Source organism: Ruegeria sp. AB10, assembly GCF_056542745.1.
This window is the reverse complement of sequence record NZ_JBQGAI010000008.1, coordinates 54007-139019: the sequence shown is the minus strand read 5'-3', so window position 1 is coordinate 139019 and position 85013 is coordinate 54007. Positions and strand designations below refer to the sequence as shown.

The following is an 85013-nucleotide window of genomic DNA, read 5'->3' as shown; positions in this document are numbered from 1 at the left end:
CGCGCCACAGGCGCGCTGCCGGGCCCAACTCGGTTGACTGCATCTTTGATGCGGGCAAGCGAGGCGGGAGCCTTCCGCCTTTTTTGCAGACTACGGTTTGAGCTCTGCGAACAGCGTTGTCAGGCGGGCCGTTTCATCCTCAAGCCCATAGGGCGCGTTGATGATGAACATACCCGACCCCACCATGCGATGCCCTTCCCTCACGGGGTCGAACCTGACTTCGTGAAACAGGGTCTTCGGCAGGTTCTGAGAATTCAGAGCAGAGATCATCGCAGCATGGCGATCATCCGTCAGGATCGGATACCACAGCGCAATTACACCTACGTTCCATTTACGATGCAATTTGCCGATTACTCCGGGCAGCCGATCATATTCCGACTTCACCTCATAGCTCGGGTCGATCAGCATCACACCGCGCCGGGGCGTGGGGGGCAGCAGAGACTGCGCCAGCTCATATCCATCCTGGCGGTACACCTTGGCCCCGTAGGGCGACATTGCCATGGCCAGAGCGGAATGTTCCTGCGGGTGCAACTCGGCAAAATGCAGGCTGTCCTGATCTCTCAGCAAATTGGCGGCAATCAGTGGTGAGCCGGGATAGGCTTCGGTTCCGTGCCTGTGCTGAACTGCACGGATCGCCCGTTCCAGCGGATGATCTGCGTCAAACCAATTGGCCTGCTGGACACGCCGGATACCGGCCTCGGCCTCTCCCGTGCGCACCGCCTCTGCCGCGTCGAGCTTGTACAAACCCCGGCCCGAGTGGGTTTCCAGATAGGTCAGCGGTTTGTCTTTACGAGTCAGATACTCCAGCACAATTGCCAATAAAGCGTGCTTTTGCACATCAGCCAGATTCCCGGCGTGGTAAATGTGTTGATAAGAGAGCATGTTGCCTTCTAAAGTCCCTCTCAATAAGGCGGAAAGGTGCTGATTGTCGCGGAATCAGCCCTTTTACCGGGCGTGCTGGCACCCTATAAGGCATCCGTCCCGGAACCGTCGAGTCGCGGGCAGTGGAAATTCTGACAAACGGGATCAGGGGAAATATGGGCATCTTTGGCAATCTGGGCGGCCTGTTCACAGCGGACATGGCTATCGACCTTGGGACAGCAAACACGCTGGTATATGTCAAAGGGCGCGGTGTGATCCTGTCTGAGCCCTCGGTGGTGGCCTATCACGTCAAGGATGGTGTGAAAAAAGTGCTGGCGGTGGGCGAGGACGCCAAGCTGATGCTGGGCCGGACCCCCGGTTCGATCGAGGCGATCCGACCGATGCGCGAAGGTGTGATCGCGGATTTCGACACCGCCGAAGAAATGATCAAGCATTTCATCCGCAAGGTGCATAAACGCTCGACCTTCTCGAAGCCGAAAATCATCGTCTGCGTCCCCCACGGCGCGACACCGGTTGAAAAACGCGCGATCCGCCAATCGGTTCTGTCCGCTGGCGCCCGCCGCGCGGGCTTGATTGCCGAACCCATCGCTGCGGCCATTGGCGCAGGGATGCCAATCACCGATCCGACCGGGAACATGGTCGTCGATATTGGCGGCGGTACAACTGAGGTTGCGGTTCTGTCGCTGGGCGACATCGTCTATGCCCGCTCGGTCCGCGTGGGTGGAGACCGCATGGATGAGGCTATCATCTCGTACCTGCGCCGTCAGCAGAACCTTCTCGTCGGTGAATCCACCGCCGAACGTATCAAGACCACCATCGGCACCGCCCGTATGCCCGACGATGGCCGCGGCCAGTCGATGCATATCCGCGGTCGCGACCTGTTGAACGGTGTACCCAAGGAAATCGAGATCAGCCAGGCTCAGGTGGCCGAGGCATTGTCTGAACCCGTCCAGCAGATTTGCGAGGCGGTGATGACCGCGCTGGAGACCACGCCGCCCGATCTGGCCGCCGATATTGTCGACCGGGGCGTGATGCTGACCGGCGGCGGTGCGTTGCTGGGCGATCTGGATCTGGCCCTGCGCGAACAGACCGGTCTGGCCGTGTCGATTGCCGATGAAAGCCTGAATTGTGTGGCTTTGGGCACCGGCAAGGCGCTGGAATACGAAAAACAACTGCGCCACGCGATTGACTACGAAAGCTAAGGCGCGCACCCTTTGCAGATAGGGTAAACTCGGCACGAGCAGCACGGGAAGGTAACCTGTGGCAAAAGACCGATCACAGCGCGACGAATACACCACCCCCTTGCGCCGCCTGCTGCTGGGGATCGTAGTGCTGTGCCTGCTGGCCATCTTTCTGGTCTGGCGTATCGACAGCCCGCGTGTGGAACGGTTCCGCGCTCAGGTCGTCGACCGGGTTGTGCCGTCGATGGATTGGGCCATGGTTCCAGTCACCGCCGTAGTCAATCTGGCCCGTGATTTCCAAAGTTATCAGCGCCTGAGCGAACAGAACCAGGAATTGCGCAGCGAGCTGCGCCTGATGCGCGCCTGGAAAGAGGCCGCTTTGCAGCTGGAACAGGAAAACGCCCGGCTGCTGGATCTGAACAATGTGCGCCTTGATCCACGTCTGACCTATATTACCGGGGTTGTGATGGCCGACAGCGGCTCGCCCTTCCGGCAGTCCGTGCTGCTGAATGTGGGCGAACGCGACGGCATCACCGATGGCTGGGCCACCATGGACGGGATTGGCGTGGTCGGGCGCATCTCGGGCGTGGGGCCGGATACGGCGCGGGTGATCCTGATGACCGATGCCTCCAGCGCGATCCCGGCGACTATTCAGCCCTCGGGCCAAACCGCCCTGATCACCGGCGACAACACCCCGGCCCCAGCGGTCGAGTTTCTTGAGAACCGCGAACTGGTCCGCCCCGGCGACCGTGTCGTAACCTCGGGCGATGGCGGCGTTTTCCCGGCCGGTCTGCTGATCGGCCAGATCACCGCCGACCCCGGAGGCCGCCTGCGCGTTCGCCTGTCAGCGGATTTCGAACGGCTCGAATTCCTGCGTGTGCTGCGGTACCAGTCCGCCCCCACCATTCGGGACCCGGGCCGCATCGTTGGCCCCACCCAGCCCGAAGCCGCGCTGCCTCCAGCGGAGGTTGGTGATGGATAGCCAAACCTCGCAGCTCTGGTCCAAGCGGGGCCTGTACCTGTTTCTGGCCGCACTGATCCTGTTCCTGCACCTTCTGCCGCTGGATACAAAACCGGATCGCTGGCCCTTTCCGGACTTGCTGATCGCGCTGACCTTTGCCTGGGTGCTGCGGCGACCTGAATTCGTGCCGACGCTGCTGGTCGCCATCGTCATGCTGATGGCCGACCTGTTGCTGCAACGCCCGCCCGGCCTGCTGGCGGCATTGGTGGTTCTGGGCGCCGCTTACCTGCGTTCGGCTGCGTTTGGATTGCGGGATTCGGGCTTTGTCGGCGAGTGGTCCACAGTCGCCGTGGTGATCACAACTGTTTTTATGCTGAACCGCGTCATTCTTGCTATTCTGTCGGTGCAACAGGCAGCATTGGGGCCCGTGGTGATCCAGGTGGTTCTGACAATTGCAATATACCCTGTGATCGTTCTGCTCAGCCAGAACGGGTTCGGAGTACGGCGTAAATCCTCGACCGAAACCGGCGCATTGGGAGCGCGCGTATGAAACAGCGCAAACCCAAAGCCCGTGGTCTTGCCTATAAGCGCCTGCCCCGCAGAGCGTTGATTCTGGGTGGGCTGCAGGCCGCCTTCATCGGCGGGCTGGCCGCGCGGATGCGCTTCATGCAGGTCGAGCAGGCCGATGAATACCGGCTGCTGGCCGAGGAAAACCGGATCAACATCCGTCTGATCCCGCCGACCCGTGGCCGGATCTATGACCGGAACGGAGAGATCATCGGTCAGAACTCGCCCTCGTACCGGATCGTCATGGTGCGAGAGGATGCGGGCGATGTGGACGAGGTGATCGCCAAACTGTCCAAATTGATCCCCCTGACCGAGGATGAGATCGCGCGCGCCAAGACCGAAATGCGCCGCTCGGCCCCGTTCCTGCCGGTCACTCTGGCCGATCAGGTCACGTGGGAAGATATCTCGAAAGTCGCCGTCAACGCCCCGGCCCTGCCCGGCGTGATCCCCGAAGTGGGACAGACCCGGCAATACCCGCGATACGAGGACTTCGCCCATGTGGTCGGCTATGTCGGCCCGGTCAGCGATTACGACCTCAGCCAGATTGAAGACCCCGAACCCGTTCTGCGCATCCCCCGGTTCCAGATCGGCAAGGTCGGGCTGGAAGCCAAGCAGGAAATCAGCCTGCGTGGCAAGGCCGGGGCCAAGCGGGTCGAGGTCAACGCCACCGGCCGTGTGATGCGCGAACTGGACCGGCAGGAAGGCACTGCCGGGGCCGACCTGCAACTTTCGGTCGATGCCGACCTGCAACAATACGCGCAAGCCCGGCTGGCCGGTGAAAGCGCCGCCGCCGTCGTGATCGACTGCGAGACCGGTGATATCCGCGCCATCAGCTCGGCCCCCAGTTTCGACCCCAACCTGTTCGTACGCGGTATCTCGGTCGCTGATTACCGGGCGCTGACGAATGACAACTACCGCCCGCTGGCGAACAAGACCGTACAGGGTACATATCCGCCGGGCTCAACATTCAAGATGATCACCGCCATGGCCGCGCTTGAGGCCGGAGTGGTCGGTCCCTCGAACACCGTCTATTGCCCCGGCCACCTGAAAGTCGGCAGCCGCCGCTTCCACTGCTGGAAGCGCGGCGGGCATGGCATGGTCGATCTGGAAACCTCGCTGAAGCGCAGCTGCGACGTGTATTACTATGACGTGGCTCTGCGGGTGGGGATCGACAAGATCTCGGACATGGCGCGCATCTTCGGGCTTGGGGTCAAGCACGACATTCCAATGTCCGCCGTGGCCGCCGGGCTGGCACCGAACCAGGAGTGGAAACAGCGGGTGCACGGGCAGGACTGGCTGGTCGGCGATACCGCAAATGCTTCGATCGGTCAGGGCTTCATGCTGGCCTCGCCGCTGCAACTGGCGGTGATGACGGCGCGTATCGCCACGGGGCGGGCCGTGAAACCGCGTCTGGTACGCTCGGTGAATGGAATCGAACAACCCTCGGGCGCGGGTGAGCCTCTGCCGGTGAACCGCGCCAATCTGGACCAGGTGCGCCATGCGATGTTCACGGTCTCGAACAACCGGCGCGGCACCGCCTATCGCAGCCGCATCATCGCCGATGAGTTCCGCATGGCCGGAAAGACCGGCACCAGCCAGGTGCGCAACATCACCAAGGCCGAACGCGCCGCCGGCGTGATCCGTAACGAGGACCTGCCGTGGGAACGCCGCGACCACGCGCTGTTCGTCAGCTTTGCGCCCTATGACAACCCGAAATACGCCGTGGCTGTGGTGGTCGAACATGGTGGGGGTGGTTCGAAAGCCGCCGCCCCGGTGGCCCGCGATATCATGCTGCAGGCGCTCTATAACGGCACCCCCCCGCTCGAGGCCTACCCGGTCGCCGATCGGGACCGCATCAAGGAACAGCAAAAACGGCTGGAAGGCGATCGCCGCCCCAAAGCGCGTCCGACCGAAAAGGACCGCGCATGAGCTATCTTGAGTATGCCGTCAAATCCACGCCATCGGGGTTCCGCAAGTTCCTGTATATGAACTGGCCGCTGACGCTGCTGTTGATCAGCGTGGCCAGCGCCGGGTTCCTGATGCTGTATTCGGTGGCCGGTGGATCGTGGTCTCCGTGGGCCGAGCCGCAGATGGAGCGTTTCGGGCTCGGGCTTGCGGTGATGTTCATCATTGCGCTGGTGCCGATCTGGTTCTGGCGAAACATGTCGGTGCTGGCCTATGTCCTGTCAATCGCCCTGCTGGTGTTTGTGGAGTTTTTCGGAACGGTCGGCATGGGTGCACAACGTTGGATCGACCTTGGTTTCATGCGGCTCCAACCCTCCGAAGTCATGAAGGTCGCGCTCGTCATGGTCCTGGCGTCCTACTACGACTGGTTGCCATCTCATAAAACGTCGCGCCCGCTTTGGGTGCTGATCCCCGTTGTCCTGATCCTGATCCCCACGTTCTTTGTCTTGAAACAGCCCGACCTTGGCACCTCGATCCTGCTGTTGGCGGCAGGTGGTGGCCTGATGTTTCTGGCCGGTGTCCACTGGGCTTATTTCGCCGCCGTCATCGCCGCCGTGGTCGGCTTGATTGCGGCTGTTTTTAAAAGCCGTGGAACTGACTGGCAGTTGCTCAAGGACTACCAGTTTAAGCGGATTGATACGTTTCTGGACCCCTCAACCGAGCCGTTGGGGGCTGGGTATCACATCACCCAGTCCAAGATCGCGTTGGGGTCCGGCGGCTGGAACGGGCGCGGGTTCATGCAGGGTACGCAATCGCGGCTGAACTTCCTGCCCGAAAAACACACCGACTTCATCTTCACCACACTGGCCGAGGAATTCGGTTTTGTCGGCGGCATCACCCTGTTGACCCTTTATGGCCTGATCCTGGTGTTCTGCCTGGTCACTGCGCTGTCGACCAAGGACAGGTTTTCTTCGCTGGTGACGCTGGGCATCGCGCTGAACTTCTTTCTGTTCTTTGCCGTCAATATGTCGATGGTGATGGGCTTGGCCCCGGTTGTCGGCGTGCCGCTGCCGATGGTCAGCTACGGCGGCTCGGCCATGCTGGTTCTGATGGCGGCCTTCGGCATCGTCCAAAGCGCCCATATCCACCGCCCCCGCTGATCCGAAAGGCCCAACATGCCCGTGAACGTCCTGTTTTCCGCGCGCCCGGCCCTGTGGCCCGTGTATGAACCGTTGCTGACCAAGGGCCTGACCGAGGCCGGGTTGGATTTTCGCCTGAGTACCGAGTTCGCCCCGGATCAGGTCGACTATGTCGTCTATGCCCCGAACGGCGGGCCGCTGGATTTCACCGCGTTCACAAGGTTGAAGGCCGTACTTAGCCTGTGGGCCGGGGTCGAGAAGATCGCGGTTAACGAAACTCTGACCGTCCCGCTGGCGCGGATGGTGGATCACGGGCTGACGCAGGGAATGACCGAGTGGGTGGTCGGCCATGTGCTGCGCTATCACCTTGGGATGGATCAGCACATCACGGTGCAGGATGGCGTCTGGACCCCTGACGCACCGCCTTTGGCCACCGAGCGTCAGGTTTGCGTTCTGGGTCTTGGCGCCTTGGGCGAGGCCGCCGCCCGTGCCCTGGTTGCGTTGAACTTCAACGTCACCGGCTGGAGCCGTTCCGCCAAGGACATCCCCGGCGTTACATGCCTGCATGGCGACGATGGGCTGCGCGACGCCCTGTCCCAAGCAGAGATCGTGGTTCTGCTGTTGCCGGACACGCCCGCCACTGTGAACATCCTGAACGCCGAAACCTTGGCCCTGCTGCCCAAAGGCGCGCGGATCATCAATCCGGGCCGGGGGCCGCTTATTGATGACGATGCGTTGCTGGCTGCGTTGGACTCGGGTCAAATCGGCCACGCGACGCTGGATGTGTTCCGGGTCGAGCCTTTGCCCGAACAGCATCCCTACTGGGCGCATCCGCACGTGACGGTGACACCGCATATCGCATCGGAAACCCGCCCTGCCACAGCAGCCCAGGTGATCTGCGAAAACATCCGTCGAGGCGAGAAAGGCGAACCCTTCCTGCACCTCGTCGACCGCGATCTGGGGTATTAGGCGGCGATCAGTCCCCGGCCCTTCAGCAAGGCCTCAACCCCCGGCAAACGACCGCGGAAAGCCAGATACAGGTCCTCGGCCTCGCGTGAGCCGCCGGTGGACAAAATGTTCTCCTCCAGCGCCTTGGCGCGTTCGGGATCAAAGGCCCCGCCCGCCTCTTCAAAGGCAGCGAAGGCATCTGCATCCATCACCTCGGACCACATATAGCTGTAATAGCCCGAGCTATAGCCGTCGCCCGCAAACACATGCGCGAAATGCGGGGTGGCGTGGCGCATCCCGATGGCCTGCGGCATCCCGATCCCGGCCAGCACCTCGGCCTGTCTCTCCATCGGATCGGCTGGGGCTGCGCCATCGTGGAACGCCAGATCGACAAGCGCCGAGGCGACGTATTCCACCGTCTGGAATCCCTGATCGAAATTGGCGGCCTTGAGCACTTTCTCCAGCATGTCCTGCGGCATCGCTTCGCCGGTATCGGCATGGGTGGCGAATTCGGCCAGAACTTCGGGCACCTCCAACCAGTGTTCGTAAAGCTGGCTGGGCAGTTCGACGAAATCCCGCGCGACCGACGTGCCCGAGATTCTTTCATAGGTCACATTTGACAGCATCTGGTGCAGCGCGTGGCCGAATTCGTGGAACAGCGTGCGCGCGTCCTCATAGGACAGCAACGCCGGGTCTCCCTTCGCAAAGTTGCAGACATTGATCACGACCGGAGCCTGCACCTTGGGGAATTTGGCCTGCGACCGCATCGCACTGCACCACGCGCCGGACCGTTTCGACCCGCGCGCAAAGTAATCACCGATGAACACCGCGATATGTTGGCCGTTGCGCGTCACCTCCCATGCCCGGCAATCGGGGTGATAGAGCGGTACATCCAGCGGCGCGAATTCCAGCCCGAACAGGCGATTGGCACAGGCAAAGGACGCCTCGATCATGCGGTCCAGTTGCAGGTATGGCTTGAGTGCCGCCTCATCGAGATCGTGCTCGGCCTTGCGGCGCTTCTCGGCGTAGTAGCGCCAGTCCCACGCTTCCAACGGACCGTTTACACCGTCTTCCTGCATCATCTGCGTCAGGATTTCGGCGTCCGCATCAGCGCGGGTCTTGGCCGGCTCCCACACCTGCATCAGCAGGTCTCGGACCTTGTCCGGCGTGCGGGCCATTTCGGTTTCCAGCTTGTAGGCCGCGAAACTGTCATGGCCCAGCAGCTTTGCCCGTTCCTCACGCAATTGCAGGATTTCCGCGGCAATCTCGCGGTTGTCGGTCTCTCCGCCATTGGCACCGCGCGCGGTCCAGGCGCGATAGGCCGTTTCCCGTAGATCCCGGCGGGTCGAGAATTGCAGGAACGGCACGATCAGAGACCGGGACAGTGTCACAACCGGACCCTTCGCCCCCTTTTCCTGCCCGGCCGCACGAGCGGTATCCACGACAAAATCCGGCAGACCCTCCAGATCATCCTCGGACAGGTCCATGGACCAGTCGCGCTCATCCGCCAGCAGGTTCTGGGTGAAGGACGTCCCCAACGAGGCCAGCCGCGCCTTGATCTCTTGCATCCGCGTGTCATCGTCGCCGGTCAGGGCGGCACCGGCGCGCACGAACCCCCGATGGGTCAGCATCAGAACCCGCGCCTGCTCGTCGGTCAGGTCCAAAGCATCCTTGCGCGTCCACAGATCGGCAAGGCGCTGAAACAAAGCCTTGTTCGAGGAAATACCTGAGAAATGCGCCGCCAGCTTGGGCGAGAACTCGCGCTGCAACGCTTCGCGCGCCGGGTTGCTGTCGGCCCCGGCGACGGTAAAGAACACCGACAGAACCTTGTCCATCTCCTCGCCCGCGGCCTCAAGCGCCTCGACCGTGTTGGCAAAGGTGGGTGCGTCCGGGTTGCCCGCAATCGCATCGATCTGCGCGTTATGGGCCTGCATCGCCTGATCCAGCGCGGGGGCGAAATCATCATCCGCAATATCCGCGAAGGGTGCGATTTCAAACGGCGTGGTCCAGTCGGACAGGATCGGATTGGTCATAGAAGTCTCCTTTGACCACAAAGTTAGGAACGGCAGGCCGGATGATCCAGAGCGGGTTACGCCCCAGCGCCACAAACCGGACAATCGGGACGGCGTGACAGGGTGATCTTGCGGCTTTCGCCATAAAGCGCGTCATAGATCAGCATTTCGCCCCGCAGGGCCTGCCCGGCCCCGGTGATCACCTTGATCGCCTCAACCGCCATCATCGAACCGACCACGCCGGGCAACGGACCGATCACCCCCGCCTCGGAACAGGAAGGGGCCAAACCGGGGGCTGGGGCCTCGGGGAAAATACATTGATAGCAGGGTGCATCGCTGGCGGGGTCAAAGACGCTGAGCTGTCCTTCCCATTGCGATAGGGCGCCCGAGATCAGCGGTTTGCCCAACGCAACCGCCGTGCGATTGGCCAGATAGCGGGTGTCGAAATTGTCGGTGCCGTCGAGGATCAGATCGAAATCGGCAAACAGATCATGGGCGATCTCTTCGGTCAGGCGGCGGTGATAGGGCAGCACGGTGACATTGGGATTCTGCGCCTCCATCGCCTGCTGCGCCGAGAACACCTTGGGCATTCCGATATCGGCATCGCGGTGGATCACCTGCCGTTGCAGGTTGGCGTTCTCGACCTCATCATCGTCGATCACACCGATTGTGCCGACACCAGCCGCCGCCAGATATTGCAGGGCTGGCGCACCCAGCCCACCTGCGCCGATGACCAGCACGCGGGCCTTTTTCATTTTCTTCTGACCCGGCCCGCCCAATTCGCGCAATACGATGTGGCGGGCATAGCGTTCCAGTTCGGTTTCAGAGAATTGGTCGGATGGCATCACGGGCTCCTTGGCGGCGGCAGGGGCTGCGCGGTTTCGCAGCGCTTTCAGCACCCTCCCGTAAACCAGAACCAGAATGGCCACGCCACCCAAGATCAACCACAGCGCCGCAGAGCCGCCAGTCGCCTCACGCAACGGATGGCCATCCGGCAGAACCAGCTGAGCCGTAATGACGCCCAGCAGCAGAACTCCGACCGAGGCCATGCGGGCTGTCCGTGACACTCCGGCCAGATAGCCGATGCCCCACAGACCCGCAGCCAGGATCAGGACCAGCAGCATCAGCCGCGCCCGGTTGAGCCGAACCCGCCCGCGCCGCGGACCGTGTCGCTGAGCACCTCCACCGGCTCGAACGCGGCCTGTACCACGGGGGCGACGACCAGTTGCGCGATACGCTCACCATGGGTGACTTCGAACGCCTCTTGCCCGGCATTCAGGACGATCACGCCCAGCGGGCCGCGATAGTCACTGTCGATCGTGCCGGGGGTATTGGGCAGGGTGATACCGTGTTTCAGCGCCAACCCCGAGCGGGGACGTACCTGCACCTCGAACCCTTTCGGGATCTCGATACGCAGCCCGGTGGGCACCAGTGCGCGTTGACCCGGCTTTAGCGTGATTGAGGCCCCGTCCGGCAGGTTCGCCCGCACATCCGCCCCGGCCGCCCCGGAGGTTTCGTAGGACGGCAGAGGCACCGACGGATCGGACCCTTCCTCTCGGATCACACGAATTGCAACCATCACTGTTCCCTTTTTAGCTGCTCAGCGCGTCGGCGATTCTGGTCGCCAGGCGCTTGGCCACTTCATCCTTGCCCATGCGCGGCCATTCCTCGGCGCCGTCGTCCGAAATCAGGATCACCGCATTCTCGGACCCACCCATGATCCCCGTTGCCGGGCTGACGTCATTGGCCACGATCCAGTCACAGCCCTTGCGCCCCCGTTTGGCGGTGGCGTGTTCGACCACATTGTCCGTTTCAGCCGCAAAGCCTACGACCAACGCCGGACGTCCGGTCTCCATTTGCGAGACACGTTTCAGAATGTCCGGGTTTTCGGCGAACTCAAGCACCGGCAGACCATCGCGGCTTTTCTTCAGCTTCTTGTCCGAAGCGCTGGCCACGCGCCAATCGGCAACCGCAGCGGCGAAAACACCCGCATCGACGGGCAGCGCGGCATCCACCGCGTCGGACATCTGTTGGGCGGTTTCAACCGGCACGACCTGCACCCCGTCGGGCGGTGCCACATCTGCCGGGCCCGTGACAAACACCACCTCGGCCCCCAGCGCGGCCAGCGCCCGCGCCACCGCCGCGCCCTGCGCCCCGGATGAGCGGTTGGCGATATAACGGACCGGGTCGATCGGTTCATGCGTCGGCCCCGACGTCACAACCACGCGTTTGCCGCTCAGCGGACCACTCCCCAGTTCCGCCTCAATCGCCGCGACGATCTCCAGCGGTTCCGACATGCGTCCGGGGCCGTATTCGCCGCAGGCCATGTCACCCTCGTTCGGGCCGACAAAACGAACACCATCCGCCTGCAACTGTGCAAGATTGCGCTGTGTGGCGGGATGATCCCACATCCGCACATTCATCGCGGGGGCACACAGAACCGGCGTATCGGTCGCCATCAGCAGGGTCGAGGCCAGGTCATTGGCCAGCCCCCCGGCCATCTTGCCCATCAGATCGGCAGTCGCCGGAGCCACAACAATCAGATCAGCCGAGCGGGACAGCTGAATATGCCCCATCTCGGCCTCATCCGTCAGGTCGAACAGGTCGCGATAGACTTTCTCTCCGGCCAAGGCAGACACCGAAAGGGGCGTCACGAATTCCTCCGCCGCGCGGGTCAGTACGGGTGTCACAGATGCACCGCGTTCCCGCAAACGCCGGATCAGGTCCAGCGACTTATACGCCGCGATCCCACCGCCAATGATCAGCAGAATGCGTTTCGATGCCAGCATATTAAGCCCTTCCCGTCCCGGTCGGCCCCGACATTAGGCAAGCAGGCCGGACAGTTCCAGCGGTTAATTCTGTGTTTCAAAGGCCAGGCAAGGGTCTTCTCGCTCAACGATAGGACTATCGATCACCGCGTCGAATTCCCCGTTTACCAAGCCGTCCTCGGACTGGCCCAGTACAAACACCTTCAACCCCGGCCGCATACGAGTCAGAAAGGTCGGGATGCCCCGGTCCTTGCGCGCGTGGCCATTGCCGGTGATCACTGCAACCGGCCCACCGGTTTCATCGGTGGCCCGCAGGATCGCGCGGGTCAGCACCGCGTCGCGCAGGCGCTGTATGGCGACCAGTTGCGGCAAAGCGCTTTCCGGGATCGCATTGCAATGAGCGGCCAGTTGATCTGCCTCGCGCGCGGCCTGTTCGTCAGCCGGTAGCGGAACGGTCAGACCATACCGCGCCGCATCCGCACCCAGGGCCGTGGCCGCACCCCGTTCCATCGCGGCACGAGCGGCCGCGCGCGGCACCATGGCGCCATAGACCGGCGCATCCGAGGCCTGAAACACCGGATAATACATGCTGAGCGGCGGCCAACCGGATTCGATCCATTCCAGAATGCGTGCAAGTTCCTCGGGGTCGGACATCGCCTTGTCCGCAAGTCGCTGCGCGCCTTCTTCAGTCACCATTTCCCAGACAACGGCCGAGGGCTTTACGGCCCTCAACGCGTCGGCCTGAATGACATGGTGCTGAGGGTTGTCATGAACCTCGCCCAGAATGACCACGTCCGCCGACATCATCGCGGCCAGGAGATCATCGGGTATCAGTTCGTCGGCATGGCCTGGGCGGACCATAACCACAAGTGCACAAAGCAGAATCGCAAGCTGTCTCATGCGATGAAGTGTTGCACCTCGCGCGATTGCGCTTCAAGGTTCTTGCGCATTTTCACGAAAGCCGCCGCCTCAAGCTGACGTACGCGTTCTTTGGACAGGCCAAGTTCCTGCCCAAGGCTTTCCAGCGTTCGGGCCGGTTCGCGCAGCTTGCGTTCGCGCACAATGAACCTTTCGCGATCATTCAGCGCCTGCATGGCCATCACCAGCCACTCGCGGAGCTGTTTGGTGTCATGGTTGTTCTCGACCATCTCGGCGGCCTGCGCACGCTCATCTTCCAGCGCGTCAATCCACTCGCGCCCGTCTTCATCGGCGGACTGCACCGCGTTCAGCGAGAAATCAGAGCCAGACAACCGGCCTTCCATCATCTCGACATCGCGCAGAGGCACGCCGATCTCGGCGGCGATCATCTGGTGCAACTGGTGGCGGTCCAAGTCCATCCCCTCGGTCGCGGCTTCGCGTTCAAGGCGCGCCTGCACCCTGCGCATGTTAAAAAACAGGGATTTCTGGGACGAGGTCGATCCGGTCCGCACCATCGACCAGTTGCGCATCACGTAATCCTGAATGCTGGCCTTGATCCACCAGACCGCATAGGTCGAAAACCGCACGCCGCGGTCGGGGTCGAACTTGTCGGCGGCCTTCATCAGGCCAAGACCCGCCTCCTGGATCAGATCATTCATCGGCGCGCCATAGCGTTTGAACTTGGCCGCCATCGAAATCGCCAGCCGCATATAGGCCGTGATCAACCGGTGCAGAGCCTTTTCATCACGCTCATCGCGCCAGGCATAGGCCAGTTTCAGTTCGGTCTCCGCGTCCAGCAGTTCGGCTTTCATCGCTTGCCGGGACATCGAAAAATCGTTCGCATTGTCCAGTGCCATGGAAATCTCCCCTTTTCACAGGCGCGGGCCGGACTTGCCTTGCCGACCTAGGGTCGATACGCAGAACAAAACCGGGTGGATCACATGGAAGGTAATAATAGTGTATCCGGATTTAACCTTTGTGTTGGGCGGCGCGGCATCTGGCAAGTCGGCATTTGCCGAACAACTTGTTGTTTTGTCAGGAAAACAGCGGGTTTACCTTGCCACATCACAAGTGTTTGATGACGAGATGCAAGACAAGGTCCAACGCCACATCGCCCAGCGCGGCGAGGGTTGGGCGACTGTCGAGGCCCCCTTTGATCTGGGGCCCGCGCTGGCTGACCTGACCCCGGATGATATCTGCCTGATCGACTGCGCAACCATGTGGCTGACCAATCACCTGCTGGCCGAAAACGATCTGGAACAGGCGCAGTCCGCGATGTTGCAGGCGCTTAAATCCTGTCCTGCGCCGATTGTCGTCGTCTCGAACGAGGTCGGCCACGGCATCGTCCCCGACAACGCCCTGTCCCGCCGGTTCCGCGAGGCGCAGGGGCGGCTGAATATCGCCTTGGCGGCGCAGGCCGATCTGGCGGTGCAGGTCACCGCAGGTCTGCCGATGGTTCTGAAAGGGCAGTTGCCGTGACTCGCCTGCACCTTGTGCGCCACGGACCGACCCATGCAAAAACCATGGTCGGCTGGTCCGACATTCCCGCCGACCTCAGCGATCGGGCGGCTATCACGCGGCTGCACGATCACCTTCCGGCCGAGGCTCTGGTGATCTCATCCGACCTGTCTCGTGCCGCAGATACTGCCTCGGCCATTCAGGGCGCGCGTCAGCGCCTGCCACATCACCGCGATCTGCGCGAGATTCACTTCGGCACGTGGGAGCTGCGCGGGTTCAAAGACATTGAGGCCGAAGACCCCGACCTTGCCTTTGCTTATTGGGACAACCCCGGCGACGTGCGCCCGCCCGAAGGTGAAAGCTGGAACGAGGTGCGCAGCCGCGTTGATACCATTATTGATCGCCTGATCGCCGACCATACCGGGCGCGATCTAATCGTCGTCGCCCATTTCGGTGTGATCCTGACGCAGGTCCAGCGTGCCCTCGACCTCGACGCGCAAAAGACGTTCAGCCACCGGATCGACAACCTCTCGGTCACCGACATCACCCATCACGGCGACCGCTGGTCGGTGGGGCGGATCAATCACCTGCCGTGATCATACCCCGCACAAATCACTGATTTACGGATCGGTTCCACAACGCCATCGTTACGGCATGACCTATGATTTGTTTATCGGAGACCGCCTGTTTTCCAGCTGGTCCATGCGCGGCTGGCTGATGCTGGAAAAGTTCGGCCTGCCCTATCGTAACCACATGATCGGCCTCTATTCCGGCACCATGGCCGAGGATATGGAAGCCCTTGCCCCGGCCCGCCTCGTGCCCGCCCTACGCCTGCCGGACGGAACGGTCGTAGGTGAAAGCCTGGCCATGGCCGAAACCCTGGCCGAACGCCACCCCGAGGCCGGGTTGTGGCCCGCAGATCCCGCTGCCCGCGCCACTGCCCGGTGGCTCTGCGCCGAGATGGTCGCCGGATTCACCGCCTTGCGCGGGGAATGCCCGATGCAGCTGAAACACTGCTGGCAGGGATTTGCCCCTTCAACCGAGACGTTGGCCGATCTGAACCGGATCGAAACGCTCTGGGCCCATGCGCGCGCTGTATCCGGTGCAGAAACCGGTCCGCTGTTCGGCGATTATTCACTGGCGGACGTGTTCTACACGCCGGTCGCCGCGCGGATCATCGGGTATGGATTGCCGGTTTCCGGCGCCAACCGCGCCTATTGTCTGGACCTGCTGGCAGGCACGCCCGTCCGGCAATGGCGCGCAATGGGGCTGACCGAGACGTATGATCCCTTTCCCTATGCGCTGGACCTGCCATCGCAGCCGTGGCCAATCGGCGGGCCTTCTGACGCACGCCCTGTCGAAGACGGCCCCTCTGTTAACGCCACTTGCCCCTATTCCGGCAAACCGGTCTCTCATTTTCTGGAGCTGAACGGGCGGCGTTGGGGCTTTTGCAACCGGTTCTGCCGTGACAAAACCGTCGCAGACCCGGCGGCCTGGCCAGAATTCATCGCAATGGCGGAGACCGTTAACGATTCTTAAACCGGGATCATGGCAGCAACGACCTGTTAACCAAAAAGGTCGTTCATGGTCGCCCGTTCTCATACCGTCGCTTTCCAGGGGGTCGATGCCCGCCCGGTCGAGGTGCAATGCGCCGTCTCGCCGGGCCTGCCCGCCTTTTCCATCGTCGGCCTGCCCGACAAGGCTGTGTCCGAGGCCCGCGACCGCGTGCGCAGCGCGCTAAGCGCGATGGCCATCGCGCTGCCGTCGAAACGGATCACCATCAACCTGTCGCCCGCTGATCTGCCGAAAGAGGGCAGCCATTTCGACCTGCCCATAGCAGTGGCGTTGCTGTCAGCGCTCGAGATCATTCCCCCCGATGCCGCCGAAGGGGCGGTTTCATTGGGCGAGCTGTCGTTGGACGGATCCCTGGTGCCCGTCGTCGGTGCCCTGCCGGCCGCCATGACCGCAGCCGCCGAGGATCGCACGCTGCTCTGCCCCCGCGCCTCCAGCGCCGAGGCCGCGTGGGTCGATGCCACGCAGGTGATCGGCGCGGGTTCACTGGGGGACGTGGTGCGCCATTTCTCGGGCCAGTCGCCATTGCCCACTGCGCAGCCCGGCGAGGTGAGTTTGGCGCCCAGCGCCCGCGATCTGCGTGATGTGAAAGGGCAGGAACGGGCCAAACGCGCGTTGGAGATCGCGGCGGCAGGGCGGCACCACCTGATCATGATCGGCACGCCGGGGTCGGGCAAATCCATGCTGGCCGCGCGCATGCCCGGAATTCTGCCGCCGCTGACCCCGATCGAGGCGCTGGAAACCTCAATGATCCAATCCCTGTGCGGATTGCTGGACGAAGGCGGCATCAGCCGCAGCCGCCCGTTTCGCGAACCGCACCACACGGCCTCGATGGCGGCGATAGTCGGGGGCGGCAAGGGCGCCAAGCCGGGTGAGATTTCGCTGGCCCATAACGGCGTTCTGTTCATGGACGAGTTTCCGGAATTCCCGCGCACCGTGCTGGAAACCCTGCGCCAGCCGATCGAAACCGGCGAGGTCATGGTCGCCCGCGCCAACGCCCATGTGAAATACCCCTGCCGGTTCATGCTGGCGGCCGCAGCCAATCCGTGCAAATGCGGATACCTGACTGACCCGGCCCGCGCCTGTTCGCGCGCGCCTGTTTGCGGAGAAGACTATCTGGGGCGGATTTCCGGCCCTCTGATGGATCGCTTCGATCTGCGGATCGAGGTCCCCCCGGTGGGGTTCACTGACCTCGACCTGCCGCCCTCGGGTGACAGCTCGGCCACGGTTGCGGCACGCGTCGAAGCCGCCAGAGCCATACAGGCGGACCGTTTTGCGGGTACGTCGACCCGGCAAAACGCCGATGTCGAAGGCACGATGCTGGAAGAGATCGCGGCTCCGGACGCCGAGGGCAAGGCGTTGCTGTTGAAAGCCGCCGAACGGTTCGGCCTGTCGGCCCGCGCCTTTCACCGCATTCTGCGGGTGGCGCGGACAATTGCCGATCTGGAGGGCACGCCGGATGTCCGACGCCCCCATGTGGCCGAGGCGCTGAGCTTTCGCATCAGCGCCAAGGTCGCGTCCTAAAGCTTGGCCTCGATCGCCTGCCAGATCTTTTCGGCGATATTCACGCCGTCGAACCGCTCAAGCTCTTGAATACCGGTGGGCGAGGTCACGTTGATCTCGGTCAGATAGTCGCCGATCACGTCGATGCCGACAAAAATCTGGCCTTTTTCCTTCAGCAGAGGCCCAATCGCAGCACAGATCTCAAGATCGCGTTCGGACAGGCCGATCTTTTCGGGGCGGCCGCCCACATGCATGTTCGAGCGAGTCTCACCCTTTGCCGGCACCCGGTTGATCGCGCCAACCGGCTCTCCGTCCACGAGGATCACGCGTTTGTCGCCGTTGCTGACATCTGGCAGGAATTTCTGAACAATCAGCGGTTCGCGCGAGAAACCGGTGAACAGCTCATGCAGAGAGGTCAGGTTGCGGTCATTCGCATCCAGCCGGAACACACCCGCACCGCCATTGCCGTACAGCGGCTTGAGGATCACGTCGCCGTGTTTTTCCTTGAACGCCTTGATGGTTTGCAAATCACGCGCAACCGTCGTCGGAGGCGTCAGGTCGGGGAAATCCAGAACCAGCAGTTTCTCGGGGTAATTTCGCACCCAGAACGGATCGTTGACCACCAGCGCCTGCCCTTTCAGACGGTCCAGCAGGTGGGTCGACGTAATGTAATGCATGTCGAACGGCGGGTCCTGACGCAGCCAGATCACGTCGAACTCGGCCAGATCAACCTCGCGTTCAGGTCCCAACTCGGCCGGATTGCCCGCTATGCGCTGGACTGTCATGTCATGCCCGCGCGCGGTGATCCGACCCTCTTGATACGCCAGTTGGTCGGGCCCGTAGAAAAACAGCGTATGCCCGCGCGCCTGTGCCTCTTCGGCCAGACGGAAGGAGCTGTCTGCATTGATATCCACGGCCCCGATCGGGTCCATCTGAAAGGCGATTTTCATGGCGTGTCCCTCAGTTTCACGCCCGATACATGGCCCAGCAGGGCCATGGGTTCAATGGGGGTCAGGCCTGACCAAAGGCGTTTTCGATGATTTGAACAGCCCCCGAGGCGTCCACCAGGGCCGCATCAAACCGGGTATTCGTCAGTTGCCCGTCAGGTTCGGTTTCCAGAAACTGAGCGGCAGAGGTGTAAATTCGGTCCATCTGGCGGCGGCTGATCCGGGCTGCGGCCGTCTCGAAACTGGTGCTTTTCTTGACCTCAATGAAAACGACGCCGTCTGCGTTGCGGGCGATCAGATCGATCTCACCCCCGGCTCCGCGCCAGCGGCGATGCGCGATTGAGAAGCCACGCCGTTCGTATTCGGATGCCACCTGCTGCTCCGCCGCCTGCCCGGCGTGATAGGAAACCGAACTTCGGACGGATCGCGCGGTCATGTCACCCCTTTCCCAGTTTCAGGGCCTTCTGATAGATCGGACGACGCGGCAGTTTATACATTTCCGACACCAAATCCGCCGCGTCCCGGACCGAATGGGTTTCCAGAGCCCGTTTCAGAGCCTCTTCTACGTCGGATTCGTTAACAGTTTCCGAATGTCCGCGGTCCACCAACAGGACGATCTCACCTTTGACAGTCTGCGCTTTCAGCTCTGCCGCCAATTCTCCCAGAGACCCGCGCCGGACTTCTTCGAACTTCTTGGTCAACTCACGGCACATCGCAGCTGAACGGTTTTCGCCTAACACCTCGGCCAAGTCCGACAGGCAGGCCGCGACGCGTTTCGGCGACTCGTAAAATACCAGCGTTCCGGGCACGTCGCGCAGCGCCTCGATCCGCGATCGGCGGGCACCAGAGGCATTTGGAAGGAACCCGGCAAAAAAGAACGCATCCGTCGGCAAGCCCGCCAAGGTCAGCGCCATCAGGGCCGCCGACGGTCCGGGCGCGCAGGTCACCAGATGCCCGGCCTCAGCGGCCTGCCGCCCCAGATCATAGCCGGGATCGGCGATCAGCGGCATTCCGGCCTCGGACGCATAGGCGACGGATTTCCCTTCGCCAAGCGCGTCCAGAATCTTGCCGCGCGCACCTGCGCCGCTGTGGTCGTGATAGGCCAGAATGCGCCGCCCCTCGAGCGGGACGCCGTGAATCTCCATCAACCGACGCAGGCTGCGGGTATCTTCGGCAGCAACCACATCCGCCGAAGCCAGCACATCCAGCGCCCTGAGCGTGATGTCGCGTGCCGTACCAATCGGAGTGGCAACAAAATACAGGCCGGCGCCCAATCTGACTTTTTGGAAATTCAAAGCTGGACCCTCACAGCGTGACGTTTATTATCGCGGCTCAATAGAATGGTGGCACTCCAAGCCGCCGGGACAGGGAGTTTTCATTCAGATGTTTACCGTTTGCAAGCCCGTTCGCAAGCTGGCGCGCACCGCCGCCGTACTGGCAACCGCCGCCTTTCTGGCCGCCTGTGATGTCAGCACCATTGGCGGTGGGCCGTCGATCAACACATCCGAACCTGTCCCTGTCGCCCTGCTGGTGCCCGCCGGATCGGGGCAGTCAGGCGATGCCGCACTGGCGCGCAGCCTTGAAAACGCAGCCCGTCTGGCAATGTCGGACCTGCAGAACGTCAAGATTGATCTGCGGGTCTATGACACCCGCGGCAGTTCCAACACGGCCGCCGAGGTTGCGCAGCGCGCGGTTGCCGACGGGGCCAAGATCATTCTGGGGCCGGTCTATGCACAAGCGGCGAATTCCGCTGGCTTGGCCGTGCTGAGCAGCAATGTGAATGTTCTGTCCTTCTCGAACAACACAAGCATCGCCGGTGGGAACGTCTTTGTCTTAGGATACACGTTTGAAAACACGGCCAACCGTCTTGTCAACTTTGCCGGTCGCCAAGGCAAAACAGGAGTGGTTATCGTTCACAGCAACGATACCGCCGGACAATTAGGACAAGCTGCAATCTCCAGCGCATTGGCGAACAGCAATGTGGCTAATTCTGGATCAGTGGGCTACGACAGGTCGCAACAAGGGGTCATAAATTCGGTTCCCACGATTAAAGCCACAGTGGACTCATCTGGCGCGGACTCAATCTTCCTGACCTCGACTTACGCTGGCGCGTTGTCGTATTACAGCCAACTTTTGCCGGAAGCGGGTATCTCTCCGGCCTCAACTCAATACATTGGGTTAACTCGTTGGAACATTCCTGCTCAGACTCTCGAGTTACCCGGGTTGCAAGGTGGCTGGTTCGCACTTCCAGACCAAACCAAGGCGCAGACTTTTCGCCAGCGGTACAACAACGCTTACGGCGAAGCGCCGCACCCAAATAGCGGCCTTGCCTACGACGGTATTGCCGCTATCGCCACATTGGTGGCACAGGGCAAATCCAATGCGCTGACCGCCTCGGCGCTGACACAGAACGCCGGTTTCAAAGGCGTCGGTGGCATCTTCCGCCTGCGTCCGAACGGCACCAACGAACGCGGTCTGGCTGTGGCCACGATCCAGAATAAACAGGTAGTAGTGATTGACCCTGCCCCACAAAGCTTCACCGGCGCCGGATTCTGATCAATCGGTGCTGACGCTTATCCCGAAGGGTGAGTTGATCTGCCCGGCCGATGACATATTCGACAGCGCCGCCGTGATGGCACAGTTGTCGGAAGCGTTTGACAAGACCTCGGACAATGGTGCGCGGCGGAACGAAACCGTGCGGATTCTGCGTGACGTCCAGAAAGCCGGGCGGCAGGCCATTGCCGATGCCTTTGCCAAACGCCCCTTTGACGCACGGCCGCTGACCCATTCCTATACCTACCTGACCGACGGGCTGGTCTGCACGGCGATGCACGTCTCCAGCGAAGTACTGCACCCTCTGGCCACGCCGACGCAGGGGGAAAAGATCGCGGTGATGGCCGTGGGTGGCTATGGGCGGGGTGAGATGGCCCCGGCTTCTGACGTCGATCTGCTTTTCCTGACGCCGTACAAGATCACCGCCTGGGCCGAGAGCGTGATCGAATCCATGCTGTATATCCTGTGGGACTTGCGGCTGAAGGTCGGTCATTCCTCGCGCACCATCAAGGATTGTCTGCGGCTGGGCACCGAGGATTTCACCATCCGCACCGCCATGCTGGAACAGCGATATCTGGCCGGGGAAAAGGACCTTGGAACAGAGCTGGACACCCGTCTGAAATCCGACCTGTTCAAGGGCACCGAACGGCAATTCATCGAAGCCAAGCTACAGGAACGCGACGAGCGCCACCTGAAGCAGGGCCAGCGCTATATGGTCGAGCCCAATGTCAAAGAGGGCAAGGGCGGGCTGCGCGACCTGCAATCTCTCTATTGGATCGCGAAATACATCTATGGCGTTCAGGATGTGGCCGAACTGGTGCCGCTGGGGCTGTTCACACCGGATGAGTTCGAGACCTTCGTGAAGGCCGAAGATTTCCTCTGGGCGGTGCGGTCGCACCTGCATCTGGTCACCGGGCGCGCCACGGAACAGCTGACCTTTGACATGCAGGTCGAGGTCGCAGCCCGCATGGGCTACGAGGATCGGGCCGGCCGCCGAGGCGTCGAAGTCTTCATGCAGCGCTATTTCCGCGAGGCGACACGGGTGGGTGAGCTGACGCGGATCTTCCTGACCAAGCTGGAAGCGACCCATATGAAGGGCGCGGCGCTGCTCGAGCGGATTTTTCGCCGCCGCCCCCGTGTCAAATCGGGCTATGCCGTCGTGCATGGCCGTCTGGATGTGGCTGACCCCGAAACGTTTCTGGCCGACAAGCTGAACCTGCTGCGCCTGTTTGACGAGGGGCTGCGGACGGGCATGCTGATCCACCCGGACGCGATGCGTTTGGTCAGCGCCAATCTGAATCTGATCGACGAAGATATGCGCGAAAACAAGGAGGCGCAGCGCATCTTCCTTGATCTGATGCTGAAACACGGCAACCCTGAACGCGCCCTGCGCCGGATGAACGAACTGGGTGTCCTGTCGGCCTTCCTGCCCGAGTTCGAACACATCGTGGCGATGATGCAGTTCAACATGTATCACAGCTATACGGTCGATGAGCACACCATCCAGTGTATCGTCAACCTGAATCAGATCGAACGCGGAGAGCTGGTGGAATCGCTGCCTCTGGCCTCGTCGATCCTGAAAGAGGGCGTCAATCGCAAGGTTCTGTATGTGGCCCTGCTGATCCATGACATCGCCAAGGGGCGGCCTGAAGATCACTCGATCCTGGGTGCGCAGATGGCGCGCAAAATCGCCCCGCGGCTGGGATTGAGCAAAAAGGACTCCGAAACCGTGGAATGGCTGGTGCGCTATCACCTGCTGATGTCGGACATGGCGCAGAAACGCGACATCTCGGACCCGCGCACGGTGCGCGATTTCGCCAAGGCGGTGAAGACGGTCAAGCGGCTGGACCTGCTGACGGTAATGACGGTCTGCGATATTCGCGGCGTCGGCCCAAATACATGGAACAACTGGAAGGCCACTCTGCTGCGGGCCCTGCACGCGGAAACCAAACGCGCGCTTGAAACCGGGATGGAGGACCTCAACCGCGCCAATCGCGGAACCGAGGCGAAAAAAGCGCTGCGGGCAGAACTTGCCGATTGGTCCAAAGCCGACCTCAAATCCGAGACCGGGCGGCATTATCCGCCCTATTGGCAGGGTCTGAACCTGTCGACCCATGTGGAATTTGCCGAGATGCTGCGGGCGCTGGAACACAGCGGCGACCCGGGTGAGATGGAAATCCGGCTGCATCCCGACGAAGACCGCGACGCCACCCGCGCCTGTTTCGCGATGGGCGACCATCCGGGGATTTTTGCGCGGATCGCAGGGGCTCTGGCGCTGGTCGGGGCCAACGTGGTGGATGCGCGCAGTTACACCACCAAGGACGGCTATGTGACCGACGCGTTCTGGATTCAGGATGCCGAGGGTCATCCGTTCGAAGCCAGCCGCCTGCCACGCCTGACCCAGATGATCCACAAGACGCTGAAAGGCGAGGTCGTCGCCCGCGACGCGCTGAAATCGCGTGACAAGATCAAGAAGCGCGAGCGTGCCTTCAACGTGCCCACCCATATCACCTTCGACAATGACGGGTCCGAGATTTACACGATCGTCGAGGTCGACACCCGCGACCGTCCCGGCCTGCTGTATGATCTGACGCGCACGCTGGCCGCGGCCAATGTCTATATCGCCAACGCGGTGATCGCGACCTATGGCGAGCAGGTGGTGGACACGTTCTACGTCAAGGACATGTTCGGGCTGAAATACCATTCGGAAAGCAAGCAGCGCACGCTTGAAGGCAAGCTGCGCAAAGCCATCACCGAAGGCGCCGAGCGCGCGGCCTCATGAAGCAGATCCGGCTGTTTTCAGGCCTGTTCACGGTCGGGTTCTGGACCTTGGCCAGCCGCATACTGGGCTTCCTGCGGGAAATCCTGCTGACCGCCTATATCGGACCGGGGCCGGTGATGGATGCCTTTGTCGCCGCCTTCCGCCTGCCCAACATGTTCCGCCGCTTCTTTGCCGAAGGCGCATTCAACGCGGCCTTTGTGCCGATGTTTTCGAAACGGCTGGAGGGGGACGAGAACGCCGAAGCCTTTGCGCAGGACGCGTTCAACCTGCTGGCCGTGGCCGTTCTGGCGCTGGTCGGGCTGGCAATGGTGTTCATGCCCGCTTTGGTCTGGATCACTGCCGAGGGGTTCCACGGGGATGAACGGTTCGATCTGGCGGTGGATTATGGCTACGTCGTCTTTCCTTACATCCTGTTCATGTCGCTGGCGGCGTTGTTTTCGGGCGTTCTGAACGCCACCGGGCGCTTTGCAGCTGCCGCCGCTGCGCCCGTGTTGCTGAACATTTTTGCGTGTACGGCCCTGATCACCGGGGCGGCGATGGGCGGCGAAGTGATCCGATGGCTGATCACCGTCATCCCGTTGGCGGGCATCGCGCAACTGGCGCTGGTCTGGATCGCCACCGAACGGGCGGGTATTCGCATCCGCCCCGGCCTGCCGAAACTCAGCCCCGAAATGCGCCGCATGGTCCGCATCGCTGTTCCGGCGGCACTCGCCATGGGGGTCACGCAAGTCAATCTGGTGGTGGGGCAACTGGTTGCTTCGAAGACCGAAAAGGCGGTGAGCTGGCTGTTCGCGGCAGATCGGCTATATCAACTGCCCCTGGGCGTGGTGGGCATCGCAGTTGGCATCGTGCTGCTGCCCGACCTGTCGCGGCGGCTGCGCGCCGGGGACAAGGACGGTGCCCGCAACGCCTTTTCCCGCGCCGGAGAGTTCACGCTGTTGCTAACCATCCCTTCGACCGTGGCCTTTGTGGTTCTGCCCAACCCGATCGTCTCGGTCCTGTTCGAGCGTGGCCAGTTCAGCGCAGAAGACACCACCGCCACGGCGCTGGCGGTGGCTGTCTATGGCATAGGCCTACCCGCCTTCATGCTGCAAAAACTGCTGCAGCCGCTGTTCTTCGCGCGCGAGGATACGCGACGCCCGTTCCACTATGCCGTGGTCGCTATGATCGTGAATGCGGGGCTGGCCTTTGGCCTTTATCCGCTGGTGGGGTGGATCGCGCCTGCCATTGCGGCCTCGGCCGCCGGTTGGGCGATGGTCGCCCTGTTGGCCATAGGTGCGCGCCGGATGGGCGAAGAGGCGCGGTTTGATGACCGGTTCAAACGCCGGGCGTGGCGCATCGTGGCGGCGTCATTGGGGATGGGCGTTGTGCTGTATGCCGCCATTCACCTGTTCGGCTGGACCTTCGACCTGCCCGGCTGGCGCTATCTGGCGCTGATCCTCCTGATCAAGGTTGCGGCGGCCAGCTATTTCTTCCTCGGCCACCTGTTCGGCGCGTTCGAAGTGTCCGAGTTCAGAAAGGCCCTGCGCCGGTCGTGATCAGTCGCGGCGGATACGTCGCACGATCCGCGCCCAGCCGCCCGGCGCCAGAAAGAAGGACAGACCAAACCCGGTGGCAAACCCGCCCAGATCGGCCACCCAATCCGAGGTGCCGCCGAACAGCAGGCCAAAGACCAGCTGGATGCCCATCAGAGCCGCGATCAGGCCAAAGGCACGGTGTTGATTTTCACCAACCAGCGACAGTTTGCGCCACAGCAGCCATGTAAACGCACCGATCAGGCCGTAGACCGGTGGGAACCCTCCGACCAGCGGATAGCTCGGGTCCAGCAGCAGCGCATAGGCCAGCGCACCGCCCACGCCGGACAGCACAAAGACCACCAGCATCTGAAACCCGCCAAAGACCTCGGCCACCATCTTGCCCATGGCCAGCAGGAAAACACAGACAAAGATGGCCTGCGTAAAGCTGCCGGACACGAACGGGTAGGTCACAAACCGGATCACATGTTCAAACGGCCAGCGCCCGTTTTCCACCATCCAGTCGAAGATATCAGGCGAGAAGGAATAGCTTTGCAGCGCGTCCAGCCGCCAGCCCACCGCCGACGGCCCGCCGACCAGACCACGCGTACCCAGGGTGAAGGCCAGTTCCACCCCCATGATGAACACCACCAGCGCCACCACAACCGGCGGCAGGGGGTTCACTGCGGGTGTATAATTCTCACTGCTCATTGGGCTGGCCTTTCGCGGCTGTTGACGTCCCTTGGCCTCATGGGTAAGCGACGGGGGCTGATTTTTCCAGACGGGAGTTCCCTTCGATGACCGAAACCAAGTTCACGCCGCGCGTGTTTTCCGGCATCCAGCCTTCGGGAAACCTGCACCTTGGCAACTATCTGGGTGCGCTCAAGCGGTTCGTCGACATGCAGGGACCTGAGTTCGAGACCATCTATTGCATGGTTGATCTGCACGCGATCACCGTCTGGCAGGACCCGGCCCGCCTGCGTGAAAAAACCCGCGAGGTCTGCGCAGGCTTTATCGCCGCCGGTCTGGACCCCGAGCAATCGATCCTGTTCAACCAAAGCCAGGTGCCCGAGCACACGCAACTGGCGTGGATCTTCAATTGTATCGCCCGGATGGGCTGGATGCAGCGGATGACGCAATTCAAGGACAAGGCGGGCAAGAACGCGCAGAACGCCTCGCTGGGTCTGTTTGCCTATCCGGCGCTGATGGCGGCGGACATTCTGACCTATCACGCCACGCATGTGCCGGTGGGGGAAGACCAGAAACAGCATCTGGAACTGACCCGCGACATCGCGATCAAGTTCAACCATGACTATGGCGTCGATTTCTTTCCGGTGACTGAGCCGGTGATCGGCGGCCCCGCACCGCGGGTGATGAACCTGCGGGACGGCTCGCGCAAGATGTCGTCTTCGGACCCGTCAGACATGACGCGGATCAACATGACCGACGATGCGGACACAATTGCGAAGAAAATCCGCAAGGCCAAGACCGACCCGGACGCCCTGCCCTCGGAAATCGATGGCCTGTCGGAGCGTCCCGAGGCGCGCAATCTGGTCAACATCTACGCCGCGCTCAGCGACCAGACGGCCGAGCAGGTTCTGGCCGAAATGGGTGGCAAACAGTTCGGTGAGTTCAAACCGATGCTGGCGGAGCTGGCGGTTGCGAAACTGGCGCCGATCTCGTCCGAAATGGCCCGCCTGATGGGGGAAGAGGCCGAAATCGACCAGATTCTGGCCAAGGGCGCGGAAAAAGCGCGGGCGATTGCGGCCCCGATCCTGCAGCAGACCTACGAAATCGTGGGCATGGTTGGTGCAAAACAGGGCTGATTGCTCTGGACCTTGCCTCAACGCCTTCCTAGGTTTGCGCAAAAGCTGGGGAGGGCGTCATGGCAGTCGGCAAGAACATCCGCACCTATTTCGAAGGTCAGTGGCATGATGGGAACGCCCCAATCATGCGCGCGGCCGACCATGGGTCATGGCTGGGATCGTCAGTCTTTGATGGCGCACGCTTTTTCGACGGCATGGCGCCCGACCTTGAGGCGCATTGCGCCCGCACGAACCGATCCGCCGAGGCGCTGATGCTGACGCCCTCGGTGACCACCGAACAGATGGTCGAGATCGTCCACGAAGGACTGAAAGCCTTCGGCCCCGAGTCTGCCGTTTACATCCGCCCGATGTATTGGGGCATCGACGGCGACGCCACGGCCATCGTCCCGCAGGAAAACAGCACTGGCTTTGCCATCTGTCTGGAAGAGATTCCGATGGCCCCTGAAACCGCCTCGGTCACGCTGGGATATACGCGGTTCCGCCGCCCGGTTCTGGAATCCTCGGTCGTGAATGCCAAGGCCGGGTGCCTGTACCCCAACAACGCACGAATGCTGCAAGAGGCGCGCTCCAACGGGTTTTCGAACGCGCTGGTCGCGGACGCTCTGGGTCATGTGGCCGAAACCGCAACCGCCAACATCTTCATGGTCCGTGACGGAGAGGTCTTCACCCCTGTCCCTAACGGCACCTTTCTGGCCGGGATCACCCGCGCCCGCCATATCAAGAACCTGCGCGCCGATGGCGTTACCGTGCACGAAGCCATCCTCAGCTTTGACGATTTCCACAAGGCGGATGAGGTCTTCATGACCGGCAACATGAGCAAGATCACCCCGGTCACCGCAATCGAAGACACCCAATATCAGGTCGGACCCATCGCCCGCCGTGCGCGCGAGATGTATTGGGACTGGGCGGCAAGCACAGGCTAGGCTCTGGTTGCCAGCGTGCATCTGGTCGGGCATGATCGCCTGAAATAACCGAGGACACTTCATGCGCAAATTTCTGGTCGTTCTGGATGACAGCCGCGAATGCCTGAACGCGATGCGCTTTGCCGCCATGCGTGCAGCCCATACGGGCGGTGGCGTAACGATCCTGTCGGTCATCCCGCCGGATGAGTTCAACCACTGGATCGGGGTGGCCGAAACCATGCGCGAAGAATCGCGTGAACGTATCCACGCCCATTACGAGGTGTTCGCCAAGTGGATGCGCGACAAGCAGGGCGTTGACCCGGAACTGGCCATCCGCGAAGGCGACCCGGTTCCGCAAATCATCGAACACGTCCAGTCTGACCCCGAGATCGGAGTTCTGGTGCTGGGCGCGGGAGTCGAAAAGAAAGGCCCCGGCCCGCTGGTGACGCAGTTGACCAAGAATTCGGGCAGCCTGCCGATCCCAATCACCATCGTCCCCGGCGACCTGAGCAAGGAAAAGCTGGAAGAGATCACCTGAGGCCAGCCCATGCCGCGCAGCATCCAGTTCTGGTTCGAATTCGCCTCGACCTATTCCTATCTCAGCGCGGTGCGGATCGAGGATTTGGCGGCGCAGCACGGGGTCTCGGTCGAATGGCATCCCTTTTTGCTGGGTCCAATTTTCGCCGCGCAAGGCTGGGACAATTCGCCGTTCAACATCTACCCTGCCAAAGGACGCTATATGTGGCGCGATATGGAGCGGTTGTCGGCCCGGCGCGGCGTGCGGTTCACCCGGCCTGATCCGTTTCCGCAAAATGGCCTGAAAGCCGCGCGGCTTGTTCTGTCGATCGACGCCCAACCGCAAAGAGCTGCGTTTGTCCGCGCTGTTTACGCCGCGGAGTTTGTCGATGGCCTGAACATCTCGGACGACGATGTGCTGGTTGATTGCCTGTCGCAGGCCAACCTGCCTGCCGACACACTGGCCCGCTGTCAGGACCCCGACATCAAGGCCGCCCTGATCGAACAGACGAAAACGGCCCAGACCAAGGGGATTTTCGGGGCTCCGAGCTTTCTGGTGGGGGATGAGCTGTTTTGGGGCGACGACCGGCTGGATGAAGCCATGCAACTGGCGGTCGAAATTTAGAACGGTTCCAAATCTTGACTTCCCCGGCGCGGACCCGCATATCAGTCACAACTGAAACGGAGCCGTGACATGTTCATCCAGACCGAATCCACGCCGAACCCCGCAACGCTGAAATTCCTGCCCGGCCAGATCGTTCTGGAGGCTGGAACCGCAGACTTCCCCACGGCGGAAGCCGGCGAGAGATCGCCCCTCGCCAAGCGCATCTTTACGGTCAGCGGTGTGACCGGCGTTTTCCTGGGCAATGACTTTGTGACCGTAACCAAATCTGACGACGTTCAGTGGGACCACATCAAGCCCGCCATTCTGGGCGCGGTGATGGAGCATTTCCAGTCCGGTCAGCCGGTACTTGGCTCGGACGCCCAGGCCGCTTCGGGCCATGCCGAACACACCGGTGAGGACGCAGAAATCGTCAACCAGATCAAGGACCTGCTGGACAGCCGCGTACGCCCGGCGGTGGCCCAGGATGGGGGTGACATCACCTTCCACGGGTTTGACCGCGGCGTCGTCTACCTGCACATGCAGGGTGCTTGCGCGGGTTGCCCGTCCTCGACCCTGACGCTGAAAATGGGGATCGAGAACCTGCTGCGCCATTACATCCCAGAGGTGACCGAGGTACGCCCCGTTGCCGTCTGACCCGCTGATTCTGGCGTTTGATACATCGGCCGCGCATTGCGCGGCCGCTTTGTTGCGGGGTGACAGCATCCTTGTCTCCCGCACCGAACCCATGTCACGCGGTCAGGCCGAACGGCTGATGCCGCTGCTGGAAGAAGTTCTGGCCGAAGCAGACTGCATCTGGAGTGACCTGACGGCCATCGGCGTTGGAATCGGGCCGGGGAACTTCACCGGCATCCGTATTTCGGCCTCGGCCGCGCGGGGTCTGGCGCTGGGGCTTGGAATACCGGCCGTGGGCGTTTCGGGCTTCGACGCGTTGGCCGAAATCGGCGATGGGCTGCCCGCTATCCGCGCCCCGCGCGAACAGGTCTATGTCACGTTGCCGGGGCAGAACCCGGCATTGATGGCGCAGGAACAGGCAGAATCACTCGGGACCCTGAACCTGAACGATGATGCGGACGCACAGGTGCGGGCCATCGCCCGGCTGGCGGCGCAAAACTGGCAGAGCGTCACCACGCCCCCGGCCCCGCTTTATGTGCGGCCCGCCGACGCGGCGCCGTCGAAAGACACGCCCCCTGCCTTGCTGGACGGATGACCCCGCAGGATCTGGCCCATATCCACGCGGCGGCTTTCACGCAGTCGCGCCCCTGGACGGATCAGGAGTTTACCGATCTTCTGGACAACCGATTCACCCATGCGATTGGGAACACTGAGTCTTTTGCCCTGTTCCAAGTCATCGCGGATGAGGCCGAGCTGCTGACGATCGCAACCCATCCCAGCCACCAACGGCAGGGTCTGGCACTGAAATCCATGCACGAATGGCACGCGACAGCCCGAAATCTGGGCGCGACCCGGGCCTTTCTGGACGTTGCGGCAGACAACCACCCCGCCATCGCGCTCTATGAACGGTGCGGATACAGGCCCTGCGGCCTGCGCAAAGGCTACTATCTGCGCGAAAACGCTGGAAAAATCGACGCCATTGTCATGGAATGCGATCTGACCTGAGGGGCCGCAACTGATTTTTTCGACCAACCGGTCAAAAATCAGTTGACCCGGCCTGTTGCAAACGCCCTTAATTCCCGCCATCACAACAGTTATGCTCGCTCACAGTGGGTAACCGGGGCTATCTTGGCCCCGACCGACAATAACAAACGGGAGTATGAAATGACCCTGATGAAATCCTTGATGGGCGCTGCCGCCGCCGTCGCGCTGACTGCTGGTGCGGCCCTTGCCGAACCGGCCCTGATCTTTGACCTGGGCGGCAAGTTCGACAAGTCGTTCAACGAGGCCGCACATAACGGCGCGTCGCGTTGGGCCGAGGAAACCGGCGGCACCTACCGTGAGATCGAACTGCAGTCCGAAGCCCAGCGCGAGCAGGCCCTGCGCCGTTTCGCCGAAGCTGGCCTGAGCCCGATCATCACCATGGGTTTCGCAATGGCCGATCCGCTCAGCACGGTTGTCGGTGATTACCCCGACACGAAATTTGTCGTGGTCGATGTGAACTGGCTGGACGCGCCGAACCTGCGCCAGGTTGGCTTTGCCGAGCATGAAGGCTCGTACCTGGTCGGCATGATGGCCGCCATGGCCTCGGAATCCGGCACTATCGGTTTCATTGGCGGTATGGATGTCCCGCTGATCCGTCATTTCGGCTGCGGCTACGCGCAAGGTGCGAAGGCCGTGAACCCGGATATCAACGTGGTTGCAAACATGACCGGCACCACTCCGGCGGCCTGGAATGACCCGGTGAAGGGTTCTGAACTTACCAAAGCACAGATCAGCCAAGGCGCGGACGTGGTCTATGCTGCCGCTGGCGGCACCGGCGTCGGTGTTCTGCAAACCGCAGCCGACGAAGGCATCCTGTCGATCGGCGTGGACAGCAACCAGAACCACCTGCACCCGGGCAAGGTTCTGACCTCGATGCTGAAGCGCGTTGACGTCGCCGTCTACGACGCGATGAACGCGGGCGACGGCCTGGAAACCGGTGTATTCGCCATGGGTCTGGCCGAAGACGGTGTTGGCGTTGCGATGGACGAAAACAACGCTGAACTGGTCTCGGATGAGATGAAAGCGGCCGTTGAAAAAGCCCGCCAGGACATTATCGACGGCAATGTCAGCGTTGTCAGCTATTACGAGAACGACAGCTGCCCGGCACTGCAGTTCTAATATTGCGCGGGGCGGGGGTTTGACCTCCGCCTCGCATCCACTCTGCTGCGCGGTCCGCGCGGCCCTTCGGCAATCTGAGGACACGACATGACCGTCCCCGCCATTGAGCTCAAAGGGATTTCCAAAGCCTTTGGGCCGGTTCAGGCCAACAAAGACATTTCCATCAGCGTCGCCCCCGGCACGATCCACGGGATCATCGGTGAAAACGGCGCGGGCAAATCCACGCTGATGAGCATTCTCTACGGTTTCTACAAAGCCGACAAAGGCGAGATCTGGATCAACGGCACCAAGACCGACATTCCTGACAGTCAGGCCGCGATTGCGGCAGGCATCGGGATGGTGTTCCAGCATTTCAAACTGGTCGAGAATTTCACCGTTCTGGAAAATATCGTTCTGGGCGCCGAGGATGGCGGGCTGCTGGCCCCGTCTTTGTCCAAGGCCCGCAAGGAACTGAAAGAGCTTGAGGAAGAATACGAGCTGTTCGTCGACCCCGACAAACGCATCGACGAGATCGGCGTCGGGATGCAGCAGCGGGTCGAGATCCTGAAGGCGCTGTACCGCAAGGCCGAGATCCTGATTCTTGATGAGCCCACCGGCGTGCTGACCCCGGCCGAAGCGGACCAGCTGTTCCGCATCCTCGACCGGCTGCGGGCCGAAGGGAAGACGATCATCGTGATCACGCATAAGCTGCGCGAGATCATGGAAAACACCGACACTGTTTCGGTCATGCGGCGCGGTCAGATGACGGCCACGGTCAAGACCGCCGAAACCAGCCCCGAGGAGCTGGCCGAACTGATGGTGGGCCGCAAGGTTCTGCTGCAGGTCGATAAGGTGCCCGCGAAACCGGGCAAACCTGTTCTTGAGGTCGAAAACCTGCGCGTTTTCGATCAGGCGGGCGTTGAACGGGTCAAGGGTATTGATCTGACCGTGCGGGCCGGGGAAATCGTCGGCATTGCAGGCGTCGCCGGTAATGGCCAGTCGGAACTGCTGGAAGTTTTGGGCGGGATGCGTCCGGGTCAGGGCTCGATCAAGCTGAACGGTGCGCCTCTGGCGCTTAGCGGGCATGGCTCTGACGGACAGGCCCGCCGCGGACAGGGCATTGCCCACGTCCCGGAAGACCGCCAGCGCGAAGGGCTGATCATGGACTTCCACGCGTGGGAAAACGTGGCTTTCGGTTATCACCGCGACCCGGCTTACAAACGCGGCATCTTCATGGACAACGCCGCCCTGCGCGCCGATACCGAAGCCAAGATCGAGAAATTCGATGTGCGCCCGCCGAACGGCTGGCTGACCGCCAAGAGCTTCTCGGGCGGCAACCAGCAGAAAATTGTCGTCGCGCGCGAGATTGAGCGGAATCCTGACCTGTTGCTGGTCGGTCAGCCCACCCGTGGCGTCGATATCGGCGCGATCGAGTTCATTCACAAACAGATCGTCGCCCTGCGCGATCAGGGGAAGGCGATCCTGCTGGTCTCGGTGGAGCTTGAAGAGATTTTCTCGCTGTCCGACCGGATAGCGGTGATGTTTGACGGACATATCATGGGCGAACGCCTGCCTCATGAGACAGATGAAAAAGAACTGGGCCTGTTGATGGCCGGCGTTGCGGGAGAGGCCGCGTAACATGGATAAAATGCCCAAATGGGCCGATGTCGTCCTGATCCCGCTGATCAGTCTGATACTGGCCACAATCCTTTCAGCGCTGGTGATCCTCGCCATTGGTGAAAACCCGGTCGAGGCGGTGAATCTGATGGTCACCGGCGCGCTGGGTTCGACCTATGGCTGGGGCTACACGCTCTATTACGCGACCAACTTCATGTTCACCGGGCTGGCGGTGGCGGTAGCCTTCCACGCCCGGCTGTTCAACATAGGCGGTGAGGGCCAGGCGATGCTGGGCGGGCTGGGCGTTGCCATGGCCTGCCTCTACATTCCATGGCCGCATTGGAGCATCGCCCTGCTGGGCGCCGGGCTTGCCGCGGCCCTGTTCGGTGCCGCATGGGCCGCGATCCCGGCCTATCTGCAGGCCAAGCGCGGCAGCCATATCGTGATCACCACGATCATGTTTAACTTCATCGCAGCCGCCTTCCTGAACTATATGCTGGTCAACGTCATGCGCCCGCAGGGCTCGCAAGACCCGGCAACAGCGCGTTTCCCTGAGGCGGTGCATCTGCCGACCTTCCAGTCGATGTTCTCGACCGCCGAAAACGTGGTGTTCCGGGGCGCGCCTGCGAATATCTCGTTCTTCGTGGCGGTTCTGGCCTGTTTCGTTGTCTGGGCGCTGATCTGGCGCACGCGGCTGGGCTATGAAATCCGTGCCTATGGCCATTCGGAAACCGGGGCCATCTATGCCGGGATTTCGCCGGTTCGTATCACCATTGTCGCGATGCTGATCTCGGGTGCGCTGGCCGGTCTGATGGCGATCAACAACGTGATGGGCGAGGCGGAACGGCTCGTCCTCAACTCCACCGAAGGCGCGGGTTTTATCGGCATCGCCGTGGCGCTGATGGGGCGGTCACATCCGTTTGGCGTGTTCCTGGCCGCGCTGCTGTTCGGGTTCCTCTATCAGGGTGGGGCCGAGCTGGCGCTGTGGACCTCGATCCCGCGTGAGCTGATCGTGGTCATTCAGGCACTGGTGATCCTGTTCACCGGAGCCTTGGACAACATGGTCAGGATGCCGCTTGAAAAGCTGTTCCTGAGCCTGCGGAAGGGGGCAGAGTGATGGAGTTTTTCCTTACCCTCATCCAGGTCCTCGATTCGACGATCCGTCTGGCTACGCCGCTGCTGCTGGCCTGTCTGGCGGGGCTCTATTCCGAACGCGCGGGCATTTTCGACATTGGTCTTGAAGGCAAGATGCTGATGTCGGCGTTTTTCTCGGCAGCTGTGGCCGCCGTGACCGGGTCGGTCTGGCTGGGCCTTCTGGCGGGTATCGCATCCTCACTGGTTCTGTCAGGATTGCACGGGCTGGCCTCGATCACCTTCAGAGGCAATCAGTTGATTTCGGGCGTAGCGATCAACTTCCTTGCATCTGGCCTTACCGTGTTGATCGCACAAAGTTGGTTCAAGCAGGGCGGGCGTACGCCTTCTCTCTTCGGCGGAGCTCGATTCGAATCCGCAGAGTTCCCTTATGCAATCGGCCCCGAAGATGCTGAACTAACGGGGCAGCCGGTTTCTGAACTGATGTCTGACGCCAATTCAGTTCACATGGTGTACTCCGAACTCATATCCGGCCATTCCATACTGGTCTATGTGGCCTTCCTGATGGTTCCACTGACATGGTGGATCTTGTACCGCACCCGGTTCGGCCTGCGCCTGCGCGCTGTTGGTGAAAACCCGGCAGCCGTGGATACTGCTGGCGTGTCCGTCGTTGGCCTGCGCTTTGCCGCCGTTGCCATTTGCGGCGTATTGTGTGGGATCGCGGGGGCCTATCTGGCGACCGCCCTGCAGGCCGGATTCGTCAAGGAAATGACGGCCGGTCGCGGGTTCATCGCCCTGGCCGCGCTGATCTTTGCGAAATGGCGGCCTTGGCACGCAATGTGGGCTTGTCTTCTGTTCGGTCTGCTGCAGGCGATTGCACTGCGGTTCCAGAACATCGATCTGGGCGGTGTGGTCATCCCGGTGCAGGTGATGGACGCCCTGCCCTATATCCTGACCGTGGTCATTCTGGCCGGGTTCGTCGGCAAAGCGGTGCCACCGCGCGCCGGGGGCGAGCCCTATGTGAAAGAACGCTGACAGGTCCAGTTCCGAACTCCTGTCAGTCCAGTTCGCCGCAGTGCCGCATGTAGAGTTGATTTTACATGCGGCAACCGCTCTAAAGGGGTATGAGTGTGTTTCCTGTGATAGCCGAGATCGGACCTTCCCACATCAGGGTACCGGAAACACAAAAACGCCCGCTTTTCGGGTGCCTTCCTATTCTTCAGCCAAATCGAATTAACCGGGGCCAGCCCGTGCGTTCGATATTCACCATGTGGCCGTGGGATTTGCCCCCAACGCGCCGCATTAATGCCTCATCCAAATGGTTTGAGACAGTCCGGGCCGCCCAAGGTGGCGCGGCCGCTCTCATCCGGTAATTCCACATGCAGATTTACCTTCCTATCGCCGAAGTCTCCGTCAATGCCTTTCTGCTGTTGGGGCTGGGCGGGATGGTCGGTATCCTGTCCGGCATGTTTGGCGTGGGCGGCGGGTTCCTGATGACGCCGCTGCTGTTCTTCATCGGCATCCCCCCCGCCGTTGCTGTCGCGACCGAAGCCAACCAGATCGTCGCCTCGTCCTTTTCCGGCGTGCTGGCGCATTTCCGACGAAGGACGGTGGACCTGAGAATGGGCACGGTCCTGTTAACCGGGGGGTTAATAGGCGCGGCTCTTGGCGTGGTGGTGTTCAACTATCTCAAGAGCCTGGGTCAAGTCGATCTGCTGGTCACCCTGTGTTACGTCGTCTTCCTTGGCGTGGTCGGCAGCCTGATGTTCATCGAAAGCCTGCGGGCGCTGCGCAAGGCCAAAAAGGGCGGCGGAGCCCCTGCAAAACGGCGCCAGCGCGGCTGGGTCCATGCCATGCCGCTCAAGATGCGCTTCCGCACCTCGGGCCTCTATATCTCGGTCATTCCGCCGATGATGGTCGGGCTGTGTGTTGGCGTTCTGTCGGCGATCATGGGGGTCGGCGGCGGCTTTATCATGGTCCCGGCGATGATCTACCTGCTGGGCATGCCCACCAAGGTCGTGGTTGGCACCTCGCTGTTTCAGATCATCTTCGTGACGGCCTTCACAACCATGCTGCACGCCACCACGAACTATACGGTCGATATCGTCCTGGCGGTTCTGCTGCTGGTTGGTGGCGTCGTGGGCGCGCAGATCGGCACGGTGATCGGCGCGCGGATGCCGGCCGAGCAACTGCGGGTGCTGTTGGCGGCCTTGGTTCTGGTGGTCTGCGGCAAACTGGCGCTGGACCTGCTAATCGAACCGTCCGAGCTCTACTCGCTTGGCAGCGAAGGGGGCCACTGATCATGCTGAAACGCCTGATTGCCCTGCTGATCCTGTGCTGCACCCCTGCCCTTGCGGTGGACGAGCAGGTTGTGCTGGGCCTCAGCCAGGATCGGGTGGCCATTACCGCAACGTTCGATGGCTCGGAAATCCTGATCTTCGGGGCCGTCAAACGGGAAACCCCCATTCCGCCCGGACCGCCGCTTGAGGTGATCGTGGCCGTGGCCGGACCCTCCAGCCCGGTGATGGTCCGGCGCAAGGCACGCAAACTGGGGATCTGGGTCAATACCGACAGCGTTCTGGTCGACCTTGCCCCCAGTTTTTACGCCGTTGCCACCAGTGGGCCGTTGGGCGACATCCTCTCGGATACCGAGGACCTGCGTTATCGCATCTCGATCGAACGGGCCATCCGCTCGGTCGGGGCGGCGATGCATATCCGTGGCGCACAGTCTTTCGCGGACGCCGTAGTGCGCATCCGCGAGGATGAAGGGCTGTATTCGATCCGTGAAAACACCGTGGCGGTTGATGAACAAACCCTGTTCCGGACCTCAATCGCAATGCCCGCCGACCTGACTGAGGGCGACTACAGGGCGCGTATTTTCCTGACCCGTGGCAAACAGGTCATCTCGCAGTTCGAGACCACCATCGACGTGCGCAAGGTGGGGTTGGAGCGGTTCCTCTACAACCTGTCGCGCCAGCAACCGGTCTGGTACGGGCTGATGTCACTGGTCATCGCCATTGCGGCCGGTTGGGGGGCCTCGACGGCGTTCCGGTTGCTGCGCGAGAACTGACCCCTACCCGCGGCCTATATAAGGCATCGTCGTGGCCATCACGGTCATGAACTGCACATTGGCCTCGGGCGGAAGGCTGGCCATATGCAACACCGAGCGCGCCGCGTCTTCGACGGCCATGGTCGGGTCGGGCTGCTGTCCGGCCTCAACGGCTGCGTCCACCAGACCTTGCACCATTTGCGTGCGCGCATTGCCGATATCGATCTGACCGCAGGCGATCCCGAATGGCCGCCCGTCCAGAGACAGGCTGCGGGTCAGGCCAGTGATGGCATGTTTCGTTGTTGAGTAGTGCACCGAGTTCGCACGCGGCACATAGGCGGCAATCGAGCCGTTGTTGATGATGCGCCCGCCTTGCGGGGATTGGTGGCGCATGATCCGAAACGCCTCGCGCGCGCTCAGGAACATGCCGTTCAGGTTGACGTTGACGCTTTGGTACCAGTCCTCCAGCGCAATCTCGTCAATGGTGCCACCGGGCGCAAAGATACCGGCATTGTTGAACAGAACGTCCAGATGGCCGGCCTTGTCCTGAAAGGTTTGGAACGCGGCCTGAACCGCATCCGGATCGGTCACATCCGCGACCAGAGGGATGGCAGTGTCATGGTTCATGGCCATGTCGTGCAGTTTATCCGCACTGCGGGCCAACAAACCAACCGTCCAGCCCTCGGCCAGAAACAGTTCCGCCGTGGCCCGCCCGATACCCGAGCTTGCGCCGGTTACGATGATGGTTTTCATGTCTCTTCGGCCTCCAATGTCAGCGACGCCACTGGAGCGGCCCGCAGATCATCCACGCGCAGCGGATGGGTGGGTTTGGCCAGACGGTTGCGTACCACCCAGATCAGGCGCTCTTGTGCGCGGGTGATGGCCACATAAGCCAAGCGCTTCCACAGCGGCTGTCCGGCCTCGGTCCGGCCCATGCGGGCGGCGGCGTAGATGTCTGGCGCAAAGACCTGCACCGTGTCCCATTGCGAGCCCTGCGCCTTGTGAATGGTCACTGCCGCGCCATGCAGAAAGGTCGCGCCCATACGCGCGGCAAAAGGGATGAAGGGCTCTTCCTCATCCGGTTTCTCGATCTTGACGATAGAGGCGGCGCTGACCTGCGGATCTTCGGCCCCCATCACGTGCAGACGCGAAAATCCCGGCTTGCGCCCCGGCCCCAGATAGATGACCTGAGCCCCCTTGATCAGACCGCGCGCCTCAAGGTCCAGACGTTTCTTGCGGTGCTTCAGCGGCAGTTCGATCCCGTCGCAGATCAGCGGTTCGCCTTCCAGCAACTCGGTATCCGGTGCGCCGTGGACATGCCGGAAGGCCTGGATCAAACGAATGCGCGTGGCATTGCGCCAGACCAGAACCGGGCTGCGGGCCATCAGATCGACCTCAACCCGCTGCCCCCAGATCACGCGGTCGTCCTGCCGGGCGGTTTGTTCGATCAGGCGTTCGAAATCCTCGAACCCCATTTGCGGGTCGGCCAGCGCGTGGGCAAGATCAAGGATCGGGTTATCCGCGTCCTGCCGGTGAACCCTATGTAGGATCTGCTTGCGCGGCTCGGGCAGTGCTTCAAACACCATGCTGCCGGATTGATTGACCGGGGCCAGCTGGGCCGGGTCGCCAAACAGCAGCAGGGTCGGAAAAATTTCCTGCAAGTCTTCGAACTGCCGGTCGTCCAGCATCGAGGCTTCATCGACAAAGCCGATATCCAGCGGTTCATCCCGGCGTTTCCAGCCGGTGATGAAATCGGACCCGCGCAGACCTGCGGCGGCCAGCGCACCGGGGATGGATTTGTTGTTTTCATAAAACGCCGCGGCGCGGTCCAGCGCCTCGTCGGTCAGACCTTCAATCTCGGGGCGTTCGTCATTGCCCGCCAGCCATTCGGCGATGCGTTCGTATTCCGGGTCGTAGACCGGAGTATAGAGAATGCGGTGAATCGTCGTCGCGGGCACGCCGCGTAGGCGCAACACGCTGGCCGCCTTGTTCGTGGGCGCAAGTATCGCGAGGCTACGCTTTTCCTTTGCCTTGCGGCTTTCGAAATCGCCCGAGACAATCTGCACCCCGGTTTCGGCCAAGGCCTTGTACAACTCGGCCAGCAACAGGGTTTTGCCGGAACCAGCCTTGCCGATCACCGCCATGACACCGGATTTCCCCACCCCCGGAAGCTTCAGTAGGGCGTCGTCATCCAGGTCAACACCGGCTGTTCGCAGCATCTCGGCGATGCTGTCATAGGCGGCGGCCTGATCTTCGGAAAAGGTCACGGGGGGCATAGACATGGCGCGACCCTACAGGGCCGCGCCAGCTATCACCAGAGAGGGATTTGGCTTTTCCGCAGGTCAGGCCGACAGGGCGAACCGGTGCTGCCGCCCGGTACCGAAAGCGGTCTTGAACCACAGGCGGGACAGCTCGCGCGGGATGCCTGCACGTTCGGCCACACGGTTGCAATCCTCGGCCGAATAGGGCCACAGCCCTACCGAAATCTGATCGCGCCCCTTCCCTTCGGTGCCCAGAACATCAGGCGAGGACCCGATCAGCCGGTAAATCCGGATCATGCGCGCATCAAAGACGCCAGCGATATGGGTCAGGCCGAACCCTTCCATCATCTCACCACCGCTGAGCATGATCGCCCCCGCCGTGTGTGGGCTGGCTGTGCGGGACAGGCAAAAGCGTGTCACCTCCCAGATCAGAGGGCTACAGATCGGTTTGCCCCCGGTCAGGTGTCCGAACACTTCATTCACCATGACGGGTCCGGTGGTCGGAAGGACACGCATGGACCCGCCGTGGCTGCCATCCTCTTCCTCCCAGATGACGTACAGAGGGTTCAGGTCGTCGTACTGATCCCGCTCCTCTCCTTTTTCGTTGACGTGAACGTCCCAGCCCAACCGGGTCTTGAATTGATCCGCGCGATCCCGGAACATTCCGTCGGCCAGGTCCGGAAACTTGTGAAGCTCATCAGCAAACAGATAGCGCAACATGACTTTTTTCCCCTTGTCGTCCTGTGCAGGAACGAAGGGGGTACAAAGTCACGGTTAATTTCCCGTTCGTGGGGCGTACGCCTGTTAAACCACTATTAATCCTCGGCTGAGGGCCGTGGCGATGGCGTGAGTGGTGTTCTGCGCTCCAAGCTTGGCGCGGGCGCTTTCGATGTAAACGCGCAGCGTATGCTCGGAGATGGACAGTGAATGGGCGACTTGCGCCCGGCTGTAGCCCAACGCCAGCAGGGTCATTGCATCCACCTCACGCGGGGACAGTCCGCGTGAGGAATCAGGTTGACGGTCACTTTCGAATTCCAGCGCTTTGCGGTTGAAGTAATGCGCAATCAGAATCAGTTCGCGGCCATGACGGTCGATGAATTTCCGCCAGGTTTCGTCGTCACAGGTATGGTTCACAGTGAACAGGGCAAATTGCCCCTTCGGCCCCCGGATCGGGACCGAATAGCCCTGATTGCCAACCCCGTGGCTCTGCGCATCTTTCAGGAAGGCCTTGGCCGCCTTGCCGGACCAGTCCAGCGTTTTCCAATCAACCGGGTGAAACCGCTGAAAACAGCCCAGAATGACCGGGTCGATCCGATGATAGTTTTTTTCCAGATAGCGCTCGGCCCAGGCGTCGGGATAGGTCGTATAGCCGTATTGGTCCCCGGCGCCATCGACCCAATGGTAGATAAGATGCTCGACCCTCAGCCTGTCGCGCAGCCAGATGGCGATGTCGCTTAATTCGTCAAGCGTGTTGGTGTTTTCCAAGTCCTCCAGGACCTGGCTCATATCGAGATTTGTTCCCATCCGCGGGCGTCCGTACCTCAGCCTTCATGGACGCGATCTCGGCTGCGGCGATCAGCTTGGTATCATCCAACTGCTCGGCAAGCGCGATCAAACCGTTCTCAACTGCAAAGGCGTTGAGGTCCGACAACACGTCCAGTATCCACTCATTCTGCGCCATCAGGTTCTCTCCGAAACGGTTAACGAAGGGTTAACACAACCATAGCATGTGCAGTGTTTTTTAGCCTATTCACTGGTTTCTACTCCCCAAAAAAAGCGGGGTCACCGCAGATAAGTCATTGAAAAGAATAAACCTATGCATCAAAAAGCAGCGCCCGCGAGCCGATAAGCCGATTCGCGGGCGCCAGAGATTTATTTACCTGCGATTCAACCGCGGGCGTCCAGAACCTCTTCCAGAGTGCGCATACCGGTCTGCGGGGCCTGAACCAGCACCGACATGTTGCCCGGCTTGTGCTCGTTCCGCATCATCTTCATGTGCGCTTCGGGCAGTTCCTTCCAGGAGAACACTTCTGACATGCACGGGTCCAGGCGACGTTCGACCATCAGCTTGTTCGCCGCCGCTGCCTGTTTGAGATGCGCAAAATGCGACCCCTGAAGGCGCTTCTGGTGCATCCACATATAGCGCACGTCGAAAGTCAGGTTATAGCCGGTGGTGCCGGCGCAGATCACGACCATGCCACCCTTTTTCACCACGAAGGTGGAAACGGGGAAGGTGCTTTCGCCCGGGTGCTCGAACACCATGTCGACATTCACACCCTTGCCGGTGATGTCCCAGATCGCCTTGCCGAATTTGCGGGCCTCTTTGAACCACTCGGCATATTCCGGCGTATTCACGGTGGGCAGCTGACCCCAGCAGTTGAAATCCTTGCGGTTCAGAACGCCCTTGGCACCCAGACCCATGACGAAGTCACGCTTGCTTTCGTCCGAGATCACACCGATCGCGTTGGCGCCTGCGGTGTTGATCAACTGGATCGCATAGGATCCCAGACCGCCCGACGCGCCCCAGACCAGAACGTTCTGACCCGGCTTCAGGTCGTGCGGTTCATGCCCGAACAGCATCCGGTAGGCGGTGGCCAGAGTCAGCGTGTAGCAGGCGCTTTCTTCCCAGGTCAGGTGCTTGGGACGCGGCATCAGCTGCTGCGCCTGAACGTTGGTGAACTGCGCGAACGATCCGTCCGGTGTCTCATAGCCCCAGATCCGCTGACTGTCCGAATACATCGGGTCACCACCGTTGCAGTGTTCGTCATCGCCATCGTCCTGGTTGCAGTGGATGACAACCTCATCACCAACTTTCCAGCGGGTCACTTTCGACCCCACCGCCCAGACGATGCCTGACGCATCCGAACCGGCGATGTGATAGGGGGCCTTGTGGCCGTCAAACGGCGAGATCGGCTTGCCCAGCGAGGCCCAGACGCCGTTGTAGTTCACGCCCGCGGCCATCACCAGCACCAGCACCTCGTGGCTGTCCAGTTCGGGGACGTCCACCACTTCCTGCACCATCGCGGTGTCCGGCTCGCCGTGGCGTTCCTTGCGGATCGCCCATGCGTACATTTTCTTGGGCACAAACCCCATCGGAGGGATTTCACCCATCTCATAGAGGTCTTTTTCCGGCGCGTCGTAAGACGCGATACCGCTGTCGGTGTCCAGAGCCATGTTGGCCTCCTTTATTCTTCATCATTGCCGCGATGCAGAATCGCAGGCTCTAAACGATGAGATATTGGTCAGAGAGAAATATTGCAACATATTTTGAGTGAATTTTGTAATTTTATGACCCAGCGGGTGCAGAAATTTCCTTCGCGGACGCAGCAAGAGCCGTTTTCGCATCCAAAGACGCCGAGGCCGCATAATAGTCCAACAGGTCAACCCTTTGACCAGACGAGGATATTTTCCCGTTCTCGCGCTTCAGGATGCGCCGGTCGACCAATTGCTGGATGCCCGCCTCGATTGCTGCGCGGGCCAACGGCGTAGGCGATCCGTTGCGTCGCAGCAGCTGATCGATCAGCTGTACGGCCTCCTCTTCGGGTATTTCCCCCTTCTCGCGCACCAGCCAGCACGCGGCAGGCGCCGGAACCAGTGGAATTGCTGCGCTGATGCCCGCCACCAGATCACGGGCCAGATCCGTCATCAAGTTGGCTTCGTGATCCGCCCGGAACGCCCGCAGCGAAACCGGACGCCCATATCGCACCGAAGCCACACCGAATCGCTGATAGCGCCCAATCAGCCGCCGCCCGATCTGTTTGAGTATCCACCAGGTGATCACCCCGATCCGGGCGCGAAACCGGCGTTCATTACCCAGCGCGGCCTTGGTCAGGATGGTATCCTCGAGCACCCGATCATAGTTCAGGGCAACAGGCACAAAAACCACATCGCGCCCCTTGGGGTCGCTTGCGTCGATGATGTATTTCAGCAGGCCAAGCTTGGGCCGCGCCAGCGCGCCGGTCAGGCTAAGGCCCCCTTCGGGGAAGATCGCCTGCGTCACCCCTGCCTCGGTCGCGTGGCGCACGTAACAGGCCAGCACCTGCCGATACAGCTCGCTGCCCGATTTGCGGCGGATAAAGTAAGCCCCCATTGCCCGGATCAGGCGGCTAAGCGGCCAGACCCGCGCCCATTCACCCACCGCATAGGACAAGGCCGATTGCTGCGCCGCCAGATAGGTAACCAGCACATAGTCCATGTTACTGCGGTGGTTCATGACGAATACCACGGTGGCATCGGGGTCGATCTCCGCGATGGCCTTTTCGTCCATATAACTGAGTCGGACCTTATAGAACGCATTGCTCAACATTCGGGTCAGACGAATGGCGACACTGAAATAGGCCACTGCGGAAAAGGAGGGGACGATCTCGCGCGCATAGCGGCGGGCGGTTTCAAAGGCCACGCCCTCGGGTACGCGTTCCTCACGCGCAAAATTCTGGACGGCCTGTCCGACCTGCGGATCATAGATCAGCCGCTGAATCATGTCGTGCCGCCGCGCCAGCTTGAATGGCTGGATTGGCCTTTGCAGCCGTTTGTTCAGGCGCTTGACCGCGCGCTCAAGGCGACGGCGGAAAAACCACCGCACCGATGGGAACAGAAAATGCGAGGCCAGCGTGACCGCGGCAAACACCAGGATCAGCAAAAACAGCCAAAGCGGAAGTTCCACGGTCTGAGTCATGCGCGCACCCTGCCACCAAACCGTGGCACCTACAATCTGAAGAACCACATATGCCGCGATGCAGCGAATTGACTTATCCCGAAAATTGCGCTTTAGAACGCTTGAACGTAATTTTCTTGCCCACGCAAAGCACGAGGTCCCGCTATGACGCAGACGCAGAAAGATCGCCCCTGGCTCATCCGAACCTATGCCGGTCATTCCACCGCCAAGGCGTCGAACGCGCTGTATCGCGGGAACCTAGCAAAGGGTCAGACGGGGTTGTCGGTGGCCTTCGATCTGCCGACGCAGACCGGTTATGACAGCGACCATACACTGGCGCGGGGCGAGGTCGGCAAAGTGGGCGTGCCGATCAGCCATCTGGGCGACATGCGGGTCCTGTTCGACCAAATTCCGCTGGAACAGATGAACACCTCGATGACGATCAACGCCACGGCGCCGTGGCTGCTGGCGCTTTACATCGCTGTAGCCGAGGAACAGGGCGCGGATGTGGCCAAGCTGCAGGGCACCGTTCAGAACGACCTGATCAAGGAATACCTCAGCCGGGGCACCTACGTCTGCCCACCGAAGCCGTCGCTGAAGATGATCGCCGACGTGGCCGAGTATTGTTATACCAACGTGCCGAAATGGAACCCGATGAACGTGTGTTCCTATCACCTGCAAGAGGCCGGTGCCACGCCCGAGCAGGAACTGGCTTACGCGCTGGCCACCGCCATCGCCGTTTTGGACGAATTGCGCCCCCGCGTCCCCGCGGAGGATTTCCCGGCGCTCTGCGGTCGGATTTCATTCTTCGTGAATGCCGGTATCCGTTTTGTCACCGAGATGTGCAAAATGCGCGCCTTTGTCGACCTTTGGGACGAGATTCTGAAAGACCGATATGGCGTCGAAGACCCCAAGTTCCGCCGCTTCCGCTATGGGGTGCAGGTGAACTCGCTGGGCCTGACCGAACAGCAGCCGGAAAACAACGTCTACCGCATCCTGATCGAGATGCTGGCCGTGACCCTGTCGAAAAAGGCTCGCGCCCGCGCGGTACAGTTGCCCGCGTGGAACGAAGCGTTGGGTCTGCCCCGTCCGTGGGATCAGCAATGGTCAATGCGGATGCAGCAGATCCTGGCCTATGAGACAGACCTGCTGGAATATGGCGATCTGTTCGACGGCAACCCCGCCGTGGACACCAAGGTCGAAGAATTGAAAGAGGGCGCGCGGGCCGAATTGGCCAACCTGGATTCCATGGGCGGCGCGGTTGCCTCGATCGAATACATGAAGTCGCGCCTGGTCGATTCGAATGCGGAACGTCTGAACCGGATCGAACGCAATGAAACCGTCGTTGTCGGCGTGAACAAATGGACCGAGGGTGAGGCCTCGCCCCTGCAAACCGAGGATGGCGGCATCATGGTCGTCGATCCGGCGGTGGAACAGGAGCAGATCGACCGGTTGAACGAGTGGCGGTCTGAACGGGACGACACGGCTGTTACGGCGGCTCTGTCCGCGCTGCGCGAGGCAGCACAAACCGGGGCCAATGTCATGGAGCCGTCGATTGCTGCCGCCAAGGCCGGTGTCACCACCGGTGAGTGGGCCGAGGAAATGCGCAAGGTCTACGGCACCTATCGCGGCCCGACTGGCGTTTCCGGGTCAGTGTCGAACAAAACCGAAGGTCTGGACGACCTGCGCGCCGCCGTTGACGCCGTCAGCGACAAACTGGGCCGCCGCCTGAAATTCCTGGTCGGCAAACCGGGGCTGGACGGTCATTCGAACGGTGCCGAACAGATCGCCTTCCGTGCCCGCGATTGCGGCATGGATATCAGCTATGAGGGCATCCGCCTGACGCCCGAGGAGATCATAGCAGCCGCGATCGAGGACAAGGCCCATGTGATCGGTCTGTCGATCCTGTCCGGCAGTCATATCCCGCTGGTTCAGGATGTCATGACCCGCCTGCGCGAGGCCGGTTTGACCGATGTTCCCGTGATTGTCGGCGGGATCATTCCCGATGAGGATGCTGCAAAACTCAGTGCAATGGGTGTGTCCAAAATCTATACACCCAAGAATTTTGAGCTGAACGCAATCATGGGCGACATCGTGACTCTGGTCGATCCACAAAACATTGCAGCCGAATGACGGCCGCTTTTCCATTACCTCCTCCAAATCTATTGCCTTTGACAAAGGGATAGATAAAAACCGAATTTGAACTTACGGTGGGCCATTACGCCCATTAATGGTATTTTTCGGAATGGAGAAAGAAATGGCGATCAGCCTTGAGAAAATGTCGCGCAAAGAACTGCTGGAATTGCGTGATCAGGTGGAAAGCGCACTCAAAAGCGCGGAAAAACGCGAGCGTAAAGAGGCGCTGAAAGCCGCGGAAAAAGCCGCTGCCGAATTTGGATTTTCTCTTTCGGAACTCTCGGAAGGCGCAGCAAAACCGGCCAAAGCCTCTAAAACCAAGGCAAAGTACAAAAACCCGGCCAACCCGGAACAAACCTGGTCGGGCCGCGGGCGTAAACCGCAATGGGTTCACGATGCCTTGAATGCCGGTGCGGATATCTCGGATTTCGCGATCTGACGGGAATTGGAAAAAAATGACAATTCATATCGGTGCCAAAAAAGGCGAAATCGCTGAAACCGTTTTAATGCCCGGTGATCCATATCGGGCGAAATGGGCGGCAGAGACGTTTTTGCAGGACGCCAAGCTTGTCAATAATGTGCGCGGTATGCTGGGTTTTACCGGAACCTGGAATGGAAACCCGGTCACCATTCAGGGCAGCGGCATGGGGATGCCGTCCCTGTCGATCTATGCCAATGAGTTGATCCGCGATTATGGCGCCAAAACCCTGATCCGCATCGGGTCGTGTGGCGGAATGCAGGACAGTGTGAAAATCCGCGATGTGATCCTTGCGATGACGTCGACCACGCTCAGCACACCATCGCGCGGCATCCTGAAAGAGCTGAACTTCGCCCCCTGCGCCGATTGGGGCCTGCTACAGGCTGCGGCGAAAGCTGCCGAAGCCAAGGGCACGCCAACCCATGTTGGCGGCATCTATTCGTCAGACGTTTTCTATGATGAGCGTCCCGATCTGAACGAGCAGATGGTGCGGCACGGTATTCTTGGGGTCGAGATGGAGGCCGCCGAGCTATACATCCTCGCCGCGCGTCACAACTGCCGCGCTCTGGCCGTTCTGACCGTGTCCGATCATCTGCTGACTGGTGAGGCGCTGCCTTCCTCGGAACGCGAAAGCAGCTTTGGCGACATGGTCGAGATTGCCCTGCAGGCCGCTTTTCCCGACGCTGCATAAACAAAAAACAGGGCGGAGAACGCCCTGCCTAATTTCCTTTCAAACAGGCATTGGGCGCATCCGCGCCCTCTTGCTGCGCCCCGCAATAGGCGCAAATCCAGACACCTTCCTTGCGATGCTGCCGCCATCGGCAATCGCGCGTCAAAGAAGACGTCCGTGACCGCCAGACGAAATAGGCGAACACACCGGCGGCCAGTAAAAGCAACAGAATGGGCATGCCTATGCATTGCCCAATCTCTGCACGATTTCAAGCGTCAGGCGGCGTTTGCGTATTCGAACAATTCAGGTTCGTGCTGCTCTTGAGACACGACGGCAGGTTCAGGGATGTAATAGGCCCAGGCCTGTTCCAACAAAGCCAGAGCTTCGGCTGCCTTGGTGTTTTCTGCTTTTTGTTCTTGCATCGGAGCGATCCCGTTTCGGTTCCATCACTCCTCCCTGCAGGCAAGCTAAACCTGAACAGGACAGTTTGCATTGTATAGTTTTGCAAACTCGCCATGCACTCGCCGCAATGCGGCAAGTGCTGTCTTTTGGACGTTGCTCAGACCCCGCGGTCGATCATCATCTTTTTGATCTCGGCAATCGCCTTGGCCGGGTTCAGACCTTTCGGGCAGGTCTTGGCGCAGTTCATGATCGTGTGGCAGCGATACAGTTTGAAGGGGTCTTCCAGCTCATCCAGACGCTCGCCCGTGGCCTCATCGCGGCTGTCGATGATCCAGCGATAGGCGTGCAGCAGCGCGGCGGGGCCAAGATAGCGGTCGCCGTTCCACCAATAGCTCGGACACGAGGTCGAGCAGCTGGCGCACATCACGCATTCATACAGACCATCCAGTTTCTTGCGGTCTTCGATCGACTGCTTCCACTCTTTCGCGGGGCGATTGGTCTTGGTTTCCAGCCACGGCATGATGCTTGCATGCTGGGCATAGAAGTGGGTCAGGTCGGGGATCAGGTCCTTGACCACCGGCATATGCGGCAGCGGATAGATCTTCACGTCGCCCTTGACCTCATCCATGCCATAGATACAGGCCAGCGTGTTGATCCCGTCGATATTCATCGCGCAGGACCCACAGATGCCTTCGCGGCACGACCGGCGGAAGGTCAGGGTCGGGTCGATCTCGTTCTTGATCTTGATCAGCGCATCCAGAACCATCGGACCGCAGCTGTCCATGTCGACGAAATAGGTGTCCAGCTGCGGGTTTTTGCCGTCTTCCGGGTTCCAGCGATAGATCTGGAATTTCCGCACATTGGTCGCGCCTTCCGGCTTGGGCCAGGTTTTGCCCGTTGTGATGCGCGAATTCTTGGGGAGGGTCAGTTGTACCATAAGTTCCTCTCCTTAGAACGTCCGCGCCTTGGGCGCGATTTTCTTGAGGCTGATGCCGCCTTCGTCTTCGGTGGTCAGCGGATCGACGATGACCGGACGATAGCTGAGCTCGACCTTGTTGCCGTCAACCCGGCTGACAGTGTGCACGCGCCAGTTCTCGTCATCCCGCTCGGTGAAGTCCTCATGCGCGTGGGCACCACGGGATTCCTTGCGCGCCTCGGCCCCAACAATGGTGGCCAGCGCACTTGGCATCAGGTTGGTCAGCTCCAGCGATTCCATCAGGTCGCTATTCCAGACCAGCGAACGGTCGGTAACCTTCAGGTCGTCCATCTTGGCGGCAATCACCGTCATCTTCTCGACGCCTTCCGCCATGGTCTTGGCAGTCCGGAACACAGCCGCGTCTTCCTGCATGGTGCGCTGCATCTCAAGCCGCAGATCGGCGGTCGGGATTGCGCCGCTGGCGTTGCGCACTGCGTCAAACCGGTCAAAGGCCTTGTCGACCGACGCCTGGTTCAGAACCGGGTTCGGAGCCTTCGCGTCAACAACCTCACCCGCCCGGATCGCAGCCGCGCGGCCAAACACCACAAGGTCGATCAGCGAGTTTGAACCCAGACGGTTCGCACCGTGGACCGAGGCACACCCGGCCTCACCCACAGCCATCAGGCCCGGCACAACACCGGTCGGGTTGTCGGCGGTGGGGTTCAGAACTTCACCCCAATAGTTGGTCGGGATACCGCCCATGTTATAGTGCACGGTCGGCAGAACCGGGATGGGTTCCTTGGTGACGTCGACACCTGCAAAAACACGCGCCGATTCCGAGATACCCGGCAGACGCTCGGCCAGAGCTTCGGCTGGCAGGTGGCTGAGGTTCAGGTGGATGTGGTCACCGTTCTCGCCATGGCCACGGCCTTCGCGGATTTCCATGGTCATCGAACGCGAGACATAGTCACGCGGCGCCAGGTCCTTGTATTGGGGCGCATACCGCTCCATGAACCGTTCGCCTTCCGAGTTGGTCAGGTAACCACCCTCACCACGCGCGCCCTCGGTGATCAGGCAGCCCGAACCATAGATGCCGGTCGGGTGGAACTGAACGAACTCCATATCCTGCAGTGCCAGACCCGCGCGGGCGACCATGCCGCCACCGTCGCCGGTGCAGGTATGGGCCGAGGTCGCGCTGAAATAGGCACGCCCGTAACCGCCGGTTGCCAGCACCACCATCTTGGCGTTGAAGACGTGCATCGTGCCATCGTCCAGCTTCCAGCAGACGACACCCTGACACTGACCATCCTCGGACATGATCAGGTCGATGGCGAAATATTCGATGTAGAACTCGGCGTTGTTCTTCAGCGACTGACCGTACAGCGTGTGCAGGATCGCGTGGCCGGTCCGGTCGGCGGCGGCACAGGTGCGTTGCACGGCGGGGCCTTCGCCAAATTCGGTGGTGTGGCCGCCAAAGGGACGCTGATAGATTTTGCCTTCTTCGGTCCGGCTGAAGGGCACGCCGTAGTGCTCTAGCTCGTACACGGCCTTGGGCGCCTCTCGCGCGAGGTATTCCATCGCGTCGGTGTCACCCAGCCAGTCCGACCCCTTGACGGTGTCATACATGTGCCACTGCCAATGGTCGGGGCCCATGTTTGAAAGCGAAGCGGCGATACCGCCCTGCGCCGCAACCGTGTGCGAGCGGGTCGGGAAAACCTTGGTCACACAAGCCGTGCGCAGGCCCTGTTCCGCCATGCCCAGCGTCGCCCGCAGACCTGCACCACCGGCACCTACGACGACGACGTCGTATTCGTGGGTTTCATATTCATATGCTGCTGTCATTGTTCTTGTTCCTTACCGCGCATCATCACAGGGCCAGCTTGACCAAGGCAAACAGCCCGGCCGCCATCAGCGTGTAGCCCAGGGCCCACATTGCAGCGAGAGAGATTTTCTCAAGCGTCCCGTGCACATAGTCCTCGATCGCTTCCTGCGCCTCATACATCAGTTGCAGCAGACCCACGACCAGGGTGAGCGCCGTCACCAGCGCCGGGAACGGACGGCTGAAATAGGCCACGACCTCTTCGTAAGTGCCGCCGATACCGGCGCCGAAGGTGAAGATGAAAATCGGAATCAATACGGTCAGGATCATCGCCCGAATCATGACCCGCCAATGGGTGAGTGTGCCGGATTTACCTGCGCCCAGACCCTGTGCGCGCTTGCGGTCAGTCAGATATTGCATGTGCCGTCTCCTTAAACCGCAAGTACGGTGATCAGGGTCAGGGCGGTCGCACCAACGAACATGCCCAGCCCCAGTTTCTCGGCGGTCTCGATGTCGAGACAATATCCGAAATCCCAAATGACGTGCCGCAGACGGCCCAGCGTGTGATACCACAACCCCCAGGTCGCAGCCGTCAGGATGAGGTCACCGAACCAGCTGCGCAGAAAACCGTCGATCCCCGCAAATGCGCTTTCCGAAGTCGATGCGGCCAGCAGCCACCAGACAACAAGAATGGCAACGGCGAACACCCCGATCCCGGTCAGACGAACCATGATCGAAGACGTCGACGTCATCTGGGGGCGATAAATCATAATATGTGGCGAGAGCGGGCGGTTGCCCCGATTGACATCGGCCATGTCGGCTCCTCTTTCGTTGGCTACCCGTCGTTTTACCTGTTTTTGCCAATCTGTCACGTGCTGCGGGCGCAAAAACAGGTAAAATGGGGACAAAACCGCAGATTTCGGAAAAATGTGATCACACAAAATAATACCGTGATCACAAAACTTATACAGTCAAATCAATGTTAGCGTCCTAAGGTTGCAATCTTTGTGATCACGAATCTGCGGCGCTCACTCCAAAGCGGCGGATTGCTGGGTCACTTCGCGCAACAGCTTTTTTCGGATCCGTTCGGGATAGTCTGCAAAACCGGCGGCCGAGACGACAAAGGCCCCTTCGCCAACGATGACGTTTTCAAAGAAATAGGCGGTCAGGTCGGGTTCGCTTTCCTCGATTGCGATGGCGTTGACCGTGATACCCCGATTGCGCAACACGCCGTGGACCTCGGTCGGCTCAACCCCTTCGTTCGACACCCCGTCGCCCGAGATGTCGATCAGGTGGCGTTTGCACTCGGACACGGTGTCAAAGCTGGACAGGGTCATCTCAAGCGCCTCGCCGATCGCCGTCGAGAAATTGCGCCAGACGCGGGGGTCGGCGGCGACCTGATCGGCAAACCGTTCGAGCGTGTCGAAACTGTCGATCCGGGTCCACGGGATCGTGATCTTCTGGCGCGAGGCTCCGGTCCATTGCACCAGCATCACCTGCGCCTGACCGCGTACCAATGCCTCGGACACAAGAGGATCGCGCAGACCGGCCGCCAGACCATCCATCTGAATGCGGTATTCGCTTGTATCCACCGACCCGGACACATCCACCGCCAAGGCCAACGCAAGATCACACGCCATGGCAGGCGGCGTCAGGAACAGGCAGGCAGCGAGGGAACGGATCAGGACCATGACCGCAGCCTAGCATGAATGTCGCGGGCTGCGATCAAATCAATGTGGGGTGATGTCAGACCGGCATCAACGCCCAGTAATCCAGGTCAAGCAGGACGTCGGGCTTGTAGCGGCCATCTTCGCCCTTCAACTCGAACGGTGCGCCGCCCTTAGTGGCGACCAGACGCAGACGGATGGCCCCAACGCCGGGCACCCCGGTTTCAGCCTTGTCCTGAACTTCGGACCACGCTTTGATCGTATCGCCCGAGAAGCATGGGTTGGCATGTGCACCGCCATTCAGGCCCACGATCATCTGCGCATTGGCCAGACCGTTGAACGACAGCGCCCGCGCCATCGAAATCACGTGCCCGCCATAGATCAACCGGCCATCGGGGCGGAAGGTCAGGTCAAAATGCACTTTGGCCGTGTTTTGCCACAGACGAGTGGCCAGCATATGCTCGGCCTCTTCGACGGTCACCCCATCAACGTGGTCGATGGTTTCGCCGATCTCGTAATCGCCCCAGCGATGGGCTTCACCGGACTGAACAAAATCATAGTTCGAGAAATCGAGGCCCTCGGGCACCACCAGATCGCCCGACTCCAGCACCTTTTTCAGGTCCGGCACCACCGCCTCGGGTGCAGGGGCGTCGATATTCGCTTTGCGCACCATCACCCAGCGCACATATTCGATCACCACCTCATCGCGCTGATTCAGGCCGCGCGTGCGCACCCAGACCACACCGGTCTTGCCGTTCGAGTTCTGCTTGACCCCGATCACCTCGGATTCAGACCGCAGCGTGTCGCCGGAATAGACCGGTTTCAGCCAGCGCCCTTCGGCATAACCCAGATTGGCAACCGCGTTCAGCGAGATATCGGGGACGGTTTTGCCAAACACCACGTGGAACGCAGCCAGATCGTCGATCGGGCTTTGCGGCAGACCACAATTCCGGGCGAACTCATCCGAGGAATAAAGCGCATGCCGCGCCGGGTAGAGCGCATGATACAGTGCACGCTCGCCGTCGGTTACGCTGCGCGGTACCGCGTGATGCAGCACCTGCCCGACGGCATAATCCTCGAAAAAGCGGCCCGGATTGGTTTTTGCCATTACTGCTGTCCCAGTTTCATTTCGGGGGAATAGTCGGCCTCGACCTCTTTGGTCACGGCCTGCGCACAGCGCATCATGCGGCTGTTTTCGTCATAGGCATAGGACGGGTCGCCATACAGCTCCCACCCCTTTGCCAGCGCATCCGACACCTTGTGGCAGAAAGCGGAGGTGTCTTCTTCGGTCAACAGACGATAGAGTTTTGCCATTGTGCCAGATCCTTACGACGGGAACGGAGACGGACCAACCAGCCCGTGAATGTAACCGATGATCCCGAACAGCACGATCGAGGCCACAAAGAACATCGCGTCCTTGCCATAGGTGCCGGGCTCCGCCGGGGTCCACTCGGGTTCGGCGCGGTTGATCACAACCACTTCGACCATGGCCCACAGGAACAGACCGCCAAACAGGATGATCGAAGCCAGATCGCCATTCACCAGCAGATGCGCAAAGGCCCATGCCCGGAAACCGGCCAGCATCGGGTGGCGCATCTTGTTCAGCAGGCGGCCTTTTTGTCCCGCGGGGCTCATCATGAAGATGGCGATCAGCACCAGCAGGTTGTTGATGTGGATCATGAAGGAGGGCGGCGACCAGACATGGATGAAATCGGTCATGCGATAGCCGAAGATCATTAGCAGCACTGCCGCGACCAGCGCCAGCGCCACGGCGCCTTTGCCACCATTGCCCATTGCCGCACGCTGCGCCGGCATAAGGCGTTTGAACAGGTGGGCGGCCCACCAAAGCGCCACCCCAAGGATCAGAAGAACAAAGCCCATGCTGGCTTACCCCGCTTGCAAAGCTGAAATCGCCTCCGCTTTTGCCAGAATTTCACGGGCAGTTACAACATGCAGATTTTCAACAATCTTCCCATCCACGACAGCAACGCCCTGACCTTGCGATTCAACCTCTTCGAAGGCTGCAATCTGGCGGCGGGCCAGATCGATTTCCATATCCGACGGGGCATAGGCCGCATTGGTAATGTCGACCTGTGCCGGGTGGATCAGTGTCTTGCCGTCAAAACCCATGTCACGGCCCTGTTCACATTCGGTAGCCAGACCTTCGCCATCCTTGAAGGCGTTGTAGACGCCGTCGACAATAATCAGACCTTCGGCCTTGGCGGCCAACAGGCACAGTCCCAGCGAGGTCATCATCGGCAGGCGGTCGGGGCGGAAGCGGGTTTGTAGTTCCTTGGCCAGATCGTTGGTGCCCATGACGAACCCGGCCATCAGCGGGTGCGCGGCGATTTCGGCCGCGTTCAGCATCCCGCGCGGGGTTTCCATCATCGCCCAGATCGGCATGTCGCCAGTGATCGCAGCCAGCGCATCAACGTCGGCGGCGGAATTCACCTTGGGCAACAGCACCGCATCCGCATCCATCTCGCGCACGGCCTCGGCATCGGCGCGGCCCCATTCGGTATCCAGCCCGTTAATGCGGACAATCTTGACCCGCGAGCCATAGCCTCCGGCTGCCAAAGCCGCCTTGAGGGTTTCGCGGGCATTAGGTTTTTCGTCCGCCGAGACCGCGTCTTCGAGGTCAAAGATGATCGCATCCACCGGCAAGGTGCGCGCCTTATCCAGCGCCCGGTCGCGCGAACCGGGTATATAGAGAACGGAACGATAGGGGCGCTGACGGGGGTCCATTGGCCTCTCCCTTTGAAAGAATGTTGCGCGGAATGGGCCATTTTTTGCCGGAAAGTTCAAGAGAAAATTTGCCGCGATGCAGCATACGTGACGCAACGCGCGGAGTTTTAACCAGATTTCTGCACCCCATCCGCACCCTGTTTGCAGATGAAATCGAAAGGGGTGAGAGATGAAAAAGACGCTTTTCAAAATGACGATGGGCCTGGGACTCATGGTTTTGGCCGCGCAACAGGTACAAGCCCGCACCTGCGCCCCGCGGGAGGATGTGGTCAAGCGGCTGACCAAGGCCTATGGCGAGACGCGCCGCGGCATCGGCATCGCGCGACAGGGCGCGGTGATAGAGGTCTTTGCCTCGGACCAAACCGGCAGCTGGACAATCACGGTAACTCTGCCCGACGGGATGACCTGCCTGATCGCCTCGGGCCAGGCCTATGAACAGATGGCCGAGGCGCTGCCCCCCAACGTCTAGGTCAGCGCGTCCCAGATCAGTTTGCTGCCAGTTAGGGTCAGCAACACATAGGCAATGCCAAAGAACAGGCGCTCGGACAGCATGAAATGCGCCCGGACGCCCAGCCACGCGCCAAGGATGGCGAATGGGGTCAGAAGAAGATCCGCCAGCGCCGTGTGCCAGGTGAACAGGCCCAGATAAGCGTAAGGGATGAACTTTGCGCTATTGATGACCCAGAAGACCAGCACAGTGGACGCCTGAAACTCGGTTTTCGACAGGCGTTGAGACAGAAGGTACACGGCGGCAGGCGGACCGCCCGCGTGGCTGACGAAGCTGGTAAAGCCGGCGACCAGACCTGCGAAAAGCCCGGCAGGAGCAGGCAGGCGGTTGGCAAACCCACGGATCAGGCCCTTGCTCTGCGCCATATGCCAGATCACGAAACCGACCGAGATTCCCCCGATCAGCAGGCGCAGCAGGTCGTCATCCGTCGCGCGATACAGCCACGCGCCCAGCGCAACACCCGGCACTGCGCCCAGGATCAGCAGACGTGAGTCCGGCCAGCTCCAACGTTTCCAGTACGGCCCCAGAGTGCTCACATCGATCACCATCAGGATCGGCAGCATCAGCGCCAACGCCTGTCCGGGCGTAAGGATCAAGGCCAGAATCGACGACGACGCAAAGGCCACACCCGAGCCGAACCCACCCTTCGAGATGCCGGCAAAGATCACCGCAGGGATCGCCACAGCAAAAAACATCAGGTCCAATTCGAACATGTGGCATCCCGTGAATAGGCTTGTCTAACAGGCCGTTTAGCGCAATCACCAGACATAGTGCAAACTGTATGCGGTTGTATGCCACGCCGCATAACCCTTGCGCGAAAGCCATTTACCGACTAGCACGACCGCGATTTCAAAACCGACCGGAGATTTTCCAAATGGCCAGACCCAAGATCGCGCTGATCGGCGCAGGTCAGATCGGCGGCACGCTCGCCCACCTCGCAGCAATGAAAGAACTTGGTGACGTCGTCCTGTTCGACATCGCCGAAGGCACCCCGGAAGGCAAGGCGCTGGACATCGCTGAATCCGGTCCCTCGGAAGGTTTCGACGCCAAGTTGAAAGGCACCCAGTCCTACGAGGACATCGCAGGCGCAGACGTCTGCATTGTAACCGCAGGCGTGCCGCGCAAGCCGGGCATGAGCCGCGACGACCTGCTGGGCATCAACCTGAAGGTCATGAAGTCGGTCGGCGAAGGCATCGCCGCCAATGCACCCGATGCGTTCGTCATCTGCATCACCAACCCGCTGGACGCAATGGTCTGGGCTCTGCGCGAGTTCTCGGGCCTGCCGCACAACAAGGTCTGCGGCATGGCAGGCGTTCTGGACTCGGGCCGTTTTGCACACTTCCTGTCGGAAGAGTTCAACGTGTCGATGCGCGACGTCACCGCCTTTGTTCTGGGCGGCCACGGCGATACCATGGTGCCGTCGGTTCGTTACTCGACCGTCGCCGGTATCCCGCTGCCCGATCTGGTCGAGATGGGCTGGACCACGCAAGAAAAGCTGGACGCCATCGTACAGCGCACCCGTGACGGCGGCGCCGAGATTGTTGGCCTGCTGAAAACCGGTTCGGCGTTCTACGCACCGGCCACCTCGGCGATCGAAATGGCCGAAGCCTATCTGAAAGACCAGAAGCGCGTGCTGCCCTGCGCCGCCTATTGCGATGGTGAGTTGGGCGTCGAAGGCATGTATGTCGGCGTGCCCACCGTGATTGGCGCAGGCGGCATCGAGCGTGTCGTCGACATCAAGCTGAACGAAGAAGAGCAGGCCGGTTTCGACAACTCGGTCAACGCCGTGAAGGGCCTGATCGAAGCGTGCAAAGGCATCGACAGCTCGCTGGGATAATTGCAAAAGCTGTTTAAAAGTGAAAACCGGCCTCCTTCTGGGCCGGTTTTCTTTTGCGCATTTCCGCCCGTTTACCTGCGGTCGCGGATGTTGGCGCAAACGCGTTTTTGAGTGCAATATCAAGCGCACCGACACGATAATCGAATCATCCGACACCCTGCGCAAGTTTTGTGATCACACCCCAAAAAGCTGTGATCACAAAAGCGGAAAATCTTCGCTAAAAACCGCGTTGGCATAAAAAAACCCTTTATAAATGCCCCGTAGACACCTCTATAACGGTGTAATCGTAGTCAGACGGGACAGTTTCGATGAACATTCACGAATATCAGGCCAAAGCTCTTCTTCGCAGCTATGGCGCTCCGGTCTCCGAAGGTCGCGCGGTTCTGCGCGCCGAGGAAGCCAAAACCGCAGCTGGTGAACTGGATGGCCCCCTGTGGGTTGTCAAAGCACAAATCCACGCAGGTGGACGCGGCAAAGGTTCGTTCAAGGAATCCGATGCCGGTGAAAAGGGCGGTGTGCGTCTGACCAAATCGGTGGAAGAAGCCGCCGAAGAAGCCAAGAAGATGCTGGGCCGCACGCTGGTGACGCATCAAACCGGCCCCGCAGGCAAGCAGGTCAACCGCATCTATATCGAGGCCGGTTCCGGCATCGAACGCGAACTGTATCTGGCCCTGCTGGTGGACCGCCAGACCAGCCGGATTTCTTTCGTCTGCTCGACCGAAGGCGGCATGGATATCGAGGAAGTGGCCGCAGCCACGCCCGAGAAAATCCTGTCCTTCTCGGTTGATCCCGCAACCGGCTATCAGGCCTATCACGGCCGCCGCATCGCCTTCTCGCTGGGTCTGGAAGGCGCGCAGGTCAAACAATGCGTCAAGCTGATGGGTCAGCTGTACCAAGCCTTCGTCGAGAAGGACATGGAGATGCTGGAGATCAACCCGCTGATCATCTCGGACAGCGGCGACCTCAAGGTGCTGGACGCCAAGGTCGGCTTTGACGGCAACGCAGTCTACCGCCACCCCGACATCGCCGAGCTACGCGACACCACCGAGGAAGACCCCAAGGAACTGGAAGCCAGCAAATACGACCTGAACTACATCGCGCTGGACGGTGAGATCGGCTGCATGGTGAACGGTGCCGGTCTGGCGATGGCCACCATGGACATCATCAAACTGTACGGCGCCGAGCCTGCCAACTTCCTCGACGTCGGCGGCGGTGCCACGAAAGAGAAAGTGACCGAAGCGTTCAAGATCATCACCTCGGACCCGCAGGTCAAAGGCATTCTGGTCAACATCTTCGGCGGCATCATGCGCTGCGACGTCATCGCCGAGGGCGTGGTCGCAGCGGTGAAAGAGGTCGGCCTGCAGGTTCCGCTGGTCGTGCGTCTGGAAGGCACGAATGTCGAGAAGGGCAAAGAGATCATCAACACCTCTGGCCTGGACGTGATCGCGGCAGACAACCTGAAAGACGGTGCCGAAAAGATCGTGAAGGCAGTTAAGGGTTAATGATGAAACCTGTCTTAGTTCTGGGCTTCTTTGTATTGGCAAGCTGCGCCGAAGAAGCTGTGTCGAACCAAGGCGGAGACGCAGATACCGAGGTTTCGCGCGCTCCAATACTGTTCGACTGTCCCGCAGGGCCGGACGCTGACGCAATGCGAGAGCAATCGCTTGCCGCTGGTCGCCCGGTTTCGTGCGACGATGGCGAGAACACCTGGACAATTTCAGCGCAATAGAGCCCGGCCAAACTAATGCACGGAACTCGCGAAAGGGCGAGTGAAACAAAAATTTTCTAAGGAGACTCCTAAGATGGCAGTCCTCATCGACGAGAATACCAAAGTGATCTGTCAGGGCTTTACCGGCTCGCAGGGCACATTCCACAGCGAACAGGCCATCGCCTATGGCACCAAGATGGTCGGCGGCGTGACCCCCGGCAAAGGCGGGATGGAGCATCTGGGCCTGCCCGTGTTCAACTCGGTCCACGAGGCCAAGCATGTGACCGAAGCCAATGCCAGCGTGATCTATGTTCCGCCGCCGTTTGCGGCTGACTCGATCCTCGAAGCGATTGATGCCGAGATGGAAGTGATCGTCTGCATCACCGAAGGCATCCCGGTTCTGGACATGATGAAGGTCAAACGCGCGCTGGAAGGCAGCAAATCGCGCCTTATCGGCCCGAACTGCCCCGGTGTCATCACACCTGACGCCTGCAAGATCGGCATCATGCCCGGCCACATCCACAAGCGCGGCTCGGTCGGCGTTGTGTCCCGTTCGGGCACCCTGACCTATGAGGCCGTCAAGCAGACCACCGATGTGGGGCTGGGCCAGTCCACCTGTGTGGGCATCGGCGGTGACCCGATCAAAGGCACCGAGCATATCGACGTGCTGGAATGGTTCCTGGCCGATGACGAAACCGAGTCGATCATCATGATCGGTGAGATCGGTGGCTCGGCCGAGGAAGAAGCCGCGCAGTTCCTGGCGGATGAGGCCAAGAAGGGCCGCAAAAAGCCGACCGCCGGGTTCATCGCGGGCCGCACGGCGCCTCCGGGCCGCCGCATGGGCCACGCAGGCGCGATTGTCGCCGGTGGCAAGGGTGGTGCCGAGGACAAGATCGAAGCCATGCGCAGCGCCGGTATCGTCGTGGCTGAAAGCCCGGCGCAGCTGGGTGAGGCTGTGCTGGAAGCGATTGGGTAAGTGATCGCTTGCCGGGCATACGCTCTGAGGGCTGCGCCCGGAAAGAGGGTGGGCGAAAAACGCCCGCCCTTCTCGCCTTTGACGTATCCTTGGTCCCTGCTTTTGGCGGCGACTCTTGCATTCTCTGCATCAGGGCAAGCCGAAGCAAATGATTGTAGCGTTCTTATCGGCTGGACAAGCGAGGGACAATTCATCCGGGACGAGGCTTGCGAGACTCACTACATCGCCAAAGAAAGAGGGTTTTCTGAGCTCAAATTGTCCGGAAGCCGGAAGTACCAGTTTCGCTTTCGAGCAAGCAAAGACTCCACCAAGGATGTGATCGTGAAACGTGTGGGTTATGTTTGCGAATTGGTCGGTAGCGACAGCGCTGTTTTCACTGCCAACCGAGGTAAACGGAACTCTCTTATCGTATCTTTTTCCTGTGGTGGAATAGTTGGGTGAGTGACCAGATATGACCTTCTCTGACGCCATCCGCACCTGTTTCTCCAAGTTCTTCACCTTCTCGGGTCGTGCCTCGCGGCCCGAATACTGGTTCTTTTTCCTGTTCATCGTGATCTGGAGCTTTATTGCCGGGATCATCGACTGGAAGTTCTTCACGCAGGTCGCCACGACGCAGACCGACGAAGTCAAACAGGTCACCGCTACGTCCAACCAGCCAGCGCAACGCATTGTGACCCTGATCGTGTTCATCCCGCATCTGGCCGCCGCGTGGCGGCGGATGCATGATACCGGGCGCAGCGGGCTTTACGCACTGCTGCCGATTCTGCTGATCCTTGGCGCCTTTGCGGTGCTGATCTTCGGCATCGGCCTTGCGTCCCATTTCCAGCATGGTGGCAACCTGGACATCCTGTTCACCCGCGCCACTCTGCTGGTCGTTCTTCCGACGCTGATCGTTCTATTTGTGTCTCCCCTTCTGGTGTTGTGGTGGTTGACCCGCCCAAGCCAGCCAGGTGTCAATAAATACGGCCCCAATCCAATTGAGGTGCCCCAGTGAACGGACTTGTAATGCATAAAAGACCCTGGCCATCGTCTTCCGGAAAGGACCGCTGAAATGGTTCTGGTATGCCACAAGCATAAATTCATCTACCTCAAGACTACGAAGACGGCTGGCACGTCGACGGAAAAGGTCCTGCAGCCGCTTTGCGAAAAACCGGGCTTGGGGGAACTGGAAAACGGAAAGGTCAGGGTTTCAAAATACGGGATCGTGGGGGCACGGGGGCCTGGGCGGCGTGAACCGCATCCGGATTGGCAGTTCTGGCGCAAGCACAAATACCCATGGCGCAACCACATGCCTGCCTGGGAAGTCAAAGAGAACCTTGGGGCGGAAAAATTCGACGGATACACCAAGATCGCAAATGTCCGCGATCCTTTTGACCGGGCCGTATCTCAGTTTCATTTCATGAAACACCAGCAGAACCTACCCTCGGAAGATTCGAAAATAGAATGTGAGCAGTTCAAATCGTTTATCTTGTCGGGAACCTGGTCCATCGATTGGGAAATCGTCTCGATCGATAACATTTTGATCGTGGATCGCTTTATTCGAAAGGAACATCTGGTTGCCGACCTGAACGGTATTTTCGCTGATTTTGGCCTGCCGGAAAACAGTTTTAACCTAGGGCATGACAAATCGATGAAAGAACGACGAAAAGGGATACCTGTGCCAGAGTACTATGACACCGAAACGATCGATACTGTCCGACGAAACATGGCCTGGGTGTTTGACACGCTGGGCTACCCCGACAGCCCGCAGCACTGAGACTAAAACCGAAACCGCCAGCCCATTCGAGGTTCGCACATGACCGAACACACGCCCAATTCCGCGTTTCACGCCTCAAGCTTTATGCAGGGGCACAATGCCGAGTATCTGGAGCAGCTCTACGCCCAGTACACCAAGAACCCCGGAGCGGTCGATGCCGCCTGGGCCGAGTTCTTCAAGGCCATGGGTGACGCCACGCCGGACGTTCAGCGCGAGGCCGAGGGACCGTCCTGGGCCCGCACCGACTGGCCGCCGATGCCAGCGGATGATCTGACCGGCGCGCTGACCGGTGAATGGGCCGAGATCGACGCCAAGGCCGCAGGCAAGAAGATCAAGGACAAGGCCGCCGCCAAGGGCGTTGAGGTCAGCGATGACCAGATCAAGCGCGCGGTGCTGGACAGCCTGCGCGCGCTGATGCTGATCCGGGCCTACCGGATCCGGGGCCATCTGGCTGCCAATCTGGACCCGCTGGGGATGCGCGCGGCCAGCAACCATCCTGAGCTGGACCCCAAGACCTATGGCTTTACCGAAGCCGACATGGACCGTCCGATCTTTATCGACAACGTGCTGGGCCTGCAGATGGCCTCGATGCGTCAGATCGTCGAGATCGTGAAGCGGACCTATTGCGGCACTTTCGCGCTGCAATACATGCACATCTCGGATCCCGAACAGGCCGCGTGGCTGAAGGAGCGGATCGAAGGCTATGGCAAGGAAATCCAGTTCACCAAGGAAGGCCGCAAGGCGATCCTGAACAAGATGGTCGAGGCCGAAGGCTTCGAGAAATTCCTGCACGTCAAATACATGGGCACCAAGCGGTTCGGTCTGGACGGTGGTGAGGCGCTGATCCCGGCGATGGAGCAGATCATCAAGCGCGGCGGTGCATTGGGGATCAAGGACATCGTCATCGGCATGCCGCACCGGGGCCGTTTGAACATCCTCGCCAATGTGATGAGCAAGCCCTACCGCGCGATCTTCAACGAATTCCAGGGCGGCAGCTTCAAGCCCGAAGATGTGGATGGCTCGGGTGACGTGAAATACCACCTCGGCGCGTCCAGCGACCGTGAGTTCGACGGCAACAGCGTGCACCTGTCGCTGACCGCCAACCCCTCACACCTTGAGGCGGTGAACCCGGTGGTGTTGGGCAAGGTCCGCGCCAAGCAGGATCAGCTGAACGACACTGACCGCACCGCAGTGATGGGCATCCTGCTGCACGGCGACGCAGCCTTTGCCGGTCAGGGTGTTGTGGCCGAAGGCTTTGGCCTGTCAGGTCTGCGCGGTCACAAGACCGGCGGCACCATGCATATCGTGGTGAACAACCAGATCGGCTTTACCACAGCGCCGCACTTCTCGCGCTCCAGCCCGTATCCGACCGATATCGCGCTTATGGTCGAGGCGCCGATCTTCCACGTGAATGGCGACGACCCCGAAGCCGTGGTACACGCCGCCAAGGTCGCAACCGAGTTCCGCCAGAAGTTCCACAAGGACGTGGTCATCGACATCTTCTGCTATCGCCGGTTTGGTCACAACGAGGGCGACGAGCCCATGTTCACCAACCCGATCATGTACAAGAAGATCAAGACACATAAGACCACCCTGTCGCTGTACACCGAACGTCTGGTCAAGGATGGCCTGATCCCCGAAGGTGAGATCGAAGACATGAAAGCCGCCTTCCAGGCGCATCTGAACGATGAGTTCGAGGCCGGCAAAGATTACAAGCCCAACAAGGCCGACTGGCTGGACGGGCGCTGGTCGCATCTGGACAAGAACAAAGAGGAATACGTGCGCGGCGAAACCGCGATCACGCCGAAAACCCTGGCCGAGATCGGCAAGGCGCTGACACACGCCCCCGAGGATGTCGCCCTGCACAAGACCGTTGGCCGTCTTCTGGACCACAAGAAACAGATGTTCGACAACGGCAAGGGCTTTGACTGGGCCACGGGTGAGGCGCTGGCCTTTGGCTCGTTGCTGACCGAAGGGTTCCCGGTGCGCCTGTCCGGACAGGACGCGACACGCGGCACGTTCAGCCAGCGCCACTCTGGCTTTGTCCATCAGGAAAGCGAAGAGCGGTATTATCCGCTGAACAACATCCGCGCGGGTCAGTCGAAATACGAAGTGATCGACTCGATGCTGTCGGAATACGCGGTGCTGGGTTTCGAATATGGCTATTCGCTGGCCGAACCCAACGCGCTGACTCTGTGGGAGGCCCAGTTCGGCGACTTCGCAAACGGTGCGCAGATCATGTTCGACCAGTTCATCAGCTCGGGCGAAAGCAAATGGCTGCGGATGTCCGGTCTGGTCTGCCTGTTGCCGCACGGGTTCGAAGGGCAAGGCCCCGAACACTCGTCCGCGCGGCTGGAGCGGTTCCTGCAGATGTGCGGTCAGGACAACTGGATCGTGGCGAACTGCACGACGCCCGCGAACTATTTCCACATCCTGCGCCGTCAGCTGCACCGCACCTTCCGCAAGCCGCTGATCCTGGTGACGCCGAAATCGCTGCTGCGCCACAAGCTGGCCGTCAGCACGGCGGATCAGTTCATCACCGGCTCCAGCTTTCACCGGGTGCTGTGGGATGATGCGCAACAGGGCAATTCCGAGACCAAGCTGGTCAAGGACGACAAGATCAAACGTGTCGTGATGTGTTCCGGCAAGGTCTACTATGACCTGCTGGAAGAGCGTGACGCCCGCGGCATCGACGATGTCTACCTGATGCGGATCGAACAGTATTACCCGTTCCCGGCGCACTCGCTGATCAATGAGCTTGAGCGCTTTAAAGGGGCCGAGATCGTCTGGTGTCAGGAAGAACCCAAGAACCAGGGCGCCTGGACCTTTATCGAGCCCAATATCGAATGGGTTCTGACCCGCATCAAAGCCAAACATACCCGGCCCCGCTATGTCGGTCGCGCCACATCGGCCTCGCCCGCGACGGGTCTGGCCAGCCAACACAAAGCCCAACAAGAAGCGCTGGTGAACGAAGCGCTGAGCATTGAAGGAAAGTAATGATGTCCATTGAAGTTCGTGTTCCCACGCTGGGCGAATCCGTCACCGAAGCCACGGTTGCGACCTGGTTCAAGAAACCCGGTGATGCCGTGGCCGTGGATGAGATGCTGTGTGAGCTTGAAACCGACAAGGTGACCGTCGAGGTTCCCTCGCCCGCTGCGGGCGTGATGGGCGAGATCGTGGCCGCCGAAGGTGAAACCGTCGGCGTCGATGCGCTGCTGGCAACCATTGCCGCAGGCGAAGGCGCCGCCCCTGCCGCTGCGGCCCCCGCAGCCAAGGCCGCCCCGGCCGCAGGCGCAGGCAGCGTCGACGTGATGGTGCCGACCTTGGGCGAGTCGGTCACCGAAGCGACCGTGGCCACCTGGTTTAAACAGGTTGGCGATGCCGTCGCGCAAGACGAAATGCTGTGTGAGCTGGAAACCGACAAGGTCTCGGTCGAGGTTCCCGCCCCGGCCTCTGGCGTTCTGGCGGAAATCGTGGCGCCCGAGGGCACCACCGTGGATGCTTCGGCCAAGCTGGCGGTGATCTCGGGTGCGGGTGCCGTAGCCGCTCCTGCCGCGGCACCGGCAGCCGCCGCACCGGCGGCAGCGACCGGCAAGGACGTGGCCAATGCGCCCTCTGCCGAAAAAGCCATGGCCGAGGCCGGTCTGTCCGCAGGTCAGGTCACAGGCACCGGTCGCGATGGCCGCATCATGAAAGACGACGTGGCCCGCGCCGTGGCAACCGCTGCCGCCCCGGCCCCGGCTGCGGCTCCGGCCCCTGCATCTGCACCGCGCGCGCCTGTCGCTGCCGACGATGCTGCGCGGGAAGAACGGGTCAAGATGACCCGCCTGCGCCAGACCATCGCCAAGCGTCTGAAAGACAGCCAGAACACAGCCGCCATGCTGACCACCTATAACGAGGTGGACATGACCGAGGTGATGGCCCTGCGCAACCAGTACAAGGACCAGTTCGAGAAGAAGCACGGCGTGCGTCTGGGCTTTATGTCCTTCTTCACCAAGGCCTGCTGCCACGCGCTGAAGGAAGTGCCCGAGGTGAACGCCGAGATCGACGGCACCGACATCGTCTACAAGAACTTCGTCCACATGGGCGTTGCTGCCGGTACGCCCACCGGCCTGGTGGTTCCGGTCATTCGCGACGCGGACAGCATGTCCTTCGCCGCGATCGAGAAAGCCATCGCTGAAAAAGGCAAGCGCGCCCGCGAAGGCAAGCTGTCCATGGCTGAGATGCAGGGCGGCACCTTCACCATCTCGAACGGTGGTGTTTACGGCTCGCTGATGTCGTCGCCGATCCTGAACCCCCCGCAGTCGGGTATTCTGGGGATGCACAAGATTCAGGACCGTCCGATGGCGATCAACGGTCAGGTTGTGATCCGTCCGATGATGTATCTGGCACTGTCCTATGACCACCGGATCGTTGACGGCAAAGGCGCCGTGACCTTCCTTGTTCGTGTGAAAGAGGCGCTGGAAGATCCGCGCCGCCTGTTGATGGATCTGTAATCATGGCAACGCATGTATTGTGGCAGGCCGATGTGGCCGATTTCGATGCCTGGCTGAAAGTGTTCCGCGAGGACAAGCCGATGCGCAAGGCCGCGGGCATCCGCGACCTGCATGTCTGGCGCGACCCGGATCAGCGTGACCATGCCATCGCCATGTTCGAGGTGATGAACCTGGACAAGGCGCGGGCCTTTTTCGGCTCGGAAGAACTGGCGATGCACCACGAACGGGGCGGCATTGCGCATATCACGATCAAGCTGCTGGAACCGGTTTGAAGAAAGCACCGCATGATCCGATCACACCGGATCGTGCAGCTACCGGTCCATCCGGTCGACTTAGGAGAGTATAATGGCAAACTATGACGTCATCGTAATCGGCGCCGGCCCCGGCGGCTATGTCTGCGCCATCCGCTGCGCCCAGCTGGGCCTGAAAACCGCCGTTGTCGAAGGGCGTGAAACTCTGGGCGGCACCTGTCTGAACGTGGGCTGTATCCCGTCCAAGGCGCTGCTGCACGCCAGCCATCAACTGCATGAGGCCGAGCACAACTTTGCCAAGATGGGCCTGAAGGGCAAAAGCCCCTCGGTCGACTGGAAACAGATGCAGGCCTACAAGGAAGAAACCATCGAGGGCAACACCAAGGGCATCGAGTTCCTGTTCAAGAAGAACAAGATCGACTGGCTCAAGGGGTGGGGCTCGATCCCCGCGGCCGGTCAGGTGAAAGTGGGTGATGAGGTCCACTCGGCCAAGAACATCATCATCGCCTCGGGCTCCGAGCCAGCCTCGCTGCCGGGTGTAGAGGTGGACGAAAAGGTCGTCGTGACCTCGACCGGAGCGCTGTCTCTGGGCAAGATCCCGAAGAAGATGGTCGTCATCGGCGCTGGCGTGATCGGTCTGGAACTGGGCTCGGTCTATCAGCGTCTGGGGGCCGAGGTCACCGTGATCGAATTCCTCGACGTGATCACCCCGGGCATGGACCCCGAAGTGCAGAAAACCTTCCAACGCATCCTCAAGAAGCAGGGCCTGAAGTTCGTCATGGGTGCGGCGGTACAAAAGACCGAGGCCACCAAGACCAAGGCCAAGGTCACCTACAAGCTGCGCAAGGATGACAGTGAGCATGTGATCGACGCCGACACGGTTCTGGTCGCCACCGGCCGCAAGCCGTTCTCGGACGGGCTGGGGCTTGAGGCCTTGGGCGTTGAGATGACCCCGCGCGGTCAGATAAAGGTTGGCTCCGACTGGCAGACCAACGTGCCGGGCATCTATGCCATTGGCGACGTCACCGAAGGCCCGATGCTGGCGCACAAGGCCGAGGATGAAGGCATGGCCGCCGCCGAGCAGGTCGCGGGCAAGCATGGCCACGTGAACTATGGCGTCATTCCGGGCGTGATCTATACATGGCCCGAAGTGGCGAATGTCGGCGAAACCGAAGAAACGCTCAAGGCCGCGGGCCGCGATTACAAGGTCGGCAAGTTCATGTTCATGGGCAATGGCCGCGCCAAGGCTAACTTTGCCGCCGACGGTTTCGTCAAGATTTTGGCCGACAAGGAAACCGACCGCATTCTGGGCTGCCACATCATCGGCCCGGCAGCCGGTGATCTGATCCACGAGGTCTGTGTGGCGATGGAATTCGGTGCCTCGGCCGAGGATCTGGCTCTGACCTGCCACGCCCACCCGACCTATTCGGAAGCGGTGCGCGAGGCTGCGCTGGCCTGCGGCGACGGTCCGATCCACAGCTGACCCAGCTGCAAAAGAAAACCAGAAAGGCGGGCCCAGTAGCCCGCCTTTTTTCTGCCGTTGCATCGCCTTAGTTTTGTTACCGTATAAGTTGATCAATCAAACGTGATTGCCGGGCCTGAACCGGCACAGACGATTGAAACGTAACATTTATTGAGGTTGATATGCGGTTCGCCCTTCTCTGCGCTGTAGCGTTGTTATTCACCATGTTCTCAGGTCAGGACGCGCAAGCGGGCCGTGCCGGCGGCGTCTGGGGCACGGCCGAACAGATGAGTCTCGTCGCTGAGACCGATGTCACGGACAATTCCGGTCAAACGCTGGCCTTGTGCCATTTGACCAAGAAAACTCACATCATGTTCGCCGGTGTGTGGCGCAGTTCGATCGGCTATGTCATGGCCCCGAACAAATGCGACAGCGACAGCTATTACTCGGTGAACGCCGAACAGTTGACGTTGGGCAAAGTTGTTGGGACCTACCCTGCGGACCTGCCCGATCAACCCTCGATGTCAATTGCCGACATGATCTCGGGGTTTTGGGGTTTGGCCGTCGTTGCGGTGTTTCTGATCGTTGCCGGATTGAAATCTGCTGTTCAAGCCAAACGCACGGCGCAGCGGCATGCACAGTTGGGCGATGTCCATCCGGCGGCCCTGCGGGCGATGGACGCGATGTGCCACGCCGCAAAGGCGGATGGCAGCCTGGACCCGTCCGAGGTCACGATGATGGCCGATATCGCCAAGCAAATGACCGGTGAGACCTTTGACGAGGCCCGTATCCGCCGCATGTTCGACATGGCCGAGGCCAAACCGACCGAGGCCCAGTTCGCGGCCTTTGGCACCGGGTTGACCTCGGATCAGAAACGCATGGTCCTGCAGGCCACGCTGATGATCGCAGCCGCTGACGGCCATATGGATGATGATGAGGCCCTTTTCGCGCAGAAACTGGCACGCGGCCTAGGGATCAATGTGGACGAATTCATGACGATGTTTCAGGCCATGAACGCCAAACCGGCCTGATTTACCACATGGTCTTTGCGGCGCGCGGGCCCCATTCGGCATCATAACGCGCGCCGCCTTCTTCCCCTTCGCTCACCTCGGCCAGAATCTCGCCCACGCTGGGAAGATCGGCGCTTTCATCACCCGCACTCCATGTCCGCGCCCGCATCATCGCGCGGGCGCATTGGGTGTAAATCTCAGAGATTTCGATGATTGCAACGGTGGCGGGCAGTTTGCCGTTCTTCTCGAACCGGGCGCACAGGGCGGCGTCTGCCGTCAGCCGCGCCTGCCCGTTGACACGGATGACGTTGTTTGAGCCCGGCACCAGAAACATCAGTGCGACACGCGGGTCCCGCACGATATTGCGCAGGGAATCCAACCGGTTGTTGCCGCGCCAATCCGGCAGAGCCAGCGTCTTGGGGTCAAGCTCCTGCACCACCGGGCCGTCATCCCCGCGTGGGCTGCCATCGGTGCCTTCGGGGCCGACCGTACTGAGGATGCACAGGCGCGAGGCCATGATCCATTTGCGATACAGCGGTGTCAGGCTGTGTGCCACCTTGCGCAAAGAGGGCGCGGCGGGCGTGCCGTACAGCCCTTCGAGCGTATCGATATCTTTAATGAACTCCATCCGGGTCAAACCCCACTTCTTTCATCAATGCGTCGGACCGTGTCTCGATCACGTCTTCCAGCCGTTGCAGGAAATCCTTGCGGTCAACGCCCGGTTCGATCGGATCGAGAAAATCAACAATCGCCAGCCCTGGTTTGCGCAGAACGCCCGTGCGCGGCCAGAAAACACCGGCATTGGTCGCCACCGGTACGCAGGGAAACCCAAGGCCTTCATAAAGAACCGCCGTACCCACCTTGTAGGGTTTGTGCACTCCCGGCGCGACGCGGGTGCCTTGCGGGTAGATGACCAACTGACCGGGTTCGGCGAATTCCTTCGAGACGTCCTTGACCATCTTGGCCACCGCCACACCCTTCTTGCCGCGATCGACCGGGATACAGCCAAGACGCCTTGCATACATACCGATGATCGGCGTCCAGAGCAGTTCCTTTTTCATGATGAACTTGCCGTGCGGCACCGCGTCGAAAATCATGATGATGTCGAGAAAGGACTGATGCTTGGCCCCGACCACGACCTCACCCGTGGGCACGGCCCCGCGGACCTCGGTGCGGATGCCGACCAGCCAGCGGGCCAGCCACATGGTTGTGCGGGCATAGGTCTTGCAGGCTTGTCGCGCGCCGCGCTTGGTAAACAGGGCATAAGGGGCGAACACGATGCCCAGGATCAGCATCCAGGCATAGATCAGGGTCATGAAGATCAGCGAACGGACCCATTGAAACGCAGTGGCCATCACGAAAGCTCCTTCAATTTGCGGCTGGCAGCGGTCCAGGTGGCCAGAAAGGCGACAGCGGCCCCCAACACGGGGATCAGCGCGGGCAACAGCCAGCCTGCACCCTGAAAGCCCAGACCGGTCAGAAAACCGCCCTCGTCCGAGGCCTCGGGCAACAGCAAAACTCCGGTCATGCCCAGCAGGACGCCCACTACCGCACCAAAAAACGCGCGATAGGTAAAGCGGCGAACAAAGGCACGGGCGATAAAGCGGTCGCGGGCCCCCACAAGGCGCAGCACTTCGATAATCTGCGCATTTGCCGCCAGCGAGGCATTGGCCGCCAAAGTGATCATCGCCGCCGTAGCGCCACCGATCAGCAGGATCGAGACCCAGCCCAGCCGTCGCAGCGACATCGCGGCATCCACCAGCGGCTCACGCCATCGGGTATGGTCATCCAGCACCGCGCCCGGCACCTCGGCCCCCAACCGCAGGCGCAGGCCGGTCGCGTCCAGACCGGGCTCACCTTCGATAATCTCGATCAGTTGCGGAATGGGCAGCGTGTCCAGCGGCAGGTCAGGGCCGAACCACGGCGACAGCAGCGCGGCCTGTTCCTCGGTCGTCAGCGCCCGGGCCGAGGCGACGCCGGGGGTCTGGCTCAGCACGGTCAGGGCAGCTTCGGTCTGGGCCGCCAGTTGGTCGGCGGGAGCGTTGATGCGCAGGGTGGCGGCCCCGGCCAGTTCACTCGCCCAGCGATCGGCCAACCGCCCCGAGGCCAGCGACAGGGCCAGCGCAAACACCGCCAGAAAGGCCATCGCGCCTGATACGAACAGGGTCAGATGCGCGGTATAGCCGGTGGGTGGCACGACCCGGTCGGCGCGCGCATCCCGTTGCAACAGGTTCCGGATCATCCCCTTGCTCATAGATCCGCCCCCGCAAGCTGCACCTGACGCTGCGAGATCCGCAGCACGCGCGCCTGCACCTGGCTTTTGGCGGCGCGGATCAGGCTCAGGTCATGGGTGGCGATCAGCACGGTCTTGCCCATCCTGTTCAACTCGACCAGCAGGCGCAGCAGGCGTTGCGACATCTCCCAGTCGACGTTGCCAGTGGGCTCATCCGCCAGCACCACATCGGGCGACAGGATCACCGCACGGGCCAGCGCGGCGCGCTGACGTTCCCCTCCGGACAGTTCCGGCGGATGCGCGTCCAGCCGGGCACCCAGACCGACCCAGGACAGCAATTCGCTCAGGTCCTCTCGCTTTGCGGTCTCGGCCTGCCCGGAGACCATCAGCGGCAGGGCCACATTCTCGGCCACCGTCATGTGATCCAGAAACCGGCAATCCTGATGCACGACGCCGATCCGGCGGCGCAGCAGGGCCATATCGTCCCGGTCCAGCCGGGCGACGTCCTGCTCAAACGCGTTGAGCCGCCCGGATGTGGGCAACAGCGCGCCATAGCACAGCTTGAGCAAGGTGGTCTTTCCCGCGCCTGACGGGCCGGTCAGAAAGTGAAACGACCCCGGCTGCAGCTGCAGGGACACATCGCTCAGCAGTTCGCCTCCACCATAGGTGTAGCTGACATTTTCCAGCTCGATCACAGGGGCCCCCGTCTTAGTTGCCGCCCTTCTTGCCCGAGCGCGGTGGTGGTTTCAATGCCTGCACCGGGTCGAATTGGTGACACTTGTGCCGTGAAACCGAAAACACCCTTTGCGGTCGTGTATTAACGGAATAACATCCCTGAAAAAACTATTATCAGGTCGAGGTTCCGACCAGGAGGCAGCATGCGTCTTACGTGTCCGAATTGCAGCGCCCAGTACGAGGTGCCAGACGAGGTCATTCCCGAAGAAGGCCGCGATGTTCAGTGTTCGAATTGCGAGAACACGTGGTTTCAGGCCAAGCACCCGGAACAGCCCGCCCCCACGGCGGCCGAACCTGTCGTCGAGGACACGCCTGCTGAGCCCGAGCCCGCTGAGGCCGCGGCGGAGCCTGCCACCGAAGTGCAAGTTGACCCCCAGCCTGAGCCCACACAGGAGCCCGAGGCTGCACCCGAACCCGAAGCCGCGCCGGAACCTGAAAAACCTGCGGCGACCGGAAATGTCGACCCGGCGGTTGCCAATATCCTCAAGGAAGAGGCCGCTCGCGAGGCTGATCTGCGCGCTCAGGAAGGCGGCAGCCTTGAAACCCAGCCCGATCTGGCGCTGGATACCCCACCCGAGCCTGAGCCCGACCCGGAGCGCGCCATCAAAGAACTGACGGCCACCGAGACCGCCGAAGATGCGGGGCAGAAGGATGCGCTGCCGGATGTCGAGGCGATCAATTCCAGCCTGCGCAGCGATGATGCCCCAGCGGCAGAGGACGCCGCTCCGCACAAATCCGGCGGGTTCATGCGTGGTTTTGCGGCGATCCTGATTGTGGGGATTGTGCTGATGCTGATCTATGGCAACGCGCAGAAAATCAGCCAGGCAGTTCCGCAGGCCGATCCGATCCTGGAACCCTATGTGACGATGGTGGATCAGGCACGTCTCTGGCTTGAGGTGCAGACCTCGGGCACAGCCCAGAACTGATCCGGTTGCGGGGCGGCGCTAGAACCTCTCCAACAGCCGCTTGAGGTACTCCAACTCGATCTGAGGGCGATCCGTCTCGCCGGTGCGGCGGCGGATTTCGTCAAGCAATTCGCGGGCACGACGATAGACGTCTTCGCCCTGCAGCATATTGTCATCGGTCGAGATCGACCCGTTGGTGCCCGGATTGCGGCCCAGCGGATCGCGGTTATTGGCCTGCATGTCGCCGTCCTGCGTGCCCTGGCCGGGCTGGTTCTGCTGGTTCTGGGCCAATGCCTCGCCCAGTGACCGCATCCCTTCGCGCAGGGCTTCCATCGCCTCGGACTGACGGTCGATGGCCTCGGCCAGATCGTCACTGCGCAGGGCCTCTTCAGCGTCGTCCATGGCACGGCCTGCACGGCCCAGCGCATCGCGCGCCGCTTCGCCTTCAGGCGTTCCCGCACCGGGCAGGCTTTGCTGTTGACGGCCCAGCTCGTCCCGCAGGTCCTGCTGACGGTCCGCCAACGATCCCTGACCCTGCTGGCTGCCGCCCTGTTGATCCGAGCCGCGACCGCCCTGGCCTTCATGGCTCTGGCCCCGGCCCTGACCGCCGCTGCGGCCCTCGTTGCCTTCGCTTTCACCGGCCTGCGCACCAGGGTTGAACTGCTCCTGCAGATCGCGGAAGGCCTGATCGCTGAGCCCTTGCTGTTCCCGCAGCGTTTCGGCCAATCCTTCCATGGCTTGCTGGCCTTCGGATTGCTGGCCCTGACCCTGACCTTGGGTGACGCGCATGTTCTCCATCATCTGCTGGAACTCTTCCAGCGCCTGCTGCGCCTCGGCCATACGGCCCTGTTCCATCAGTTCCTGAATGCGGTCCATCATCCGCTGCAGGTCGTCCTGCGTCATCTGCAGGGTTTCGCCGTTCTGGCCTTGCTGGTTCTCGTCGAACTCACCGTTTTCCTGCGCCAGACGCTGCAGCTGGCGCATATAGTCCTCCGTCGCCTCGCGTAGTTCCTGCATCAGCTCGGCAATTTCCTCGTCCGAGGCGCCGTTCTTCATTGCCTCGGACAGGCGTTCCTGCGCCCGGCGCATCCGTTCCAGCGCATCGGCCAGCGTGCCTTCTTCGATGATGACCGCCAGATCCCACAAAGCCTGCGCGATCTCTTCCTGCTGCTTGGGCTTCAGGTCGTATTTGGTGAACGCCTCAAGCCGGCGCAGGGTGACGCGCAGGCGCAGATAGGCGGTGTCCGAACGGAAGAACCCCTCGGGCAAATGCGAGACCGCACGCAGCAATTGGGCAACCCGCGGCGCGTTGTCCCGCGACCACAGCAGGTCGCGGCGCTGCTCGATTACCGCTGCAGCCAGCGGATCAAAGAACCGCCGCGCGGGCAGTTTGGTCATATAAGGTTCGGACTGGCTTTCCTGATCCGCCGCATCCCGTGCCGTCAGGGTGATTGTCACCGGCAGATGCGCCCAGGGATGCTGCGAGAAGTCCTCGATCAAATCCTCGGTGAAATCGGCCCGGTCACCGGTGATCGGCATCGGCAGTTCCACCTCGATCGCCTCGCGCGCCTCGGGGGCGACGGTCAGACCATAGCGGCGTTCCACCGCATCAAGGTCCAGCTTGATCGTGGCGCTGCCGGATACCACGCCATAGTCGTCACTGGCGGCAAAGGGCAGCTTCATCTGCCCGCCCGCCTCGGCCTCGGCCACATCCGCGACACCGATGATGGGCGCGGTATCCTGAACCACATCCAGTGCCCAGTCGCGCCCGGACGGGCCTGCGATCCTCAGGTTGCCGGACCGTTCGACCATAAAGTCCTGTTCCGGCTCGGTCGCGTCCTGAGTGCCCAGAGGCGTGGTTGTTTCCGTCAAACTATGGGCGCCGACCTCTCCGTAGAAGCGCAGTGTAATGCGGCTGCCCTGCGGGATCGAAAGCGTCGGGTCGTCCTGATCCGCCAGATAGAGCGTCGGCAGGCCGGTATAGCGCGGCGGCTCAACCCAACCCTCCCAACTTGGTCCCTGGCCTGCGATGGCCGCGCCCGGAGTCATCTCGGCCACCGAGCCGATGCGCCAGAACGAGCCGAACAAGCCCGCAATCACCAGCGCCAGCAGGGCAGAGTATCGCAAGGCGTAGGGGTCGCGGCCGGCCAGCCGCAAATCCGGTTTGACCGGATCGGCCTGCGCTGCCCGCTGCGCCATCCGTTTCTGGTGCGCGTGCCACAGGGCAACCGAATCCGCATCCATCGCGCCAATGGCCTGATCGTCCATCAGCGCCTGAATCGGGCGGCCGGGCAGTGACGCATCCAGCCGCATCAGCGCTTCGGTCCGTGATGGTACATGGAATCGCCGCACACCCAGGATCAGCGCCGCAAGCAGCCCCAAAAGGGCCAGCGCGCCTGCGGTCCAGACCAGTTCCACCGGAACATGATCCTGCAGCCCCAGCATCAAAGCGGCCAGAATCGCCATGGAACCCGAGAAAAACGGCCAGAAGGCGCGCAAAACCTGCTCGGCCAGCATCCCTGCGTGCGTCAGCCACAGGGACGGTCTTGGGATCGGCAGGTTCGATCTTGCGGTCAAGGCGGGCCTCCGTCAGCGGGCCCGCGCGGTTATCGCGTCAAAGCCACGTAGGTATGGTATCGCGGTTTATGATTTCGTCAAAGCTTGGCCGTTCACGAATTACGGCAAATTGATCCCCATGCACCAGAACCTCGGGGATCAGGGGGCGGGTGTTGTATTCGCTGGCCATCACCGCGCCATAGGCACCGGCGCTGCGGAAGGCGACCAGATCACCAGCGACAAGCGGTGGCATGTTGCGCTGTTTGGCAAAGGTATCGCCGGTTTCGCAGACCGGACCAACGATATCATAGGGTTGTTGTTCAACACCCGGCTCGGGCTCCTGAACGGCGACGATATCGTGATGTGCCTCATACATCGCCGGGCGGATCAGGTCGTTCATGGCCCCGTCGAGGATCAGGAAATCGCGGCCCTCGCCCGATTTCACATAAATCACCTTGCTGACCATCAGACCGGCATTGCCTGCAATCAGGCGGCCCGGCTCAATCTCGATCTCACAGCCCAGATGGCCCAGTGTTTTCTTGATCAGAGTGCCATATTCCACCGGCAGCGGCGGCGCGTCGTTGGCCCGGGTATAGGGGATGCCAAGCCCGCCCCCCAGATCGAGACGGCGGATGTTATGCCCCTCGGCGCGCAGCTGTTCGGTCAGTTCGGCGACCTTGGTATAGGCCAATTCGAACGGCTCAAGATCGGTCAGTTGCGAGCCGATATGAACATCGATACCGATCACCTCCAACCCCGCCAGGCTGGCGGCATGGGCATAAACCTCGGACGCGCGGGCGATCGGGATGCCGAATTTGTTCTCGGACTTGCCGGTGGCGATCTTGGCGTGGGTCTTGGCGTCCACATCCGGGTTCACCCGCACGGTGATCGGAGCGACCACGCCCAGCTCCAGCGCAACGGCGTTGATAACTTCCATTTCGGGCTCGGATTCCACGTTGAACTGGCGGATGCCGCCAGTCAGCGCGGTGCGGATTTCATCGGCGGTTTTACCGACCCCCGAAAACACGATCTTGTCACCCGGCACACCGGCGGCCTTGGCGCGCAGATATTCGCCGCCCGAGACCACATCCATCCCCGCGCCCGCCTGCGCCAATGTTTTCAGAATCGCCTGATTGCTGGCGGCCTTCATCGCATAGCAGACAAGGTGATCTGTGCCCTCAAGCGCGTCGTCGAACAGCTGGAAATGCCGCAACAGGGTCGCGGTCGAGTAGACATAGAACGGGGTTCCGACGGTGGCGGCGATTTCCGAAATCGGGACATCCTCGGCGTAAAGCGCGCCGTCGCGGTAGAGAAAGTGATCCATGACAGCGCGCTTAGACCAAAACTGCCTGTCGGATCAATGGATTCTGCACGACCCGAAGCGTTCCGTCAGTTGGTTGTCGACACACCGACCCGCGCGTAGCCCGAAACCGAGATACCGGACCCACCCGAAGGCGCCTCGGGTTCAGGGCGGGGTTTATACGAAGGATCGCAGGCCGCAAGCACGGCAAGGGACAGGATCAGGCCGAAAAATTTCATAGTGTCGTCTTATGCTTAGGAGTTGGCGCAAGGCCGGTGATACCATGCAGATAAGCGCGCGGCAGATAGATTGCAAAGGTGTCATACGCCCAAATAGACGCCAAGACCGCCGCGCCGGACCCCGACACCGCCCCCGACATGGGTGCCGCTGCTGCCGACACCGATATTGGCGCTCATCGTTGGCTGGATCGGCTCACCATCAGCACCGCAGGCGGCCAGGGTAAACCCGGCCAATAAGACAAAACCCAAACGCAAAATTCGCATCATGCCAACACCTTCCGCCGCTTGATCTGGACATGCACCTGATCGGGGCACTACGCCACAACAGGACTGGCGGGATTTTACCGCATTTTCACACCGTGAACACCAGGAATGTCATCGAACCTCCCACTCACTGTTTTACTGACCGGACCATGCCGATCGACAGCGATCGTCTGTCTGCGCCTAAGAGCGGCGCGCATCGCGGCGGGATTTCTCCAGTTCCTCGACCTGCTTCAACATATCCGCAGAAATCTTTGATGCGTTTTCAATCGCTGGCGCAAAGTCCGGATTATACAGACCACGCCCATAGACCAGCTGGTAAAGCGTATGAAACGGGTTTGCGTTGCACTCGATGATTGCCGGGCCGGTTTCAGTGACTGCCACATCCCAGCCGAAAACGCCGAATTCAGGGAACAATTCGTGGGCTGAAACGCAGGTGTCGACCAGTTCTTCCCAGTTTGGGACGCGAACACCGGCAAATGGCTCATCAGACACCGGGTGACGCTCGATGGTTTGAGCATCAAGCCCGATGCCGGTCCGCGCTTCGCCCAGAACACCATTGTCGTCGATCTGAACCAGAATGCTGCCCTGTTGCCAGAAATTGTCCGACATCGCATCCGGCGACGGCACTTTCCACAGGGCATAGAGTTTTCGTGGCTTGTCCTGATCCCGGATCGTCACAAATCGCAGGGAGCCAACAGCTTTGCCCGCAATCTTGCAGAAATCGGGGTGCTGACGAAGCGCCGACTGCAGGATGAAACCATCCGGGTAATCTGCATAAACTTCGTTGCAGAAACTCTCCAATAGCACTTTACGCCCGTTTCCCAGAACGATGAGGTCGTCCTCGATCCCCTCTAGATACACCGAGCCAAAGCTGCCCGACCCCTCGCAGGGCTTGCCGAACAAAGGGAAGGTGGCCTTTTGCGTCAGAAACTGAAAAAGCTCTGTCGGGCTTTTCAGCGCAGGTATGTTTCCAAATTTCCGGTTGCTGGAAGCAACCGCCTGCGTCACGGTCGTGGGAATTCCCAGCGACGTCAGCAACGACGAATACATGACCTTGTCGCGAACAAACGCACGATTCAAAGTCAATCGCACGGGGGACATGTCACAATTGGCCTGGAATGATCCCTTTTCGCCCACAAAGGTGCGCTTTTCGTCCAGCGTCATTTCAGGATTGAAAAGACCCAGCGAAAAATACTCGGGGAAACTGACCTTGCCGCGCCCTCTTTGCAACCTGATCATATCCCGGAACTGAGAAAACGGGCCGACACCGAACTTTTTGGCAACCGCAACAAAAGCAGCGGAGGTTGGCGTCTCGGCAATTTTGGGGGCTTCCAAAAGCGCTTTTTCGTTGGCTGTGATCGTTGTCATCGTGTTCTCTGCAAAGTTGAGTGCCAGAAATATAGCGTGAGCATTCTGAGACCGACTTGAATCAGGAAAAAATGGCCAAAATTTGGCGTGACTGTTCACCAGATGGCAGCAATTGGAACTGCGCCCGGACATCCGGGCGCAGGCTGGAATGTCTCAGACCAGCGCCTTCCACCGTTCGATCTGCGCGCGCACCTGGTCCGGCGCCGTGCCACCATAGGACTGGCGCGAGTTTACCGAGTTATCGACGCCAAGCACTGAATAGACATCGTCGGTAATCTCGGCGTGAACCGATTGCATGTCTTCCAGCGTCAGGTCGGGCAGGTCACAGCCTTTGCTCTCGGCCATCGCCACCAGCGAGCCGGTAACGTGGTGGGCGTCGCGGAACGGCAGGCCCAGCACCCGCACCAGCCAGTCGGCCAGATCGGTCGCGGTCGAGAAACCCGAGCCAGCGGCGGCGGCGAGGCTTTCGCGGTTGGCGGTCATGTCCTTGACCATGCCTTCCATCGCCGCCAGCGCCAGCATCCAGTTGTCGGCGGCGTCAAAGACCTGTTCCTTGTCTTCCTGCATGTCCTTGGAATAGGCCAGCGGCAGGCCCTTCATCACCATCATCAAGGCGGTATTGGCGCCGTAGATGCGCCCCACCTTGGCGCGGATCAGCTCGGCCGCGTCGGGGTTTTTCTTCTGCGGCATGATCGACGAGCCGGTCGAGAACCGATCCGACAGCGTGACAAAGCGGAACTGGGCCGAGGACCAGATCACCAGCTCTTCGGCAAAGCGCGACAGGTGGACGGCGCAGATCGAGGCGGTCGACAGGAATTCCAGCGCGAAGTCGCGATCGCTGACCGCGTCCAGCGAGTTGGCGGCGGGGCGGTCAAAGCCCAGCGCTTCAGCCGTCATCTGCCGGTCGATGGGGAAGGACGTGCCCGCAAGCGCGGCAGCACCAAGCGGGGATTCGTTCATCCGGGCGCGGGCATCGCGGACACGGCTGAGGTCGCGACCGAACATCTCGACATAGGCCATCATGTGGTGGCCCCATGTGACAGGCTGCGCAGTTTGCAGATGGGTGAAGCCCGGCATGACCCAATCGGCGCCCGCCTCGGCCTGCGCCAAAAGCGCGCGGATCAGGGCCAGCAGGCCGGTTTCGGCGGCGTCAAACTGATCGCGGACCCAGAGTTTGAAATCGGTCGCCACCTGATCGTTACGGCTGCGCCCGGTATGCAAACGGCCTGCAGGCTCTCCGATCACCTCTTTCAGCCGCGCCTCGACATTCATGTGGATGTCTTCCAGCGCGGTCGAGAACTGAAATTCTCCGTTCTGGATTTCTGACAAAACGGTGAGCAGCCCTTCCCGAATGGCCTGCGCGTCACTATCAGTAATAACGCCTGTGGCGGCCAGCATGGCGGCATGGGCGCGCGAGCCTGCGATGTCCTGGGCTGCCATCCGCTGATCGAACCCGATCGAGGCATTGATTGCCTCCATGATCGCGTCTGGACCGGCGGCAAAGCGGCCGCCCCACATCTGGTTCGAGGATTGATCGGTCATGTAAGAAAACCCGGAGTTGATATGCGCCTAATTCGTCTGATCCCCCTTTATATGGCCCTTGCGCTGGGTGCAAACGCGGCTTTGGCCACGGATGCGGAAACTCTGGGCCCGCTGCGCGAGGGCACGCTGAAACGGCTGATCCTGCACAAGGAACCCAAGCCCCACGAACTGGTCGAGTTCCAGCTGGAAGACGATGGCGGCACCGCAACGCTTGAGGATTACAAGGGCAAGTATGTTCTGCTGAACTTCTGGGCCACGTGGTGCGCGCCTTGCCGCAAGGAAATGCCCCAGATCGCCGAGCTGCAGGCCGAATTCGGAGGCGACAAGTTCGAGGTGCTGACCCTGGCCACCGGGCGCAACTCGCCCGCCGGTATCAAGAAATTCTTCGAAGAGAACGGCATCGAAAACCTGCCCCGCCATCAGGATAAAGGCTCGACCGTGGCGCGGGAATTTGGTGTCATTGCCCTGCCGATCACGGTGATCCTTGATCCGGACGGCAATGAAATCGCCCGGCTGATCGGCGACGCAGAATGGAATTCGGACAGCGCCAAGGCGATCATCTCGACGCTGGTAGGCGCTGAAAGCTAAGGAATACGCCATTCCCCGCAAACTGTGCTAGACTGGAACCGGCCCACGATGGGCCGGTTTTTCGTTTGTAACCTTTTGAAAGGGAGGCGACTATGAAACCCGTCGTTCTGTTGATTGGCCGCTTGCCCAACGTCATCGGCGACGTGGCGCGGCAGTTGGATCACATGCCGATCCAATGGTTGGGCGCGCATGATACCGATGAGGTCCGGCGGCAACTGGATGCCGAGCCCCGGATTGTCTGCGCCATCATGGGCGCCGGTCTGGATGACAGGATACGCGGCGAATTGGTGGGCATCATCGCCGCCCGCAGGCCGGATATCTGTATCCATCTCAAGGACCGTGCATCCGGCCCGGACGGGCTGGTGCCATTTGTGAAACGTGTCGTACAGCACGAAATCCTCGACACGCTCGAGACTGGCTGACGCCACGCAACCTTTGACACTGTCCTGACCGCTCTGCACTGTGCCAGCCGGGAGGATGGAATGCCGCTTGAAATACTGCTGGTTCTGGTTGTCGGAGGCATTGTCGGTGTGACGGTGATGCTGCATTTGACCGGGCGGTCCAAGCTGCGCGAGCTGACGCCCGGGACCGCGCGCGCGGAATGGCTGCGTCATGCGCCTGACGACGAGATCATCGACATCACCATTGCCCATGACAAACACGCGGCCCTGATCCGCACCGAGACCGGAAACGGGCTGCTGTGGTCCTTTGGCGCCGATACCGTGGCGCGTCATCTGCTGGATTTCGACTGGCTGGATCATCCCGAAGGGTTCGAGATCCAGTTTCACGAATTCGGCACGCCCAAAGTCATCATCCACCTTGACGAATTCGAACGCCCCCACTGGGAACATCTGATGGACCCCGCATGACCGACCAAGTTACCTTTCCCGACGCCGTACAATGGGCGGTGCCTTTCTTCATCGCCGCCATTCTGGTCGAGTTCCTGTGGATCGCCATCAAGGGCAAAGGCGGCCGGTATGAGACGCGCGATGCGGTGACCTCGCTCATCATGGGCGCGGGCAATATCGCGTCTGGGTTTCTGCTGGGCTTCATCGCATATGCGTTTTTCATGTGGCTGTGGCAGATCACGCCGCTGAACCTCGGCACCTCGATCCCGGTGATCATCCTGTGCTTTGTGCTGGACGACCTGCGATATTACTGGGTGCATCGGTTCGGCCACCGCATCCGCTGGGTCTGGGCCAGCCATGTGAACCATCACAGCTCGCAACATTACAACCTGACCACCGCGCTGCGGCAGACTTGGACCTATACGTTCACCTTCATGATGGTGGTGCGGGCGCCGCTGATCCTGTTGGGCTTTCACCCGGCGATGGTGCTGTTCTGCGGCGGGCTGAACCTGATCTATCAGTTCTGGATTCACACCGAGGCCATCGGCAAGATGCCCCGCTGGTTCGAGGCGGTGATGAATACCCCCAGCCACCACCGCGCCCACCACGGCCGCAACGCGCGCTATCTGGATTGCAATTATGCGGGCGTCTTCATCATCTGGGACAAGATGTTCGGCACCTTTGTCCCCGAGCAGGAGGATGATCGCGTCGATTACGGGCTGGTCCATAATATCGGCACGTTCAACCCGCTGCGCGTGGCGTTTCACGAATGGGTCAGCATTTGGCACGACGCGACTCAGCCGGGGCTGACCCTGCGCGAACGTCTGGCCTATTGCTTTGCACCGCCGGGCTACAGCCACGACGGCAGCCGCGACAGCTCAGACCAGATCAAAGCCAAACACCTGGCCCGGCATCCGGAAGATCGCGGAACGCCCGGATTTGAACAATTTGAAGCCAAAACGCACAATACACAGGCAAAACAGGCTTAAATCCGCCTACCCGGTACCCCCCTTTCCTTGAAAGCGCGATTTCACATTCCATATTCAGCGGATGTGACCCGTATCGAGTAGCCGGAGGCCGACATGCCCAGATTGACAACTGTATCAACCGTTCTTGGTCTGGTCGGGCTGGTTCTGGCAATGCTGACGGCGCTGGCGGGCGGCGCGCACGGCATCATCGCTCTGGGATTTGTCATGCTGGCACTCGGCTTCATGGGCGCCCTGATCGGAGCGGCAACGGCGCTGGGCCGCGTTTGGGAAACGACGCGCTGAACCGCATCAAATTCTCGCTCCTTAACCGCAGATTCATAGTTTTGTCCTGAAATCAAACCCCGAGCGGCGACGTAAAGGGAATGGCAAAGCGATGCGGGACAAAAAACAGGCAGATGTGCCCGAGGGGGCGGAAAGCCCGCTGAATGCGGCCGTCGCATCCCGCGATACCTCCACGGTTCAGATGGCGACCGAGGCGGTAAAGCACAAACAGTGCAAACTGGCCTTTCAACCCGTCATGCAGGCGCACCCCCCGTTCGGCGTGGCCTTTTACGAAGGGTTCATCCGGGTGCTGGACGAGACCGGGCGGGTCATCCCCGCACGCGATTTCATGCCACAATTGGAAAACACCCCCATCGGGCGGGATCTGGATTGCGTCGCGCTGGAAATGGGGCTGCGGACGCTGGCCAGAAACCCCGACATACGGCTGTCGATCAACATGTCCGCACGCTCAATCGGATATGCGCGGTATTCACGGGTGCTGGACCGGTTCCTGAAAAAAGACGCCAGTATCGGCGAACGGCTGATCCTCGAAATCTCGGAAAGTTCGGCGATGACGGTGCCCGAGCTGGTGATCGATTTCATGGACCGGCTGCAACCGCGCGGCGTCGCCTTCGCGCTGGACGATTTCGGCGCCAGCAACTTCAGCTTCCGCCATTTCCGCGAATTTCTGTTCGATGCCGCCAAGATCGACGGGCAATTCGTGCGCGGCATCAGCGACAATCCCGACAATCAGGCGCTGGTCCGTGCCCTGGTTGCCGTGGCGCGGGAATTCGAGATTCTGGTGACCGCCGAATCGGTCGAAACCAAAGCGGACGCCGAATTCCTTGTGGCCAATGGCGTGGACTGTCTGCAGGGGTATTTGTTCGGCGCCCCGACCGTCTCGGCCCCGTGGAAAGACCAAAAAGCCCATCAAACCGGCAGCTAACCACGCATGGGTTGCCCTAGGGGCACCCTGAGACAAGGTGACCGTTGCTGCGTTTGCAGCATTACGCTATGCCATATGAAGTTGGAGCGGGGGATCAGCGGGCGCTCTGGTTCACAGGGGCATTGCCTTTGCGATCCGCGCCGTTACGGTTCCCACAGGACCTTGATGGTAAAGGATTGTCTATATGACCAACGTAGTAATCGCATCCGCAGCACGGACTGGCGTCGGCAGTTTTGGCGGCTCGTTTGCAAACACACCCGCACATGATCTGGGGACTGCCGTTCTCGAAGCCGTCGTCGAACGCGCCGGAGTCGAAAAGGGTGAGGTAAGCGAAACCATCATGGGTCAGGTGCTGACTGCGGCTCAGGGTCAGAACCCGGCTCGTCAGGCGCATATCAATGCCGGCCTGCCGCAGGAAAGCGCGGCCTGGGGTATCAACCAGGTTTGTGGCTCGGGCCTGCGTGCCGTGGCACTGGGGGCTCAGCACATTCAGCTG

General features: G+C 61.0%; 89 protein-coding genes (1 of these 89 running past the window's edge). 49 read left to right on the top strand and 40 right to left on the bottom strand.

Going from position 1 to position 85013, the window contains the following annotated elements; all coding sequences use genetic code 11:
- Positions 1–90 precede the first annotated feature (90 nt).
- Positions 91–882, bottom strand: a complete 792-nt coding sequence (locus tag ACR0NT_RS15500) for a 23S rRNA (adenine(2030)-N(6))-methyltransferase RlmJ (protein WP_170446021.1) — start codon at positions 880–882, stop codon at positions 91–93.
- A 155-nt stretch (positions 883–1037) separates the two neighbouring features.
- Between ACR0NT_RS15500 and ACR0NT_RS15495 the strand changes: the two genes are divergently transcribed.
- Genes ACR0NT_RS15495 through ACR0NT_RS15470 form a run of 6 tightly spaced genes read left to right on the top strand, consistent with a single transcriptional unit; the run spans position 1038 to position 7604 of the window.
- Positions 1038–2084, top strand: a complete 1047-nt coding sequence (locus tag ACR0NT_RS15495; protein WP_039523195.1) for a rod shape-determining protein — start codon at positions 1038–1040, stop codon at positions 2082–2084.
- Positions 2085–2142: 58 nt separating this feature from the next.
- Complete coding sequence (gene mreC / locus ACR0NT_RS15490) at positions 2143–3045, top strand: rod shape-determining protein MreC (protein WP_170673453.1); 903 nt, start codon at positions 2143–2145, stop codon at positions 3043–3045.
- Positions 3038–3574 carry a rod shape-determining protein MreD gene (locus ACR0NT_RS15485; protein WP_170673455.1) on the top strand — a complete coding sequence of 179 codons (537 nt, stop codon included), beginning with the start codon at positions 3038–3040 and terminating at the stop codon, positions 3572–3574. Before mreC ends, ACR0NT_RS15485 begins: the two co-directional genes overlap by 8 nt.
- Positions 3571–5520 (top strand): penicillin-binding protein 2, encoded by a 1950-nt coding sequence (gene mrdA, locus ACR0NT_RS15480; RefSeq protein ID WP_170673458.1) that lies wholly within the window; start codon positions 3571–3573, stop codon positions 5518–5520. The genes ACR0NT_RS15485 and mrdA overlap by 4 nt, the downstream gene beginning before the upstream one ends.
- Entirely contained in the window at positions 5517–6656 is a 1140-nt protein-coding gene (rodA, locus tag ACR0NT_RS15475; RefSeq protein ID WP_170446034.1) for a rod shape-determining protein RodA, read from the top strand. Before mrdA ends, rodA begins: the two co-directional genes overlap by 4 nt.
- A 15-nt stretch (positions 6657–6671) precedes the next feature.
- Positions 6672–7604 (top strand): 2-hydroxyacid dehydrogenase, encoded by a 933-nt coding sequence (locus ACR0NT_RS15470; RefSeq protein WP_170673461.1) that lies wholly within the window; start codon positions 6672–6674, stop codon positions 7602–7604.
- On the opposite strand, the gene ACR0NT_RS15465 is transcribed toward ACR0NT_RS15470, so the two are convergent.
- The 6 genes from ACR0NT_RS15465 to ACR0NT_RS15440 form a co-directional block, all read right to left on the bottom strand.
- On the bottom strand, positions 7601–9616 hold the full coding sequence (locus ACR0NT_RS15465) for a M3 family metallopeptidase (RefSeq protein ID WP_170673464.1): 2016 nt from the start codon (positions 9614–9616) through the stop codon (positions 7601–7603). The two genes, ACR0NT_RS15470 and ACR0NT_RS15465, sit on opposite strands and share 4 nt — an antisense overlap.
- Before the next feature lie 56 nt (positions 9617–9672).
- Positions 9673–10719 (bottom strand): molybdopterin-synthase adenylyltransferase MoeB, encoded by a 1047-nt coding sequence (locus ACR0NT_RS15460; RefSeq protein ID WP_170673467.1) that lies wholly within the window; start codon positions 10717–10719, stop codon positions 9673–9675.
- Positions 10719–11174: a dUTP diphosphatase gene (dut, locus tag ACR0NT_RS15455; protein WP_170673470.1), complete on the bottom strand. Its 456-nt coding sequence runs from the start codon at positions 11172–11174 to the stop codon at positions 10719–10721. Before dut ends, ACR0NT_RS15460 begins: the two co-directional genes overlap by 1 nt.
- A gap of 13 nt (positions 11175–11187) precedes the next feature.
- Complete coding sequence (gene coaBC / locus ACR0NT_RS15450; RefSeq protein WP_170673473.1) at positions 11188–12384, bottom strand: bifunctional phosphopantothenoylcysteine decarboxylase/phosphopantothenate--cysteine ligase CoaBC; 1197 nt, start codon at positions 12382–12384, stop codon at positions 11188–11190.
- Between the two features lie 63 nt (positions 12385–12447).
- Entirely contained in the window at positions 12448–13263 is an 816-nt protein-coding gene (locus tag ACR0NT_RS15445) for a ChaN family lipoprotein (RefSeq protein WP_170673476.1), read from the bottom strand.
- The gene (locus tag ACR0NT_RS15440) at positions 13260–14138 is read right to left on the bottom strand and encodes an RNA polymerase factor sigma-32 (protein ID WP_170446050.1); all 879 of its coding nucleotides are present in this window, start codon (positions 14136–14138) and stop codon (positions 13260–13262) included. The genes ACR0NT_RS15445 and ACR0NT_RS15440 overlap by 4 nt, the downstream gene beginning before the upstream one ends.
- 100 nt (positions 14139–14238) lie before the next feature.
- On the opposite strand from ACR0NT_RS15440, the gene cobU reads away from it, so the two are divergent.
- The 4 genes from cobU to ACR0NT_RS15420 are packed head-to-tail and all read left to right on the top strand — an operon-like array spanning position 14239 to position 17835.
- Positions 14239–14760: a bifunctional adenosylcobinamide kinase/adenosylcobinamide-phosphate guanylyltransferase gene (gene cobU / locus ACR0NT_RS15435; RefSeq protein ID WP_170446053.1), complete on the top strand. Its 522-nt coding sequence runs from the start codon at positions 14239–14241 to the stop codon at positions 14758–14760.
- Positions 14757–15335, top strand: coding sequence for a histidine phosphatase family protein (locus ACR0NT_RS15430; protein WP_170673480.1), 579 nt, complete (start codon positions 14757–14759; stop codon positions 15333–15335). The genes cobU and ACR0NT_RS15430 overlap by 4 nt, the downstream gene beginning before the upstream one ends.
- 58 nt (positions 15336–15393) lie before the next feature.
- Positions 15394–16278, top strand: coding sequence for a glutathione S-transferase (locus ACR0NT_RS15425; protein ID WP_170446059.1), 885 nt, complete (start codon positions 15394–15396; stop codon positions 16276–16278).
- Between the two features lie 45 nt (positions 16279–16323).
- A complete protein-coding gene (locus ACR0NT_RS15420; RefSeq protein WP_170673483.1) occupies positions 16324–17835 on the top strand; it encodes a YifB family Mg chelatase-like AAA ATPase in 1512 nt (503 codons plus the stop codon).
- Here the strand turns inward: ACR0NT_RS15420 and gshB are convergent.
- From gshB to rsmI, 3 genes are all read right to left on the bottom strand, one after another.
- Positions 17832–18764: a glutathione synthase gene (gene gshB / locus ACR0NT_RS15415; protein ID WP_170446065.1), complete on the bottom strand. Its 933-nt coding sequence runs from the start codon at positions 18762–18764 to the stop codon at positions 17832–17834. The two genes, ACR0NT_RS15420 and gshB, sit on opposite strands and share 4 nt — an antisense overlap.
- Positions 18765–18825: 61 nt before the next feature.
- The gene (locus tag ACR0NT_RS15410; RefSeq protein WP_170673487.1) at positions 18826–19197 is read right to left on the bottom strand and encodes a YraN family protein; all 372 of its coding nucleotides are present in this window, start codon (positions 19195–19197) and stop codon (positions 18826–18828) included.
- Between the two features lies 1 nt (position 19198).
- A complete protein-coding gene (gene rsmI / locus ACR0NT_RS15405; RefSeq protein ID WP_170673490.1) occupies positions 19199–20056 on the bottom strand; it encodes a 16S rRNA (cytidine(1402)-2'-O)-methyltransferase in 858 nt (285 codons plus the stop codon).
- Positions 20057–20144: 88 nt separating this feature from the next.
- Here rsmI and ACR0NT_RS15400 point away from each other — a divergent pair, with 88 nt between their 5' ends.
- The 3 genes from ACR0NT_RS15400 to murJ are packed head-to-tail and all read left to right on the top strand — an operon-like array spanning position 20145 to position 25634.
- Positions 20145–21317, top strand: coding sequence for a penicillin-binding protein activator (locus ACR0NT_RS15400; protein WP_170673732.1), 1173 nt, complete (start codon positions 20145–20147; stop codon positions 21315–21317).
- Positions 21277–24096 (top strand): [protein-PII] uridylyltransferase, encoded by a 2820-nt coding sequence (locus ACR0NT_RS15395; RefSeq protein WP_170446077.1) that lies wholly within the window; start codon positions 21277–21279, stop codon positions 24094–24096. The genes ACR0NT_RS15400 and ACR0NT_RS15395 overlap by 41 nt, the downstream gene beginning before the upstream one ends.
- On the top strand, positions 24093–25634 hold the full coding sequence (gene murJ / locus ACR0NT_RS15390) for a murein biosynthesis integral membrane protein MurJ (protein ID WP_170673493.1): 1542 nt from the start codon (positions 24093–24095) through the stop codon (positions 25632–25634). Before ACR0NT_RS15395 ends, murJ begins: the two co-directional genes overlap by 4 nt.
- Here murJ and ACR0NT_RS15385 read toward each other — a convergent pair whose 3' ends face one another.
- Positions 25635–26321, bottom strand: coding sequence for a rhomboid family intramembrane serine protease (locus tag ACR0NT_RS15385; RefSeq protein ID WP_170446083.1), 687 nt, complete (start codon positions 26319–26321; stop codon positions 25635–25637).
- 86 nt (positions 26322–26407) lie between these two features.
- Between ACR0NT_RS15385 and trpS the strand changes: the two genes are divergently transcribed.
- The 13 genes from trpS (at position 26408) to ACR0NT_RS15320 (ending at position 38012) form a co-directional block, all read left to right on the top strand.
- Positions 26408–27436 carry a tryptophan--tRNA ligase gene (gene trpS, locus ACR0NT_RS15380; protein ID WP_170673496.1) on the top strand — a complete coding sequence of 343 codons (1029 nt, stop codon included), beginning with the start codon at positions 26408–26410 and terminating at the stop codon, positions 27434–27436.
- Between the two features lie 59 nt (positions 27437–27495).
- Complete coding sequence (locus tag ACR0NT_RS15375) at positions 27496–28359, top strand: branched-chain amino acid aminotransferase (protein ID WP_170446089.1); 864 nt, start codon at positions 27496–27498, stop codon at positions 28357–28359.
- A gap of 61 nt (positions 28360–28420) precedes the next feature.
- Positions 28421–28876, top strand: a complete 456-nt coding sequence (locus tag ACR0NT_RS15370) for a universal stress protein (protein ID WP_170333417.1) — start codon at positions 28421–28423, stop codon at positions 28874–28876.
- Positions 28877–28885: 9 nt separating this feature from the next.
- A complete protein-coding gene (locus tag ACR0NT_RS15365; RefSeq protein WP_170446092.1) occupies positions 28886–29479 on the top strand; it encodes a 2-hydroxychromene-2-carboxylate isomerase in 594 nt (197 codons plus the stop codon).
- A 69-nt stretch (positions 29480–29548) separates the two neighbouring features.
- Complete coding sequence (locus ACR0NT_RS15360; RefSeq protein WP_170446095.1) at positions 29549–30112, top strand: NifU family protein; 564 nt, start codon at positions 29549–29551, stop codon at positions 30110–30112.
- Positions 30102–30686, top strand: a complete 585-nt coding sequence (gene tsaB / locus ACR0NT_RS15355) for a tRNA (adenosine(37)-N6)-threonylcarbamoyltransferase complex dimerization subunit type 1 TsaB (RefSeq protein WP_170446098.1) — start codon at positions 30102–30104, stop codon at positions 30684–30686. The genes ACR0NT_RS15360 and tsaB overlap by 11 nt, the downstream gene beginning before the upstream one ends.
- A complete protein-coding gene (locus ACR0NT_RS15350) occupies positions 30683–31096 on the top strand; it encodes a GNAT family N-acetyltransferase (RefSeq protein WP_170446101.1) in 414 nt (137 codons plus the stop codon). The genes tsaB and ACR0NT_RS15350 overlap by 4 nt, the downstream gene beginning before the upstream one ends.
- Before the next feature lie 159 nt (positions 31097–31255).
- Complete coding sequence (locus ACR0NT_RS15345) at positions 31256–32254, top strand: BMP family ABC transporter substrate-binding protein (protein WP_170446105.1); 999 nt, start codon at positions 31256–31258, stop codon at positions 32252–32254.
- 87 nt (positions 32255–32341) lie between these two features.
- Positions 32342–33871 carry an ABC transporter ATP-binding protein gene (locus ACR0NT_RS15340; RefSeq protein ID WP_170446108.1) on the top strand — a complete coding sequence of 510 codons (1530 nt, stop codon included), beginning with the start codon at positions 32342–32344 and terminating at the stop codon, positions 33869–33871.
- A 1-nt stretch (position 33872) separates the two neighbouring features.
- Positions 33873–34967 (top strand): ABC transporter permease, encoded by a 1095-nt coding sequence (locus tag ACR0NT_RS15335; protein WP_170673499.1) that lies wholly within the window; start codon positions 33873–33875, stop codon positions 34965–34967.
- Positions 34967–35977 (top strand): ABC transporter permease, encoded by a 1011-nt coding sequence (locus tag ACR0NT_RS15330; RefSeq protein ID WP_170673501.1) that lies wholly within the window; start codon positions 34967–34969, stop codon positions 35975–35977. Before ACR0NT_RS15335 ends, ACR0NT_RS15330 begins: the two co-directional genes overlap by 1 nt.
- A gap of 344 nt (positions 35978–36321) precedes the next feature.
- Entirely contained in the window at positions 36322–37242 is a 921-nt protein-coding gene (locus ACR0NT_RS15325) for a sulfite exporter TauE/SafE family protein (RefSeq protein WP_170673504.1), read from the top strand.
- A gap of 2 nt (positions 37243–37244) precedes the next feature.
- Positions 37245–38012: a TIGR02186 family protein gene (locus ACR0NT_RS15320; RefSeq protein WP_170446120.1), complete on the top strand. Its 768-nt coding sequence runs from the start codon at positions 37245–37247 to the stop codon at positions 38010–38012.
- Positions 38013–38015: 3 nt separating this feature from the next.
- On the opposite strand, the gene ACR0NT_RS15315 is transcribed toward ACR0NT_RS15320, so the two are convergent.
- The 7 genes from ACR0NT_RS15315 to ACR0NT_RS15285 all read right to left on the bottom strand — a co-directional run bounded on the left by ACR0NT_RS15315 (position 38016) and on the right by ACR0NT_RS15285 (position 44927).
- Positions 38016–38744, bottom strand: a complete 729-nt coding sequence (locus tag ACR0NT_RS15315; RefSeq protein WP_170673507.1) for an SDR family oxidoreductase — start codon at positions 38742–38744, stop codon at positions 38016–38018.
- The gene (locus ACR0NT_RS15310) at positions 38741–40273 is read right to left on the bottom strand and encodes an AAA family ATPase (RefSeq protein ID WP_170673510.1); all 1533 of its coding nucleotides are present in this window, start codon (positions 40271–40273) and stop codon (positions 38741–38743) included. Before ACR0NT_RS15310 ends, ACR0NT_RS15315 begins: the two co-directional genes overlap by 4 nt.
- A 60-nt stretch (positions 40274–40333) precedes the next feature.
- Positions 40334–40972, bottom strand: coding sequence for an acyl-homoserine-lactone synthase (locus tag ACR0NT_RS15305; RefSeq protein WP_170446129.1), 639 nt, complete (start codon positions 40970–40972; stop codon positions 40334–40336).
- 84 nt (positions 40973–41056) lie between these two features.
- Complete coding sequence (locus ACR0NT_RS15300; RefSeq protein ID WP_170446132.1) at positions 41057–41776, bottom strand: LuxR family transcriptional regulator; 720 nt, start codon at positions 41774–41776, stop codon at positions 41057–41059.
- Complete coding sequence (locus tag ACR0NT_RS15295) at positions 41715–41933, bottom strand: hypothetical protein (RefSeq protein ID WP_170445830.1); 219 nt, start codon at positions 41931–41933, stop codon at positions 41715–41717. The genes ACR0NT_RS15300 and ACR0NT_RS15295 overlap by 62 nt, the downstream gene beginning before the upstream one ends.
- Positions 41934–42139: 206 nt before the next feature.
- On the bottom strand, positions 42140–43426 hold the full coding sequence (gene ccrA, locus ACR0NT_RS15290) for a crotonyl-CoA carboxylase/reductase (protein ID WP_170446135.1): 1287 nt from the start codon (positions 43424–43426) through the stop codon (positions 42140–42142).
- Positions 43427–43538: 112 nt separating this feature from the next.
- The gene (locus ACR0NT_RS15285; RefSeq protein WP_170673513.1) at positions 43539–44927 is read right to left on the bottom strand and encodes a 1-acyl-sn-glycerol-3-phosphate acyltransferase; all 1389 of its coding nucleotides are present in this window, start codon (positions 44925–44927) and stop codon (positions 43539–43541) included.
- A gap of 144 nt (positions 44928–45071) precedes the next feature.
- On the opposite strand from ACR0NT_RS15285, the gene ACR0NT_RS15280 reads away from it, so the two are divergent.
- From ACR0NT_RS15280 to deoD, 3 genes are all read left to right on the top strand, one after another.
- Entirely contained in the window at positions 45072–47039 is a 1968-nt protein-coding gene (locus ACR0NT_RS15280) for a protein meaA (RefSeq protein WP_170673515.1), read from the top strand.
- Positions 47040–47163: 124 nt separating this feature from the next.
- Positions 47164–47481 carry an H-NS histone family protein gene (locus ACR0NT_RS15275; protein ID WP_170446144.1) on the top strand — a complete coding sequence of 106 codons (318 nt, stop codon included), beginning with the start codon at positions 47164–47166 and terminating at the stop codon, positions 47479–47481.
- A gap of 16 nt (positions 47482–47497) precedes the next feature.
- The gene (gene deoD / locus ACR0NT_RS15270; protein WP_170446146.1) at positions 47498–48211 is read left to right on the top strand and encodes a purine-nucleoside phosphorylase; all 714 of its coding nucleotides are present in this window, start codon (positions 47498–47500) and stop codon (positions 48209–48211) included.
- Positions 48212–48239: 28 nt separating this feature from the next.
- On the opposite strand, the gene ACR0NT_RS15265 is transcribed toward deoD, so the two are convergent.
- From ACR0NT_RS15265 to ACR0NT_RS15215, 11 genes are all read right to left on the bottom strand, one after another.
- The gene (locus ACR0NT_RS15265; protein WP_170446149.1) at positions 48240–48428 is read right to left on the bottom strand and encodes a hypothetical protein; all 189 of its coding nucleotides are present in this window, start codon (positions 48426–48428) and stop codon (positions 48240–48242) included.
- 37 nt (positions 48429–48465) lie between these two features.
- Positions 48466–48612, bottom strand: a complete 147-nt coding sequence (locus tag ACR0NT_RS15260) for a hypothetical protein (RefSeq protein ID WP_170446152.1) — start codon at positions 48610–48612, stop codon at positions 48466–48468.
- A gap of 137 nt (positions 48613–48749) precedes the next feature.
- On the bottom strand, positions 48750–49529 hold the full coding sequence (locus ACR0NT_RS15255) for a succinate dehydrogenase iron-sulfur subunit (RefSeq protein WP_170673518.1): 780 nt from the start codon (positions 49527–49529) through the stop codon (positions 48750–48752).
- A 12-nt stretch (positions 49530–49541) separates the two neighbouring features.
- Positions 49542–51350: a succinate dehydrogenase flavoprotein subunit gene (gene sdhA / locus ACR0NT_RS15250; RefSeq protein WP_170673521.1), complete on the bottom strand. Its 1809-nt coding sequence runs from the start codon at positions 51348–51350 to the stop codon at positions 49542–49544.
- Between the two features lie 25 nt (positions 51351–51375).
- Complete coding sequence (locus ACR0NT_RS15245) at positions 51376–51747, bottom strand: succinate dehydrogenase, hydrophobic membrane anchor protein (protein ID WP_170446160.1); 372 nt, start codon at positions 51745–51747, stop codon at positions 51376–51378.
- Between the two features lie 11 nt (positions 51748–51758).
- Positions 51759–52142: a succinate dehydrogenase, cytochrome b556 subunit gene (gene sdhC, locus ACR0NT_RS15240; RefSeq protein ID WP_170446164.1), complete on the bottom strand. Its 384-nt coding sequence runs from the start codon at positions 52140–52142 to the stop codon at positions 51759–51761.
- A gap of 213 nt (positions 52143–52355) precedes the next feature.
- Positions 52356–53018 carry a DUF1194 domain-containing protein gene (locus ACR0NT_RS15235; RefSeq protein ID WP_170673524.1) on the bottom strand — a complete coding sequence of 221 codons (663 nt, stop codon included), beginning with the start codon at positions 53016–53018 and terminating at the stop codon, positions 52356–52358.
- Positions 53019–53073: 55 nt separating this feature from the next.
- Positions 53074–54102, bottom strand: coding sequence for a MaoC family dehydratase (locus ACR0NT_RS15230; protein WP_170673528.1), 1029 nt, complete (start codon positions 54100–54102; stop codon positions 53074–53076).
- Complete coding sequence (locus ACR0NT_RS15225) at positions 54102–54308, bottom strand: DUF1737 domain-containing protein (protein WP_170327177.1); 207 nt, start codon at positions 54306–54308, stop codon at positions 54102–54104. The genes ACR0NT_RS15230 and ACR0NT_RS15225 overlap by 1 nt, the downstream gene beginning before the upstream one ends.
- Positions 54309–54320: 12 nt before the next feature.
- The gene (locus tag ACR0NT_RS15220) at positions 54321–54875 is read right to left on the bottom strand and encodes an NnrU family protein (RefSeq protein WP_170446173.1); all 555 of its coding nucleotides are present in this window, start codon (positions 54873–54875) and stop codon (positions 54321–54323) included.
- 6 nt (positions 54876–54881) lie between these two features.
- Complete coding sequence (locus ACR0NT_RS15215) at positions 54882–55739, bottom strand: HpcH/HpaI aldolase/citrate lyase family protein (protein WP_170446176.1); 858 nt, start codon at positions 55737–55739, stop codon at positions 54882–54884.
- 169 nt (positions 55740–55908) lie between these two features.
- On the opposite strand from ACR0NT_RS15215, the gene ACR0NT_RS15210 reads away from it, so the two are divergent.
- Positions 55909–56208, top strand: coding sequence for a hypothetical protein (locus ACR0NT_RS15210; protein WP_170446179.1), 300 nt, complete (start codon positions 55909–55911; stop codon positions 56206–56208).
- Here the strand turns inward: ACR0NT_RS15210 and ACR0NT_RS15205 are convergent.
- A complete protein-coding gene (locus ACR0NT_RS15205) occupies positions 56205–56960 on the bottom strand; it encodes a sulfite exporter TauE/SafE family protein (RefSeq protein ID WP_170446182.1) in 756 nt (251 codons plus the stop codon). The two genes, ACR0NT_RS15210 and ACR0NT_RS15205, sit on opposite strands and share 4 nt — an antisense overlap.
- Positions 56961–57121: 161 nt before the next feature.
- Here ACR0NT_RS15205 and mdh point away from each other — a divergent pair, with 161 nt between their 5' ends.
- The 11 genes from mdh (at position 57122) to ACR0NT_RS15150 (ending at position 69764) form a co-directional block, all read left to right on the top strand.
- Positions 57122–58084 (top strand): malate dehydrogenase, encoded by a 963-nt coding sequence (gene mdh, locus ACR0NT_RS15200; protein ID WP_170673531.1) that lies wholly within the window; start codon positions 57122–57124, stop codon positions 58082–58084.
- Between the two features lie 308 nt (positions 58085–58392).
- Positions 58393–59586 (top strand): ADP-forming succinate--CoA ligase subunit beta, encoded by a 1194-nt coding sequence (gene sucC, locus ACR0NT_RS15195; protein WP_170446187.1) that lies wholly within the window; start codon positions 58393–58395, stop codon positions 59584–59586.
- A 2-nt stretch (positions 59587–59588) separates the two neighbouring features.
- Positions 59589–59813 (top strand): hypothetical protein, encoded by a 225-nt coding sequence (locus ACR0NT_RS15190; protein WP_170446190.1) that lies wholly within the window; start codon positions 59589–59591, stop codon positions 59811–59813.
- A gap of 73 nt (positions 59814–59886) precedes the next feature.
- Positions 59887–60768 carry a succinate--CoA ligase subunit alpha gene (gene sucD, locus ACR0NT_RS15185; RefSeq protein ID WP_152456828.1) on the top strand — a complete coding sequence of 294 codons (882 nt, stop codon included), beginning with the start codon at positions 59887–59889 and terminating at the stop codon, positions 60766–60768.
- A gap of 451 nt (positions 60769–61219) precedes the next feature.
- Positions 61220–61762, top strand: coding sequence for a DUF805 domain-containing protein (locus tag ACR0NT_RS15180; RefSeq protein ID WP_170446193.1), 543 nt, complete (start codon positions 61220–61222; stop codon positions 61760–61762).
- A 57-nt stretch (positions 61763–61819) separates the two neighbouring features.
- Positions 61820–62524: a sulfotransferase family 2 domain-containing protein gene (locus tag ACR0NT_RS15175; RefSeq protein WP_170446196.1), complete on the top strand. Its 705-nt coding sequence runs from the start codon at positions 61820–61822 to the stop codon at positions 62522–62524.
- 39 nt (positions 62525–62563) lie between these two features.
- Positions 62564–65521 carry a 2-oxoglutarate dehydrogenase E1 component gene (locus ACR0NT_RS15170; protein ID WP_170673534.1) on the top strand — a complete coding sequence of 986 codons (2958 nt, stop codon included), beginning with the start codon at positions 62564–62566 and terminating at the stop codon, positions 65519–65521.
- A 2-nt stretch (positions 65522–65523) separates the two neighbouring features.
- A complete protein-coding gene (gene odhB / locus ACR0NT_RS15165; RefSeq protein ID WP_170446202.1) occupies positions 65524–67020 on the top strand; it encodes a 2-oxoglutarate dehydrogenase complex dihydrolipoyllysine-residue succinyltransferase in 1497 nt (498 codons plus the stop codon).
- Positions 67021–67022: 2 nt separating this feature from the next.
- Entirely contained in the window at positions 67023–67292 is a 270-nt protein-coding gene (locus ACR0NT_RS15160) for a hypothetical protein (protein ID WP_170446205.1), read from the top strand.
- Between the two features lie 73 nt (positions 67293–67365).
- Positions 67366–68754 carry a dihydrolipoyl dehydrogenase gene (gene lpdA, locus ACR0NT_RS15155; protein WP_170673537.1) on the top strand — a complete coding sequence of 463 codons (1389 nt, stop codon included), beginning with the start codon at positions 67366–67368 and terminating at the stop codon, positions 68752–68754.
- A 161-nt stretch (positions 68755–68915) separates the two neighbouring features.
- Positions 68916–69764, top strand: a complete 849-nt coding sequence (locus ACR0NT_RS15150) for a tellurite resistance TerB family protein (RefSeq protein WP_170673541.1) — start codon at positions 68916–68918, stop codon at positions 69762–69764.
- A gap of 1 nt (position 69765) precedes the next feature.
- On the opposite strand, the gene ACR0NT_RS15145 is transcribed toward ACR0NT_RS15150, so the two are convergent.
- The 4 genes from ACR0NT_RS15145 to ACR0NT_RS15130 are packed head-to-tail and all read right to left on the bottom strand — an operon-like array spanning position 69766 to position 72671.
- Positions 69766–70371 carry a pyridoxamine 5'-phosphate oxidase family protein gene (locus ACR0NT_RS15145; protein ID WP_170673544.1) on the bottom strand — a complete coding sequence of 202 codons (606 nt, stop codon included), beginning with the start codon at positions 70369–70371 and terminating at the stop codon, positions 69766–69768.
- Positions 70358–71098: a lysophospholipid acyltransferase family protein gene (locus ACR0NT_RS15140; RefSeq protein WP_170446217.1), complete on the bottom strand. Its 741-nt coding sequence runs from the start codon at positions 71096–71098 to the stop codon at positions 70358–70360. Before ACR0NT_RS15140 ends, ACR0NT_RS15145 begins: the two co-directional genes overlap by 14 nt.
- A complete protein-coding gene (locus tag ACR0NT_RS15135) occupies positions 71098–71997 on the bottom strand; it encodes an FtsX-like permease family protein (RefSeq protein WP_170446220.1) in 900 nt (299 codons plus the stop codon). The genes ACR0NT_RS15140 and ACR0NT_RS15135 overlap by 1 nt, the downstream gene beginning before the upstream one ends.
- On the bottom strand, positions 71994–72671 hold the full coding sequence (locus ACR0NT_RS15130) for an ATP-binding cassette domain-containing protein (protein ID WP_170446222.1): 678 nt from the start codon (positions 72669–72671) through the stop codon (positions 71994–71996). Before ACR0NT_RS15130 ends, ACR0NT_RS15135 begins: the two co-directional genes overlap by 4 nt.
- 183 nt (positions 72672–72854) lie before the next feature.
- Here ACR0NT_RS15130 and ACR0NT_RS15125 point away from each other — a divergent pair, with 183 nt between their 5' ends.
- Positions 72855–73637, top strand: coding sequence for a zinc-ribbon domain-containing protein (locus tag ACR0NT_RS15125; RefSeq protein ID WP_170673547.1), 783 nt, complete (start codon positions 72855–72857; stop codon positions 73635–73637).
- A gap of 18 nt (positions 73638–73655) precedes the next feature.
- Here the strand turns inward: ACR0NT_RS15125 and ACR0NT_RS15120 are convergent, their stop codons facing one another.
- The 6 genes from ACR0NT_RS15120 to argH form a co-directional block, all read right to left on the bottom strand.
- Positions 73656–76193 carry a TIGR02302 family protein gene (locus ACR0NT_RS15120; protein ID WP_480443311.1) on the bottom strand — a complete coding sequence of 846 codons (2538 nt, stop codon included), beginning with the start codon at positions 76191–76193 and terminating at the stop codon, positions 73656–73658.
- A gap of 37 nt (positions 76194–76230) precedes the next feature.
- Positions 76231–77496 carry a diaminopimelate decarboxylase gene (gene lysA / locus ACR0NT_RS15115; protein ID WP_170673550.1) on the bottom strand — a complete coding sequence of 422 codons (1266 nt, stop codon included), beginning with the start codon at positions 77494–77496 and terminating at the stop codon, positions 76231–76233.
- Between the two features lie 65 nt (positions 77497–77561).
- Positions 77562–77711, bottom strand: coding sequence for a hypothetical protein (locus ACR0NT_RS15110; protein WP_170446231.1), 150 nt, complete (start codon positions 77709–77711; stop codon positions 77562–77564).
- A gap of 81 nt (positions 77712–77792) precedes the next feature.
- On the bottom strand, positions 77793–77978 hold the full coding sequence (locus ACR0NT_RS15105; protein ID WP_480443309.1) for an argininosuccinate lyase: 186 nt from the start codon (positions 77976–77978) through the stop codon (positions 77793–77795).
- A 177-nt stretch (positions 77979–78155) separates the two neighbouring features.
- On the bottom strand, positions 78156–79343 hold the full coding sequence (locus ACR0NT_RS15100; RefSeq protein WP_170446236.1) for a sugar-transfer associated ATP-grasp domain-containing protein: 1188 nt from the start codon (positions 79341–79343) through the stop codon (positions 78156–78158).
- A gap of 153 nt (positions 79344–79496) precedes the next feature.
- Entirely contained in the window at positions 79497–80885 is a 1389-nt protein-coding gene (gene argH, locus ACR0NT_RS15095) for an argininosuccinate lyase (protein WP_170673553.1), read from the bottom strand.
- A 21-nt stretch (positions 80886–80906) separates the two neighbouring features.
- Here argH and ACR0NT_RS15090 point away from each other — a divergent pair, with 21 nt between their 5' ends.
- From ACR0NT_RS15090 to ACR0NT_RS15060, 7 genes are all read left to right on the top strand, one after another.
- Positions 80907–81473 carry a TlpA disulfide reductase family protein gene (locus ACR0NT_RS15090; RefSeq protein ID WP_170673555.1) on the top strand — a complete coding sequence of 189 codons (567 nt, stop codon included), beginning with the start codon at positions 80907–80909 and terminating at the stop codon, positions 81471–81473.
- Between the two features lie 92 nt (positions 81474–81565).
- Positions 81566–81895, top strand: coding sequence for a hypothetical protein (locus ACR0NT_RS15085; protein ID WP_170673558.1), 330 nt, complete (start codon positions 81566–81568; stop codon positions 81893–81895).
- Positions 81896–81955: 60 nt separating this feature from the next.
- Complete coding sequence (locus ACR0NT_RS15080) at positions 81956–82342, top strand: hypothetical protein (protein WP_170673560.1); 387 nt, start codon at positions 81956–81958, stop codon at positions 82340–82342.
- Positions 82339–83310, top strand: coding sequence for a sterol desaturase family protein (locus tag ACR0NT_RS15075; protein ID WP_170673563.1), 972 nt, complete (start codon positions 82339–82341; stop codon positions 83308–83310). Before ACR0NT_RS15080 ends, ACR0NT_RS15075 begins: the two co-directional genes overlap by 4 nt.
- Positions 83311–83403: 93 nt before the next feature.
- Positions 83404–83592, top strand: coding sequence for a hypothetical protein (locus ACR0NT_RS15070; protein WP_170446255.1), 189 nt, complete (start codon positions 83404–83406; stop codon positions 83590–83592).
- A 91-nt stretch (positions 83593–83683) separates the two neighbouring features.
- Positions 83684–84517 (top strand): EAL domain-containing protein, encoded by an 834-nt coding sequence (locus ACR0NT_RS15065; RefSeq protein WP_170446257.1) that lies wholly within the window; start codon positions 83684–83686, stop codon positions 84515–84517.
- Positions 84518–84701: 184 nt separating this feature from the next.
- Positions 84702–85013, top strand: the 5' end (the start) of a protein-coding gene (locus ACR0NT_RS15060; RefSeq protein ID WP_170673566.1) for an acetyl-CoA C-acetyltransferase. 864 nt of this gene lie beyond the right edge of the window; the window shows 312 of its 1176 coding nt (coding positions 1–312); its start codon is at positions 84702–84704; its stop codon lies off the right edge, out of view.

Excerpts from the sequence above, each read along its gene's own strand:
- mrdA (WP_170673458.1), top strand. The coding sequence starts at position 3,571 with ATGAAACAGCGCAAACCCAAAGCCCGTGGTCTTGCCTATAAGCGCCTG.
- ACR0NT_RS15135 (WP_170446220.1), bottom strand. The coding sequence starts at position 71,997 with ATGAGCAAGGGGATGATCCGGAACCTGTTGCAACGGGATGCGCGCGCC.
- ACR0NT_RS15285 (WP_170673513.1), bottom strand. The coding sequence starts at position 44,927 with ATGACTCAGACCGTGGAACTTCCGCTTTGGCTGTTTTTGCTGATCCTG.
- sucC (WP_170446187.1), top strand. The coding sequence starts at position 58,393 with ATGAACATTCACGAATATCAGGCCAAAGCTCTTCTTCGCAGCTATGGC.
- sdhC (WP_170446164.1), bottom strand. The coding sequence starts at position 52,142 with ATGGCCGATGTCAATCGGGGCAACCGCCCGCTCTCGCCACATATTATG.
- sdhA (WP_170673521.1), bottom strand. The coding sequence starts at position 51,350 with ATGACAGCAGCATATGAATATGAAACCCACGAATACGACGTCGTCGTC.
- rodA (WP_170446034.1), top strand. The coding sequence starts at position 5,517 with ATGAGCTATCTTGAGTATGCCGTCAAATCCACGCCATCGGGGTTCCGC.
- odhB (WP_170446202.1), top strand. The coding sequence starts at position 65,524 with ATGTCCATTGAAGTTCGTGTTCCCACGCTGGGCGAATCCGTCACCGAA.
- ACR0NT_RS15070 (WP_170446255.1), top strand. The coding sequence starts at position 83,404 with ATGCCCAGATTGACAACTGTATCAACCGTTCTTGGTCTGGTCGGGCTG.
- ACR0NT_RS15470 (WP_170673461.1), top strand. The coding sequence starts at position 6,672 with ATGCCCGTGAACGTCCTGTTTTCCGCGCGCCCGGCCCTGTGGCCCGTG.
- ACR0NT_RS15420 (WP_170673483.1), top strand. The coding sequence starts at position 16,324 with ATGGTCGCCCGTTCTCATACCGTCGCTTTCCAGGGGGTCGATGCCCGC.
- ACR0NT_RS15190 (WP_170446190.1), top strand. The coding sequence starts at position 59,589 with ATGAAACCTGTCTTAGTTCTGGGCTTCTTTGTATTGGCAAGCTGCGCC.
- trpS (WP_170673496.1), top strand. The coding sequence starts at position 26,408 with ATGACCGAAACCAAGTTCACGCCGCGCGTGTTTTCCGGCATCCAGCCT.
- ACR0NT_RS15125 (WP_170673547.1), top strand. The coding sequence starts at position 72,855 with ATGCGTCTTACGTGTCCGAATTGCAGCGCCCAGTACGAGGTGCCAGAC.
- ACR0NT_RS15360 (WP_170446095.1), top strand. The coding sequence starts at position 29,549 with ATGTTCATCCAGACCGAATCCACGCCGAACCCCGCAACGCTGAAATTC.
- ACR0NT_RS15170 (WP_170673534.1), top strand. The coding sequence starts at position 62,564 with ATGACCGAACACACGCCCAATTCCGCGTTTCACGCCTCAAGCTTTATG.
- ACR0NT_RS15310 (WP_170673510.1), bottom strand. The coding sequence starts at position 40,273 with ATGTCTATGCCCCCCGTGACCTTTTCCGAAGATCAGGCCGCCGCCTAT.
- ACR0NT_RS15445 (WP_170673476.1), bottom strand. The coding sequence starts at position 13,263 with ATGAGACAGCTTGCGATTCTGCTTTGTGCACTTGTGGTTATGGTCCGC.
- ACR0NT_RS15245 (WP_170446160.1), bottom strand. The coding sequence starts at position 51,747 with ATGCAATATCTGACTGACCGCAAGCGCGCACAGGGTCTGGGCGCAGGT.
- ACR0NT_RS15210 (WP_170446179.1), top strand. The coding sequence starts at position 55,909 with ATGAAAAAGACGCTTTTCAAAATGACGATGGGCCTGGGACTCATGGTT.
- ACR0NT_RS15175 (WP_170446196.1), top strand. The coding sequence starts at position 61,820 with ATGGTTCTGGTATGCCACAAGCATAAATTCATCTACCTCAAGACTACG.
- ACR0NT_RS15335 (WP_170673499.1), top strand. The coding sequence starts at position 33,873 with ATGGATAAAATGCCCAAATGGGCCGATGTCGTCCTGATCCCGCTGATC.
- gshB (WP_170446065.1), bottom strand. The coding sequence starts at position 18,764 with ATGAAAATCGCCTTTCAGATGGACCCGATCGGGGCCGTGGATATCAAT.
- ACR0NT_RS15295 (WP_170445830.1), bottom strand. The coding sequence starts at position 41,933 with ATGGCGCAGAATGAGTGGATACTGGACGTGTTGTCGGACCTCAACGCC.
- ACR0NT_RS15345 (WP_170446105.1), top strand. The coding sequence starts at position 31,256 with ATGACCCTGATGAAATCCTTGATGGGCGCTGCCGCCGCCGTCGCGCTG.
- ACR0NT_RS15400 (WP_170673732.1), top strand. The coding sequence starts at position 20,145 with ATGTTTACCGTTTGCAAGCCCGTTCGCAAGCTGGCGCGCACCGCCGCC.
- ACR0NT_RS15110 (WP_170446231.1), bottom strand. The coding sequence starts at position 77,711 with ATGAAATTTTTCGGCCTGATCCTGTCCCTTGCCGTGCTTGCGGCCTGC.
- ACR0NT_RS15305 (WP_170446129.1), bottom strand. The coding sequence starts at position 40,972 with ATGTTGCGCTATCTGTTTGCTGATGAGCTTCACAAGTTTCCGGACCTG.
- ACR0NT_RS15220 (WP_170446173.1), bottom strand. The coding sequence starts at position 54,875 with ATGGGCTTTGTTCTTCTGATCCTTGGGGTGGCGCTTTGGTGGGCCGCC.
- ACR0NT_RS15180 (WP_170446193.1), top strand. The coding sequence starts at position 61,220 with ATGACCTTCTCTGACGCCATCCGCACCTGTTTCTCCAAGTTCTTCACC.
- argH (WP_170673553.1), bottom strand. The coding sequence starts at position 80,885 with ATGACCGATCAATCCTCGAACCAGATGTGGGGCGGCCGCTTTGCCGCC.
- ACR0NT_RS15300 (WP_170446132.1), bottom strand. The coding sequence starts at position 41,776 with ATGGGAACAAATCTCGATATGAGCCAGGTCCTGGAGGACTTGGAAAAC.
- ACR0NT_RS15330 (WP_170673501.1), top strand. The coding sequence starts at position 34,967 with ATGGAGTTTTTCCTTACCCTCATCCAGGTCCTCGATTCGACGATCCGT.
- ACR0NT_RS15320 (WP_170446120.1), top strand. The coding sequence starts at position 37,245 with ATGCTGAAACGCCTGATTGCCCTGCTGATCCTGTGCTGCACCCCTGCC.
- ACR0NT_RS15145 (WP_170673544.1), bottom strand. The coding sequence starts at position 70,371 with ATGGAGTTCATTAAAGATATCGATACGCTCGAAGGGCTGTACGGCACG.
- ACR0NT_RS15140 (WP_170446217.1), bottom strand. The coding sequence starts at position 71,098 with ATGGCCACTGCGTTTCAATGGGTCCGTTCGCTGATCTTCATGACCCTG.
- ACR0NT_RS15370 (WP_170333417.1), top strand. The coding sequence starts at position 28,421 with ATGCGCAAATTTCTGGTCGTTCTGGATGACAGCCGCGAATGCCTGAAC.
- murJ (WP_170673493.1), top strand. The coding sequence starts at position 24,093 with ATGAAGCAGATCCGGCTGTTTTCAGGCCTGTTCACGGTCGGGTTCTGG.
- ACR0NT_RS15465 (WP_170673464.1), bottom strand. The coding sequence starts at position 9,616 with ATGACCAATCCGATCCTGTCCGACTGGACCACGCCGTTTGAAATCGCA.
- ACR0NT_RS15325 (WP_170673504.1), top strand. The coding sequence starts at position 36,322 with ATGCAGATTTACCTTCCTATCGCCGAAGTCTCCGTCAATGCCTTTCTG.
- ACR0NT_RS15235 (WP_170673524.1), bottom strand. The coding sequence starts at position 53,018 with ATGGTCCTGATCCGTTCCCTCGCTGCCTGCCTGTTCCTGACGCCGCCT.
- ACR0NT_RS15150 (WP_170673541.1), top strand. The coding sequence starts at position 68,916 with ATGCGGTTCGCCCTTCTCTGCGCTGTAGCGTTGTTATTCACCATGTTC.
- lpdA (WP_170673537.1), top strand. The coding sequence starts at position 67,366 with ATGGCAAACTATGACGTCATCGTAATCGGCGCCGGCCCCGGCGGCTAT.
- mdh (WP_170673531.1), top strand. The coding sequence starts at position 57,122 with ATGGCCAGACCCAAGATCGCGCTGATCGGCGCAGGTCAGATCGGCGGC.
- ACR0NT_RS15105 (WP_480443309.1), bottom strand. The coding sequence starts at position 77,978 with ATGATGCGAATTTTGCGTTTGGGTTTTGTCTTATTGGCCGGGTTTACC.
- ACR0NT_RS15315 (WP_170673507.1), bottom strand. The coding sequence starts at position 38,744 with ATGAAAACCATCATCGTAACCGGCGCAAGCTCGGGTATCGGGCGGGCC.
- ACR0NT_RS15225 (WP_170327177.1), bottom strand. The coding sequence starts at position 54,308 with ATGGCAAAACTCTATCGTCTGTTGACCGAAGAAGACACCTCCGCTTTC.
- ACR0NT_RS15280 (WP_170673515.1), top strand. The coding sequence starts at position 45,072 with ATGACGCAGACGCAGAAAGATCGCCCCTGGCTCATCCGAACCTATGCC.
- dut (WP_170673470.1), bottom strand. The coding sequence starts at position 11,174 with ATGGTTGCAATTCGTGTGATCCGAGAGGAAGGGTCCGATCCGTCGGTG.
- ACR0NT_RS15075 (WP_170673563.1), top strand. The coding sequence starts at position 82,339 with ATGACCGACCAAGTTACCTTTCCCGACGCCGTACAATGGGCGGTGCCT.
- ACR0NT_RS15385 (WP_170446083.1), bottom strand. The coding sequence starts at position 26,321 with ATGAGCAGTGAGAATTATACACCCGCAGTGAACCCCCTGCCGCCGGTT.
- sucD (WP_152456828.1), top strand. The coding sequence starts at position 59,887 with ATGGCAGTCCTCATCGACGAGAATACCAAAGTGATCTGTCAGGGCTTT.
- ccrA (WP_170446135.1), bottom strand. The coding sequence starts at position 43,426 with ATGGCTCTGGACACCGACAGCGGTATCGCGTCTTACGACGCGCCGGAA.
- ACR0NT_RS15085 (WP_170673558.1), top strand. The coding sequence starts at position 81,566 with ATGAAACCCGTCGTTCTGTTGATTGGCCGCTTGCCCAACGTCATCGGC.
- ACR0NT_RS15485 (WP_170673455.1), top strand. The coding sequence starts at position 3,038 with ATGGATAGCCAAACCTCGCAGCTCTGGTCCAAGCGGGGCCTGTACCTG.
- ACR0NT_RS15375 (WP_170446089.1), top strand. The coding sequence starts at position 27,496 with ATGGCAGTCGGCAAGAACATCCGCACCTATTTCGAAGGTCAGTGGCAT.
- ACR0NT_RS15255 (WP_170673518.1), bottom strand. The coding sequence starts at position 49,529 with ATGGTACAACTGACCCTCCCCAAGAATTCGCGCATCACAACGGGCAAA.
- ACR0NT_RS15275 (WP_170446144.1), top strand. The coding sequence starts at position 47,164 with ATGGCGATCAGCCTTGAGAAAATGTCGCGCAAAGAACTGCTGGAATTG.
- ACR0NT_RS15205 (WP_170446182.1), bottom strand. The coding sequence starts at position 56,960 with ATGTTCGAATTGGACCTGATGTTTTTTGCTGTGGCGATCCCTGCGGTG.
- ACR0NT_RS15460 (WP_170673467.1), bottom strand. The coding sequence starts at position 10,719 with ATGCTGCTGGTCCTGATCCTGGCTGCGGGTCTGTGGGGCATCGGCTAT.
- ACR0NT_RS15160 (WP_170446205.1), top strand. The coding sequence starts at position 67,023 with ATGGCAACGCATGTATTGTGGCAGGCCGATGTGGCCGATTTCGATGCC.
- ACR0NT_RS15495 (WP_039523195.1), top strand. The coding sequence starts at position 1,038 with ATGGGCATCTTTGGCAATCTGGGCGGCCTGTTCACAGCGGACATGGCT.
- ACR0NT_RS15080 (WP_170673560.1), top strand. The coding sequence starts at position 81,956 with ATGCCGCTTGAAATACTGCTGGTTCTGGTTGTCGGAGGCATTGTCGGT.
- ACR0NT_RS15500 (WP_170446021.1), bottom strand. The coding sequence starts at position 882 with ATGCTCTCTTATCAACACATTTACCACGCCGGGAATCTGGCTGATGTG.
- coaBC (WP_170673473.1), bottom strand. The coding sequence starts at position 12,384 with ATGCTGGCATCGAAACGCATTCTGCTGATCATTGGCGGTGGGATCGCG.
- ACR0NT_RS15410 (WP_170673487.1), bottom strand. The coding sequence starts at position 19,197 with ATGACCGCGCGATCCGTCCGAAGTTCGGTTTCCTATCACGCCGGGCAG.
- ACR0NT_RS15350 (WP_170446101.1), top strand. The coding sequence starts at position 30,683 with ATGACCCCGCAGGATCTGGCCCATATCCACGCGGCGGCTTTCACGCAG.
- ACR0NT_RS15365 (WP_170446092.1), top strand. The coding sequence starts at position 28,886 with ATGCCGCGCAGCATCCAGTTCTGGTTCGAATTCGCCTCGACCTATTCC.
- ACR0NT_RS15260 (WP_170446152.1), bottom strand. The coding sequence starts at position 48,612 with ATGCAAGAACAAAAAGCAGAAAACACCAAGGCAGCCGAAGCTCTGGCT.
- ACR0NT_RS15440 (WP_170446050.1), bottom strand. The coding sequence starts at position 14,138 with ATGGCACTGGACAATGCGAACGATTTTTCGATGTCCCGGCAAGCGATG.
- lysA (WP_170673550.1), bottom strand. The coding sequence starts at position 77,496 with ATGGATCACTTTCTCTACCGCGACGGCGCGCTTTACGCCGAGGATGTC.
- ACR0NT_RS15090 (WP_170673555.1), top strand. The coding sequence starts at position 80,907 with ATGCGCCTAATTCGTCTGATCCCCCTTTATATGGCCCTTGCGCTGGGT.
- ACR0NT_RS15340 (WP_170446108.1), top strand. The coding sequence starts at position 32,342 with ATGACCGTCCCCGCCATTGAGCTCAAAGGGATTTCCAAAGCCTTTGGG.
- deoD (WP_170446146.1), top strand. The coding sequence starts at position 47,498 with ATGACAATTCATATCGGTGCCAAAAAAGGCGAAATCGCTGAAACCGTT.
- ACR0NT_RS15425 (WP_170446059.1), top strand. The coding sequence starts at position 15,394 with ATGACCTATGATTTGTTTATCGGAGACCGCCTGTTTTCCAGCTGGTCC.
- ACR0NT_RS15265 (WP_170446149.1), bottom strand. The coding sequence starts at position 48,428 with ATGCCCATTCTGTTGCTTTTACTGGCCGCCGGTGTGTTCGCCTATTTC.
- ACR0NT_RS15100 (WP_170446236.1), bottom strand. The coding sequence starts at position 79,343 with ATGACAACGATCACAGCCAACGAAAAAGCGCTTTTGGAAGCCCCCAAA.
- ACR0NT_RS15230 (WP_170673528.1), bottom strand. The coding sequence starts at position 54,102 with ATGGCAAAAACCAATCCGGGCCGCTTTTTCGAGGATTATGCCGTCGGG.
- ACR0NT_RS15065 (WP_170446257.1), top strand. The coding sequence starts at position 83,684 with ATGCGGGACAAAAAACAGGCAGATGTGCCCGAGGGGGCGGAAAGCCCG.
- ACR0NT_RS15215 (WP_170446176.1), bottom strand. The coding sequence starts at position 55,739 with ATGGACCCCCGTCAGCGCCCCTATCGTTCCGTTCTCTATATACCCGGT.